The 110764-nt window shown below is 66.9% G+C and carries 116 protein-coding genes (2 of these 116 cut by a window edge); 61 read left to right on the top strand and 55 right to left on the bottom strand.

What is annotated here, in order from left to right; translation table 11 throughout:
• From uvrC to ACQHGV_RS02270, 7 genes are all read right to left on the bottom strand, one after another.
• A protein-coding gene (gene uvrC, locus ACQHGV_RS02300) for an excinuclease ABC subunit UvrC (RefSeq protein WP_440979277.1) crosses the window boundary here: on the bottom strand, positions 1-563 show its beginning. It extends 1357 nt beyond the left edge of the window; the window shows 563 of its 1920 coding nt (coding positions 1-563); it begins with the start codon at positions 561-563; its stop codon lies beyond the left edge, outside the window.
• 230 nt (positions 564-793) lie between these two features.
• Positions 794-1114 (bottom strand): DMT family transporter, encoded by a 321-nt coding sequence (locus ACQHGV_RS02295; RefSeq protein ID WP_042484285.1) that lies wholly within the window; start codon positions 1112-1114, stop codon positions 794-796.
• A gap of 370 nt (positions 1115-1484) precedes the next feature.
• Positions 1485-2147: a F0F1 ATP synthase subunit B family protein gene (locus tag ACQHGV_RS02290; RefSeq protein WP_440979276.1), complete on the bottom strand. Its 663-nt coding sequence runs from the start codon at positions 2145-2147 to the stop codon at positions 1485-1487.
• Positions 2140-2634, bottom strand: a complete 495-nt coding sequence (locus ACQHGV_RS02285) for a F0F1 ATP synthase subunit B family protein (RefSeq protein ID WP_440979275.1) — start codon at positions 2632-2634, stop codon at positions 2140-2142. Before ACQHGV_RS02285 ends, ACQHGV_RS02290 begins: the two co-directional genes overlap by 8 nt.
• Before the next feature lie 63 nt (positions 2635-2697).
• The gene (locus tag ACQHGV_RS02280; RefSeq protein WP_007406947.1) at positions 2698-2925 is read right to left on the bottom strand and encodes a F0F1 ATP synthase subunit C; all 228 of its coding nucleotides are present in this window, start codon (positions 2923-2925) and stop codon (positions 2698-2700) included.
• Between the two features lie 80 nt (positions 2926-3005).
• Positions 3006-3797, bottom strand: a complete 792-nt coding sequence (locus ACQHGV_RS02275; protein WP_440979274.1) for a F0F1 ATP synthase subunit A — start codon at positions 3795-3797, stop codon at positions 3006-3008.
• A gap of 33 nt (positions 3798-3830) precedes the next feature.
• On the bottom strand, positions 3831-4148 hold the full coding sequence (locus ACQHGV_RS02270; RefSeq protein WP_183952778.1) for an AtpZ/AtpI family protein: 318 nt from the start codon (positions 4146-4148) through the stop codon (positions 3831-3833).
• Between the two features lie 605 nt (positions 4149-4753).
• Here ACQHGV_RS02270 and ACQHGV_RS02265 point away from each other — a divergent pair.
• Positions 4754-5230, top strand: a complete 477-nt coding sequence (locus ACQHGV_RS02265; protein ID WP_440979273.1) for a hypothetical protein — start codon at positions 4754-4756, stop codon at positions 5228-5230.
• A gap of 79 nt (positions 5231-5309) precedes the next feature.
• Here the strand turns inward: ACQHGV_RS02265 and ACQHGV_RS02260 are convergent, their stop codons facing one another.
• Genes ACQHGV_RS02260 through ACQHGV_RS02250 form a run of 3 tightly spaced genes read right to left on the bottom strand, consistent with a single transcriptional unit; the run spans position 5310 to position 9153 of the window.
• Entirely contained in the window at positions 5310-5690 is a 381-nt protein-coding gene (locus tag ACQHGV_RS02260) for a YdbL family protein (protein WP_409791721.1), read from the bottom strand.
• Positions 5690-5878, bottom strand: coding sequence for a YnbE family lipoprotein (locus ACQHGV_RS02255; RefSeq protein ID WP_440980110.1), 189 nt, complete (start codon positions 5876-5878; stop codon positions 5690-5692). The genes ACQHGV_RS02260 and ACQHGV_RS02255 overlap by 1 nt, the downstream gene beginning before the upstream one ends.
• Before the next feature lie 29 nt (positions 5879-5907).
• Complete coding sequence (locus ACQHGV_RS02250; RefSeq protein WP_440979272.1) at positions 5908-9153, bottom strand: intermembrane phospholipid transport protein YdbH family protein; 3246 nt, start codon at positions 9151-9153, stop codon at positions 5908-5910.
• Between the two features lie 58 nt (positions 9154-9211).
• On the opposite strand from ACQHGV_RS02250, the gene radC reads away from it, so the two are divergent.
• From radC to ACQHGV_RS02210, 8 genes are all read left to right on the top strand, one after another.
• Positions 9212-9901: a RadC family protein gene (radC, locus tag ACQHGV_RS02245; RefSeq protein WP_440979271.1), complete on the top strand. Its 690-nt coding sequence runs from the start codon at positions 9212-9214 to the stop codon at positions 9899-9901.
• Positions 9902-10151: 250 nt separating this feature from the next.
• Positions 10152-10727 carry an aminoacyl-tRNA hydrolase gene (pth, locus tag ACQHGV_RS02240; protein WP_312489684.1) on the top strand — a complete coding sequence of 192 codons (576 nt, stop codon included), beginning with the start codon at positions 10152-10154 and terminating at the stop codon, positions 10725-10727.
• Positions 10724-11326 carry a TIGR02466 family protein gene (locus ACQHGV_RS02235; RefSeq protein ID WP_312489685.1) on the top strand — a complete coding sequence of 201 codons (603 nt, stop codon included), beginning with the start codon at positions 10724-10726 and terminating at the stop codon, positions 11324-11326. The genes pth and ACQHGV_RS02235 overlap by 4 nt, the downstream gene beginning before the upstream one ends.
• A gap of 163 nt (positions 11327-11489) precedes the next feature.
• A complete protein-coding gene (locus tag ACQHGV_RS02230; protein WP_183952770.1) occupies positions 11490-11684 on the top strand; it encodes a hypothetical protein in 195 nt (64 codons plus the stop codon).
• A 221-nt stretch (positions 11685-11905) separates the two neighbouring features.
• Positions 11906-13006 carry a redox-regulated ATPase YchF gene (ychF, locus tag ACQHGV_RS02225; protein WP_440979270.1) on the top strand — a complete coding sequence of 367 codons (1101 nt, stop codon included), beginning with the start codon at positions 11906-11908 and terminating at the stop codon, positions 13004-13006.
• 78 nt (positions 13007-13084) lie between these two features.
• Complete coding sequence (locus tag ACQHGV_RS02220) at positions 13085-13477, top strand: BLUF domain-containing protein (protein ID WP_440979269.1); 393 nt, start codon at positions 13085-13087, stop codon at positions 13475-13477.
• Positions 13478-13581: 104 nt separating this feature from the next.
• Positions 13582-14895, top strand: a complete 1314-nt coding sequence (locus tag ACQHGV_RS02215; protein WP_440979268.1) for an alkaline phosphatase family protein — start codon at positions 13582-13584, stop codon at positions 14893-14895.
• Between the two features lie 10 nt (positions 14896-14905).
• A complete protein-coding gene (locus tag ACQHGV_RS02210) occupies positions 14906-15355 on the top strand; it encodes a MaoC family dehydratase (protein ID WP_440979267.1) in 450 nt (149 codons plus the stop codon).
• 294 nt (positions 15356-15649) lie between these two features.
• On the opposite strand, the gene ACQHGV_RS02205 is transcribed toward ACQHGV_RS02210, so the two are convergent.
• Complete coding sequence (locus tag ACQHGV_RS02205) at positions 15650-16156, bottom strand: hypothetical protein (RefSeq protein WP_440979266.1); 507 nt, start codon at positions 16154-16156, stop codon at positions 15650-15652.
• Between the two features lie 307 nt (positions 16157-16463).
• Between ACQHGV_RS02205 and petA the strand changes: the two genes are divergently transcribed.
• From petA to ACQHGV_RS02170, 7 genes are all read left to right on the top strand, one after another.
• On the top strand, positions 16464-17057 hold the full coding sequence (gene petA / locus ACQHGV_RS02200) for a ubiquinol-cytochrome c reductase iron-sulfur subunit (protein ID WP_183952764.1): 594 nt from the start codon (positions 16464-16466) through the stop codon (positions 17055-17057).
• A gap of 14 nt (positions 17058-17071) precedes the next feature.
• Positions 17072-18370: a cytochrome b gene (locus ACQHGV_RS02195; RefSeq protein ID WP_440979265.1), complete on the top strand. Its 1299-nt coding sequence runs from the start codon at positions 17072-17074 to the stop codon at positions 18368-18370.
• A gap of 26 nt (positions 18371-18396) precedes the next feature.
• Positions 18397-19245, top strand: a complete 849-nt coding sequence (locus ACQHGV_RS02190) for a cytochrome c1 (RefSeq protein WP_440979264.1) — start codon at positions 18397-18399, stop codon at positions 19243-19245.
• Between the two features lie 449 nt (positions 19246-19694).
• Positions 19695-20231, top strand: coding sequence for an adenine phosphoribosyltransferase (locus tag ACQHGV_RS02185; protein ID WP_409791693.1), 537 nt, complete (start codon positions 19695-19697; stop codon positions 20229-20231).
• Positions 20231-20686 (top strand): tRNA (cytidine(34)-2'-O)-methyltransferase, encoded by a 456-nt coding sequence (locus ACQHGV_RS02180; RefSeq protein ID WP_440979263.1) that lies wholly within the window; start codon positions 20231-20233, stop codon positions 20684-20686. The genes ACQHGV_RS02185 and ACQHGV_RS02180 overlap by 1 nt, the downstream gene beginning before the upstream one ends.
• Positions 20687-20721: 35 nt before the next feature.
• Positions 20722-21582, top strand: coding sequence for an oxygen-dependent coproporphyrinogen oxidase (gene hemF / locus ACQHGV_RS02175; RefSeq protein ID WP_440979262.1), 861 nt, complete (start codon positions 20722-20724; stop codon positions 21580-21582).
• 4 nt (positions 21583-21586) lie between these two features.
• Positions 21587-22180: a GNAT family N-acetyltransferase gene (locus tag ACQHGV_RS02170; RefSeq protein WP_440979261.1), complete on the top strand. Its 594-nt coding sequence runs from the start codon at positions 21587-21589 to the stop codon at positions 22178-22180.
• Here the strand turns inward: ACQHGV_RS02170 and ACQHGV_RS02165 are convergent.
• Both ACQHGV_RS02165 and ACQHGV_RS02160 read right to left on the bottom strand, forming a co-directional pair.
• Entirely contained in the window at positions 22150-22911 is a 762-nt protein-coding gene (locus tag ACQHGV_RS02165; protein ID WP_440979260.1) for a hypothetical protein, read from the bottom strand. The two genes, ACQHGV_RS02170 and ACQHGV_RS02165, sit on opposite strands and share 31 nt — an antisense overlap.
• Positions 22911-23780, bottom strand: coding sequence for a hypothetical protein (locus tag ACQHGV_RS02160; protein ID WP_440979259.1), 870 nt, complete (start codon positions 23778-23780; stop codon positions 22911-22913). Before ACQHGV_RS02160 ends, ACQHGV_RS02165 begins: the two co-directional genes overlap by 1 nt.
• A 164-nt stretch (positions 23781-23944) precedes the next feature.
• On the opposite strand from ACQHGV_RS02160, the gene lipB reads away from it, so the two are divergent.
• The 4 genes from lipB (at position 23945) to ACQHGV_RS02140 (ending at position 28043) form a co-directional block, all read left to right on the top strand.
• The gene (lipB, locus tag ACQHGV_RS02155) at positions 23945-24616 is read left to right on the top strand and encodes a lipoyl(octanoyl) transferase LipB (protein ID WP_440979258.1); all 672 of its coding nucleotides are present in this window, start codon (positions 23945-23947) and stop codon (positions 24614-24616) included.
• 91 nt (positions 24617-24707) lie between these two features.
• Positions 24708-24977, top strand: a complete 270-nt coding sequence (locus ACQHGV_RS02150) for a hypothetical protein (RefSeq protein WP_183952354.1) — start codon at positions 24708-24710, stop codon at positions 24975-24977.
• A 284-nt stretch (positions 24978-25261) separates the two neighbouring features.
• Positions 25262-25981, top strand: coding sequence for a hypothetical protein (locus ACQHGV_RS02145; protein WP_183952355.1), 720 nt, complete (start codon positions 25262-25264; stop codon positions 25979-25981).
• Between the two features lie 199 nt (positions 25982-26180).
• Positions 26181-28043 (top strand): ABC-F family ATP-binding cassette domain-containing protein, encoded by a 1863-nt coding sequence (locus ACQHGV_RS02140; protein ID WP_183952356.1) that lies wholly within the window; start codon positions 26181-26183, stop codon positions 28041-28043.
• Positions 28044-28334: 291 nt separating this feature from the next.
• Here the strand turns inward: ACQHGV_RS02140 and ACQHGV_RS02135 are convergent, their stop codons facing one another.
• On the bottom strand, positions 28335-28613 hold the full coding sequence (locus tag ACQHGV_RS02135) for a DUF3297 family protein (protein WP_183952357.1): 279 nt from the start codon (positions 28611-28613) through the stop codon (positions 28335-28337).
• A 93-nt stretch (positions 28614-28706) separates the two neighbouring features.
• Entirely contained in the window at positions 28707-29078 is a 372-nt protein-coding gene (locus ACQHGV_RS02130; RefSeq protein WP_440979257.1) for a hypothetical protein, read from the bottom strand.
• A gap of 149 nt (positions 29079-29227) precedes the next feature.
• On the opposite strand from ACQHGV_RS02130, the gene ACQHGV_RS02125 reads away from it, so the two are divergent.
• Positions 29228-29629 (top strand): EVE domain-containing protein, encoded by a 402-nt coding sequence (locus ACQHGV_RS02125; protein ID WP_440979256.1) that lies wholly within the window; start codon positions 29228-29230, stop codon positions 29627-29629.
• Here ACQHGV_RS02125 and ACQHGV_RS02120 read toward each other — a convergent pair.
• From ACQHGV_RS02120 to ACQHGV_RS02105, 4 genes are all read right to left on the bottom strand, one after another.
• Positions 29626-30444, bottom strand: a complete 819-nt coding sequence (locus ACQHGV_RS02120; protein WP_440979255.1) for a shikimate 5-dehydrogenase — start codon at positions 30442-30444, stop codon at positions 29626-29628. The two genes, ACQHGV_RS02125 and ACQHGV_RS02120, sit on opposite strands and share 4 nt — an antisense overlap.
• Before the next feature lie 159 nt (positions 30445-30603).
• Complete coding sequence (locus ACQHGV_RS02115; protein ID WP_440979254.1) at positions 30604-31680, bottom strand: sialidase family protein; 1077 nt, start codon at positions 31678-31680, stop codon at positions 30604-30606.
• A gap of 436 nt (positions 31681-32116) precedes the next feature.
• A complete protein-coding gene (typA, locus tag ACQHGV_RS02110; protein WP_440979253.1) occupies positions 32117-33958 on the bottom strand; it encodes a translational GTPase TypA in 1842 nt (613 codons plus the stop codon).
• A gap of 257 nt (positions 33959-34215) precedes the next feature.
• Complete coding sequence (locus tag ACQHGV_RS02105; RefSeq protein ID WP_440979252.1) at positions 34216-37176, bottom strand: M16 family metallopeptidase; 2961 nt, start codon at positions 37174-37176, stop codon at positions 34216-34218.
• Between the two features lie 200 nt (positions 37177-37376).
• On the opposite strand from ACQHGV_RS02105, the gene ACQHGV_RS02100 reads away from it, so the two are divergent.
• The 16 genes from ACQHGV_RS02100 to ACQHGV_RS02025 all read left to right on the top strand — a co-directional run bounded on the left by ACQHGV_RS02100 (position 37377) and on the right by ACQHGV_RS02025 (position 50981).
• The gene (locus ACQHGV_RS02100; RefSeq protein ID WP_440979251.1) at positions 37377-38138 is read left to right on the top strand and encodes an aspartyl/asparaginyl beta-hydroxylase domain-containing protein; all 762 of its coding nucleotides are present in this window, start codon (positions 37377-37379) and stop codon (positions 38136-38138) included.
• A 127-nt stretch (positions 38139-38265) separates the two neighbouring features.
• Positions 38266-40062, top strand: coding sequence for a methyl-accepting chemotaxis protein (locus tag ACQHGV_RS02095; RefSeq protein WP_440979250.1), 1797 nt, complete (start codon positions 38266-38268; stop codon positions 40060-40062).
• A 106-nt stretch (positions 40063-40168) separates the two neighbouring features.
• Positions 40169-40741, top strand: a complete 573-nt coding sequence (locus ACQHGV_RS02090) for a NifU family protein (protein WP_440980109.1) — start codon at positions 40169-40171, stop codon at positions 40739-40741.
• Positions 40741-41331: a malonic semialdehyde reductase gene (locus tag ACQHGV_RS02085; RefSeq protein WP_440979249.1), complete on the top strand. Its 591-nt coding sequence runs from the start codon at positions 40741-40743 to the stop codon at positions 41329-41331. Before ACQHGV_RS02090 ends, ACQHGV_RS02085 begins: the two co-directional genes overlap by 1 nt.
• 7 nt (positions 41332-41338) lie before the next feature.
• Positions 41339-41980: a tRNA (adenosine(37)-N6)-threonylcarbamoyltransferase complex dimerization subunit type 1 TsaB gene (gene tsaB, locus ACQHGV_RS02080; RefSeq protein WP_440979248.1), complete on the top strand. Its 642-nt coding sequence runs from the start codon at positions 41339-41341 to the stop codon at positions 41978-41980.
• A complete protein-coding gene (locus tag ACQHGV_RS02075; protein WP_440979247.1) occupies positions 41980-42450 on the top strand; it encodes a GNAT family N-acetyltransferase in 471 nt (156 codons plus the stop codon). Before tsaB ends, ACQHGV_RS02075 begins: the two co-directional genes overlap by 1 nt.
• A gap of 96 nt (positions 42451-42546) precedes the next feature.
• Positions 42547-42969 (top strand): Fur family transcriptional regulator, encoded by a 423-nt coding sequence (locus ACQHGV_RS02070; protein ID WP_042489602.1) that lies wholly within the window; start codon positions 42547-42549, stop codon positions 42967-42969.
• The gene (locus ACQHGV_RS02065) at positions 42969-43715 is read left to right on the top strand and encodes a lysophospholipid acyltransferase family protein (protein ID WP_440979246.1); all 747 of its coding nucleotides are present in this window, start codon (positions 42969-42971) and stop codon (positions 43713-43715) included. Before ACQHGV_RS02070 ends, ACQHGV_RS02065 begins: the two co-directional genes overlap by 1 nt.
• Positions 43716-43801: 86 nt before the next feature.
• On the top strand, positions 43802-45124 hold the full coding sequence (miaB, locus tag ACQHGV_RS02060; protein ID WP_440979245.1) for a tRNA (N6-isopentenyl adenosine(37)-C2)-methylthiotransferase MiaB: 1323 nt from the start codon (positions 43802-43804) through the stop codon (positions 45122-45124).
• 424 nt (positions 45125-45548) lie between these two features.
• On the top strand, positions 45549-46547 hold the full coding sequence (locus ACQHGV_RS02055; RefSeq protein WP_440979244.1) for a PhoH family protein: 999 nt from the start codon (positions 45549-45551) through the stop codon (positions 46545-46547).
• A 14-nt stretch (positions 46548-46561) separates the two neighbouring features.
• On the top strand, positions 46562-46831 hold the full coding sequence (locus ACQHGV_RS02050) for a ribbon-helix-helix protein, CopG family (RefSeq protein ID WP_183952371.1): 270 nt from the start codon (positions 46562-46564) through the stop codon (positions 46829-46831).
• Complete coding sequence (locus ACQHGV_RS02045; protein ID WP_440979243.1) at positions 46828-47241, top strand: type II toxin-antitoxin system VapC family toxin; 414 nt, start codon at positions 46828-46830, stop codon at positions 47239-47241. The genes ACQHGV_RS02050 and ACQHGV_RS02045 overlap by 4 nt, the downstream gene beginning before the upstream one ends.
• The gene (ybeY, locus tag ACQHGV_RS02040) at positions 47238-47753 is read left to right on the top strand and encodes an rRNA maturation RNase YbeY (RefSeq protein WP_409789215.1); all 516 of its coding nucleotides are present in this window, start codon (positions 47238-47240) and stop codon (positions 47751-47753) included. The genes ACQHGV_RS02045 and ybeY overlap by 4 nt, the downstream gene beginning before the upstream one ends.
• Before the next feature lie 9 nt (positions 47754-47762).
• On the top strand, positions 47763-48668 hold the full coding sequence (locus ACQHGV_RS02035) for a hemolysin family protein (RefSeq protein WP_183952374.1): 906 nt from the start codon (positions 47763-47765) through the stop codon (positions 48666-48668).
• Positions 48665-49111 carry a GNAT family N-acetyltransferase gene (locus tag ACQHGV_RS02030; protein ID WP_440979242.1) on the top strand — a complete coding sequence of 149 codons (447 nt, stop codon included), beginning with the start codon at positions 48665-48667 and terminating at the stop codon, positions 49109-49111. Before ACQHGV_RS02035 ends, ACQHGV_RS02030 begins: the two co-directional genes overlap by 4 nt.
• A 541-nt stretch (positions 49112-49652) precedes the next feature.
• Complete coding sequence (locus ACQHGV_RS02025; RefSeq protein ID WP_440979241.1) at positions 49653-50981, top strand: PQQ-dependent sugar dehydrogenase; 1329 nt, start codon at positions 49653-49655, stop codon at positions 50979-50981.
• A gap of 16 nt (positions 50982-50997) precedes the next feature.
• Here the strand turns inward: ACQHGV_RS02025 and ACQHGV_RS02020 are convergent, their stop codons facing one another.
• From ACQHGV_RS02020 to ACQHGV_RS02010, 3 genes are all read right to left on the bottom strand, one after another.
• Positions 50998-51627 (bottom strand): LysE family translocator, encoded by a 630-nt coding sequence (locus ACQHGV_RS02020; protein WP_440979240.1) that lies wholly within the window; start codon positions 51625-51627, stop codon positions 50998-51000.
• A gap of 187 nt (positions 51628-51814) precedes the next feature.
• Positions 51815-52117 (bottom strand): polyhydroxyalkanoic acid system family protein, encoded by a 303-nt coding sequence (locus tag ACQHGV_RS02015; protein WP_183952378.1) that lies wholly within the window; start codon positions 52115-52117, stop codon positions 51815-51817.
• On the bottom strand, positions 52114-52545 hold the full coding sequence (locus ACQHGV_RS02010; RefSeq protein ID WP_440979239.1) for a VOC family protein: 432 nt from the start codon (positions 52543-52545) through the stop codon (positions 52114-52116). Before ACQHGV_RS02010 ends, ACQHGV_RS02015 begins: the two co-directional genes overlap by 4 nt.
• 232 nt (positions 52546-52777) lie before the next feature.
• On the opposite strand from ACQHGV_RS02010, the gene lnt reads away from it, so the two are divergent.
• From lnt to ACQHGV_RS01995, 3 genes are all read left to right on the top strand, one after another.
• Positions 52778-54316 carry an apolipoprotein N-acyltransferase gene (gene lnt / locus ACQHGV_RS02005; protein ID WP_440979238.1) on the top strand — a complete coding sequence of 513 codons (1539 nt, stop codon included), beginning with the start codon at positions 52778-52780 and terminating at the stop codon, positions 54314-54316.
• Positions 54317-54357: 41 nt separating this feature from the next.
• A complete protein-coding gene (metK, locus tag ACQHGV_RS02000) occupies positions 54358-55557 on the top strand; it encodes a methionine adenosyltransferase (protein WP_440979237.1) in 1200 nt (399 codons plus the stop codon).
• A gap of 124 nt (positions 55558-55681) precedes the next feature.
• Positions 55682-56476 carry a hypothetical protein gene (locus ACQHGV_RS01995; RefSeq protein ID WP_440979236.1) on the top strand — a complete coding sequence of 265 codons (795 nt, stop codon included), beginning with the start codon at positions 55682-55684 and terminating at the stop codon, positions 56474-56476.
• A gap of 5 nt (positions 56477-56481) precedes the next feature.
• Here ACQHGV_RS01995 and ACQHGV_RS01990 read toward each other — a convergent pair whose 3' ends face one another.
• Positions 56482-57312: a formate/nitrite transporter family protein gene (locus tag ACQHGV_RS01990; RefSeq protein WP_440979235.1), complete on the bottom strand. Its 831-nt coding sequence runs from the start codon at positions 57310-57312 to the stop codon at positions 56482-56484.
• Positions 57313-57376: 64 nt separating this feature from the next.
• On the opposite strand from ACQHGV_RS01990, the gene trmB reads away from it, so the two are divergent.
• Complete coding sequence (gene trmB, locus ACQHGV_RS01985) at positions 57377-58057, top strand: tRNA (guanosine(46)-N7)-methyltransferase TrmB (RefSeq protein WP_440979234.1); 681 nt, start codon at positions 57377-57379, stop codon at positions 58055-58057.
• A gap of 16 nt (positions 58058-58073) precedes the next feature.
• Here the strand turns inward: trmB and ACQHGV_RS01980 are convergent, their stop codons facing one another.
• Complete coding sequence (locus ACQHGV_RS01980; RefSeq protein WP_183952411.1) at positions 58074-58259, bottom strand: hypothetical protein; 186 nt, start codon at positions 58257-58259, stop codon at positions 58074-58076.
• Positions 58260-58373: 114 nt separating this feature from the next.
• Between ACQHGV_RS01980 and ACQHGV_RS01975 the strand changes: the two genes are divergently transcribed.
• The 6 genes from ACQHGV_RS01975 to uvrB all read left to right on the top strand — a co-directional run bounded on the left by ACQHGV_RS01975 (position 58374) and on the right by uvrB (position 63743).
• Positions 58374-58829 carry a hypothetical protein gene (locus ACQHGV_RS01975; protein WP_409789193.1) on the top strand — a complete coding sequence of 152 codons (456 nt, stop codon included), beginning with the start codon at positions 58374-58376 and terminating at the stop codon, positions 58827-58829.
• Positions 58830-58909: 80 nt separating this feature from the next.
• Complete coding sequence (locus ACQHGV_RS01970; protein WP_183952413.1) at positions 58910-59362, top strand: DUF2721 domain-containing protein; 453 nt, start codon at positions 58910-58912, stop codon at positions 59360-59362.
• A complete protein-coding gene (locus ACQHGV_RS01965; RefSeq protein ID WP_440979233.1) occupies positions 59359-59760 on the top strand; it encodes a DUF4345 domain-containing protein in 402 nt (133 codons plus the stop codon). Before ACQHGV_RS01970 ends, ACQHGV_RS01965 begins: the two co-directional genes overlap by 4 nt.
• A 21-nt stretch (positions 59761-59781) precedes the next feature.
• On the top strand, positions 59782-60957 hold the full coding sequence (locus tag ACQHGV_RS01960) for an MBL fold metallo-hydrolase (RefSeq protein ID WP_440979232.1): 1176 nt from the start codon (positions 59782-59784) through the stop codon (positions 60955-60957).
• Positions 60958-61092: 135 nt separating this feature from the next.
• Positions 61093-61452 (top strand): hypothetical protein, encoded by a 360-nt coding sequence (locus tag ACQHGV_RS01955; RefSeq protein ID WP_183952414.1) that lies wholly within the window; start codon positions 61093-61095, stop codon positions 61450-61452.
• Between the two features lie 98 nt (positions 61453-61550).
• Entirely contained in the window at positions 61551-63743 is a 2193-nt protein-coding gene (gene uvrB, locus ACQHGV_RS01950; RefSeq protein ID WP_183952415.1) for an excinuclease ABC subunit UvrB, read from the top strand.
• Between the two features lie 178 nt (positions 63744-63921).
• On the opposite strand, the gene ACQHGV_RS01945 is transcribed toward uvrB, so the two are convergent.
• Positions 63922-64293, bottom strand: coding sequence for a PRC-barrel domain-containing protein (locus tag ACQHGV_RS01945; protein WP_409789186.1), 372 nt, complete (start codon positions 64291-64293; stop codon positions 63922-63924).
• 127 nt (positions 64294-64420) lie between these two features.
• Between ACQHGV_RS01945 and ACQHGV_RS01940 the strand changes: the two genes are divergently transcribed.
• From ACQHGV_RS01940 to ACQHGV_RS01930, 3 genes are all read left to right on the top strand, one after another.
• Positions 64421-64951, top strand: a complete 531-nt coding sequence (locus ACQHGV_RS01940; RefSeq protein ID WP_440979231.1) for a hypothetical protein — start codon at positions 64421-64423, stop codon at positions 64949-64951.
• A 617-nt stretch (positions 64952-65568) separates the two neighbouring features.
• Positions 65569-66783 carry a toxic anion resistance protein gene (locus ACQHGV_RS01935; protein WP_183952418.1) on the top strand — a complete coding sequence of 405 codons (1215 nt, stop codon included), beginning with the start codon at positions 65569-65571 and terminating at the stop codon, positions 66781-66783.
• Positions 66784-66787: 4 nt separating this feature from the next.
• Positions 66788-67522: a hypothetical protein gene (locus ACQHGV_RS01930; protein WP_440979230.1), complete on the top strand. Its 735-nt coding sequence runs from the start codon at positions 66788-66790 to the stop codon at positions 67520-67522.
• 135 nt (positions 67523-67657) lie between these two features.
• Here the strand turns inward: ACQHGV_RS01930 and ruvB are convergent, their stop codons facing one another.
• Complete coding sequence (ruvB, locus tag ACQHGV_RS01925; RefSeq protein ID WP_183952419.1) at positions 67658-68683, bottom strand: Holliday junction branch migration DNA helicase RuvB; 1026 nt, start codon at positions 68681-68683, stop codon at positions 67658-67660.
• 154 nt (positions 68684-68837) lie between these two features.
• On the opposite strand from ruvB, the gene ACQHGV_RS01920 reads away from it, so the two are divergent.
• Positions 68838-69731, top strand: a complete 894-nt coding sequence (locus ACQHGV_RS01920; protein WP_440979229.1) for a 2-hydroxyacid dehydrogenase — start codon at positions 68838-68840, stop codon at positions 69729-69731.
• Positions 69732-69827: 96 nt separating this feature from the next.
• Here the strand turns inward: ACQHGV_RS01920 and ruvA are convergent, their stop codons facing one another.
• The 3 genes from ruvA to ACQHGV_RS01905 form a co-directional block, all read right to left on the bottom strand.
• On the bottom strand, positions 69828-70424 hold the full coding sequence (gene ruvA, locus ACQHGV_RS01915) for a Holliday junction branch migration protein RuvA (protein WP_440979228.1): 597 nt from the start codon (positions 70422-70424) through the stop codon (positions 69828-69830).
• Positions 70425-70649: 225 nt separating this feature from the next.
• The gene (gene ruvC, locus ACQHGV_RS01910) at positions 70650-71162 is read right to left on the bottom strand and encodes a crossover junction endodeoxyribonuclease RuvC (RefSeq protein ID WP_183952422.1); all 513 of its coding nucleotides are present in this window, start codon (positions 71160-71162) and stop codon (positions 70650-70652) included.
• Positions 71163-71343: 181 nt separating this feature from the next.
• Positions 71344-72087, bottom strand: coding sequence for a YebC/PmpR family DNA-binding transcriptional regulator (locus tag ACQHGV_RS01905; RefSeq protein ID WP_307100692.1), 744 nt, complete (start codon positions 72085-72087; stop codon positions 71344-71346).
• Positions 72088-72228: 141 nt separating this feature from the next.
• On the opposite strand from ACQHGV_RS01905, the gene ACQHGV_RS01900 reads away from it, so the two are divergent.
• Complete coding sequence (locus ACQHGV_RS01900; RefSeq protein WP_183952424.1) at positions 72229-73692, top strand: ATP-binding protein; 1464 nt, start codon at positions 72229-72231, stop codon at positions 73690-73692.
• Positions 73693-73781: 89 nt separating this feature from the next.
• Here ACQHGV_RS01900 and ACQHGV_RS01895 read toward each other — a convergent pair whose 3' ends face one another.
• From ACQHGV_RS01895 to ACQHGV_RS01885, 3 genes are all read right to left on the bottom strand, one after another.
• Positions 73782-74237 (bottom strand): hypothetical protein, encoded by a 456-nt coding sequence (locus tag ACQHGV_RS01895; protein WP_440979227.1) that lies wholly within the window; start codon positions 74235-74237, stop codon positions 73782-73784.
• A 192-nt stretch (positions 74238-74429) separates the two neighbouring features.
• Positions 74430-74690, bottom strand: a complete 261-nt coding sequence (locus ACQHGV_RS01890; RefSeq protein WP_058746354.1) for a DUF2312 domain-containing protein — start codon at positions 74688-74690, stop codon at positions 74430-74432.
• 145 nt (positions 74691-74835) lie between these two features.
• Positions 74836-75138, bottom strand: coding sequence for a DUF1244 domain-containing protein (locus ACQHGV_RS01885; RefSeq protein WP_440979226.1), 303 nt, complete (start codon positions 75136-75138; stop codon positions 74836-74838).
• Positions 75139-75210: 72 nt separating this feature from the next.
• On the opposite strand from ACQHGV_RS01885, the gene pyk reads away from it, so the two are divergent.
• Together pyk and ACQHGV_RS01875 are read left to right on the top strand one after the other, a co-directional pair.
• Entirely contained in the window at positions 75211-76680 is a 1470-nt protein-coding gene (pyk, locus tag ACQHGV_RS01880; RefSeq protein ID WP_440980108.1) for a pyruvate kinase, read from the top strand.
• Between the two features lie 101 nt (positions 76681-76781).
• Complete coding sequence (locus ACQHGV_RS01875; RefSeq protein WP_440979225.1) at positions 76782-77303, top strand: GNAT family N-acetyltransferase; 522 nt, start codon at positions 76782-76784, stop codon at positions 77301-77303.
• A gap of 179 nt (positions 77304-77482) precedes the next feature.
• Here the strand turns inward: ACQHGV_RS01875 and lpdA are convergent, their stop codons facing one another.
• The 10 genes from lpdA to phhA form a co-directional block, all read right to left on the bottom strand.
• Positions 77483-78877, bottom strand: a complete 1395-nt coding sequence (gene lpdA, locus ACQHGV_RS01870) for a dihydrolipoyl dehydrogenase (protein WP_440979224.1) — start codon at positions 78875-78877, stop codon at positions 77483-77485.
• A gap of 110 nt (positions 78878-78987) precedes the next feature.
• Entirely contained in the window at positions 78988-80220 is a 1233-nt protein-coding gene (gene odhB, locus ACQHGV_RS01865) for a 2-oxoglutarate dehydrogenase complex dihydrolipoyllysine-residue succinyltransferase (RefSeq protein ID WP_440979223.1), read from the bottom strand.
• A gap of 114 nt (positions 80221-80334) precedes the next feature.
• Entirely contained in the window at positions 80335-83316 is a 2982-nt protein-coding gene (locus ACQHGV_RS01860) for a 2-oxoglutarate dehydrogenase E1 component (RefSeq protein ID WP_440979222.1), read from the bottom strand.
• A gap of 130 nt (positions 83317-83446) precedes the next feature.
• The gene (sucD, locus tag ACQHGV_RS01855; RefSeq protein ID WP_042484035.1) at positions 83447-84331 is read right to left on the bottom strand and encodes a succinate--CoA ligase subunit alpha; all 885 of its coding nucleotides are present in this window, start codon (positions 84329-84331) and stop codon (positions 83447-83449) included.
• 56 nt (positions 84332-84387) lie between these two features.
• The gene (locus ACQHGV_RS01850) at positions 84388-84684 is read right to left on the bottom strand and encodes a GIY-YIG nuclease family protein (RefSeq protein ID WP_440979221.1); all 297 of its coding nucleotides are present in this window, start codon (positions 84682-84684) and stop codon (positions 84388-84390) included.
• 54 nt (positions 84685-84738) lie between these two features.
• A complete protein-coding gene (gene mdh, locus ACQHGV_RS01845) occupies positions 84739-85701 on the bottom strand; it encodes a malate dehydrogenase (RefSeq protein WP_426254734.1) in 963 nt (320 codons plus the stop codon).
• Between the two features lie 121 nt (positions 85702-85822).
• Positions 85823-86947 (bottom strand): cell division protein ZapE, encoded by a 1125-nt coding sequence (zapE, locus tag ACQHGV_RS01840; RefSeq protein WP_440979220.1) that lies wholly within the window; start codon positions 86945-86947, stop codon positions 85823-85825.
• A gap of 283 nt (positions 86948-87230) precedes the next feature.
• On the bottom strand, positions 87231-88010 hold the full coding sequence (locus tag ACQHGV_RS01835) for a succinate dehydrogenase iron-sulfur subunit (protein ID WP_042484025.1): 780 nt from the start codon (positions 88008-88010) through the stop codon (positions 87231-87233).
• Between the two features lie 110 nt (positions 88011-88120).
• Entirely contained in the window at positions 88121-88696 is a 576-nt protein-coding gene (locus ACQHGV_RS01830; protein ID WP_440979219.1) for an ATP-dependent Clp protease proteolytic subunit, read from the bottom strand.
• Positions 88697-88874: 178 nt separating this feature from the next.
• Positions 88875-89744 carry a phenylalanine 4-monooxygenase gene (gene phhA / locus ACQHGV_RS01825; RefSeq protein ID WP_440979218.1) on the bottom strand — a complete coding sequence of 290 codons (870 nt, stop codon included), beginning with the start codon at positions 89742-89744 and terminating at the stop codon, positions 88875-88877.
• Positions 89745-89758: 14 nt separating this feature from the next.
• Here phhA and ACQHGV_RS01820 point away from each other — a divergent pair, with 14 nt between their 5' ends.
• Together ACQHGV_RS01820 and ACQHGV_RS01815 are read left to right on the top strand one after the other, a co-directional pair.
• On the top strand, positions 89759-90454 hold the full coding sequence (locus ACQHGV_RS01820; protein WP_440979217.1) for a TIGR02117 family protein: 696 nt from the start codon (positions 89759-89761) through the stop codon (positions 90452-90454).
• On the top strand, positions 90415-91167 hold the full coding sequence (locus tag ACQHGV_RS01815; RefSeq protein ID WP_440979216.1) for an esterase/lipase family protein: 753 nt from the start codon (positions 90415-90417) through the stop codon (positions 91165-91167). The genes ACQHGV_RS01820 and ACQHGV_RS01815 overlap by 40 nt, the downstream gene beginning before the upstream one ends.
• On the opposite strand, the gene ACQHGV_RS01810 is transcribed toward ACQHGV_RS01815, so the two are convergent.
• Positions 91146-91445: a hypothetical protein gene (locus ACQHGV_RS01810; RefSeq protein WP_440979215.1), complete on the bottom strand. Its 300-nt coding sequence runs from the start codon at positions 91443-91445 to the stop codon at positions 91146-91148. The two genes, ACQHGV_RS01815 and ACQHGV_RS01810, sit on opposite strands and share 22 nt — an antisense overlap.
• 14 nt (positions 91446-91459) lie before the next feature.
• A complete protein-coding gene (locus ACQHGV_RS01805; protein ID WP_440979214.1) occupies positions 91460-92458 on the bottom strand; it encodes a glycerophosphodiester phosphodiesterase in 999 nt (332 codons plus the stop codon).
• 114 nt (positions 92459-92572) lie between these two features.
• Here ACQHGV_RS01805 and ACQHGV_RS01800 point away from each other — a divergent pair, with 114 nt between their 5' ends.
• The 5 genes from ACQHGV_RS01800 to ACQHGV_RS01780 are packed head-to-tail and all read left to right on the top strand — an operon-like array spanning position 92573 to position 97867.
• Positions 92573-93109 carry a 2Fe-2S iron-sulfur cluster-binding protein gene (locus ACQHGV_RS01800; RefSeq protein WP_440979213.1) on the top strand — a complete coding sequence of 179 codons (537 nt, stop codon included), beginning with the start codon at positions 92573-92575 and terminating at the stop codon, positions 93107-93109.
• Positions 93106-94089, top strand: coding sequence for an FAD binding domain-containing protein (locus ACQHGV_RS01795; RefSeq protein ID WP_440979212.1), 984 nt, complete (start codon positions 93106-93108; stop codon positions 94087-94089). The genes ACQHGV_RS01800 and ACQHGV_RS01795 overlap by 4 nt, the downstream gene beginning before the upstream one ends.
• A gap of 4 nt (positions 94090-94093) precedes the next feature.
• Positions 94094-96334: a xanthine dehydrogenase family protein molybdopterin-binding subunit gene (locus ACQHGV_RS01790; protein ID WP_440979211.1), complete on the top strand. Its 2241-nt coding sequence runs from the start codon at positions 94094-94096 to the stop codon at positions 96332-96334.
• Positions 96334-97257, top strand: a complete 924-nt coding sequence (locus ACQHGV_RS01785) for an XdhC family protein (protein ID WP_440979210.1) — start codon at positions 96334-96336, stop codon at positions 97255-97257. Before ACQHGV_RS01790 ends, ACQHGV_RS01785 begins: the two co-directional genes overlap by 1 nt.
• A complete protein-coding gene (locus tag ACQHGV_RS01780) occupies positions 97244-97867 on the top strand; it encodes a nucleotidyltransferase family protein (RefSeq protein ID WP_440979209.1) in 624 nt (207 codons plus the stop codon). The genes ACQHGV_RS01785 and ACQHGV_RS01780 overlap by 14 nt, the downstream gene beginning before the upstream one ends.
• On the opposite strand, the gene ACQHGV_RS01775 is transcribed toward ACQHGV_RS01780, so the two are convergent.
• From ACQHGV_RS01775 to ACQHGV_RS01725, 11 genes are all read right to left on the bottom strand, one after another.
• The gene (locus tag ACQHGV_RS01775) at positions 97836-99041 is read right to left on the bottom strand and encodes an ABC transporter permease (protein ID WP_440979208.1); all 1206 of its coding nucleotides are present in this window, start codon (positions 99039-99041) and stop codon (positions 97836-97838) included. The genes ACQHGV_RS01780 and ACQHGV_RS01775 overlap by 32 nt on opposite strands.
• Positions 99041-99772, bottom strand: a complete 732-nt coding sequence (locus ACQHGV_RS01770) for an ABC transporter ATP-binding protein (RefSeq protein ID WP_440979207.1) — start codon at positions 99770-99772, stop codon at positions 99041-99043. Before ACQHGV_RS01770 ends, ACQHGV_RS01775 begins: the two co-directional genes overlap by 1 nt.
• Positions 99762-101147: an efflux RND transporter periplasmic adaptor subunit gene (locus ACQHGV_RS01765; protein WP_183953067.1), complete on the bottom strand. Its 1386-nt coding sequence runs from the start codon at positions 101145-101147 to the stop codon at positions 99762-99764. Before ACQHGV_RS01765 ends, ACQHGV_RS01770 begins: the two co-directional genes overlap by 11 nt.
• Complete coding sequence (locus tag ACQHGV_RS01760; protein ID WP_440979206.1) at positions 101147-102622, bottom strand: efflux transporter outer membrane subunit; 1476 nt, start codon at positions 102620-102622, stop codon at positions 101147-101149. The genes ACQHGV_RS01765 and ACQHGV_RS01760 overlap by 1 nt, the downstream gene beginning before the upstream one ends.
• A gap of 117 nt (positions 102623-102739) precedes the next feature.
• Complete coding sequence (locus ACQHGV_RS01755) at positions 102740-104737, bottom strand: acetyl-CoA carboxylase biotin carboxylase subunit (RefSeq protein ID WP_440979205.1); 1998 nt, start codon at positions 104735-104737, stop codon at positions 102740-102742.
• Between the two features lie 152 nt (positions 104738-104889).
• Positions 104890-105894, bottom strand: coding sequence for a biotin synthase BioB (bioB, locus tag ACQHGV_RS01750; protein WP_440979204.1), 1005 nt, complete (start codon positions 105892-105894; stop codon positions 104890-104892).
• Between the two features lie 14 nt (positions 105895-105908).
• On the bottom strand, positions 105909-108173 hold the full coding sequence (gene scpA, locus ACQHGV_RS01745; RefSeq protein WP_440979203.1) for a methylmalonyl-CoA mutase: 2265 nt from the start codon (positions 108171-108173) through the stop codon (positions 105909-105911).
• Between the two features lie 64 nt (positions 108174-108237).
• On the bottom strand, positions 108238-108996 hold the full coding sequence (locus ACQHGV_RS01740) for an enoyl-CoA hydratase-related protein (RefSeq protein WP_440980107.1): 759 nt from the start codon (positions 108994-108996) through the stop codon (positions 108238-108240).
• 8 nt (positions 108997-109004) lie between these two features.
• Positions 109005-109424, bottom strand: a complete 420-nt coding sequence (gene mce, locus ACQHGV_RS01735; RefSeq protein WP_440979202.1) for a methylmalonyl-CoA epimerase — start codon at positions 109422-109424, stop codon at positions 109005-109007.
• Between the two features lie 102 nt (positions 109425-109526).
• Positions 109527-109796: a GIY-YIG nuclease family protein gene (locus ACQHGV_RS01730; RefSeq protein ID WP_440980106.1), complete on the bottom strand. Its 270-nt coding sequence runs from the start codon at positions 109794-109796 to the stop codon at positions 109527-109529.
• Positions 109797-109910: 114 nt separating this feature from the next.
• Positions 109911-110764, bottom strand: partial view of an acyl-CoA carboxylase subunit beta gene (locus ACQHGV_RS01725; RefSeq protein ID WP_440979201.1) — the 3' portion only. It continues 673 nt past the right edge of the window; the window shows 854 of its 1527 coding nt (coding positions 674-1527); its start codon lies beyond the right edge, outside the window; the stop codon is at positions 109911-109913.

Genomic DNA, 110764 nt, shown 5'->3' with positions numbered 1-110764 from the left:
CCCTTGAAGAAGCTGTCGGTGCAGGAGCGGAGCAGGAACAGCTTTTGCAGCGCGTTCAACGTATTGTTGACACTGCCCGCGCTGGCGAAGGGGCCGTAATAATTGCCGACCGCCCGCCGCGCGCCGCGATGCTTCTGGATGCGCGGGAAATCATGGTCGTTGCGCAGCAGGATGAAGGGAAAGCTCTTGTCGTCGCGCAGCAGGACGTTGAAGGCGGGGCGATAGCGCTTGATGAGCTGCGCCTCGAGCAGCAGCGCCTCGGCCTCGTTGTTGGTCGTGACGATGGTCATCGACCGGGTTTGCGCGACCATGCGTTGCAGGCGCTTGGGGAGGCGATCGACCTGGGTGTAGTTGGCGACGCGGTTCTTCAGCGCGCGCGCCTTGCCGATATAGAGGACATCGCCGCGCGCATCCTGCATCCGATACACGCCCGGCCGCAGCGGCAAGGTCGCCAGCACGTTGCGGATCGCCGCCACCCCAGCCTTCAGATCGGGCGCATCGGCACCGCGCAGGGTGAAGGTGGATTTCTCTTCGTTGAAGCGATCGACGGGGGGCTCGGACATCGCGTGCGATTTAGGGGTGCGGGGAGCGGATCGCTACCCTGTGCGGTCGCTTTGGTTCACGCGAAGCCGCGAAGACGCGAAGGATTTTTGCGCGCAGGAGCGCGAGATAATTCCTCCCCTGCAAGGGGAGGTGGCAGTCCGAAGGACTGACGGAGGGGTGTCACGGCCAGCGGGGACACCCCTCCACCATGCTTCGCATGGTCCCCCCCCCTCGCAGGGGAGGAATGCGTTCAACCTTGCGCGAAGAGCTTGGTGCCCATCACGCCGATCACGGTCAGCACCATGAAGCCAGCCTGGATCGGCGCGATCTTGTCGCCGAATACGATGGCCCCGCCGATCACGACGCCGACCGCGCCCAGCCCGGTCCACACCGCATAGGCGGTGCCCGCCGGAAGCCCGCGCATGGCGAGCGCCAGCAGACCCATGTTCACGAAGCTGAGGATGATTGGCACGCTCGACGCCTGCCAGGTGGCGACGGTCGCCGCCCATTTCAGGCTGAGCGCCCAGCAGATCTCGGTAATCACGGCAATGCCCAGAATGACCCATGCCATCGGAAGCGTCTCCTTTGTCACGGGCTCGGGGATATGGGCATCGTCGCCGGAAACCCGAAAGAGACGGCGATGCGGACCCGCCTTTGGGGGCCGGGTTATGTGTTGTGGGGAGTTGCCCCTCCACCACCGGGCTTTGGCCCGGCGGTCCCCCTCCCCAAGCCGAGCTTGGGGAGGAATGCGTTTCCCCACCCTCCGTTCGGGCTGAGCGCAGTCGAAGCCCAAGGGAATTCCTTTCCTCCGCGCGGCGATAGGGCAGGACGTGGCCTTCGACTTCGCTCAGCCTGAACGGGGATGGGTACGGGTCCCAAAACGACCGAACCGCGCCTCGGGCCAACCCGAAGCGCGGTCCTGTCTCCGGCCCGGAAGCCGATCAGTTCGGGCGACCGAGCCCCGCGATAGTGCGGTCGATCATCGCCCGGTCGGCATCGGCCGAGTGGTGCTCGGCGATCAGCAGACCGGCGGCCTTGGCGGCAGCCTCGGCAGCGCGGGCCCGGACCTCGGCCAGTGCGGTGCGCTCGGCGGCGGCGATCTTGTCCTCGGCCATCTTGGCGCGACGCTCCATCAGCGCCTCGGCATCGGCCTTGGCCTTGCTGAGCAGCTGACCCGCCTCATGCTGCGCCTGGACGCGCATCGCCTCGGCATCGGCATGCGCCGCCTTCGCCTTGGCCTCATATTCGGCCTTCAGCGCTTCGGCTTCCTTACGCAGCTTGGTCGCTTCGTCGAGCTGGGCGCGGATGCCGGCGATCTTCTGGTCGAGCGAACGACCGATCATCGAAGGCACCTTCTTAACCAGCATGCCGATCAGCACGACCAGAGCGGCAAGCGCCACCCAGCCGGTCGAATCGAAACCCAGCGCGGTCGGGCTGGCGGCATGATGCTCGGTCTCGGCGGCGGCGACCGTGTTGCCGGTCAGGCCGTCGCCCTCGCGGATCGGACGCTGCGCCATGCCCTCGGCCGATGCCGCGTCGGCCAGGTTCTGCGCCACCAGCGCATCGCCATTGGTCAGCGCACCGCCTGCGGAATGATTAGCCATGCGCGCTCACCTTTCGCACCGCGTCGGCCGCCGCATCCTCGCCCACCTGGGCGCCGGACAGCTTGGCGACGAGATCGCGCGCGGCCTCCGCCGCCACGGACTGAAGATTGGCCATCGCCTCGGCCTTGGCATTGGCGATCGCCAGGTCATGATGACCCAGACGCTCGGTCAGGTCGGCGTCGGCCGCCTTGACCTGCGCCTCGAAAGCGTGGGTCGCCCGCGCCTTGGCGGCGTTGGTTTCGGTCATCGCGGCGACGCGCGCGGCGTCCATCTCGGCCCGCCATGCCGCCTCGACCCGGTCGGCCTCGGCACGCGCGGCCTCCGCCGCCGCCAGATCGCCGGCGATACGGCCTTCGCGAGCGTCGACGGTCGCCTGAATCTTGGGCACCATCCCACGACCGACCACAAAATACAGCAGGCCGAACGTGATCAGGAGCCAGAAGATCTGCGACGCATAGGTCGCACTGATCTGTGCTATCTGGGGCATGGAGTCCTCGTTGCCATATCAACCGGGCGCATCGTCAGCGACACGCCCGGCCGATCCGAATGATTAGGCGACGAACACCAGGATGATCATCGTCACGAAGGCGAGCAGGCCCAGAAGCTCGGCACCGGCGAAACCGATGAAGAGGCGGCCCTGCTGGCTGTCCGCCGCACCCGGATTGCGCAGCGCGCCTTCGAGGAACTTGGCGAACACGTTGCCCACGCCGAGCGAGGCGATGCCCATGCCGATAGCGGCCAGACCGGCACCGATCAGCTTCGCGGCTTCTGCGTCCATTTCAATCACTCCAGTTCAAAAAGGGTCGTTTGGGTATTCAAGTCGGCGGCGCGACCGCCCGCCCGATCCGGCTCCCCGGATCAGTGCAGGTTGACGGCGTCGTTCAGATAGACCGAGGTCAGCAGCGCGAAGACATAGGCCTGGATCGCGGCGACCAGCAGTTCGAGAAGCGTGATGCCGATCATCAGCAGGAAGCTCGGCAGGGTGATGAGCGCGGCGTAACCGGGGCCCATGTTGATGCCGTTGATGACGAAGGCGGCGAGAACCTTCAGCAGGATGTGCCCCGCGGTCATCGCGACGAACAGTCGCAGACCCAGCGAGAAGGGGCGCACCAAGAAGCTCATCAGCTCGACCACGAAGATCAGCGGAATCATGAGCGGCGGCGTGCCGTGCGGCACGAACAGCGCGAAGAAGTGGAAACCGTGACGACCGAAGCCGACGATCAACACGATCGCGAACGAGATCAGCGCGAGCACGCCGGTGACGGTCACATGGCTGGTCACGGTGAAGGGGTGGACGCCACGAACGATGCCGAAGGGCAGCAGGCCCAGCACGTTGGCGAACAGGATGAACATGAACAGCGAGAAGACGTAGGGCAGGAAGCGCTTGCCTTCCGGGCCGATGTTCGACGTCAGCATCGCATTGACGAAGCCGGTGAAGCCCTCAACCGCGGCCTGCCAGCGACCGGGGACCAGATCGCGCTTCATGCCGCCGATCATGAAGATCCACAGCGCAACCAGCGTCACCACCATCCACAGAGCGGAATTGGTGAAGGAAAGGTCGTAGCCGCCGACCACCCAGTGCTGACCGAGCACCGGCTCGATCAGGAACTGGTGCATCGGATCAATCTTGCCGCCCGATTCTGCCGCCACGCTGCTTCGTTCCCACATATGACGAACGCCCGGTTACTCCGGGCGCTCACCAGAAATCCGAATGATCTGCCTGAACGCCACGCCGATCCCCAGGAACAGCATCACGATCAGGGCCCAGGGTGCGGTGCCGAACCAGCGGTCGAAGAGCCAGCCGATCAACGCACTGCCGACAAGACTTCCGATCAGCGCGGAGATCACGCGGCTGCCCTGGGAATAACCCCTGTCGGCGTCCACCTTCACCCCCTGCCGCGCTACGCCGTCCGCTTTCGCCTTGGCCAATCGCTGATCCAGCGCGGCCAGACGCGGATCGTCCGCATCGCCAAAGTCCTGTCCGGGTTCCTTCTCCGCCACGCAGCCACCCTCACCTGATTTCGTCACCGAAGGGGAGAATGCGCGCGAACGGCGAGCGACCCCGCCAAGGCGAGGCCCGTTTAGAAAGCGTGTCCTCCCAAGTCAACCGCCTGGGGGTGGGGTTGTGACAGATGTGTTAAGGATTGTTGCCGATGGGGGACAGGGGGCTGCCCGACGCCCCTCCTTCTCCCCTCCCGCAGGCGGGAGGGGTCGAGGGAGGGCTGGTGTTGTCCGCAGGCAGATAAACCTGATTTGAAGCAAGAGCAGAAGCACACCCAAACCGCCTGCCCAGCGCTATGTGACCTACCCCCCCCTCCTGCCAGCGGGACGGGTAAGTACGCCTCATACGTCTTGCCCAACTGAAGGCTGTGCAAGACGTGACAATGTTCCCTTTGAGCAACCTGATTCCGCCATAGCACTTCCTATCCGCACCGTTGTCACAGCTGGCTGCAAACTGAGTTTACCGACAACTGTTATAGCATCAGGCCGCTAAGGCGTAACCAATTGTCTCGGAGAGAATCATGATTTGGTATTCGAAACGTTCGGTAACGCCACCAACAATCACCCCCATGTCGAGTCTGACCCGGATCAGACGATGGACCGCCATGCGCCGGTGGATTTTGATAGGCCTGACGCCGCTAGGTTTGGTGGCCCAAGCGGCGTGTTCGGAACCTGCGTTACCGAGCAACACGCCCTACGCAGCGACACCGGCGACGGTCGAAACGCCCATGTCGCCGTCGCCGAGCACGACCGATGACAGCCAAACCGCATCGAAAATCAATACCAAACGCGATCGTACGATTGCCGGCGGAAAGCACGTCTGTGACATCGATTTCGTGTATGCGGGGCGCGAACCCGAAAACGTATTTTGGGAGGAACCCTGCAGGGCTGTCACGGCCAAGATGATCGGAAGCGCCGATCTGAAAGCCTTGGGCCGTTGGAGCAGACTGGACTCATTTCAACGGAAATTCGTCGATCAGATGCCCGGCGGGCGTGTCCTGTATATTGAAGGATCGCTCAGCGCTTCGGTCTATCCGATCGATGAGACCGGAAACAGCATCGAGGTTCCGGTCGCGGACTGATCCACGAGGCGCGCATATCGCTCTCTCCCGACCCTGTCATTCCATGGCCGGGAGAGGCTTTTCACTAAATATACCTCGCTTACACGCAGGCCGGCGCGCGCTCGGGTGCGGCGCCGGTGCGGGTCTTCCACACGCCTTCCGGCGTCTTGTACTTCTCGCCGGACGCGGTTTGCGCGATCAGGTTGCAGCCGCTGGTGAAGGCCATCTGCTCGACGGTCGCGCCGCTGGCCTGCGCCTTCTGGGTATAGGCGGCCTTGCGCTGGATATTGATGTTGTTGACCAGCGCGCGCAGCTCGGGCGTGGCGCCGCCGACGATGCCCAGATAGCCATCGGGCTGTTCGCCGACCTGGCCTGCGGCACGCGCGGCGGCATAGGCCGGATCGCGCTGCGCCATCGCCATGCCCGATACACCCAGCAGCACTACCGCACCCAACGCCGCCATCACCATCTTCGTCTTCATCAGAATATCCCCGGATTCTGCTGGATCAGCGATTTGGCCTCGCCATCCAGGCGATATACCACTTCCTGCGTCACATTGATGTTCAGATTGATCTCGATCGGCTTGTCCGGCGCGGAGATGTTGACGCATCCCCCGCTCAGCATGGCCAGCGCGACCGGCATCCATCGTGTCACCGCCAAGATCGGCATCCTGTCCTGCATTTTCAATCCTGTTACGGTCATGGCACGGTCTCGCTTGCCAAGGGCTGAATGGTGGAGGCGTTCGGCGCGGGCGGCGCGGCGCGCTTGTTCTGTTCCTCGAGCAGCGCGGGCAGGTTGCGCTGGATCAGGCGGCGCGGATCGTAGAAGGACTGCGCCGAGTCGAGCAGGCCCCGGAAGGGCGCCTTGATCCGCACGTTGAACACAAAGGGCAGCCTTTGCAGGCGGCGGATCAGGAAGTTGGACTTGGCGCCCTTGCCCTGGCTGATCCCGGCGAAGCGGACGTCCGTGACCATTTCGCCCGCCAGCGGCCCGTTCATGTCGATCCGCAAGGAGCGGTAGTTGAGCGAGCGCAGCGCGCCGAACGCGAGATTGCCCCAGAATCCCAGATCCTTCTGGGTCAGCTCGCCCAGATAGGCGATGCTGCCGCCGCCCGGCCGCACGACCAGCCGCCCGCCCTCGATCCGCCCGCCGCGCTCGTCGAAGATCATCGGCAGCGTGCCGTCGAACACACCCGTAGCGTTCAGATTCTGGAAGTCGAACTGGAGCAGGAACTGGTCCGCCGCCGCGCCATTGACGTGGAAGGTCATCCGCCGCTCGACCGGCTGCGAGAAGTCGAGCAGCGTCGGATCGAGCGTCAGCGTGCCGCCGGCAAAGGGCCAGCGTCCGTCCTCGACCCGGATGCGCGTGCCCGACAGAGTCTGATAGCGGACGACGCCGTTGGTTACCTGGATGCCCGGATTGACGGTGCGGATCGTTACTTCCTGATGCGGCGCGCTTTCCAGCGCGAGCAGGTCGGTGAAGCGGATCGTGCCGACGATGCCCGTCACCGGACCGAAGGCGGCGGCAAGGTCGATGCCCTCGGTGCCGAACTGCCCGGTCGAGCGCACACCGTTCGGGTCCCATTCGATTCGCCCGCGCCCAGCGACCGTGCCCCGGACATCGGCGATGACGCCGAAGGTGACCGGAGTCAGCCGTTCGGGCTGGAAATCCTTGCCGAAGGTGATGCCAGGCACCACCAGATCGGCCGAGCCCGCCCCCCGGTCGAGCGCATGGTCGATGACGAGGTCGGCGACCTTCACATCATGGGTCGGCTCGAACAGCGTGCCCGTGGTGTGAATCCGGCTGCCATCCAGCGTCAGCGCGACGCCGCGCGCCTCCATCGGCAGGAAACGCGGCGAATCGGCACGCGCGTCATGGACCCATAGCGCGCCGTTGAGGCTCAACACGCCCCCCGCCAGCCGCCAGTCGCCGGCCGCCTGTTTGAGCAGCAGCGGCACCTGCCCCACCTGGCCATCGCCGCCGGTGAACTGCCCGGCAAGGCCGTTGGCGGTGATCTGGCCGGTCAGCGTCTCGGCATCGATTCGCGTCGACGATTCGGGCCGGCCGATCAGGCTCTTCACCCCGGTCAGCGCGAAGCGGCGATCCGCCAGCATGAACCGCGCGCTGGTCGCCGACAGCGCCAGCGGGCTGCTGCCGATCCGACCGGTCAGCCGGGTCGCGCCCAGTCGCGCACCACCGCCCAGGCGGTTGCCATCCAGTCGGACCAGCGCGCCATCGACCGGGCACACCCGCGTCGCAACCTCGTCGAGCCGCAATCCCGAAAGTGCCAGCGCCCGGATGCGCAGCGGCTGGCAATCGGGATTGATCCACAACCTCCGCCCGCCGTCCCAGCGGGCGGTGACCGGCAGGACCAGCCCGTCGATCCGCCCGCCGCTTATCGGGCCGGACAGCGCGACGCGGCTGGTGATCCGCGTCTCGCCATTCGCCGCCGCCTGGAAGACCAGCCGGTCGAGCGCCAGGCTGGCACCATCGGCATCGTAGCGCGCCAGCGTCGCGGTGCCGCGCATCGGAGCGCGTGGTCCGTCCTGTCGCAAGGTGGCGCGCAGCGACGGCAGGCCGCCGCCCTGCATCGCCAGACGCGTATCGATCCGGACGCCCCGACCATCGACGATCAGGCCCGTGTCCCCGGCCAGCGCCAGCCGTCCGCCGCTGGCGGAGGCGAGCGACATACGGGGCACGCGCACGACAAAGCCCGGACCACGCGGCCCCCGATCGCTGTCGAACGCCAGCGCCATGTCGAGCGCGAAGCGCCGTCCGGCCGCTTGCGCCGCGCCCAGCATCTTGCGCACCACCGGCCCGACCGGCGTACCCGCCGCCGCACCGCTCCATGCGTCGAGCCGGTTCAGCCACGTCGCCGCCACTCGCGCGCCACCCAGTTGCACGCGGCCGTCGAAGTGCGCGACCCGGCCGAGCAGATATTGCCCGGCGATGGTCGCGCGTTCGGCGCGCCCGGCCTCGCCGGCGACGTTGCGCGCGATGATCTGCACCCGCCCCGTGGTGGCGCGGGCATTGCCGGCGAAATCCAGCGACCCGCCGATCGCCCCGGCCACGACCGAAGGGTGCCGGATCGCACCGCTGCGCAGGCGGGCCTGTCCCTGCCAATGATCGAGCGCGCGTGACAGGGTCACCTCGGTCCGGGCGGACAGACGCGATACCCCCACCTCGCCACAGCGCAGCGAATCCAGCTGCACCGGGCCGCTGAGCGTCGGCTGTTCGTCGACGATCCGCACCCGCATCGGCGCGGCCAGCCCGGTGGCGGCGCAATCCCCGACGCGCAAGGCGGGCGCGACCGCGCCCAGCCTGCCCGAGAAACCGTCGTTCAGCCGCCCCCGCCCCGACAGGCTCAGCCCGACCAGACCGTACGGCGTTTCGAGCTGGATACCGCCATCCTCGACCACGACGTCAAGCTTGGGCAGGACGAAAGGCGCGCTGGAATCGGGCGTGGGCGCCGGCATCAGCCGGTCGAGCGCGCCCAGGCTGATCCGGCCATCGACCAGCCGTCCGCGCAACCGCACCCGTCCGGCGCGCACTCCGGTCACTTGCGGTCCCGACAGGGTCAGTCGCGTGCGCGTCTCCAGCCAGTCGGCCACCAGATCGGGCCGGCGCGGATCGCCGATCACGACGTTGGTCAGCCGCTGTCGCCCGAATCCCAGATCGGTGATGGTATAGCGCGCGGGCACGCCCCGGCGCGCGAGTTCGCGGTTGACGACATCGCTGGCGAGCGGCTTGCGCGCGATCCATAGGCCGATCAGCGCGAACAGCAGGATCAGCGCGATGCCGATCAGGATGCGTTGCAGCCGCCGGAAGCGCCGAACGGGGCTGACGGACGTTTCGACCTCCTCGCCCGTACCCTCCACCCCGCTACTACTCCCTCCGCATGGGTCGGTGTCATAGCCGTCCCGCCGCGCGCGAGGCAATCGCACGAAGCCCCGCGACAGTTCCCGATGCGGCCCTTATGATACCCGGCCGGGGGGCCAGGCCATGCGTGACGACGATCAGGACCGGGCGAGCGATCATGCCGGACATCGCGCACGGCTGCGCGATCGATTACTGAGCGGCGGCGGATTGCTCGACCATGAACTGCTCGAATATCTGCTGACGACCGCGATCCCCCGGCGCGACACCAAGCCGATCGCCAAGGCCCTGCTGCGCGAGTTTCATGACATTGGCGGCGTGCTGACCGCCGATCCGGTCGCGCTGCAAAAGGTCGACGGCATCGGCGAGACCGCGGCGGCGACGCTCAAGATCGCGCACGCCTGCGCGCTGCGGCTGGTGCAGGCGGAGGCGGCGAAGCGGCCCATCCTGTCCAACTGGCAGGCGCTGCTCGACTATCTCCATGCCGACATGGCGCATCACGGGGTCGAGCGGTTCCGGGTGCTGCACCTGAATACGCGCAACATGCTGATTCGTGACGAGCTAATGGGCGAAGGCTCGATCGACCAGGCGCCGGTCTATATCCGCGAGGTGATCCGGCGCGCGCTGGCGCTGGGATCGGCGGCGATCATCCTCGTCCACAACCACCCCAGCGGCGACCCCTCGCCCAGCCGCGCCGACATCGATGTGACGCGCGCGATCGCGGAGGCGGGCAAGCGGCTCGGGATCGCGGTGCATGACCATCTGATCATCGGCACGTCCGGGCATGTGAGTTTGCGGGCACAGGGGTTGATTTGAGGGGGATTCCCTTGGGCTTCGACTTCGGCGCGATGCGCCGAAGTTTATCCTGAGCGGCTGGCTTGCCAGCCAGCCGAAGGGCTCAGCCTGAATGGAGAATTGGATACCCGGCCAAACCACCTAACCGCCGTTCAGGTTGAGCGAAGCCGAAGCCCACGCCTCAACCTTCGCCCACGCTCCCACCCCGCATTGGAAACCCGAAGCCCCCGGTGCTACGGCCCTGCCCAACCAAGCGAACGAGGAAATCCACATGCAGGTCTGGACCGGGCTGGGCAATCCGGGGCCGCAATATGCGATGCACCGCCACAATGTCGGCTTCATGGCGATGGACGCCATTGCCGAGGTGCATGATTTCGGCCCCGTGAAGAAGCAATTCCAGGGCTGGACCCAGGAGGGCCGGATCGGCGGGCAGAAGATCCTGCTGCTGAAACCCGCGACGTTCATGAACGAAAGCGGCCGCAGCGTCGGTGACGCGCTGCGCTTCTACAAGCTGGGCGTGGAGGCGCTGACCGTGTTTCACGACGAACTCGACATCGCGCCCTTTCGCGTGAAGGTGAAGACCGGCGGCGGCACGGCGGGGCATAACGGGCTGCGCTCGATCGACCAGCATCTGGGGCCGGACTTCCGCCGCGTGCGGCTGGGCATCGGTCATCCGGGACATAAGGACCGGGTGACGGGCTATGTGCTCGGCAACTATGCCAAGGCCGAGATCGAGCCGCTGTCCGACCTGCTCGGCGCGGTATCGGCGGAGGCGCATTGGCTGGCGGAGGGCGATGACGTCCGCTTCGTCAACGACGTCGCGCTGCGCATGGGGGATGCGGCATGAGCGTACGGCGTCTCTTCGCCTCGCTGCTCTATGAGGGCCAGCTCGACGATGCCGATCTGCTGGAGGAGATCGAACAGAGCTGCTGGGCGCTCGCCGAGGACGACCGCGCCGGGCGCCGCTGGTCGAAGGAACATGGCTATCGCGGCTATACCAGCTATGCCTCGCTCAACGACCTGCCGGTCCGCGATCCGGTGTTCGCCGATCTGCGCAAGAAGCTCGACCGCCATGTCGCGCGCTTCGCCGAGGAATGCGCCTTCGATCTGGGCGGGCGCAAGCTGAAGCTCGACAGCCTGTGGGTGAACGTCCTGAAGCCGGGCGGGCATCATTCGGCGCATATCCATCCCCATTCGGTCGTCTCGGGCACGCTCTATGTCGCCATGCCCAAGGGTTCGGGGGCGCTGAAGCTGGAGGACCCGCGCCTGCCGATGCTGATGGCGGCCCCCCCGCGTCGTCCCGATGCGCCGGACGACCTGGCGACCTTCGCCACCGCCACGCCCGAGCCGGGCACGGTGCTCCTCTGGGAAAGCTGGTTGCGGCACGAGGTCGTCCCCAATGGTGCCAAGGGCGAGCGGATCAGCGTCAGCTTCAACTATCGCTGATCTGACGCCCGCAGGGTCGACGACCTGCACCGCACCCGCGACCGGATGAAAAGTTCCTTCATTTGGTCGCGCACCAAAGGCGTTTCGTCGACGCGATATCGTGCCGTTAACCTATCTTGGTTATGGGCGATAGCGATCGCACCCCAGACCGGACGCTACCCCGATGCTCGAATTCGCTGTCTTCACCTTTGGCATGTTGGCGAGCTTCGTGCTGTCGGGCCTCGGCCGGAACAAGAAGGCGCAGCGCGCCAATCCGCCGATGCTGCACTATATGGGCCTGGTGATGATGGGCTTTTCGAGCGCGCTGGGCATGCTGTTGCTCGGCTGGGCCGCCGCGATGATGGTCGGGATCGCCTGACCCCAATCACCCCTTCCCCGGCCCGTTCAACCTGAGCGAAGTCGAAGGCCAAGTGCTGACCTTCGCCTCAGGGGGCACTTTGCCAACCAATTCCCATGGCCTTCGACTTCGCTCAGGCTGAACGGCCGTTTGGGCATCAGGCGGCCCCCACCACCCGTTGAGAAATCCCCCCATCGCCGCTAGAGGGACGCTTTCTCCCTTTCCTGTAGGATAAGCGACGCATGGGTTTCCGCTGCGGCATCGTCGGCCTGCCGAATGTCGGCAAGTCCACCCTCTTCAACGCGCTGACCGAAACGGCGGCGGCGCAGGCCGCCAATTATCCGTTCTGCACGATCGAGCCCAATGTCGGCAACGTCGCGGTCCCCGATCCGCGCCTGTACCAGCTGGCCGAGATCGCCGGTTCGGCCAAGATCATCGAGACGCAGCTCGCCTTTGTCGACATCGCCGGCCTGGTCCGCGGCGCGTCCAAGGGCGAAGGGCTGGGCAACCAGTTCCTGGGCAACATCCGTGAGGTGGATGCGATCGTCCACGTCCTGCGCTGCTTCGAGGATGGCGACGTCACCCATGTCGAGGGCAAGGTCGACCCCATCGCCGATGCCGAGACGGTCGAGACCGAGCTGATGCTCTCCGACCTGGAAAGCCTGGAAAAGCGTGTCCCCGCCTTCATCAAGAAGGGTCAGCAGGGCGACAAGGAAGCCAAGATCGCCGCCTCGGTGCTCGGCCAGACGCTCGACCTGCTGCGCGAGGGCAAGCCCGCCCGGCTGACCAAGCCCAAGGACGACGAGGAAGCGCGCGTCTTTTCACAGGCGCAGCTGCTGACCGCCAAGCCGGTCCTCTATGTCTGCAATGTCGAAGAATCGAACGCGGCGAACGGCAACGCCCATTCGCAGCGCGTGTTCGAGAAGGCCGCCGCCGAGGGCGCGCAGGCCGTCGTCGTGTCGGCAGCGATCGAGGCCGAGATCGCGACCATGCCTACCGAAGATCGCGGCGAATTCCTGTCCGAGCTGGGCCTGTCGGAAACCGGCCTCGCCCGCGTCATCCGCGCCGGCTACGCGCTGCTCGACCTCCTCACCTTCTTCACCGTCGGGCCCAAGGAAGCCCGTGCCTGGACCGTCCATCGCGGCGCCAAGGCACCCAATGCGGCGGGCGAGATCCACAGCGACTTCGAACGCGGCTTCATCCGCGCCGAGACGATCGCCTTCGCCGACTATATCGCCTGCAAGGGCGAGGCGGGCGCACGCGACTCGGGCAAGCTGCGCGCCGAGGGCAAGGAATATGTCGTCCAGGACGGCGACGTGATGCTGTTCCGCTTCAACGTCTGACGACGCGCCGGGCGGCGACCGCTCTGCCCGGCCGTCTTGGCCCTTGCACGAGATAGATATCGCGATATCTATCTCGTCATGATCCATGTTAACCCTGTTCGCCGAATCATTTACAGCAGCCAGTCGGTGGGCGGTGACGAGCGCGCCGATCACCAGGACATTTTGGCGGTGTCACGGCGCAACAATGGCATGGACGGCATATCCGGCATCCTGTGGACCGGCGGCGGGCAATATCGCCAGCTGCTCGAAGGCCCGGCCGACAGCGTGCGCGAAACCCTGTCGCGGATCATGCGCGATCCGCGCCATGCCGGCATCCGCATCCTCGACGATCGCATGACCGACGCCCCGGTCTTCGGCGACTGGGCGATGGCGAGCCTGCCGGGCGATCGACCCGACGAGTCCGCGCAGCGGCTCCGCCTGCTGCTGCGCAACGCCGATCCCGATATTCGTCGGTTCTTTCCCGTCGACTGACCGGTGCCGGCACGGCCGGCCCCTGCCACGCGGCAAGGCATCATTCGCCTCGCCTGTGTCATAAGAGGACGCTATCGGGCTCGGACGAAAGGACTTTCCCGACCGTGATCCGCCGTTCGCTTACCGCCATCGCCCCTGCCCTTCTGGCCCTGCTCGCCGGGGGTTGCGCCTATCCCTATACCCCGCCCGCGCTGGAACCGGTGACACGCGCTGTGCCGGAATCCCCCGCCTCGGCTGCCGCCGCCACTGGCGAGGCGAAAGCAGCGGTGACCATCCTGGTGTCGATCGACGGCTTTCGCGCCGACTATCTGGCGCGCGGGCTGAGCCCCAACCTGTCGCGGCTGGCGGCGACCGGCGCGACGGGCGTGATGCGGCCGGCCTTCCCGTCCAAGACCTTTCCGAACCACTGGACGCTGGTGACCGGCGTCGTGCCCGACCGGCACGGCATCGTCGCCAACGGCTTCCTCGACCCGGCGCACCCCGGCGAGCGCTTCACCATGTCGTCGGAGCAGCCCTATTGGTGGAACGCCGCCGAGCCGATCTGGGTCACCGCCGAAAAGGCCGGCATACCGACCGCGACGATGTTCTGGCCCGGCTCGAATATCGCCTGGGGCGCCACCCAGAAGCCCAATGGCGATTTCGAGGGCGGCCTGCGCCCCCATGACTGGCAGCAGTTCAGCGGCGCGGTCAATGACCGCCAGCGGGTCGACGCCATCATCGACTGGCTGCGGCGGCCGGCGGCGACCCGTCCCCGCTTCCTGACGCTGTATTTCGACGAAGTCGATCATATGGGCCATGAGGCCGGGCCGGATTCGCCCGAGGTCGCCGGAGCGATCCGCGCCGTCGACGCCGCCATCGGTCGACTGCGCGACGGGCTGGCCGCGCTAGACCAGCCGGCCAATCTGGTCATCGTCGCCGATCACGGCATGGCCGCCACCTCCAGCGACCGGGTCGTCGCGCTCGACCAGTTTGCGGACCCGGCCGATTACCAGCTGATCGAGGACGGTCCCTTCGCCGCGATCCAGGCGGTGCCGGGGCATGAGGCCGCGCTGGAGCGCCGTCTGCTCGGGCATCACGACCATGTCGATTGCTGGCGCAAGAGCGAGATTCCCGCACGCTTCCATTATGGTCGCAACCCCCGCATCGCCCCCTATTTCTGCCTGGCGGAGGCGGGATGGCTGATCAGGGCGAAGCGCCCCGACAAGCCCTTTGCCGGCGGCATGCATGGTTATGACAATGCCGACCCCAGCATGGCGGCGCTGTTCATCGCGCATGGCCCCGCGATCCGGCCCGGCATCCGCCTCGCCCCGTTCGACAATGTCGCGGTGGCGCCTATGCTGCGCGACCTGATCGGCTTGCCGCCGGGCCAGGGGCTGGACGGCACCGACGCGCCGCTTCGGCGTGTGTTCAAGCGATAAGGAGCGCGGAATGGTTTTTCTGGAGGACGTCACGGTCGGCGACAAGGCGAGCTTCGGCAACTGCCATGTCGACCGCGACGAGGTGATCGCCTTTGCCGAGCGCTTCGATCCGCAGCCTTTCCACCTGTCCGACGAAGCCGCCGCCGCCACCCATTTCGGCCGGCTGTCGGCCAGCGGCTGGCACACCGCGTCGATGACGATGGCGATGATCGTCGCCTATTACCGCGAGACGGGCTTCCAGAGCCTAGGGTCGCCCGGTGTCGACGAACTCCGCTGGCTGAAGCCGGTCTATCCCGGCGATACGCTGCGCTGCGAAACCGAAGTGCTGGAGACGCGGACCTCGGCCAGCCGGCCCGAAATGGGGTTCGTCATCAGCCAGCTGACCGTGTTCAATCAGGACGATGTCGCCGTGATGCGGTTCCGCCCGACCCTGCTGGTCCGGACGAAAACGGCGGGTTAGAGCGTGATGACATTGCACCGAGTCAACGCGAGTCCCTCCCCTTCAGGGGAGGGGTTGGGGTGGGGCATCGCCGCGAACTGCTCGCCTGTGGAAGCGCCCCACCCCCGGCCCCTCCCCTGAAGGGGAAGGGGTGGGTTCCCTTCATGTCATCCTGCTATAGGGTCTGATCCACTCGCGTGGAGGCGGCATCGGCCCGCTCCCCATCCGACCATCCATTCAGGATACGCTTTGGAGGGTCGGGTAGGGAAGCGGGCCGGCGCCGCACTGATCCGGTTTTGCTGGATCAGCCTCTAATCAGCGCGGGCCGCGTCCGCCGCGCCCGCCACCCCAGCGGCCGCCGCGCCACGTGCCCGGCGTCCCGCGATTGCCGCGCCAGCGCTCGGCCCGCGGTGCGCCCGGCGTCGGCACGACGGTGCCGCGCCCACGCCAGCCGGGTGCCGCACCGGGCACCGGCCCGCGCCAGCCGCCCCGGCCCCAGCCGCGCCACTGATCGCGGATCGCGCCGCCGCGCCATGCGTCGCGGCGCCCCTGCCAATAGGCGCGCTGCCCGTCATTCCAGGCATAGGGACGACGGTAGCGGTCGTAGACATAGACGCCGGTGCCCGGATAATAGAAATTGTCGTACCAGCCATAATAGGACGGCGCGTAACCCAGCCCGCCGCCATAATAGCCGGGCGCATAGCCGCCGCCATAGCCCGCGCCGACCGACACGCCGCTATAGCCATAGCCATCGGTGCATCCGCCCAGCGCCAGCAACCCGGCCGCGACTAACGCGCTCCACGTCTTGCCCAAGACCATCATGCCTCTCCATGCCCCTGTCGATCCGTGGCGGGTGCGGCAGGGGTCCGTCATCCGCGTCGATCAGCGGTCAACCCGCCGTGATGGCGACAGTTCCTGCGCGCCCGTCGCTGCACCGGCGCTGAACCGGCCGGTCGAAGGGGGGATTGGCCCAAAGGGGATTGGCAAAGCCCGCCAAGCAAGGCTAACCTGACGTACCGTTCATCATGGGCGGGCTGTGACAGGACGGCGCATGACCGGAATCAATCCGGCACGACCGTCCAAGAGCGTACCGTTTGCGCACGCGATCGAAGGTGGAGGGACAGGACGAATGGCGATGACGGACAATACCGTACCCCCCGGCGAGGCGCCGGAGCCATTCCAGGAAGAGGTCCATGATCCCCGCCGTCGCGACTTCATCAACATCGCGGCCGTGTCGTTCGCGGGTGTCGGCGCGGTGGCGATCGTCCTGCCGCTGATCAACCAGATGAACCCGTCGGCCGATGTGCTGGCGCAGGCGACGACCGAGATCGACCTGTCCAAGATCGCACCCGGCCAGGCGATCAAGGCCAGCTTCCGGAAGCAGCCGCTGTTCGTGCGCAACCTGACGCCCAAGGAAATCGCCGAGGCCGATGCGGTGCCGCTGTCCGAGCTGCGCGATCCGCAGACGCTGGCCGAGCGGACCAAGCCGGGCAAGAAGAATTGGCTGATCACGCTGGGCGTGTGCACCCATCTGGGCTGCGTGCCGCTGGGCGCGGGCGAGGGCGAGAACAAGGGCCCCTATGGCGGCTATTTCTGCCCCTGCCACGGCTCGGCCTATGACACCGCCGCGCGCATCCGCAAGGGTCCGGCCCCGCTGAACCTGCTGGTGCCCGACTATAAATTCGACAGCGACACGACCGTCACGGTCGGCGCGGCCGCTTAAGGGAGACCCGAGACATGAGCTTTCCCTGGGCCAAGCATTATCAACCCAAACAGCCGGTCATGCGCTGGCTGGACGAGAAGCTGCCGCTGCCGCGCCTCGTCTACAATGCGGTGGGTGCCGGCTATCCGGTGCCGCGCAACCTGAACTATTTCTGGAATTTCGGCGTGCTGGCGGGTGCCGCGCTCGCCATCCAGATCATCACCGGCGTCGTGCTGGCGATGCATTATGCCGCCAATGCGGGCGTCGCCTTCGACTCGGTCGAAAGCATCATGCGCGACGTGAATGCGGGCTGGTTCCTGCGCTATGCCCACGCCAACGGCGCGTCGATGTTCTTCATCGTCGTCTACACCCATATCTTTCGCGGCCTCTATTACGGATCGTACAAGGCCCCGCGCGAGATGGTGTGGCTGCTCGGCGTCGTCATCTTCCTCCTGATGATGGCCACCGCCTTCATGGGCTATGTGCTCCCCTGGGGGCAGATGAGCTTCTGGGGCGCGCAGGTCATCACCGGCTTCTTCTCGGCGATCCCGCTGGTCGGCGACACCATCCGCATCTGGCTGCTCGGCGGTTTCGCGCCGGACAATGCGGCGCTCAACCGCTTCTTCTCGCTCCACTATCTGCTGCCCTTCGTGATCGCGGGCGTCATCATCCTGCACATCTGGGCGCTGCATATTCCGGGGTCGAACAACCCGACCGGCGTCGATGTGAAGGGCGAACAGGACACCGTGCCCTTCCACCCCTATTACACCGCCAAGGATGCGGTGGGCCTGGGCGTGTTCCTGCTGGTCTTCGCCAGCCTGCTGTTCTTCTTCCCCAACTATCTGGGCCATCCGGACAATTACATCCCGGCAAACCCGCTCTCGACGCCGGCGCATATCGTGCCCGAGTGGTATTTCTGGCCCTTCTACGCGATCCTGCGCGCCTTCACCGCCGACTTCATCCTGCCCGCCAAGCTGTGGGGCGTGCTGGCGATGTTCGGGTCGATCCTGCTGCTGTTCTTCCTCCCCTGGCTGGACAGCTCGCCAGTGCGCTCGAACAATTTCCGGCCCAAGGCGCGGATCGCCTTCTGGGTGCTGGTGGTCGACGTCCTGCTGCTCGGCTGGTGCGGCGGTTCGCCCGCGACGCCCTTCTTCATCATCCTCAGCCAGCTGACGGCGGCCTATTATTTCCTCCACTTCCTGGTGATCCTGCCCTGGATCGCCCGGACGGAGCGGCCCGCGCCGCTGCCCAACTCGATCACCGAGGCGGTGCTGGCCAAGCATGGCGGCACGGCCCCCACCAAGTCGGCCCTGACCCCTTCGGCCTCGGCCTGACGCGAACCGAGAGAGGATAAAAGAACATGGTTCGTGGCATCGCATTCCTGGTCGGGGCGGCCTTCACCTTCGTCCTCGCCATCGCGCTGTGGGGCAGCGTGTCGGGACTCATCTCCGAGCCACCCGCTCCCACCGCCGAGGAGGAATTCCACCTTCATCCCAAGGAAGCGCATCTGGCGTCCGACGGCATCTTCGGCCGGTTCGATCGTCGCCAGCTCCAGCGCGGTTTCCAGGTCTACAAGGAAGTCTGCGCGGCCTGCCACTCGCTGCGGCTGGTGGCGTTCCGCGACCTCGCCGATCTCGGCTATAACGAGGCCGAGGTGAAGGCGATCGCCAATCAATGGGCGATCGAGCAGCCGTCGATCAACCCCGAGACGGGCGAGGCGACGACGCGCAAGAACGTCCCCGCCGACCGCTTCCCCTCGCCCTTCGCCAACGAGGTCGCGGCACGCGCGGCGAACAACAATGCGCTGCCGCCCGACCTGTCGCTGATCACCAAGGCGCGGCATGAGGGCACCAATTACGTCTATTCGCTGGTCGGCCCAGACGCCTATCGCAACCAGCCGGCCGAGCTGCTGCGCAAATTCCCCGACGCCAAGACGCCTGCGGGCCTGCACTATAATCCGTACTTCGCGAACCTGAACATCGCGATGCCGCCGCCCATCACCCAGGACGGTCAGGTGCAATATGCCGACGGCACGCTGGCGACCCGCGACCAGATGGCCAAGGACGTCGCCGCCTTCCTGACCTGGACCGCCGAGCCCAAGCTGGAATCGCGCCATGCCGCCGGGATCGGCGCGTTCCTGTTCATCCTGGTGTTCTGCTTCCTGGCCTGGGGCGCGTATCAGAATGTCTGGCGCGACGTGAAGCATTGAAATCGGACTTGCCGATGTGAGCGCCTGGGGCGGCCTTCCCATAGGGAGGTCGCCCTTTTCTTTTTGGGGAAGCGGAGCATGGCACCTCCCCAACCTCCGTTCAGCCTGGGCGACGTCGAAGCCCACGCTTCCGCCCGAGCCGCGATCCCTTTTGGGAAAGGGATTCCCTTGGCCTTCGACTGCGCTCAGGCTGAACGGAGGTTGGGTATGGCGGGCCTTGCAATCGGCGCTTTTGAGAGGTGCCCCTATAAACGGCCGCCACCTCCCTCCCCTCCGTTCAGGCGGAGCGTAGTCAAAGCCTACGCCCGCCCCTGCGCCTCACGCCCATCCCCTTGGCCCTCAACGCCGCCCAAGCAAACCGCAGGGCAGATACGGAAAGACCACGCAAAGGCCAGCGATCCTGCCCTACCCCCTTTACCCCCGCGCGCTGCCGGCCCATTAGGCCGCGCATGAGCGCCAATGACGATCTCAAAGCCCTGATCCGCACGATCCCGGACTTCCCCAAGCCCGGCATCCAGTTCCGCGACATCACCACCCTGCTGCTCGACCCCGGCGGCTTCGCCCTCACCATCGAGCGGATGGCCGCTGCGACGCGGGGGAAAATCGATCTGGTCGCCGGGATCGAGGCGCGCGGCTTCCTGTTCGCGGCCGCACTCGCCGCGCCGCTCAAGGCCGGCGTGCTGCTGATCCGCAAGGACGGCAAGCTGCCCGGCGCGACCATCGCCGAGGATTATGCGCTGGAGTACGGCCAGGACCGGATCGCGATCCATGAGGATGCGCTGGTCCCCGGCGCGCGCGTGCTGCTGGTCGACGATCTGATCGCCACCGGCGGCACCGCGCGCGCCGCCGTCCGGCTGATCCGCAAGGCTGGCGGCGTGGTCGAACAGGCGCAGTTCCTGGTCGACCTGCCCGATCTCGGCGGCGCCGATGCCCTGCGCAAGGAAAACATCGCGGTCGATGCGCTGGTATCCTTTCCGGGGCACTGATGCGGCTCGCGCTCTATGAACCCGACATCGCGGGCAATGTCGGTACGCTGATCCGCACCGCCGCCTGTTTCGGGGTGGCGGTAGACCTGATCGAGCCGATGGGCTTTCCCTATTCCGACCGGGCGCTGGCGCGATCGGCGATGGATTATGCCGACCGCGCCGAGGTCGTGCGGCACGCCGACTGGGCGGCCTTTCGCGCCGCGACGCGCGGCCGGATCGTATTGGCGACCACGCTGGGCGCGATCCCCCTGCCCGAGATGCGGTTCCAACCCGACGATGTGATCCTGCTCGGCTCGGAGGGCGCAGGGGTGCCCGCCGCCGTGCATGACGCTGCCGACATCCGGGTCCGGGTGCCGATGTGCCCCGGAGTCCGATCGCTGAACGTTGCGATCACTGGCGGGATTTTGATGGCCGAGGCGCGGCGCCAGACCGGTTGGGACCAAATGCCCGGTTGACCGCGTCCCCCGCCCCGGCTCAGGAACCGGGCATCATGACCAGCCGTACCCCCGACATCGCGCTCGACGCCGAGCAGGATTCCGCCCGCCTCTGGTTCGAAGCCTTACGCGACCGGATTTGCGCCGCGTTCGAGGCGATCGAGCGCGAGGCGGGGTCGGACGCCGCGTTCCAATACACCGCCTGGGACCGCACCGACCCCAGCGGCGAGGCCGGCGGCGGCGGCGTGCGCGGCGTGATGAAGGGCCGGGTCTTCGAAAAGGTCGGCGTCAACGTCTCGACCGTCGGCGGCACGTTCGAGGGGCCGTTCGCCCAGACCATCCATGGTGCGGGCGACGATCCGCGCTTCGTCGCGACCGGCATCAGCCTGGTGGCGCATATGGCCAACCCGCATGTGCCGGCGGTGCACATGAACACCCGCTTCCTGACCACGACCAAACGCTGGTTCGGCGGCGGCGCGGACCTCAATCCGCCGCTGCCCATCGAAGAGGACACCGCCGACTTCCACGCTCGCCTGCGGGCGACGTGCGATGCGCATGATCCGGAGCATTATCCGCGCTTCAAGGCATGGGCCGACGACTATTTCTACATCCCCCACCGCCAGGTGCATCGCGGCGTCGGCGGCATCTTCTATGATCATCTCGAAGGCGATTTCGACGCCAATTTCGCCTTCACCCGCGATGTCGGCGAGGCGTTTCTCGACATCTTCCCGCGCATCGTCCGGCGGCGCATGGGCCTGCCCTTTACCGAGGCCGATCGGGCGCAGATGCTGGCGTGGCGTGGGCGCTATGCCGAGTTCAACCTGGTCTATGATCGCGGCACGCTGTTCGGGTTGAAGACCGGGGGCAATATCGATGCGATCCTGATGAGCCTGCCGCCGCTCGCCACCTGGGAGTAAGCCGGTGGCGCTGATCCCCGTCGAGTCCACCGAGATCGCCACCATCGTCACCACGCTGGAGATGCGCGAACGGCCCCGGCCACGGCCGATGCCGCCCTCGCCCTTGTCGCTGGTCGCCTGGAAGACGCACGATCTGGCCAAATATCGCGCGCTGTTCCAGCGGGTGGGCGCACCCTGGCTGTGGTTTTCGCGGCTGGTGATGGAAGATGCGACGCTGGCGGCGATCGTCCATGATCCGGCCGTCGCGGTGTTCGCGGTGGTCGACCGCGCCGGGATCGAGGTCGGCATGCTCGAACTCGACCATCGCCAGTCGGGTCAGTGCGAGATCGGCTATTTCGGGCTGATCCCCGAGCTGGCCGGGCGGGGCCATGGCCAATGGCTGATGGCGCAGGCGCTGATGCGCGCCTGGACCGCGCAGGTCGAGCGGGTGTGGGTGCATACCTGCACGCTGGACCACCCGGCCGCACTCGGTTTCTATCGCAAGCAGGGCTTCGTGCCGGTGTCGCGCGCGATCGAGACCTTTCCCGATCCCCGCGACCTGGGCGTGCTGCCCGAGGATGTCGCGCCTCAGATCCCCCGGCTGGCCAACCGGCGATAGGCCGCGACCGCGATCAACACCTGCGCCAGCCCGGCGGCCATGCCGGCGGCGGCCGCCCCGCCCTGCACCAGCGCCATCGCGACGGGATTGCCGCCGCTCGCCTCGATCCGATCGCCCAGCAACAGGAAGGGCTGCGCCGCGATCATCCCGCCCAGATAGGTGCAGCCCGCCAGCGCCGCCATCGACAGGCCCGTGCCGCGCGTCAGCACCACCGACCGCGCGATCGCCGCCAGCGCGGGCATCCGCCGCTCGGCGAACAGTACCGGGCCGACCAGCATCAGCCGGCCCGCGACATACAGCCCCGGCAGGATATAGAGCAGCATGCCCACTCCCGTGGGCAGCGCGACCAGGATCATCGCCAGCAGGAAGCGCGGCGCGACCCGCAGGCCCAGTCTCAGCGCCTGCCCGACGCTGAACCGCCCCCCGCTCAGGACCAGGGCGAACAGCGCCGCCGATCCGATCATGCCGATCGCATAGGCGGCGAAGTACAAGCCGCCATAATGGCCCGCCCAGGTGCCGACCGAATCGAACCACGCCATGGCGCGCGCGGTCGCTTCGCCCTGCCCCCCGCCCGGCGCGGGTTCGGCGGGCAGCGGCGGATCGGGCACCAGCAGGCCCACCGCCAGCGGCGGCCAGAACAGGAAGGGCGCCGCCAGGCGGATCAACAGATCGCGGTCCCGGCGGAACAGGCTCCACGCGTCCCGCAAGGTCGCAACGATAGGCAATGGCATCAGATCAGCGGCGAACCGTCCTCGGGGTGATGCGGCGCGGCCACCGGAACGCCGGCGGTCGCGACATAGAGCCGCGCGATGAACACATAGGCCATGGTCATGAAGCCGGCGGTCACGATCGATCCGACCAGACCGGTCAGCGCGAGCACCCAGGTGATCCGATCGGCCCCCAGGATCAGGCGGAAGATCAGGCCGGCCACGCCTTGCACCGCCGCCGCCGCGACGAAGAAGACGATGCTGAACAGGATGGTGATGCCGATCAGCCGCCAGGTCATGCCCCTGGTCAGCGCGATCGAGCGGCAAATGGCCCCCAGCCCGCGCCGTTCGTTGAGCACCACCGCATAGGTCAGCATCAACCGCGCCATCAGCCAGAAGCCTAGCACCACCAGGGTCAGCGCATACAGGCCGATGAACAAGGCGGCGCCGGAGGGTAGCGGCGGCATCAGCGCGGGATTGCCCTGCGCCGCCACCGCCCGGGTGAAGTCGAAGCCCGACAGGCCCAGCACGACGAGCGGCACGAACACCACCAGCGCGATGATCAGGCCCATCGCGAACGCTACGCCCAGCAGCGGCAGCAGGCGTCGGACGCCGGCGCGCGATGCGTCGGCCGAGGTCGTCGCCGGATGCGTCGCCAGCGCCATGATGGCCAGCTGCGCCCAGATGCCCAGCACGATCGCGATCAGCCCGACGAGCACGCCCGTCGCGCTCGCGCTGGCGGACATCTGCGCCATGCTGGTCTGAGGAACCAGCAGGACCTGCAACATCGCAGGAAGGACGAAACCGATCGCGGCAAAAGGCACGAGCATGCTTGCCCTGCCCGCCAGCACCTGTTGGGTGCTGTCCCATACCGATCCGATTCTGACGGTCATCCTTGGCCTCCCTGCCGCTTATGGCCACGACGGCGTGACCATCCCCTGTCCTGTGTCGTCGCCTTGCCTAGCCGATCCCCCCGCGCAACGCCATCACCGCCCCGGGCGACGAACCGGGCCGCCCGCTTGCATCGCCGCCGCCCGAAGCGCAGATAGCGGGCATCGTGACCCAGCCCCCCGACATGCCCGATATCGAATGGCGCATCAGCGCCGGCCAGACCCCCTATGATCAGGCGCTTGCCGAGATGGAGGCGCGCGCCGCCGCCGTGGCGGCGGGCGAGGTGCGCGAGCTGGTCTGGCTGCTCGAACATCCGCCGGTCTATACGGCGGGGACCAGCGCCGATCCGGTCGAGCTGGTCGATCCGCGCTTTCCCGTGTTCCAGACCGGGCGCGGCGGCAAATACACCTATCACGGCCCCGGCCAGCGCACCGGCTATCTGGTGCTGGACCTAAGCAAGCGCGGGCGCGACGTGCGCCATTTCGTCCACAGCCTGGAGGCGTGGCTGATCGCCGCGCTCGCCCGGCTGGGCGTCCATGCGTTCCAGGCGGACGGGCGCGTCGGCATCTGGACGCGCGATGGCGGACCGGAGGCCAAGATCGGCGCGATCGGCGTGCGCGTGCGCCGCTGGGTGACGCTTCATGGCTTTGCGATCAACGTCGCGCCCGACCTGTCCCATTTCGGTGGGATCGTCCCGTGCGGCCTGCCCGAATTCCCGGTCACCAGCCTTTTTGCGTTAAACGGCGTCAAGTCCTTGGAAACCTTTGACGAGGCGCTGGCGTTCACCTTTCCGGCCTTTCTCGACAGCCTCCATCCGGTCGGACAAAACGAGGCTTGAGGACCGGGCGGTATCCGATTAATGTCCACCCCGATTTGGGTATTAAGGGCCAGCAAGCCGTTCCAAATCCTAAATATCAAGGGAGCTTCCAATGCGTGCAATCATCTCCAAGGTCCTGATGGGCTCGGTCATCGCCGGCGCGGCGCTCGCGGTTTCGGCTTGCGGCTCGAAGACCGAGAACACCACCGACGCGAACATGGTCACCGACATGAACGCCACCGAAGGCATGGACACCACCACCGACAACATGACCGCCGTCGACGGCACCATGAACGGTGGCATGATGGCCAACGACACCATGGGCAACGACATGATGATGTCGAACGACACCATGATGACCAACATGTCGAACGCCATGTAATCATCGTCGGGGTCATTCCCACGATGAAGGGGCCGTCCGGGCGACCGGGCGGCCCCTTTTTCTTGCGGCGCGGCCGGCCATGATCATCACCCAAGGGGGTCCTGATCCTGCGGCATCGGCCGATCCCTCCACCTCTTGCAAACGTCCTGATCTCGTTACTTTTCGAGAACGATGGGGCATGCGGAGATTGTAAAATCGGTGACGATTTTCATTGGGTCGCACCCCGAAAAGCGTTATGTTTCGGGACGCTTTTCGAAGCCCTACGGGGGAAGGATCACATAGAGATGAAGGTGGTGCGTACCGCGCTGGCGGCCGGCGTGGCGTTTTGGGGGATGGGTGCCGCCGCACCCGCATCGGCGCAATTCTTCCTGCAGCCCTATAACTTCCAGGGAAAGCCCGTTCGCGGCGACGAACCCGGCATCGGTCAGCCCCTGCCGGGCGCGACGCCGGCGGAGCTGCGCGCGGGCGTTCTGTGGAACATGCGCTCGGCGCTGAACGTCGCGGCGCTGCAATGCCAGTTCGAACCCATGCTGTCCTCGGTGGTGAACTATAACGCCATCCTGAAGGACCATGATTCCGAGCTGAAGGGCGCGTTCGACACGCTGGGCGCCTATTTCAAGCGGACCAGCAAGACGCCGCGCGAGGGCCAGATGGCGCTCGACCAATATGGCACGCGCACCTATTCCAGCTTCTCGTCGGTCGCGGGCCAGCTCGGCTTCTGCACGACGGCGGGTTCGATCGCGCATCAGGCGGTCTTCACCCCGCGCGGCCATCTGGGCGAGCTGGCGGTCGACCGGATGCAGGAACTGCGCAACAGCCTGGTCCCCTATGGCGAGCAGCGTTTCCCGCGCTATGTCGGCCGCGAACAGCGGTTCAACGTGACGATGCCGCGCCTGGATGCGCTGTGCTGGAACAAGAAGGCCGAGTGGGTGCCCAAGAAGTGTGGCGCGCAGAACTGGCCGCCCGCCGGAACCGCCGCCGCGACCAGCATCGCGGCACGCTGAACGCCAATCCTCCCCAAGCTGTGCTTGGGGAGGGGGACCGCCGCGAAGCGGTGGTGGAGGGGCAGGAACGTCGGCGGGGGCATGAACCGCAGCGGCCGTGACACCCCTCCGTCAGGCCTGATGGCCTGCCACCTCCCCTTGCAGGGGAGGAAAATCCAGCCCCTCCCCTTTTCGCGCGGAATTTGCTAGGCGCGCCCCCATGCTCAATCTGAATGGCATCACCGTGCGCCTGGGCGGCCGCACGATCCTCGACGGCGCATCCGCCGCACTCCCCCCCGGCAGCCGGGTCGGCCTGATCGGCCGCAACGGCGCGGGCAAGTCCACGCTCGTCCGCGTGATCGCGGGCCAGCTGGAGGCCGATGACGGCGCGTGCGAGATGCCCAAGGGCGCCAAGCTCGGCTATATCGCGCAGGAAGCCCCCGACGGCACCGCCACCCCGTTCGAGACGGTGCTGGCCGCCGATATCGAGCGCGCCGAACTGATGGAGCGCAGCGAGACCGAGAGCGATCCGGAAAAGCTGGGCGACATCTACGAGCGCCTCATCGCGATCGACGCCTATACCGCGCCCGCACGTGCCTCCAGCATCCTGCAAGGCCTAGGCTTCGACGAAGCGATGCAGGCCCGGCCGCTGTCCAGCTATTCGGGCGGCTGGAAGATGCGCGTGGCGCTCGCCGCCCTCCTGTTCTCCGCGCCCGACGTGCTGCTGCTCGACGAACCGTCGAACCACCTCGATCTCGAAGCGGTGATGTGGCTGGAGGATTTCCTCAAATCCTACCGCGCGACGATCCTGCTGGTCAGCCACGAGCGCGACTTCCTGAACAATGTCGTCGACCATATCCTGCACCTTCAGGGCGGCAAGGTGACGCTCTATCCGGGCGGCTACGATTCGTTCGAGCGCCAGCGCGCCGAGCGCATGGCGCAGCTCGCCGCCGCCAAGGCGAATCAGGACGCGCAGCGCGCCAAGCTGCAGGACTATATCGCGCGCAACTCGGCCCGCGCCTCGACCGCCAAGCAGGCGCAGAGCCGCGCCAAGATGCTGTCCAAGATGCAGCCGATCGCCGAGATGGCGAACGATCCGTCGCTGTCCTTCGACTTCCCCGATCCCGATCAGTTGCGCCCGCCGCTCATCACGCTGGACTTGGCGAGCGTGGGCTATGCCGAGACGCCGATCCTCAAGCGGCTGAACCTGCGCATCGACCCGGACGACCGGATCGCGCTGTTGGGCCGCAACGGCAACGGCAAGACGACGCTTGCCCGCCTGCTCGCCGCGCAGCTGACGCCGATGGAAGGCGACATGAATTCGTCGGGCAAGATGCGGGTCGGCTACTTCACCCAATATCAGGTCGAGGAACTCGACACCGACGACACGCCGCTCGAGCATATGACGCGCATCATGCGCGGCGCGACCCCGGCCGCCGTGCGCGCGCAGCTGGGCCGGTTCGGCTTTTCGGGTGACAAGGCGACGACCAAGGTCGGCAAGCTGTCGGGCGGCGAACGCGCGCGCCTCGCGCTGGCGCTGATCACTCGCGACGCGCCGCACATGCTGATCCTCGACGAGCCGACCAACCACTTGGACGTCGACGCGCGCGAGGCGCTGGTCCAGGCGCTCAATATGTACAAGGGCACGGTCGTTCTGGTCAGCCATGATCGCCACATGCTGGAGATGACGGCGGATCGCCTCGTGCTGGTCGACAATGGCACGGCGAAGGAATTCGACGGGTCGCTCGACGATTATATCGCCTTCGTCCTGAAGGGCGATGCGGGCCAGGGCGACGCCGCGTCCAAGGCGGACCGCGCGGCGAGCAAAAAGGCCTCGGCCGAACAGCGCGAGCGCTTCAACGCGATGAAGAAGACGCTGCGCGGTATCGAGGACGAAATGGCCAAGCTGACCCGCGAACGCGACGCGCTGGACAAGGCGATGAACGATCCCGCTGCGGCCGAACCGCGCCATGCCAAGCTGTCGATGGGCGAACTCAACAAGCGCCGCGCCGAAGTGGTCGACAAGCTGGCCGAGGCGGAAACGCGCTGGATGGAAGCCGGCGAGGCGATGGAGGCGGCGTAAGCCCGTTCCTCCCCTGCAAGGGGAGGAATGATTGGCGAACCCTTGAGCCAACCGTTCGCATTGCGCGAAGTCGAACTGCGGTGAGGGATTCCCTTGGGCTTCGACTTCGCTCAGCCTGAACGGAGGTTTGGGGGCAGGTGGCCTATAAAGCAGGCTGTTCCCCGGCGAAGGCCGGGGTCCAATTGTCGGGCGCTTTCGAGGGGGCGAGGCTGTCGCCTCCCACGCACCGGATTGCGCGCCATAGCGTTCGCAGAAACTGGACCCCGGCCTTCGCCGGGGTACGCCAGGCAATTACGCTTCGGCTTCGTCCGAACCCTCTTCCGCACCATCGGCGGGGTTCTCGATCCACGCCTCGACTTCACCGTTCAGCTTCAGGGTCAGCGGGCGGCCGTGACGGTCGACCTTCTTGCCCAGCGCGACGCGAATCCAGCCTTCGGAAATGCAGTATTCCTCGACGTCGCGGCGCTCATTGCCCTTGAAGCGGATGCCCACGCCCCGCGAGAGCAGGTCCTGGTCGAAATAGGGGCTGTCCGGGTTGGTGGACAGGCGATCGGGAACGGTATCGGTCATGCTCCGCGCCTTACCGCCGATCCCGGCACCCTGCCAAGCAGGGCACCTAAGAAAAAAGCGGCGCCGGGATCGCTCCCGACGCCGCCATGGGCCTTAGTTACAGACCTGGACCGGCACGTTGCGGCCCCAATAGGGGTCCCAGCGCCAGTCGTTCCAGCAGCGCGGCTGATAGCTGCGATACTGATAGGTGACCGCCGGCGGCGCGTAATAGGGATCATAGCCGCGGTCGTAATAATAGCCGCGATCATAATAGCGCTGGCGGTTGTTGCTGCTCGCGATCGCCGCGCCGACACCCAGGCCCAGGATACCGCCCAGCACCGCGCCGGCGACCGCGTCACCGCCACGATCGCGGTGATAATAGCCGCCACCCCAGCCGCCACGGCCCCAACGCTGTGCCTCGGCCGGTGCCGCAGCGGTCAGTGCGGTCGCACCCAGCGCCAGGCCCAGCCCCAACTTCTTGAACATCCCGTTCATTTCGAACCTCCAATACTGATACGCCCGGTCCGCTGTTCGCAAAAACGCGCATTGTGCGTCCGTGTTGCCTTTCCTGCCACGACGGGGCTGAATGGCGTTGGAATGCCGCGTTTAGTCGCGGTTCAGGAGGAGAGCGGACCATGGCCTATTGGCTGCTGAAATCGGAGGCCGACAGCTATGGCTGGGACGATCTGGTCCGTGACGGCGCGACCGAATGGGACGGCGTGCGCAACGCCGCCGCCGCCAAGCATCTGCGCGCGATGCAGCGGGGCGACTCGGCGCTTTTCTATCATAGCGGCACGGACAAGGCGGCGGTCGGCATCGCGACGATCACCCGCACCGCCCAGGCCGATGGCGACGACGGCCGCTGGGTTTCGGTCGCGATCGCACCCGACCGGCCGCTCCCCCGCCCCGTCACGCTGGCGGCGATGAAGGCCGAGGCGCGGCTCGCCAACCTGCCGATGCTGCGCCAGTCGCGGCTGTCGGTATCGCCGGTGGGGGATGGGGAATGGGCGGTCCTGATGGCGATGGCGGGGTTTTAGCCCAGGCTATAGGCGTAGGCCGCCGCCTCGCGAACCTGCTCCGGCGTGGGCCGTACGCCGGTATAGAGGACGAACTGCTCCAGCGCCTGGATCGTCGCCACCTCGGTGCCGGTGATGATCCGCTTGCCCAACGCTTCCGCCGTTTTCAGGAAGCGCGTTTCGGGCGGATATTGCACCACGTCGAACGCGATCTCGGCCTCGGCGATCATTGCCTCCGGAAAGGGCGACTGATTCGCATTGCCGCCGGTCATGCCGATCGGCGTGACGTTGATGAGCAGCGGCGCGCCCGCTTCCGGCTCGGCGGTCCAGTCGAAACCGTAAAGCGCGGCCAGACCCTGCCCCGCCGCCGCGTTGCGCGCGACGATGGTGCCGTTGGTGAAGCCGGAGTCGCGCAAGGCCGCCGCCACCGCCTTGGCCATGCCGCCCGACCCGCGCAGCACGAAGCGCGTGGCCGGGTCGATTCGCGCGATCAGCTCGATCACGGCGGCATAATCGGTGTTGTAACCGGTCAGCCGCCCGTCATCGTTGACGATGGTGTTGACGCTGTCGATCGCCGCCGCCGACCCCGCCAGCCCGTCGAGCATCGGGATCACCGCTTCCTTGAACGGCATCGAGATCGCGCAGCCCCGGATATTCAGCGCCCGGATACCGCCGACCGCACCGGCCAGATCGGTGGTGCTGAAGGACTTGTAGACATAGTCGAGCCCGGTCAGCTCATAGAGCCGGTTGTGAAAGCGCGAACCGAAATTGCCGGGCCGCGCCGACAGCGACATGCACAACCGCGTATCGCGGCCAATGGGGGGCTTGGTGATCATGGGCGTGGTGTAGCGATACGGGCCTGTGGGTGCACCCCCCTGGGCGGGATTCCCTTGGCCTTCGACTTCGCTCAGGCTGAACGGGCCGAGAGGAGGGTGTCGTCCCCGTTCCTAACCTCCGTTCAGCCTGAGCGAAGTCGAAGGCCACGCCCCGCCCCCTCACCGCAAAAGGCGCGGATCGATCACCACATGCCGGATGCGCTGCCGGTTCCAGGTATAGGTCACATGCACCATCCCGTCGCGCGTCTGGATGACCGCCGGATAGGCATAGCCATCGGGCATCGGCCTGCTCTCCAGCGTCAGGACGTTGCGCCAGCGCACGCCGTCCTCCGACAGCCCGATATTCAGCGGCCAGCGCGGCCCGTCGCCCGGTGTCGCCGGCGCATGTCCGCTATGATTGTAGACGATCAGCTGCCGCCCATCGGCCAGCGTCACCGCATCGGTGCCGGCATTGGGATTGGGCAGGTCGATCGCCGCGATCGGCGACCAGGTGACGCCATTGTCCCGCGACCAGCTTTGTGCCAGCGCCCCCTGCCGCGTGCGCGCGACCAGTTCCAGCGCGCCGCCCGGATGGAACAGGATGCTGGGCTGGATCGCCTCGATATGCATCGGGCTGGCGATTCGCGGGCCGACCGTCCACGTCCCGCCCTTGTCGGCGCTACGCTCGATGCGCAGCGACCAGATATTGGCCTCGGCCGTCCCCTCCTCGCGACTGGAGGGGGAGAGCCAGGCGCCGTCGGCGGTGATAACCGGCTTGTTCTTGATCGGGCCGAGCACGCCGTCGGGTAGCCGCTCAGGCTTGCTCCAGAGCCGCCCGCCATCGCTCGAGCGGATCACCATCCCCCACCAGGCGCGCGGATTGGGGCCGACCTTGTAGAACAACTGCAGCGGCGCGCCCGGCGGCTGGAACAGCACCGGGTTCCAGGTCGGATAACGCTGCCCATCGGCGCTGACGCCGTCCGCCACCGGCGCCGGCTTTTCCCAGCCCCGGGCCCCATGCCGGGCGAACCAGATGCGGACATCGGGGCGGCTCTCCCCCGAACCGGCGAACCAGGCGGCGGCCAGCGTATCGTCGGGAAGCTGGACGATGGTCGAGGCATGCGCCTGCGGATAGGGGGCGTCGGCGTCGATGAATTCGGACAGCAGGATCTGCGAGCGTGTCATGGCGGCGGGCGCAGCGCTGTCTGGGGCCGACAGGGGCGCCAATGTCAGGGCCAGCCAGGCTGCGATCCTCATGCCGTCATATCCTTCCGAAGCCTAGACCGTGATGACGTCGCACTGAATCGACGCGAGCTCCTCCCCTTTAGGGAAGGGGTTGGGGTGGGGCGTCACGGCAAACTGCCGGCCAATGGAAGCACCCCACCCCCGGCCCCTCCCCTGAAGGGGAGGGGGAGTTCATCACATGTCATCCCGCCATAAGAGCCGGCGAATAGGCAAGATGAGCTAACAAGGAAATAGGGTTGAGCCGTGTTACCCTACACCTCCGTTAAGCCTGAGCGAAGTCGAAGGCCACGCTTACCCCTTCGTTCCGGGGCATTTGGCCAAGTGATTCCCTTGGCCTTCGACTTCGCTCAGGCTGAACGGGGGGTAGAGTGTGGGTCAGCGGCCACAAAGGGCATCACCCCACCCCAAAGGAAAAGGGCCGGACGTTTCCGTCCGGCCCTTCCCCTGATTACGCCGCCTTCGAGCGCGCCGCGCGCTTGCGCTCGTTCGGGTCGAGGTAGCGCTTGCGCAGACGGATCGACTTCGGGGTCACTTCGACCATCTCGTCGTCGTCGATATAGGCGATCGCCTGCTCCAGCGTCATCTTCTTCGGCGGGGTCAGGCGGATGGCGTCATCCTTGCCGCCCGACGCACGGAAGTTGGTCAGCTGCTTCGCCTTCATCGGGTTGACCTCAAGGTCATCCGTCTTGGCGTTCTCGCCGATGATCATGCCCTCATAGAGCGCCTCGCCGTGGCCGACGAACAGGATGCCGCGCTCTTCGAGTGGACCCAGCGCGTACCCTTGCGCTTCGCCGGCACCGTTCGAGATCAGAACGCCGTTCTTGCGGCCCTCGATCTTGCCCTTGTGCGGGCCGTAGCGCTCGAACAGGCGGTTCATGATGCCGGTGCCGCGCGTGTCCGACAGGAACTCGCCGTGGTAACCGATCATGCCGCGCGAGGGTGCGGAGAAGGTGATGCGGGTCTTGCCGCCGCCCGAGGGACGCATGTCGGTCATCTCGGCCTTGCGCAGGTTCATCTTCTCGACGACCGTGCCCGAATATTCCTCGTCCACGTCGATGATGACGGTTTCGTACGGCTCGGTCTTCTTGCCGTCCTCGTCCTCGCCGAACAGCACGCGCGGGCGGCTGATGCCCAGCTCGAAGCCTTCGCGGCGCATCGTCTCGATCAGAACGCCCAGCTGGAGTTCGCCGCGACCGGCAACCTCGAAGCTGTCGCGGTCATCGCTCTCGGTGACCTTCACCGCGACGTTCGATTCCGCTTCGCGCATCAGGCGGTCGCGGATCATGCGGCTGGTGACCTTCGAACCCTCACGGCCCGCCATCGGCGAGTCGTTGACGGCAAAGCGCATCGACAGCGTCGGCGGATCGATCGGCTGCGCCTTCAGCGGCACGCTGACCGAGGTGTCGGCGATGGTGTTCGCCACGGTCGCAACCGCCAGACCCGCCAGCGAGATGATGTCGCCCGCCTTGGCTTCCTCGACCGGCACACGGTCCAGGCCGCGGAACGACAGGATCTTCGACGCGCGGCCGGTTTCGATGACATTGCCATCGGCGTCGAGCGCGTGGATCGCCTGGTTCAGCTTGACCGTGCCCGAGTTGACGCGGCCGGTCAGGATACGACCGAGGAAGTTGTCGCGGTCGAGCAGCGTCACCAGGAAGGTGAAGGGCACGTCCTCGACCTCGACCTTGGGGGCGGGCACATGGTTCACGATCGTCTCGAACATCGGGATCAGCGTGCCTTCGCGCGCATCCATGTCGGTCGAGGCATAGCCGTTGCGGCCCGAGGCGTAGAGGACCGGGAAGTCCAGCTGCTCGTCATTCGCGTCGAGCGAGACGAACAGGTCGAACACTTCGTCCAGCACTTCCTGGATACGCGCGTCGGCGCGGTCGACCTTGTTGACGACGACGATGGGCTTCAGGCCCAGCGCCAGCGCCTTGCCGGTCACGAACTTCGTCTGCGGCATCGCGCCTTCCGACGAATCGACCAGGAGGACGACGCCGTCGACCATCGACAGGATGCGCTCCACCTCGCCGCCGAAGTCGGCGTGGCCGGGGGTGTCGACGATGTTAATGCGGATCGACTCGTCGCTGCCCGGCGGAGTCCAGTCGACCGAGGTCGGCTTGGCGAGAATGGTGATCCCGCGCTCCTTTTCCAGGTCGTTGGAGTCCATCGCGCGCTCTTCGACGCGCTGGTTGTCGCGGAAGGTGCCCGACTGGCGGAACAGCTGATCGACCAGGGTGGTTTTGCCATGGTCGACGTGCGCGATGATCGCCACGTTGCGGAGGCTCATGCAAATTTCTCTTGTTCGGAGGGTATGTCGCCGCGCGCCATAGCCGAAAGCGGGGCGAAACGAAAGGGCGGCGCGGATTTTGCGGCGCACAACGACGGTGGGTGGCGGAAACGGACGAGAAAGCACCGAGTTCCTCCCCGGTACGGGGAGGTGGCAGCCCGTCAGGGCTGACGGAGGGGGGCTTCCTCGCAGGACATTGCTTTACGGCACGCCCCCTCCACCAGCTTCGCTGGTCCCCCTCCCCGTACCGGGGAGGATCATTTGGCCCTGGGCACGACCTTCAACGTCCAGTCGGTGTCCGGCCGCAGGAAGCGCTGCGCCACCGCCTGGAGGTCGGCGGGACCGATCGAGACGAAATCCTCGGCCAGCCGCTTCGTCGCCTCGATCCGCTGCGGATCATAGGCCGCACCACCCAGTCGCTGCATCCAGAACTGGTTGCCCGACGACATGCGCAGCAGCCGCTGCGCCATCGGCCGCTTGATGCGTTGCAGTTCGTCGGTGTCGATCGGCTTGGCGGCGAGGTCGGCCGCGATCGAGCGCGCGGTGGCGAAGAACAGGTCGACCTTGTCGGGCGCGACATTGCCGATCGCGATCATGCGCCCGCCGCTGGGCAGGCCGATCGGCCACTGGCTGGCGACCTGCGGGCTGTAGCTCGCCCCGGCCTCGGAACGCAGCCGGTCGAACAGCCGATCGGCGAAGACCTGCGCCAGTACGTCGAGCCGGTTGCGGATGCGGTCATCGGCCGAACCGCCGCCGGTCGGCCAGGCGATCACCGCCGAGGCCTGGTCCGCCGGGCCGCTATGCGTGCGTTCGACCGGGCTGGCGACGTGGGCGGGGAAGCGGATCGGCGGCACCGGGCCGGCATCGGCCTTGCGCGCCGGAATCGCCCCCAGGCTGGCGGCGACCGCCTTGATCGCGTCATCGGCCTTCACATCGCCGAAGATCGAGACCTCGATCGGGCCGGAAGCGAGCAGCGGCGCCCATAGCGCCTTGAACGATTCCGGCGTCGTCGCCTCGACCACCGCGCGCGGCGGCGTGCCCCAGCGCGGATCGCCATCGCGCAACAACCGCTCCAGATCGCGGCCGAGCACACCGTCGGGCGAGGAATCGAAGCCCTCATAGCCGGCCAGCATCGCCGCCTTGGCCCGGTTGATCGGCGCCGCGTCCCAGCGCGGGGCGACCAGCTTGGCGGCGATCAGCTTGAGGTTGTCGGCATAATCGTCGGGCGAGCTGAGCGCGTTGAAGGCGAAGGCATCGTCGTCGATGTCGAAGTCCATGCCCATGCGCCGCCCGGCGGTCAGCCGGTCGAGATCGCCCTGGTCGAACTTGCCGATGCCCCCGGCGACCAGCGCCATGTCGGCCGCCCAGGCCGCGCTCTCGCGCCCGGCGGGCAAGGCGTCATAGCCGCGTCCGAACCGGACCCGCAGATAAACGCGGCCCGTCTCGCCGTCATTGGCCAGCAGCAACAGCCGCGCACCATTGGCGAAGACGATCTTTTCGACACCCAGTTCGGGGAAACGCTCGCGGCTGACGACCTTGCCCGGCGTGCCCAGCTTGGGCAGCTGCGCGAAGGTTATATTGCCCTGTCGCCGGCGATCCTCGGCGAGCGGACGGACATCGGCCTTCAGCGCGGCGGTCAGCTGCGCCACCGCATCGGGCTGCGGCGTGCGGGTGTTGACCAGCGCGCGGGTGGCGGTGCCCTGGAAGATCTTGCGGGTCGAGGCCAGCACCGTCTCCGGCGTGAACATCCTGGCCGCCACCGCCTGTTTCAGGATCTGATAGCTGGTGTCGGGCGCGGTCACCGTTTCACGAATGTCTAGCGCGCCGACCATGTCGTCGGCCTGCTTGGCACCGGCTTCGACGCGGGCGGTTTCGACCTGGGTGCGCATGATCGCGTCGTAATCGGCCAGTTCGCGGTCGATCTCGGCTTGCGTCGGCGGGGTCGCCATCGCGTCGGCGATGACCGCGCGCACATCCTTCAGCGCGGCCTCCCAATTGTCGCCGATCGGCACGACGTTGACCGTCGTCATATTGGCCGAGCGCGACACGTCGTCGAGCGAGACGGCGGCCTGCAGGAAGCTGCCCCCGGCGCGCGCGCGATTCTCCAGCCGCCGGCTGATCAGCCGCGCGGCGACCATGTCGACCATGCGCTTCTGGTTGAAGATCGCGGTGTCGCTTTGATATTGCCACGGCCGCAGCACCGCCATCGCGACCATCGGCGGCATCGACGGCTCGACCAGCGCGCCAACGGCGGGGGCATCGGCCTTGGGCTTGCCGAAATCGGGATCGGGCGGATTGGCGCCGACGCCCTTCCAGTCGCCGAAATTCTTGGCGACCAGCTTCGCCAACAATAACGGGTCGAGGTCGCCCGAGATGATGACCACGGCGCGTTCGGGGCGATACCAGCGATCGTGGAAGGCGCGAACGCTCTCGGGAGTCGCGGCCTCCAGCGTGGCGAGCTGGCCGATCGGCGAGCGCTCCGCGAGCGGCTGGCCGGCGAAGAAGGTCTCGCGCACCTTGTCCGAATAGCGGACCTGCGGCCCCGGCTGCTCGCGCCGCTCGGCCAGCACGACCGGACGCTCGGCATTCAGCGCCTGCGCGGTCAGCGCGGGGGCGGCCATCATGCCGGCCAGGATCTTCAGGCTTTCGTCGAGTCCGCCCTCGGTCGCGCCGGGCAGGTCGAGCTGATAGACGGTCTGGGTCGGCGTGGTCGAGGCGTTGGAGTCCGACCCGAAGGTTGCGCCCAGCCGCTGCCAGATGCGCTTGGCCTCGCCGTCGGGCACATATTGTGATCCGCGGAACGACAGATGCTCGATCAGATGGGCAAAACCGCGCTCCGTATCGCGCTCGTTGAGCGAACCCGCATCGATCCGCACGCGGACCGCCACCTGCCCCGGCGGCACGCCGTTGCGACGCACGGCATAGCGCAGGCCGTTGGGCAGCGTGCCGAACTTCCACGCCTTGTCCTGCGGCAGGTCCGAATCGCGGTAGAGCCAGGCCGACTGGTCGACGCCTGGAATGGGCGGCAGCGGCGCCAGCGGATCGCGCGCGCCCTCCGGCTTGGGCGCGGGGGCCACGGTCGCGGGGACGGGCATCCCCTGCGGCACCGAACGGGTGTCGGTCGGCGACGACTGGGGAGCCTGGCCGATGACGGGAAGCGCCAGTCCGAGAAGGACCGGCAGGGCAAGAACACGCATCACGCGGGACGAAAACGCCATGCCCCCTCTTATCGCGCCCGGCCCCGGACCGCCAGCCGCGCATCGTCGCCGCCCCATAATCGCCATGGTCGGGCCATGCGAAGCCGGTCCCGCGCCATCATTTGGACCCACATCACGCCTAGTCCGGATGGCGTCGGCGCAGCGGCACGGGACAGGAAAGCCCCGGTCGCAAGGGCCGGGCCGGGGATGTGCGGAGCGTTATGACCAAGTCGATGAATGCCGGTGTCCAGCGTCATGCGCCGGGCGCAATATGGCACAAATCGGGCGAACCCCTGCGGGCCGCCCCCCCATCCGCGTTCGCCCGCCCCGATCTGTCGCTGGTCACGCCGCCGCTCGCCGAAGCCCATGACGCGCCGCCGGCCGCCGGCCGCCTGGCCTGCGGCCTGCAGGGCTGGGCCGATCGGCTGATCGCCTCCTGCTCGCTGGTGTCGACGGCCCCGGTCCTCGACGTGCGGGAGTTCGACTGGACCGCGCCTCTGCGCGAACATTGGACCAGCGTGCGCGACGAGGCGCTGGCGATGGTCGGCGATCAGCGTGAGGCGATGCTGTGGCGGGGCGGGGCGGCCATGCCCGACGCGCTGGCCCGCTGTCCCGACACCGCGACCCTGCTGGACCATATCCCCGCCCTGGAATCGGCGGCGTTCGTCACCCTGCCCGCCGCGACCCATTGTCCGGCGCGGCGCGGCGTCACCAAGGCACTCATCACCTGCGATCTGGCGCTGGCGGTGCCGCGCAGCGGCGATGTGCGGATGCGTGTCCATGACCGCATCGTCCGCTGGGCCGAGGGCGAGACGTTGATGTTCGACGACAGCGTCTCGCACGAATCATGGAACGAGGCGAACGGCCCCCGGCTGATCCTGCGCGTCCGCTTCGCCCGGCCGCTGCGCCGCCCCGGCCCCTGGCTGGCGCGACCCATCCTGACGCTGTTGCGGCGTCATTCGGCCGCCCGAGGCCGCTCCTGACGTCTTGATCGACATCAAATCCACACGAAACGGCACGGCGCGACGACCGCGTTAACTTTTCGATAACCCGGCAGAGACAAAGGCGCAAATCACTCTAATATCTAGGGTTTTGTGTCATGGAACTGTCATGTTTCTGAAGAGTGTCGCTGCACGCCTGATCGCGCCGGTGCTCGTGTCGATGCTGTTGCTGGGCGTCTTGTCCGCCGTCACGCTGCGGATCGAGGCGCGGGTGGCCACCGCCAATGCGGCGGCGACCGATGCCGAGACGGCGATGTTCCGCCTGGCCGAACTGCGCTCGGTCAGCCGCTCGCTGCAACGCGACGCGCTCAACCTGGCGACCGAGGACGATGCTGCCGAACGACAGGTGATCCTGGGCAAGTTCACCAAGCGGCTGGGGACGTTCGGTGACGAACTGGCGGCGCTGCGCGACGACCCCACCGGCCGCGCGGCGACGCCCGACTATCTCGAATCGCAGGCGCAGGTGCGCGACGAACTAGCGATCGTGGGGCGGCTGGCCAATACCGGGGATCGGGCCGGCGCGATGGCGCATTTCCGGCAGCGGGTGCGCCCGGCCGAGCGTCGCGCCTCGAAGATCGCCGATGCCAGGATCGATGCCCTCAAAGAGGCGGTCGCCACGCTCCACACCCGCGCTGATGCGATCGCCGGAGAGGGCCGCCGGGTCCTGATCGGCGCGACCCTGTTGCTCGCCATCGCGGGGTTGGCGACCGGCTTGTTCATGGCGCTGCGCACCGTGGTGCGCCCCTTGCACGAACTGCGCGCCACGATGGTCGCGCTGGCCGAGGGGCGGGCCGATGCCGTCATCCCGCATGGCGGTCGCGCCGACGAGGTGGGCGAGATGGCACGGTCTATGGCGGCCTTTCGCGACCAGCTCGCCCAGGCCGAACAGGCCAAGGCGGCGCAGACCGCGCTGATCGTCGAGAGCATCGGCGAAGGTCTGTCCGCGCTGGCGAAAGGCGATCTGACCGCGCGGATCGATGCCGAACTCGACGTGCCGTTCGCGCGGCTGAAGGCCGATTTCAACCGCGCGATGCACGCGCTGGAGGCGGCGATGGCCTCGGTCGCGGCGGCGGCGGGCGGCATTCATGCGGGGGCGATGGACATCCGCCAGGCCTCGGACGACCTGTCGCAGCGCACCGAGCAACAGGCGGCGGGACTCGAGGAAACCGCCGCCGCCGTCGATGAGATCACCGCCACCGTCCGCCATGCCGCCGCCGGCGCCACCGAGGCCGCGCGGGCGGTCGAACGCACCCGGACCGACGCCAGCGAAGGCGGCGCGGTGGTCGACCGCGCCCGCGCCGCGATGGGCGGGATCGAACAGGCCTCAACCGAGATCGCCGAGATCATCGGCGTGATCGACGGCATCGCCTTCCAGACCAACCTTCTCGCGCTGAACGCCGGGGTCGAGGCGGCGCGCGCCGGCGATGCGGGCAAGGGCTTCGCGGTCGTCGCCTCCGAAGTTCGTGCGCTCGCCCAGCGTTCGGCAGAGGCGGCGCACAGCGTCAAGGCGCGGATTCTCGCCAGCTCCGAACAGGTCCGCGCCGGCGTCGCGCTGGTCGGCCAGACCGGCGAGGCGCTCGACCGGATCAACCAGGGCATGGGCCAGATCGGCACGCTGATGACCGGCATCGCCGACGACACCGCGCGCCAGGCCGATGGCATGGGCCAGATCAACACCGCCCTGTCCGAAATGGACTCGGTCACCCAGCAGAATGCCGCCATGGTCGAGGAGGCAACCGCCGCCGCGCGTAGCCTGGCGCAGGAGGCCGAACAGCTGAACCAGGCGGTGTCGCGCTTCCGCCTCGCCGCGATGCCGCCGGCCGCCCCCGTCAGATCGGTGCCGGCCACCCCGATGCAGGCGGTGCGACGGCGCGCGGCCAATGACGGCGGGTGGTCGGCCTTTTGACCGCCACTCGCATCATGGCCCACCCGCTTGATGACTTGGCGTCGCGAAACGCATCCTTTCCGCCTGCCCGCTTGATCCCCGACGCCGGGCGGGCCACATGGCGGTCATGCTGATCGAGACCGAACCGACGCCCAACCCGGCGACGCTGAAATTCCTGCCCGGCCGCAAGGTCATGGACAGCGGCACCCGCGACTTCGCCTCGCCAGAGGAAGCCGCCGCCAGCCCGCTGGCCGAGGCGATCTTCAACTTGGGGGATGTGACCGGCGTGTTCTTCGGCCGCGACTTCGTCTCGGTCACGGTCGCCCCCGGCACCGACTGGTCGGAGGTGAAGCCCGATGTGCTCGGCATCCTGCTCGACCATTTCTCAGCGCAGATGCCGCTGTTCAAACAGGGCGCAGCCGATTTTTCGGTGCCGGGCGAGGAAGAGGCGTTCAGCGACGATCCCGAAGATGCCGACATCGTCGCGCAGATTCGCGAACTGATCGACACGCGCGTGCGGCCGGCCGTCGCCAATGACGGCGGCGACATCGTCTATCGCGGGTTCGACAAGGGCAAGGTCTATCTCAAGATGCAGGGCGCCTGCGCCGGTTGCCCCTCCTCGACCGCGACGCTGAAGAACGGCATCGAGCAGCTGCTGCGTCACTATGTCCCCGAAGTCACCGAAGTCAGGGCGGTCTGATGAACCCGATCGACGACGCCAGCCTCGACCGGCTGTTCCGCGAAGGCCGCACCTTCAACCATTATCTCGACACGCCCGTCGGCGACGATGAGATTCGGGCGATCTGGGATCTGATGAAGATGCCGCCGACCTCGACCAACCAGAGCCCGGCGCGCATGGTCTGGTGCCTGAGCCAGGAGGCCAAGGACAAGCTGGCTGATTGCGCGACGGGCAGCAACCCGGACAAGATCCGCGCCGCGCCCGCCGCCGTCATCATCGGCATGGACGTGGACTTCCACGAGAATTTGCCGCAGCTCTTCCCGCATGTGGATGCCAAGAGCTGGTTCGACGGCAATACCGAACTGCGTGAGGCGTCGGCCTTCCGCAACAGCTCGCTCCAGGGGGCCTATCTGATCCTCGCCGCGCGGGCACTGGGGCTGGATACGGGCGCGATGTCGGGCTTCGATCAGGGCGCGGTGGACAAGGCGTTCTTCGCCGACCGGCCGGGCGTGCGGTCGAACTTCATCGCGACCATCGGCTATGGCGATCGCAGCACGCTGCACCCGCGCAATCCCCGGCTCGCGTTCGAGCAGGCCAATCGGATCGCCTGAGCCGCACTTGCGCACGCTGGTCATCGATACCGCCACCGCCGCCTGCTCGGTCGCCCTTCTCGACGGCGACCGGGTGATCGCGCGCGCCCATGACGTGGTCGGGCGCGGCCATGCCGAAAAGCTGGTGCCGATGATCGCCGCGCTGCCCGATGGTGGCCGGGCGGAGCGCATCTGGGTCGATTGCGGCCCCGGCAGCTTCACCGGCATCCGCGTGGGCATCGCGGCGGCGCGCGGGCTGGCGCTGGGCTGGGGCGTGAGCGCGACCGGGTATAACTCGCTCGCGCTGGTCGCGGCCGCTGCTTTCGCCGCCCGTAACGACGACGCCGTGTCGGTCGTGCTGGAGGGCGGGCATGGCGAGGTCTTCGTCCAGGCCTTCGCGCGCGATCTGACGCTGCTGACCGGCTTCGCCTCGATGAAGCCCGACGCGGCGCTGGCCGCGCTGGATGGCCGGGTCGCGGTGGGTAACGGCGTGCGCTGGCTGACCGCGCTGTCACCCGATCTGCCGGCCATCGAGGCGCTGCCCGATGCGGCCGAAGCATGGCGCCTGCCCCCCGAGCTGACCGCGCTGCCCCCGCGCCCGGTCTATGGCCGCGCGCCCGATGCCAAGCTGCCCGGCGGCATCACCCCGCCCGAGGCCAGCGCCACCTGATGGCCAGCCTCAGCCTCTCGTTGCGTCCCGGTGACGCGCGCGACGCCGGGGCGGTCGAGGCGGTGATGGCCGCTGCCTTCGACCCGCAATGGGGCGAGGCCTGGACGCGTTCGCAACTGCTGGGCGTGATGGCGCTGCCCGGCATCCAACTGATCCTGGCGGAGATGGGCGAGGAGCCCGCCGGCTTCGCGCTGGTGCGCTCGGTGATGGATGAGGCCGAGTTGCTGCTGCTCGGCGTCGTGCCGGACTATCGGCGCAGCGGCGTCGCCAGCGCTTTGGTCGAACGCGTGATGCACGACTGCGCCGCCGCCGGGGTGGTGACGCTGCATCTCGAGGTGCGCGCGAACAACCCCGCCGTGCACTTCTATACCCGCCACGGCTTCGCCAAATGCGGCGAGCGGCGCAATTATTACAAGGGCGCGGACGGCCGCCATTACGACGCGCATACCTATCAGCGGGCCATCGGCTGAGCCGATCACGCTATCCGAGTTATTGCGAGTCGCTATCCTCTTTTCGCAATTAGCCTTTGCGCGTAGAGAGGGGCCAGCCCGAGGAGTTTGAATATCATGGCCCGCAAGATCGATCTCGAAGCGCTGTGCGCACAAAAGGGACTGCGCATTACCGAACAGCGTCGCGTGATCGCCCGCGTCCTGTCGGAGGCGGAGGACCATCCCGACGTGGAAAAGGTCTATGAGCGCGCCGCCAAGATCGATCCCGGCATCTCGATCGCGACCGTATACCGCACCGTCCGCCTGTTCGAAGAAGCCGGCATCCTCGACCGCCACGACTTCGGCGACGGCCGCGCCCGCTACGAGCCCTCGCCCGAGGCGCATCACGACCATCTGATCGATGTCGAGACCGGCCGCGTGATCGAGTTCGTCGACCCGGAACTGGAACAGCTGCAAAAGGCGATCGCCGAGAAGCTGGGCTTCCGCCTGGTCGACCACCGCATGGAACTCTACGGCGTCAGCCTCGACCGCAAGAGTTGATGGCCGCCATCGCCCATCGCGATGCCGACAGCAAAGGCGGCCTGCGTGCAGCGGGTCGCCTTTCGTGTATCGTCGCCGCGCTGCTGATCGCGCTGCCGCTGCACGGCGCGTGGCGGCTGGTGGGGCGCGCCTCGCCCTGGCCGCGCCGTTTCCTGCGGCGGGTGGCGGTGATCCTGGGCGCGGACATCCGGGTTGTCGGGCAGCCGCTCCGCCGCGACGTGATGATCGCGGCCAACCATCTCAGTTGGTTCGACATATTGCTGCTGGCGGGTACGGCGGGAACGCGGTTCGTCGCCAAGGCCGAGGTCGCCGCGCTGCCGCTGATCGGCTGGCTGGCGGGGCTGAACCGGACGGTCTTCGTCGCGCGCGACGACCGGCTGGGCGTCGGTGATCAGGTGGCGAGCATCCGCGCGACACTGGCCGAGCATCAGCCGATCGCGATCTTTCCCGAAGGGACCACCGGCGACGATCTGGACCTCCTGCCCTTCAAGCCCGCCCTGTTCGCCGCGCTGGTGCCGCCGGTGCCGGGCATCCGCATCCAGCCGGTCAGGATCGATTACGGCGCGGCAGCGGGCAACCTCGCCTGGCTGGGCAGCGATCCCGGCGACGCCCATGCCCGGCGCGTGCTGCGCCGGCCGGGGCGGTTCAGCGTGACGCTGCACTATCTGGACCCGTTCGATCCCGCCGATCATCCCGATCGCAAAGCCCTGGCCGCCGAGGCCCGCGCACGGATCGCCAACGCCTGATTTTAAAGCCGTTCACATTCCTCCCCTTGCAGGGGAGGAATAGGGGAACGCTGGCGAGCATGGCCGTTTTGCGATAAGGAGCGCGGATGCCCGCATCCCCCAAGACCTTTCACGTCAAGTCCTTCGGCTGTCAGATGAACGTCTATGACGGCGAGCGCATGGCCGAGCTGATGGCCGCGCAAGGCCTGACGACGACCGACGATGCCAGCGCCGCCGATCTGGTGGTGCTCAACACCTGCCACATTCGCGAGCGCGCGACCGAGCGGGTCTATTCGGAGATCGGCCGGCTGCGCAAGGACGCGGGCGAACAGGGCCGCAAGCCGATGATCGCGGTCGCCGGCTGCGTCGCGCAGGCGGAAGGCGAGGAAATCGTCCGCCGCGCCAAGGTCGATGTGGTGGTCGGCCCGCAGGCCTATCACAACCTGCCCGATCTGGTCGCCAGGGCGGCGGCGGGCGAGGCCGCGCTCGACACCGACATGCCGGTCGAGTCGAAGTTCGCGCATCTGCCGGGCCGCCGCAAGGTAAACCCCTCGGCGTTCCTGACGGTGCAGGAAGGCTGCGACAAATTCTGCACCTATTGCGTGGTGCCCTATACGCGCGGCGCGGAGGTCAGCCGCTCCTATTCGGCGATCATGGACGAGGCGCGGTCGCTGGTCGACGCCGGTGCGCGCGAGATCACGCTGCTGGGTCAGAACGTCAATGCGTGGAACGACGCCGACGATCGCGGCCTGCATGGCCTGATCCGCGAGATGGACCGGATTCCGGGGCTGCACCGCATCCGCTATACGACCAGCCATCCCAACGACATGACGCAGGGGTTGATCGACGCGCACCGCGATGTCGAAAGCCTGATGCCCTTTCTCCATCTGCCGGTCCAGTCAGGGAGCGACCGTATCCTGAAGGCGATGAACCGCCAGCATAGCCGCGACAGCTATATGCGGCTGATGGACCGGGTCCGTGCGGTACGGCCCGACATCGCGCTGTCGGGCGACTTCATCGTCGGTTTCCCTGGAGAAACCGAGCAAGACTTCGCCGACACGCTGAGCCTGGTCGACGCGATGGGCTATGCCCAGGCGTTCAGCTTCAAATATTCGCCCCGCCCCGGCACCCCCGCCGCGTCCATGGACGATCAGGTGCCGGCCGAAGTGATGGACGAGCGGCTCCAGCGGCTGCAGGCGTCGCTCAACCGCGACCAGCACGCCTTCAACATGACGAGCGTCGGCCGGACCTGCCCCGTCCTGATCGAACGGCGCGGCAAGCTACCCGGCCAGATGCTCGGTAAGTCGCCCTGGCTCCAGTCGGTCCACCTGATCGGCGACCATCAGATCGGAGACCTGATCGAAGTCGAACTGGTCGCCGCCGGCCCCAACTCGCTGACCGGACAAGCGAAGGTGAAGGCTGCGGCGTAACCCCGCCCCGTCCGCATCCTCGACCGCCGTTCAGGCTGAGCGAAGCCCACGCCCGCACTTCCGCGATTTTGTTCGCACGGAGACGCGGAGGCGCGGAGATGTCTCGCCCGCTGATAGTGTATCCGGCACTCGTAGTCGGAAGACATTTTTCGAACGCCTGAAGCGGACAGGCCAAGATCGCGGCTGGATACACCCTCTCCGCGCCTCCGCGTCTCCGCGCGAACCAAAATCTTCTCAATCGCGCAGAGGCGCAGAGGAAGAAGAATGTCTCCCGTCCGCCACGCCGGGCTCTTCTTCTCCGCGCCTTCCGCGCCTCTGCGCGCAAAAAACCGTCTTCCCGTCACACCCATGTCACGCAATTTCGCTGGCGTTCCGATCCTCGCCACCCCATCTTGGGTGAACCTACTGACGGTGAAAGGACCGCATGAGCCGCAAGCCCCTCCCCGCCCAGGCCGGTGAACGCAGCCGGGCGGAACTCAGCTTCGACAAGCCGCAAGTGCTGGCGCAGCTGTTCGGCCAATATGACCGCAATCTGGTCGCATTGGAAAATCGACTGGGCGTCTACATCACCGCGCGCGGCAACCGCGTCGGGCTGGAGGGGACCGCCGAGCAGGTCGCGCTGGCCCGCGACGTGCTGAACGACCTGTACGCGCGTATCCAGCGCGGCGAGGAGGTCGATACCGGCCTGGTCGACGCCGCGATCGCGATGGCCTCCGAACCGACGCTCGACGGCATCGTCAGCGCCGAACGCACCTCCGCCCCGCCGATCATGATCCGCACGCGCAAGAAGACGATCGTGCCGCGCACCCCCGCCCAGGCGCATTATATGAAGGAGCTCGTGTCCAACGACATGATCTTCGCGCTGGGGCCGGCGGGCACCGGCAAGACCTATCTGGCGGTGGCGCAGGCGGTGGCGCAGCTCATCACAGGATCGGTCCAGCGGCTGATCCTGTCGCGCCCGGCGGTCGAGGCGGGCGAGAAGCTGGGCTTCCTGCCCGGTGACATGAAGGAGAAGGTCGATCCCTATCTCCGCCCGCTCTACGACGCGCTGCACGACTGCCTGCCCGCCGAGCAGGTGGAACGGCGGATCGCCAGCGGCGAGATCGAGATCGCGCCGATCGCCTTCATGCGCGGCCGGACGCTGGCGGATGCCTTCGTCATCCTCGATGAAGCGCAGAACACCACGCCCGCGCAGATGAAGATGTTCCTGACCCGCTTCGGCCAGAACAGCCGTATGGTCATCTGCGGCGACCCCAACCAGGTCGACCTGCCCGGCGGCGTGCCCGCCTCCGGCCTGGCCGATGCGGTGCGTCGCCTGGAGGGGATCGAGGGGATCGCCATGAGCCGCTTCACGGCCGCCGACGTCGTCCGCCACCCGATCGTCGGGCGCATCGTCGACGCCTATGAAGGGCCGAACGCCTGAGATAGGATGCATGCATGGCCGAACGCGATCCCTATCCCCCGCTGACGCTGGGCACCGACACGCGCGAGCAGGTCGCACGCGCGGCCCGGCGTCTGGGCGTCAGCGAGGAGGAGGCGATTCGGCGGGCGCTCGCGGAACTGCTGGTCAAGGCCGAGCCTGATCAAATGGAGCGACGCCCGTTGCGCGACGTCATTGCGGAACTGCACCGCACCTCGGCGTTGCCGCCACCGACCGGCATCGTCATCGACAAGGCATTTTACGACGATCTTTCAGGCGGCCTGTGAGTATTTTTGTCGACGCCTCGGCGCTGGTCGCGATCATCCTGAAGGAAACCGAGGTCGACAGGCTCGCCGAGCGGCTGGAGAATCATGACGAGCGTCTGACCAGCGCCGTCGCGCTTTGGGAAACGATGGCAGCCGTACGGCGGGCGCGTGACACGAGTGTCGAACTGGCATGGGCGGAAGTCGAGCGATTTCGCCTAGCGCTCGACCTCCGGCTCCTTCCGGTCGGCGCCGAGGAAGCCGAACAGGCCGTTATCGCCCATGCCCGCTACGGCAAGGGCCATCACCCCGCCCGCCTCAACATGGGCGATTGTTTCGCCTATGCCTGCGCGCCTGGCCAAGACGCGGAACTCTTGTACAAGGGCGACGATTTTGCCCTGACTGACCTGGCCGACCCCGAAAGGCTCCAATGATCGAGATTGCGCTGATCCACGAAGAGCCCTGGTCGGGCGACGAGCAGAGCTGGGAGGCGCTGGCCACCCGCGCCGCGCGCGCCGCGATCGAGCGGACGCCGCATGGCCCCTTGCTGACGACGCCCGCGCTGATCGAGATTTCGGTGCGGCTGACGAGCGATGACGAGGTGCACGCGCTCAACCGCCAGTACCGACAGAAGGACAAGTCGACCAACGTCCTGTCCTTCCCGATGGTGCAGCCCGATCTGATCGCGACGGTGACGCAGAATTCGGACGATGGCGAAGTGCTGCTCGGCGACATCGTGCTGGCCCACGGCGTCTGCGTCGCCGAAGCGGCCGAACGCGGGATCGCGACCGAAACCCATGCCACGCATCTGCTGGTGCATGGCGTGCTGCATCTGCTAGGCTATGACCATATGCAGGATGACGAGGCCGAAGCGATGGAAGCGATCGAGCGCGACGCGCTGGCCAGCCTCGGCATCGATGACCCCTATCTAGTGCGCGAGGACTGACACCCCCCGATGGCCGACGGCCCCAGTAGCAGCACCGGCAACGGTGACTCCAACGAGAATGGTATCTGGCGCGGGCTGAAAAGCCTGATCTTCGGCGAGGAGCAGGAAGAATCGCTACGCGACCAGCTGGAAGAGGCGATCGACCGGCATGAGGGCGATCCCGGCCCCGATGCCAAGGGCGACCTGACCCCGCTGGAGCGGCAGATGGTGCGCAACCTCCTCCATTTCGGCGAGCGCGATGCCGGCGATGTGGGCGTACCCCGCGCCGACATCATCGCGATCGAGGAGCGGACGACCTTCGACCATATGGTCCAGATCTTCGCGGAGGCCGGACACAGCCGCCTGCCCGTCTATCGCGAGACGCTGGATGCAATCATCGGCATGGTCCATATCAAGGACGTGTTCAACATCCTGGCGACCGGCGCGGAACATCCCGCCAGCATCGCCGGGCTGATCCGCGATCCGCTTTACGTCCCCATGTCGCGCGGCGCGCTCGATCTGCTGGCCGATATGCGCCAGAAGCGGGTGCACCTGGCGGTCGTGCTCGACGAATATTCGGGGACTGAGGGCCTCGTCACCATCGAAGACCTGATCGAGGAAATCGTCGGCGAGATCGAGGACGAGCATGACGAGGCGCCGCAGGCGATGCTGGTGCCGCTCGATGGCGGGGCCTGGGACGCCGATGCCCGCGTCGGGCTGGAAGAGGTCGGCCGTGCGGTCGATCCGGTGCTGGAGGAAGCCGAGGACGATGTCGACACGCTGGGCGGCCTGACCGCCGTGCTGGCGGGGCAGGTCCCACCGGTCGGCACCTGCATCGACCATCCCAGCGGCTGGCGGATCGAGGTGACCGAGGCGGACGAGCGCCGCATCCATCGCCTGCGCCTGCACCCGGCGGTGGCGACCGTGGACGAATGATCCGCGCCTCTCGGGCGGATGACCGTGACGCCTGCCTGGGGCTGTTCGACGGTAACAGCGCCCCCTATTTCGCGCCGTCCGAGCGGGCCGACTTCGCCCATTTCCTCGACCATCAGGCCGCAGCATGGGGCTTTCAGGTGGCCGAACAGGACGGGCGGGTCGTCGGCTGTGGCGGCATGGCGATCGACGCAGAAGGAAGGACCGCGCATCTGTGCTGGGGCATGGTCGAGCGCCACTTGCATCGGCAGGGCATCGGCACCGCACTGGTTCGCACGCGGCTGGATCGGGCGGCCGAGGCAAAGGTCCGCGCGGTGCGGCTGGACACCAGCCAGCATAGCCGGGCCTTTTACGAGCGGCTCGGCTTTGTCAGCGAGGGCGTGACGGCGGATGGCTATGGGCCGGGGCTGGATCGTGTCGACATGGTGCTGATCATCAGCGGTTGAATGGCGGGGTTGGGGCGTGGCCTTCGACTGCGCTCAGGCTAGAGAAGGATGACATGAGGTGGATTCGTCATTGCGAGCGTAGCGAAGCAATCCAGTGTCCAGGCAAGACGCTCTGGATTGCTTCGCTACGCTCGCAATGACGGCTTGGGTCAAACTGACGTTATCCCGCTCTAAACGGGGCGAGGGGCAATGGGCCTTCTACCAACGTCCGTTCAGCCTGAGCGCATTCGACGGCCACGCCCCTCTACGACCGTTCCCAAATCACCCACTCGATCACTAACGATGGCTTAATCCATTATCGCGATAAAAATTCGCCTGCTACAAGCGAATCAACAGGTTAAGTATGTCGGCCTGAGGCATCGCATCGCCCGCTCCGACGCTTCCCGGTTCGAGGGCGCGAAATAACTCCCTGACCTTCGCGCCTTCGATGGCCGCCGGTGCGCTCCCTAAACACCGGCGGCCACCCTTTTGTGCAAGGGATCGGCCCGTGGCCGGTGCACACCCTCTTCCCCCCATGCCGCGCTGCGCGTATCTCTGGCACATGCGCAAACACGTCCTGATCGTCTCCGGCATCATCGTCCTGATCGGTATCGCCGTCATTGCCTGGCTGGCCTGGCCCGATACCGCGCGGCTTAGCGTCGATCAGGTGGCCGGCAAGCAGCCGACGATCAGCGCACCGCGCGAGCAGGTGATCCCCACCGTCAACATCGCCAAGCCGGTCGGCTGGGCGCAAGGGGCCAAGCCGCAGGTTGCATCGGGCCTGGCGATTCAGGCCTTCGCCACCAGTCTCGACCATCCCCGCTGGCTGTACGAACTGCCCAATGGCGACGTGCTGGTGGCCGAGACCAACTCGCCGCCGCGCCCCGCCGCCGGCATCACGCAACGGGTGATGAACTTCTTCCTCGGCCGCGCCGGCGCGGCGGTGCCGTCGGCCAATCGCATCACGCTGCTGCGCGACACCAATGGCGACGGCAAGGCAGATATGAAGACCGCCTTCATGACCGGGCTGAACTCGCCCTTCGGCATGGTGTTCTTCGAGGGCTATCTCTACATCGCCAACACCGATGCGCTGGTGCGCGTACCGTACCGCGAGGGCGAGACGCAGATCACCGCCAAGCCCGAAAAGGTCGTGCCGTTGCGCGGCGGGGGCAATCACTGGGCGCGCAACGTGATCGCGGCGGAAGACGGCAAGACCCTCTATGTCTCGGTCGGCTCGGCCAGCAACATCGCCGAGAACGGCATGGATGCCGAGAAATTCCGCGCGACGATCCTGCAGGTCTGGCCGAACGACAAGAATTGGCGCGTGTATGCCGGCGGCCTGCGCAATCCGGTCGGCATGGCGCTCAACCCGATCAACAACCGGTTGTGGACGGTGGTCAATGAGCGCGACATGCTCGGCTCCGACCTCGCGCCCGACTATCTGACCCAGGTCGAGTTCGGCGACCATTTCGGCTGGCCCTGGTATTACTGGGGTGGCTATCCCGATGATCGGGTCGAGCCGGCCAATCCCGCGCTCCAGCAATATGTGAAGCGCCCCGATTATGCGCTGGGGCCGCATGTCGCCGCGCTGGGCCTGACCTTCTCGCAAAATGCCAGGCTCGGCGACCGCTTCGCGCGCGGTGCGTTCGTCGGCGAGCATGGGTCGTGGAACCGCAAGCCTGCCTCGGGCTACAAGGTCGTGTTCGTGCCGTTCGGCGCCAACGGGTTCCCCGTGGCGGGCGCCAAGCCGATCGACGTGGTCGGCGGCTTCCTCGACGCCAAGGGCGAGGCGCGGGGCCGGCCGGTCGGCGTGATCGTCGACAAGGCGGGCGGCCTGCTGGTCGCCGATGACGTCGGCAATGTCGTGTGGCGGGTCAGCGCGGCGAAGTGACGCGCGGGCTTGCGGGTCAGGCCGGCTTGACCCGCAGTAGCGCCAAGCCGAAGCCGACGAAGATCGCGCCGGTCATACGGTTGAAGGCGCGCTTTACTGCCGGTTTGGCGAGGTAGCGCGACAGCGAACGGCCGCCTAGCGCATAGACGCCGTACCAAAAGGCCTCGATCACCGCGAAGGTCGCGACCAGCGTCGCGAACTGCGGGACCTGCGCGCGGGTGGGATTGATGAACTGCGGCAGGAAGGCGACCGCGAACAGGATCAGCTTGGGATTGCTGATGCCGATGAGGAAACCGCCACGGAACAGTGCGGTGCGCGACAGGCTGCGCGGCAGCACGGCCTCGCTGACATCGAGCGGTGCGATGTCCGCCCGCCATGCCTTGATGCCCAGATACAGAAGATAGGCGACGCCGGCATAGCGGATCACCTCGAACGCGCCGGGCAGCGCGAGCAGCAACGTGGTCAGCCCGGCGGCGGAGGCGGCGAGCACCAGCACGACGGCGAACAGGCATCCCGCCATGGCGGCGACGCTGCGCTTCAGCCCCATATCGACCGATCGGGTCAGGATGTGCAGCATGTTGGGGCCGGGCGTACCCGACAGCAGGAAGACGGCCCCGACGAAGAGCCACCATGTGTGCAGCGCCATGTGCGTTTCCCCTTGCAGATGGCGTGGCATTAGGGACGGTTGAACCGAACCGCAAATATCCGCCCCCGGTACGGGGCGGGCGTGCGAAACACGGGGGAAGGGGCGTCTCACGAGTGGCGTCCATTTCGGAAGCCCCCCTCCGTCAGCGCTGCGCGCCGCCACCTCCCCGTACCGGGGAGGATAGGGGTTATTTGAGCAGCTTGGGTGCTTCGGAGCGGATCACCGATTCGATCTGCCCTGAGAACAGCGACAGGAAACCCGGCAGACTGACGACGGCGTGTACCTTGTCGTCGAACACCGTCGCCTGCGCCGCCACCGACTGGCCCATCGCGCCGACGGTGAAGTGCATCGTATCCCCCTCCCAGCGATGCTCGACGGTGGCGCCGCCCGGGATCAGCCGGCCGATCTTGCCGACGCCGCCGTCCAGGCGTTCGCGCACCGCCGCCTTGCCCAGCTTATGGGGAATATCGAGCGAGATCGGGGCACTCATGCGGTCATCTCCGTGGCAAAGAGCATCGCGTCATCGGCGAAGGCCTTGAACTCCAGTGCGTTGCCGCTGGGGTCACGGAAGAACATCGTCGCCTGCTCGCCCGGCTGGCCCTTGAAGCGGACGTGAGGATCGATGCCGAAGGCCACCCCCGCCGCCTCGACGCGGGCGGCCAGCGCCTCCCAATCGGCCATGGTCAGGACGACGCCGAAATGCGGCACCGGCACCTGATGGCCATCGACCGCATTCTCCACCGCCACCGGCTTCGCCGCCGGGTCGAGATGGGCGACGATCTGATGTCCGAACAGGTCGAAGTCGATCCAGTGATCGCTCGACCGTCCCTCGGTACAGCCGAGGATCGAACCGTAAAAGTCGCGCGCGGCGGCAAGGTCGTGGACCGGAAAGGCGAGATGGAAGGGGCGCAGGGTCATGGAGGGAAGCTAGGGTGTCCGGGCGGGGTTTTCCACCTCTGGCGGGGATGCCCCTCCACCATGCTACGCATGGTCCCCCTCCCCAAGCACAGCTTGGGGAGGACTTGGGCTGACCATTCCTCCCCAAGCACAGCTTGGGGAGGGGGACCGCCCGGCAAAGCCGGGTGGTGGAGGGGCATCATCCCACATCCCGCATTGCTCCTGTCATGCGCAGGCGTCATATCCTGCCGCCGTGACCCGTTACCCCGCCCTTGTCGCCCTGATCGCAGGCGCCGTCGCCGCCTGCGGCTTCGCCCCGCTCGACCTCTGGCCGTTGCTGCTCGGCGGGCTGATCGTCCTGCTCGCCCTGGTGCAGGATGCGCCGACCATGCGCGTCGCATTGTGGCGCGGCTGGGCGTTCGGGGTCGGGCATTTCACCGTCAACAACAACTGGTTTCAGCACGCTTTCGACTTTCAGGACAAAATGCCGCCCGTGCTGGGCTATTTCGCGGCCGTCGGCCTTGCTCTGTACCTCGCCGTCTTTCCGATGGCGGCGGCGGGCGTGGCATGGCGGTTTCGTGGGCGGCGGGCCGATGTCGCCTATGTGCTGATCTTCGGCGCGGCGTGGATCGCGACCGAATATCTACGTGCACGGCTGTTTACCGGCTATGCCTGGGACCCGTTGTCGGTCGCGTGGCTGCCGGTGATCGGCGTCGCGCGGATGAGCGCGTTCGTCGGCACCTATGCGCTGTCGGGGCTGACCGTGGTGCTGGCCGGCGCGATCTGGTTGGCCTTGCGCAAGGACTGGCACCTGGCCGCCGTCATGGTGCCCATCACCGGCGCGGCCGCGCTGTCCGCCCCGCTGACCCGCGCGCCCGAGCCGGCCGCGAACGCGCCCCTGGTCCGCGTCGTCCAGCCCAATGTCAGCCAGGACCAGCGCGGCGAGAGCGACGGACCGCTGCTGTTGAAGCGGCTGACCGAATTGTCGGGACGCCCCGGCCCCCGCCCCCGTCTGGTCGTCTGGCCCGAGGGGGTGGTGCGCGACATGATTGAGGACGGCTATCCCGACTGGGCCTATTTCGGGTTCAACTATGCCCCGCCCTTCTGGACGCGCCGCCAGATCGCCAGCGTGCTGGGGCCGCGCGACACCGCGCTCGTCGGCGGCACCGCGCTGCACTTCTCGCCCGACCGCGCCCGCGCGACCAGCGCCGCCAACAGCGTCTTCGCAATCAACCGGGGGGCGCAGATCATCGGCCGCTATGACAAGGCGCATCTGGTGCCTTATGGCGAGTATCTGCCGATGCCTTGGCTGTTGAAGCCGCTGGGGCTGGCACGACTGGTGCCCGGCGACATGGACTTCACCCCCGGCCCCGGCCCGCGCAACCTGCGCATCCCCGGCTTCGGGCCGGTGGGTGTCCAGCTTTGCTATGAGATCATCTTTTCGGGCCAGGTCGTCGACCGCGCGCGTCGCCCGCGCCTGCTCTTCAACCCCTCCAACGATGCCTGGTTCGGCCGCTGGGGTCCGCCGCAGCATCTGGCGCAGGCGCGGCTGCGCGCGATCGAGGAGGGGCTGCCGATCATCCGCGCCACGCCCAACGGCATCTCCGCGATCATCGCCGCCGATGGCCGGCTGGTCGCGACCGTCCCGCATCTGACCGCCGGCGCGGCCGAAGCCCCCCTGCCCGCCGCCCTTCCGCCGACCGTCTTTTCCCGGGTCGGCAACATGCTGGCGCTGGCCGTGGCCGCCGGCCTGGCCGCGATCGGCGTTGCCATCCGCCGCCGCCGCCGCTAGGACCGATATAAAGCTATCTTTATATCCTTATGAGGACGGGAATGCGGAACTCGTACATCTTCACCTCGGAATCGGTTTCCGAAGGTCACCCCGACAAGGTCGCAGACCAGATCAGCGACTCGATCGTCGACCTGTTCCTGTCCAAGGACTCCGAAGCGCGCATCGCCTGCGAGACGCTGACCACCACCAACAAGGTCGTGCTGGCGGGTGAGATCCGCTGCAAGGGCGTGTTCGAGAACGACCAGTGGGCCGAAGGCGCGCTGGAAGAGATCGAGCAGACCGTGCGCGACACCGTCAAGCGGATCGGGTACGAGCAGTCGGGCTTCCACTGGCAGACCTTCGATTTCTCGAACAACCTGCACGCCCAGTCGGCGCACATCGCGATGGGCGTGGACGAGAGCGGCAACAAGGACGAAGGCGCCGGCGACCAGGGCATCATGTTCGGTTACGCGACCGACGAGACGCCCGGCCTGATGCCCGCCACCCTCTATTACAGCCACAAGATCCTGGAAAAGATGGCGGCCGACCGTCACTCGGGTGCGGCCCCCTTCCTGGAGCCCGACGCAAAGAGCCAGGTCACGCTGCAGTACGAGAATGGCGTGCCGGTCCGCGCGACGGCGATCGTCGTGTCGACCCAGCATTCAGCCGAGCTGTCGAACGAAGCGGGCCAGGCCAAGCTTCGCGACTATGTGACGTCGGTCCTCACCGACGTGCTGCCCGAGGGCTGGCTGCCGGAAGAGAAGCAGATCTACGTCAACCCGACCGGCCTGTTCGAAATCGGCGGCCCGGATGGTGACGCCGGCCTGACCGGCCGCAAGATCATCGTCGACACGTACGGCGGCGCGGCCCCGCATGGCGGCGGCGCGTTCAGCGGCAAGGACCCGACCAAGGTCGACCGCTCGGCCGCCTATGTCGCACGCTACCTCGCCAAGAACGTCGTCGCGGCGGGGCTGGCCAAGCGCTGCACCATCCAGCTGTCCTACGCGATCGGCGTCGCCGAGCCGCTGTCGGTCTATGTCGACCTGCACGGCACCGGCCAGGTCGAGGAGGCCAAGCTGGAAGCGGCGCTTCCGAAGCTGGTTCGCCTGACGCCCAAGGGTATCCGCGAGCATCTGAAGCTGAACGCGCCGATCTATTCGAAGACCGCCGCTTACGGTCACTTCGGCCGTGAGGCGGAGGGCGCGCTGTTCACCTGGGAAAAGACCGACCTGGTCGACCAGATCAAGGCCGCCGTCGCCTGATCCCGGCTCAGGATTGAGGAAAAGACGCCCGTGCGGGGATGACCCGCGCGGGCGTTTTGTTTTCTTGCTCTTTGCGTTCTGGCGCGCCAACCTCGCGGCCATCAGGGGGTGGACAATGTTGGCGATGGCGATTGTCATGGTGGCGGCACAGGCGGTGCAGGCTTCGCCCGCCGTCATGCCGAAGGACGAACGCTCGGAGGCGCAACGTCTCGCCGACGCCTCGATCTTCGGCGTCATGATCTACGCCTTCGACCGCGCGGCATGGGTCAGCACCGACTCGCTGATGGAGATCGTGCCCAAGGATCAACTGGGGGGCACCGGCGGCTATGTCGTCGAGCCGGTCGACAAGGACACGCTGCGCGCCACCTATTTCAAGGGCGCTGCCGCCAGCGCCCGTGCCTTCTTCGTCGCCGATGTGCGCGCGGGGAAAACCGTTCGGCACGAAATCTTGCCCGAACCCGTATCACTGACGCCTGCGCAGATGATCCTCGCCCGCGCCCGCGAAATCGCGACCCAGGAGGCAAAGGCAAAGGGCTATCGCCCCTGCACCGCCGCGCCGTTCAACACGGTGGTCCTGCCTTCCGTCAACGGCGGCCCCGTCACGGTATACCTGCTGTCACCGCAAGTCACGAACGACAGCTACATGATGGGCGGCAATTACCGCGTCGCCATCGCGCCGGACGGACGGATCGTCGGCAGCCGTGCATTCAACACCAGCTGCCTGAACCTGACGCTGCCCGACGAGGACAAGGACACGAAGGTCGCGGGGCTGTTCGTCAATCATCTTCTCGATCCCGTGCCCACCGAGATTCACGTCTTCGCCTCGTATAGCGTCCTACAGCCGGTCTTCGTCCTGACGCCCGACAAGCGGACATGGCAGGTGCGGGGCCGTGACATCTCGATCATCACCCGACCCTAAAGTCGCTATGCTCGCGCCTCGCCCTGCACCTGGCCGTGCGCCAGCAGGGTGAACAGCCCCGCGCCGCCGACCAGATTGCCGAGGATTGCCGGGATCAGCAGCCCGAAGACCGCGCGTACCGCATCGACTCGACCGGTGAACAACAGCAGGAAGGTCTCGTCCGCGCCGACGATCGAATGGCTGAACCCGGCGATGGCGATGACATAGGTGATCGCCAGGATGATCCAGAAGGCCTGAGCCCGGCCATTGGGCAAGATCCAGGCGACCACCGCGATCAGGAAGCCCGCCGGGATCGCGTTGACGAAGGTCTCCCAGCCGCCCAGCGCCAGAATCCGCTCGGACACCGCCAGCATCGACTCGCGGATATCGGCATTGCCCAGCGCCCCGCCCGCGACCATGCCGGCGGCGAGCGCGGTGCCGATCAGGTTGGCGAGCAGCACGATGGCCCATAGCCGCAGCGTCCGTCGCAACGCCCAGCCCGAGGGCTTGGTCACCAGCGGCAGCATCGCCGTGATCGTGCTTTCGGTGAAGAGCTGCATCCGCCCCAGGATCACGACGAGGAACCCGACCGGATAGCCGAGCGACGCCACCAGTTCGCGCCACGGCGCCTGGGGCAGGCCGGCATGCAGCGCCCCCTCGGCGATCAGCGACGAATGGATGGCGATCCCCGCCGCCAGCCCCGACCAGAACAGCGCGCCCGCCGGCCGGTCCAGCTCCGCCTCGCCCGCCTCGCGCACGGTGCGATGCAGTTCCTTGGCGTCGGCGGCCTTTTGCGCCTCGCCCTCCTGCCCGTCATGGGGCGGGCCGTCGTGTTCCGGTTTGTCATCATGCGCCATATCGCACGCCAACGAGCGGACACACCCTTGGCTCCCACCCCCTGCCCACGCTAAGGGCCCGGCGATGAACGATCCCACGACGATCCGCCGCCTCTATGGCCGGCGACAGGGCCACAAGCTGCGCCAGGGCCAGGCCGCGCTGGTCGAAGACATGCTGCCGACGCTCAGCGTGCCCGAGGACGGTCCGCTCGACGCGATGCGGCTGTTCGGCGACGAGCGTCCGCTCCAAGTCGAGATCGGCTTCGGCGCGGGCGAGCATCTGGCGGGGCAGGCCGAGGCGACGCCGGACACCGGCTTTATCGGCTGCGAGCCGTTCCTGAACGGCGTCGTCGGCGCGCTAGGGCATATCCGCGACCGTGCGCTCACCAATGTCCGCCTGCACATGGGCGACGCGCTGGAGGTGATCGAGCGGTTGCCCGATGCCAGCCTGGATCGCGTCTACCTTCTCCACCCCGATCCCTGGCCCAAGGCGCGCCATGCCAAGCGGCGGATGATGAACCACGGCCCGCTCGACACGATCGCGCGCAAGCTGAAATCGGGCGGCGAGTTCCGGCTGGGCACCGACGACCCGACCTATTGCCACTGGTCGATGATGATCATGAACGCGCGGGAGGATTTCACCTGGCAGGCCCGCACGCCCCAGGACTTCCTGACCCGCCCCGCCGACTGGCCCGAGACGCGCTACGAACGCAAGGCGCGCCGTCAGGGGCATGAGGTGTGGTATTTCCGGTATATCCGCCAGTAACGGCGGAGCTTGCGCGTCAGGACCGGAGCGCCATCCGCATCGTCGGCTTCGGCGCGGCGGCGCCCAGGTTGCGGCGGGCCATCTCGGCCAGGATGACGTCGCGGTCGTCCTGGTCGGGCACCTGCTGCACGACGGCGAACGCCTCCAGCAGGGTGGCGTCGTCGACATATTCGATCAGGTCGGGATCGAGCATCGGGTTCATGGGGCGAATCCTCCCAGTCTATTTTATCAACCTATAACAAGCTGATCGCGGTCGGGTTGCCAAGAGGGACCCGGCGGACCTAATCGCCAGCGCGACGGGATCGGGGACATCAAGATGGTCGATGACAGCTGGGGCGTGACGCCGCCGCGTGGCGGGCTGCGCATCCGCACCAATGACAGCCTGGAGGAACGCGCCGCCGCGCGGGCCAAGGCGCGCGCCGAACGCGAGGGGCAGCGTGCCGCGATCATGACCGACCGGATGGAGGCGCGCGCCGCCAACCGGCTGCGCGAGACGGCGGCGCGCGAGGCCGAGCGCGCGGCGCGCCGCGAAAGCGAGATGGCCGCCGCCGCGCGCGATCCGCATGCCGCCGCCGCCAAGCGACACCGCACCTCCGGCCGCAAGGACGTGGTGCGCGAGCAGCGTGACACGCGCGGCTATACGACCGTGGTCGACGAGGGGCGGATTCGCGAACTGGCCAAGCGTGGCGCCTCGCTGTCCGGACTGGCCAGCGCCTTCGGCGTATCGCAGGACGAGATCGCCGCGATCCTGGCGCAGGCGGCCGAGGAATAGCCGGAGCGGGACAGGTTCCCGCGCGCCGAAATATATCCCCTCTTGTCGGGACGCGGCGGGCACGCCACCATTTGGCGGCCATGCCGACCTTGCCCGCCGTCACTACCATCGCCCAGACGATCCAGCTGTCGCTCGCCCCGGTCTTCATGCTGGCGGCGATCGGACAGCTGCTCAACGTGCTCGCCGGACGGCTGGCGCGCGTGATCGACCGCGCCCGCGCGCTGGAGATGATGATCCACAAGATCGATGACGGCCCCGAGCTGATCCGTCACAAATGGGAGTTGCGGCTGCTCGACCGACGCATGTCGATCATCAACGCCGCGCTGTTGATGGCGGTGTCGAGCGCGGTGATGGCCTGCGTCGTCATCGCGGTGCTGTTCATCGCCAATATCGGCAAATATCATTTCGGCACCTGGATCGCGATCGCCTTCATCCTGTCGGTCAGCCTGCTGATCCTGTGCCTGGTCGCCTTCACCTTCGAGGTGCGGATTTCGCTGCGCGCCATCCATGTCCGCAAGGAAATCCTGGATTGAGCATCCTGCGTCGCGAACGCCGCCTCCTGCAGCTGGTGGTCGCCATCGCCTGCCTCGTGCCGCTGACGATCGGCGGGATCAGCGTCGCGCGCGGCCCGCAATGGCTGGGCCATCCCCCGGTCGTGCCTGCCGATCTGGACAGCCAGTTCCGCTATGTCTCGGGCATCTTCCTGGGGTTGGGCCTCGCCTTCGTCACCTGCATCCCGGCGATCGAGCGCAAGGGCGCGCGGTTCCGGCTGCTGGGCCTGCTGGTCGTGGCGGGTGGTCTGGCGCGGCTGGGGTCCTGGGCGATGGTCGGCGCGCCCTCCACGGGGCATCGGCTGGGACTGGCGATGGAACTGGTGGTCGTGCCGCTTCTTATGATGTGGCAAGCGCGGGTCGCCCGGCAGGCGCGCTGACACCGGGAGCAGGTGACGTACATGAAAGCCCTTCGCCTGATCGCCAAGGCGGTCGCCCTGCTGCTGATCCTGGTCGGCCTGGCGGCCACCATCGTGCCGCATTATCTCGACCGCATCTATTATGAAGGCCCCGAGAGCGGCCATTATGACGGCGAGCGCTTCTTCAATCCCGATGGCGACGGCGACACGCTGCGCATGCCGCGTCCGGGCGGCCGGCGCGGGTTTCTCTGGAGCCAGTTGACCGGCGATGACGGGCGCCCCGCCTGGCCCGACGCGGTCGCGGTCGACGCCTCGCGCCCGGCGGCGCGGGTGATGGGCGACGCCATGGTCGCGACCTGGATCGGCCATGCCACGATGCTGGTCCAGACCCAGGGCCTCAACATCCTGACCGACCCCATCTATGCCGAGCGCGCCGGTCCCTTCGGCCTCGGCCCCCGGCGTGTGGCGAAGCCGGGCGTGGCGTTCGACGACCTGCCCAGGATCGACCTCGTGCTGATCAGCCACAATCATTACGACCATCTCGAACAAGCGACGCTCAAGCGGCTGTGGCAGCGCGACCGGCCGCTGGTCGTCACCAGCCTGGGCAATGACAGCGTCATCGGTCAGGTCGGCGTACCCGCCACCGCGCTCGACTGGGGGCGTGAGCGGGTGATCCGGCCGGGCGTATCGGTGGTCGTCACCCGCAACCATCATTGGGGCAGCCGCTGGTTCGCCGACCGCAACCGCGCGCTCTGGTCGAGTTTCGTGATCAAGTTGCCCGGCGGCAATGTCTTCTTCGCGGGCGATACCGGCATGGGCGACGGGCGCTGGCCGGCCGAGGCGGCGACGCTCGGCCCCGTCCGCCTCGCGTTGCTGCCCATCGGCGCGTTCCGCTTCGTCCCCGGCCAGATGGCAGCGGGCAGCCATATCGGCCCGCCCCAGGCGGTGCAGATTTTCGAGCGCCTCGGTGCCTCGACCGCCATCCCCATTCATTGGGGCACGTTCCGCCTGTCCTATGAGGCCTATGACACGCCGCCGCGCCTGCTCGGCGCCGCGATGCGTTGCTCGACGGTCCGGCCTGGCGCACGCTTCGCACCGGTCCGGCTCGGGCAACCGGTGACGATCGGGCCGGTCGTCGCCCGGCCGGTCGCGGGGCAAACCGACGATGCCGCGATGCGCCGCTGTCTCGACACCCCGGCGGTCCGCGCGTTGCGCTGACATCGTCACGCTGTCCTGCAACATCCGAAAGGGAGGTTGTTCGGATGCAACAGTTCGATGACAGCAAAGACTCTTGCCTAGTGTTCATAGTATATCTCCTTTCACCGGAAATATCCGGCCAAAGGGAGATAGATCATGGCAATGCATTCGTTCAGCGAGGAAAAAGCACAGGCCGTTTTGGACACTTTCAAGGCGCATCATGAGATGCTGACCGCGCGCGCCAAGTCCATGAACGGCGTCGATCTGGCGGCCAGCGGCGAGTTGACGGTCCGGGCCGAATGCATCAGCGTCGCGGTCGAGAATGGCCAGATCTGCCTGCAGCTGCCGCTCGGCTTCGGCAGCATCTGCCTGCCCATCCCTACCCCCTTCCCCGATGGCACCGCCGCGCAGGCCTGCCTCGACATCTGCACGCCCTATTGGGTTCCCACCGGCGTCAAGATCACCATTTCGATCGCTGGCCATGTCGTCCTGACCAAGGTCGTCGGCAAGTGCTGATCTGACGGGATGGGCCGGCCTCTCACGAGGTCGGCCCATCTTTCCGACCTGCATTTCCATGGGGTGACGAAACGGGAACAGATACCCATATTCCCCCCATGGCGATCCAAATCCGCACCACCCTCGACGAGCCCGAAACCGGGGTCAGCTTCATCCCCCACCGCCCGTCGCGCCCCGAAAAGGCCGAAGGGGGAAAGCGGTTCGAGCTGGTGACGGACTATACGCCGAACGGCGACCAGCCCGCCGCGATCAAGGAACTGACGGCGGCGGCCCGCGCGGGCGACAAGGATCAGGTGCTGCTGGGCGTCACCGGATCGGGCAAGACCTTCACCATGGCCAAGGTGATCGAGGAATTGCAGCGCCCCGCGCTGATCCTCGCGCCCAACAAGATTCTCGCCGCGCAGCTCTATGGGGAGTTCAAGAACTTCTTCCCCAACAACGCGGTCGAATATTTCGTCAGCTATTACGACTATTATCAGCCAGAGGCCTATGTGCCCCGGTCCGACACCTATATCGAGAAGGAAAGCTCGATCAACGAGTCGATCGACCGGATGCGCCACTCGGCGACTCGTGCGCTGCTGGAGCGCGACGACGTGATCATCGTGGCCTCGGTGTCGTGTCTCTATGGTATCGGCTCGGTCGAGACCTATTCGGCGATGATCTTCGACCTGAAAAAGGGGCAGAGCGTCGACCAGCGCGAGATCATCCGCAAACTCGTCGCGCTCCAGTACAAACGCAACGACGCCGCCTTCATGCGCGGCAATTTCCGGGTGCGGGGCGACAATCTCGAAATCTTCCCCTCGCACTATGAGGATTCGGCCTGGCGCATTTCGTTCTTCGGGGACGAGATCGAGGAGATCGTCGAGTTCGATCCGCTGACCGGGAAAAAGGTCGCGAGCCTCAACTCGGTGCGCATCTACGCCAACAGCCACTATGTGACGCCCGGCCCGACGATGAAGCAGGCGGTCGAGGCGATCAAGTTCGAGCTGGCCGAGCGGCTGAAGGAACTGGAGATCGAGGGGAAGCTGCTGGAACGCCAGCGGCTGGAGCAGCGCACGAACTTCGACCTCGAGATGATAGCCGCCACCGGCAGCTGCAACGGCATCGAGAATTACAGCCGCTTCCTGACCGGCCGCCTGCCCGGCGAGCCGCCGCCCACACTCTTCGAATACCTGCCCGAAAATGCGGTGCTGTTCGTCGACGAGAGCCATGTGACGATCGGCCAGATCAACGGCATGTCGCGCGGCGACCATCGGCGCAAGATCACGCTGGCCGAATATGGCTTCCGCCTGCCCTCCGCGATCGACAACCGGCCGCTGCGCTTCAACGAATGGGACGCGATGCGCCCGCAGACGGTCAGCGTCTCGGCCACGCCCGGCAATTGGGAGATGGAGCAGACCGGCGGCGTCTTCGTCGAACAGGTTATCCGCCCCACCGGCCTGATCGACCCGCCGGTCGAGATCAAGCCGGTCGAGGAACAGGTCCAGGACCTGATCATCGAGGCGCGCAAGACCACCGAACTCGGCTATCGCACCCTCGTCACCACGCTGACCAAGCGCATGGCCGAGGACCTGACCGAATATATGCACGAGGCGGGGATCAAGGTCCGCTACATGCACTCCGACGTCGAGACGCTGGAGCGTATCGAGCTGATCCGCGACTTGCGGCTGGGCGTCTATGACGTGCTGATCGGCATCAACCTGCTGCGCGAAGGGTTGGACATCCCCGAATGCGGGCTGGTCGCAATCCTCGACGCCGACAAGGAAGGCTTTCTACGCTCCGAAACCTCGCTGATCCAGACGATCGGGCGCGCGGCGCGCAACGTCGACGGACGCGTGATCCTCTATGCCGACCGGATCACCGGATCGATGGAACGCGCCATGTCGGAGACGTCACGGCGTCGCGAGAAGCAGATGGCGTATAATGCCGAACACGGCATCACGCCGCAGACGATCCGCCGCCAGATCGGCGACATCATCGCGCATGTGGCGTCGGGCGATCAGGTGACCGTGCCGATCGACGAGGACCGTCCGCACATGGTCGGCCATAACTTGCGCGCCTATATCGAGGAACTCGAGAAGAAGATGCGCAAGGCCGCCGCCGACCTGGAATTCGAGGAGGCGGGCCGGTTGCGCGATGAAATCCGGCAGCTGGAGAATGAAGAACTGGGTCTGCCCGTGCATGAGCAGAAGGCCCCGATCATGGGGCGGTCCAACGAGGGCAAGCCGGGGACGCGCAAGACACGGTTCGGGAAGAGCAAGAAGTTTGCCAGCGGGCGAAAGGCGAATTGACTGTTGGGGGTGGGTTGCTTGGCGGTGGCCCTCCCCCATCCCCTCCCGCCTGCGGGAGGGGTGCGTTACTGGGCGAGCGTTAAAGCGCTACGTCTGAGGAGTTCTTGCCGCTGCCACGGGCACGCCCCTCCCGCAGGCGGGAGGGGATGGGGGAGGGCCCTCTCCGCAAGGACCACCCTCACCCCAAATCCAAATTCTCCGTCCCCACCCCATAATAGCCCGCGACGCGGTCGGCATAAGCCTGATCGAACACCGGCGCGTTGTTCGACCAGCTCGGTCCGCCCTCCAGCAGGCGGCGGTCGACCGTGATCACATATTGATCGCCCACCGGATCGAACTGCAACAGGCTGAACGGCACCGGATAGAAGCTCTTGCCCATGCCCAGGAATCCGCCCAGCGCCAGCACGGCATGGGTCGCACGACCCGAACGCTTGTGGACCATGAAGGCATGGACGCTGCCGATCGAATCGCCGTCACGGCTTTCCAGCTTCAGCGTGCCGGACACCGTCGACTGGACGAGGATCAGGGTGGGCGTGTCGTGATCAGCCATAATTAACCTCCGTTTAGACGGCTGAACCCGTTGCCCGTGCCACCGGTTCCGATGCCCGCCGCCCCGGCACGGCCCGTCGCAGCGCGGGGTTGAGCGCGGCCCGCCGCTCGCCCATAGGCTGGGCGCGATGCGTCGCCTGTCCTTTGCCCCGCTTGCCTCGACCCTGGTCCTGGCCACCGCCCTTACCGGCTGTATCCCCGCCACCACGCCGCCCCAGGCGCCGCCGCCGGTGCAGCAGGCCCCGCGCCCCGCCCCGCCCGCGCCGCGTCCGGTGCTGGGGAGTGACTGGCGCGACTGGCCGCTGACGCCGGGCGACTGGCGGTATCAGCGGACGGCGCAGGGCTCGGCTTCGACATACGGTGTAGCGGGCGCGCCCCGGCTGACCCTGTCGTGCGACCTGCGCAACCGCTCGGTACGTCTGGGCCGCCCCGGATCGGTCGCAGGCAGCTGGACGATCCGTACATCGAGCACGGTGCGCAATGTCGCCGCGCAGGCGGGAGCTGCCGGGGCTGAGCTGGTGCTGGCCGCCAATGATCAGCTGCTCGACGCCATGGCGTTCAGCCGGGGCCGCTTCACGATCGAACAGGCCGGCCAGCCGCCACTGGTCATCCCGGCCTATGCCGAGATCGGGCGCGTGATCGAGGATTGCCGGGGCTGACCCCGCCCGATCCGGCGGGCGCAAGATGGTCGGCCAAACATCGTTGCATTACAAGTCTTGTTTATTGGCTTTCGCCTACGCACATTGGCTTTGCGCACTTTGAAAGGGCGCATTGGCTTTAACTAGCGAAAGGAGGTGATCCGATGTCTCATGGTTCAGCAATGGGGTCGGTTCAGTTCGTTCGGGGGACCGGCTTCTGACATCGATAGGCGCGGTTCGGGGGGTATCCTCCCCCAATCAACGGTCGCGTCTGATGTCATGAGGCCCGCATGGTCTCCCGGGCTGGAGCTCTCCGGCCGCTGACCATGTTTAGGGGTTGCCGGGGCCGTCGCGATGACGTCCCGGCAGCCTCTTTTCATTTGGGGGCAACGCCCTCCCACCTATCCCCAACCCCGCCCTCCGTTCAGCCTGAGCGAAGTCGACGGCCACGTACAGATGGGGGCCGATAAGCAGATGGAGGATAGGGAATCCCGTGGCCTTCGACTTCGCTCAGGCTGAACGGGGGTTCAGGATAATGGCAGCATGCCTTCCCATCCCCACGTATTATTCCAGTAATACACTTGAACCCCGCGCCCATCCCCTCCACACTAGCGGCAAGGCATTTGGAGACTGAACGCATGGCCACGACCGCCGACACCGTAACCGCGGATAAAGGGCTGACGCTGACGCCGCCCGATCCCGTGCCGACGGTGGCGCCCGCCCAGGCCGCCGGGCTGGTGCCCGTGGACGACAAGACACGCAGCCAGCTGGAGCAGAAGGTCGACGGCTTCGTCGCCGAACTGATCGCGCAGGACGTGAACAGCCCCGAATTCGGCCGCCGCGTCGATGCGATCACGGCGATGGGGCAAAAGGAAATTCGCGAGGCCGCCAGCCAGTCCAACCGCTTCCTCGACAGGCCCGTCAAGGCGATGGACGGCGAGACCGGCGTCGGCAAGGATCTGACCGAGCTTCGCCGCGTCGTCGAAAGCCTCGATCCCGGTCGCCAGGGCAATCTGTCCGCCCCGCGCAAGCTGCTCGGCATCCTGCCCTTCGGCAACAAGATGCGCGACTATTTCGACGGCTATCGCTCGTCGCAGACGCATATCGCCGCGATCCTCAAGAGCCTGTCCTCGGGCCGCGAGGAACTGCTGATGGACAATGCCGCGATCGATACCGAGCGCGCGAACCTGTGGTCGGCGATGGGTCGGCTGGAGCAGATGATCCATCTGTCCAAGACGATGGACGCCAAGCTGGAGGATACGGCGAACGAGCTGGATCATACCGATCCCGCCAAGGCCAAGGCGATCCGCGAGACCGCGCTGTTCTACACCCGCCAGCGGACCCAGGACCTGCTGACCCAGATGGCGGTCACGGTGCAGGGCTATCTGGCGCTCGATCTGGTCAAGAAGAACAATGTCGAGCTGGTGAAGGGCGTCGACCGCGCCTCGACCACCACCGTCTCGGCGCTGCGGACCGCCGTCACCGTGGCACAGGCGCTGGCCAACCAGAAGCTGGTGCTCGACCAGATCACCGCGCTCAACTCGACCACCGCCAACATCATCGATTCGACCGGCAAGCTGCTGCGCAGCCAGACCGCGCAGATCCACGAACAGGCGGCGGCCTCGACCATCCCGCTGGAGACGCTGCAACGCGCCTTCCAGAATATCTATGACACGATGGATGCGATCGACAGCTTCAAGCTGAAGGCGCTCGATTCGATGAAAACCACGGTCAACACGCTGGGCCAGGAGGTCGAGAAGTCGAAGGGCTATATCGCCCGGGCCGAAGGCGCGCAGAACCCGCAACTGACCGGCGGGTCGGCCGCCTCGTCGTTCAAGCTGGAGGCATTGTAAGCCGGTGACCACCCCCCGCTCGAACGAGGTCGATGCCCAGATCGAGCGTGCGCGCGAAGTGATGGCGCGCATCTCGCAGGATTATCATGGGTCCGCGCAAGGAGCGGTCAAGCGCGTCCGGCGCCAGGCGCGCTCGGTGATGCGCCGGGTGATCCTGATCGCCATCGCCAATGCCGCCATCCTGATCGCGGCGATGGTGACGGGACTGATCCTGCCCGGCGGCATCGGCATCTTCGGCGCGCTGGCGGCGATGCTGTTGATGCTGGCGGTGACGCTGATGATCGCGCTCGCCCCCGCCCCGCGCGCGCCCAGCCCCGCCAAGCTGGCGCAGGTCGACATCAAGGCGCTGCCCGGCCAGACCGAACGCTGGCTGGAGGCGCAGCGCCCGCGCCTGCCCGCCCCCGCCGTCACGCTGGTCGACCGGATCGGCCAGCGGTTGGAAACGCTGTCGCCGCAGCTCGCCGCCGTCGACAACGACACGGTCGAGGCGATGGAGGTCCGCCGCCTGATCGGCGAGCAGCTCCCCGCCTTCCTGCGCGATTACGAACGCGTGCCCGAACCGCTGCGCCGTGTCGAGCGCAACGGGCGGACGCCCGATGCGCAGCTGGTCGATGGCCTGAAGCTGATCGAACAGGAGATTGGCGACATGACCCAGCGGCTGGCGCAAGCCGATCTCGACAGCCTGTCGACGCGTGGCCGCTATCTGGAAATGAAGTATCGCGAGGAAAAGACCGAATGAGCGGGCTGGCGGTGGTGCTGGCGACGCTCTGAGGGTTTTCCCTTGGCCTTCGACTTCGCTCAGGCTGAACGGTGGTAGGGATACTGCCCACCCCCAAACGCCGTTCAGCCTGAGCGAAGTCGAAGGCCACGCCCCTCAGACGTCGAACAACCCGTCCTGCGACCCGATCGGCGGGTTCAGCCCCAGATGCTTCCACCCGCCCGGATTCAAGATCCGCCCCCGCGCCGTGCGCGCCAGTAGGCCGAGCTGGATCAGGAAAGGCTCGATCACCTCTTCGATCGTATCGCGCGGCTCGGACAGGCCGGCGGCGAGCGTCTCCACCCCGACCGGGCCGCCGCGATAGACATCGGCGATCATCGTCAGATAGCGCCGGTCCATCGCGTCGAGCCCCAGCGCGTCGACCTCCAGCCGGTTGAGCGCCTGGTCGGCGGCGGCGGCGTGGACGATCTCGTGCCCCGCCACCGTCGCGAAATCGCGCACCCGGCGCAGCAGCCGCCCGGCGATACGCGGCGTGCCGCGTGAGCGCCGCGCCACCTCGACCGCGCCGTCCTCGGCGATCGGCAGGTCGAGCAGGCGCGCGGCGCGGGTGACGACGCGAGTCAGTTCCTCGACCGTGTAGAATTGCAGCCGCACCGGAATCCCGAACCGGTCGCGCAAGGGGGTGGTCAGCAGCCCCTGCCGGGTCGTCGCCCCCACCAGCGTGAAGCGCGGCAAGTCGATCCGCACGCTCCGCGCCGAAGGTCCTTCGCCGATCATCAGGTCGAGGACGCGGTCCTCCATCGCCGGGTACAGGACCTCCTCGACCGCCGGTTGCAGGCGGTGGATTTCGTCGATGAACAGGACGTCGCCGTCCTCGAGATTGGTCAGCAGCGCGGCCAGATCACCCGACTTGGCGATGACCGGGCCGGAGGTCGCGCGAAAGCCCACGCCCATCTCGCGCGCGATGATCTGCGCCAGTGTCGTCTTGCCCAGGCCGGGGGGTCCGAAGAACAGGACATGGTCGAGCGCGTCGCCACGACTCTTGGCCGCCTGGATGAACACGCGCAGATTGTCGCGCGCCGCATGCTGGCCGACGAACTCGTCCAGATTCTTGGGGCGGAGCGCCGCGTCGACATCCTCGGGACGGCGGCTGGCGGATAACAGGCGGTCTTGGTCGGTCACGCCTGCGCTCCTAGCGGCTGGGCGGCATGGCTGTCGAGCATCGTCGCGAACATTGCACGAACATAGCAGGCGTCGACCGGCATGGACAGCCGTACGGCCCTTAGGCTTGATCCGGGTGGCGGACTCGGGCCGCAAATCGCGCTAGGATGCTGACATGGCAAATGATCTTTTCCTGGCCAGCCCGATTCCGCCCGCGCTCGAAATCGCTTTGGCCGAGCGGTTCACGCTCCACCGCGACACCCCGCCCGGCAGCACCCGCGCGATCGTCGGCGGGGGCATGATGACGGTGGATGCCGCCCTGCTCGATCGCCTGCCCGAGTTGGAGATCATCGCGGTGCACGGCGTCGGCCATGACGGGATCGACCATGACGCGGTCGCCGCGCGCGGCATCCGGATCGCGATCACCCCGGACGTGCTGACCGAGGATGTCGCCGATCAGGCCATCGCGCTGTGGCTGGCGGTCGAGCGGCGGGTCGCCGCCAACGACCGGGCGATGCGGATGGGCAACTGGACGGTGCCGCTGGGCCGACGCGCGAGCGGGCGGCGGATCGGCATTTTCGGGCTGGGCAAGATCGGCCAGGCGATCGCGCGGCGGGCGGAGGGCTTTGGCGGCGACATCCGCTACACCGCGCGTTCGGAAAAGCCGGTGGCGTGGACGTTCGTACCCGATCTGGCGACGCTGGCGGCGGAGAGCGACGTGCTGTTCGTCGCGGCACCCGGCGGGGCGGAGACCCGCAATGTCGTCGATGCGACGGTGCTCGACCGGCTGGGGCCGGAGGGGGTGCTGGTCAATATCGCGCGCGGGAGCCTCGTGGACGAGGAGGCGCTGATCGCCGCGCTGGAGTCACACCGTATCGCGGGGGCCGGGCTGGACGTGTTCGCTGAGGAGCCCGACGTGCCCTATGCGCTGCGACGGATGAACCATGTCGTGCTGGCGCCGCATCAGGGCAGCGCGACGCGGGAGGGCCGTGCGGCGATGGCGGCGATGGTGGTCGCGAATTTGGAGGCGCATTTTGGCGGGCAGGTTCCGCCGGGGTTGCTGGGGTGAGAGATTCCCTTGGGCTTCGACTTCGCTCAGCCTGAACGGCTGTTGTAGATTCCCCAAAACCCCGTTCAGGCTGAGCGAAGTCGAAGCCCACGCCCCTTACTTCGCCGCCTTCCTGAGCGCCAACCGCACCAGCGCATCGAGCGACGCCGCCGCCCCCAATTCCTCTTCCGCCGCCGCGACCGCCGCACTCGCCTCGGCCGGGCGGAAGCCCAGGTTGAGCAGCGCCGACACCGCATCCGCGCCCGCACCGACCGGTGTCGCGACGCCACCCGATCCGGGGGCCAGCACAATGCCGCCGACCTTGTCCTTCAGCTCCATCACGATGCGCTGGGCGAGCTTGGGACCGACGCCATTGGCGCGCGCGACCATCGCCTTGTCGCCGCTGGCGATCGCGCGCATCAGGTCGGCGGGCTCCAGCGCCGACAGGATGGCCAGCGCCACCCGCGAGCCGACACCCTGCACGCCGGTCAACAACCGGAACCAGTCGCGCTCGTCCGCGCTGGCGAAACCGACGAGACGGATGGAATCCTCGGACACCAGCATCTCGGTATGCAGCATCGCCGCCTCGCCCACCGGCCCGATCGACGACAGCGTCCGTGCCGACGCGCCGACTAGATAGCCCACGCCGCCGACATCGATCACCGCATGGTCGATGCCGGTGGAGTCCAAACGTCCCTTGAGATGCGCGATCATCGGGATGGGTTAGAACAAAAGGGGGTGGACGTCACGGGGGTTATCGTTGGGGTTGTCGCTTGTGGCCAGCCCTCCCCCATCCCCTCCCGCTTGCGGGAGGGGTGCGTTACTGAGCTATCCGCAAGCGCCACTCCGAGGTGTTCCTGCTAGGGAAGCCTGGCACGCCCCTCCCGCAAGCGGGAGGGGATGGGGGAGGGCCTTGCCACGAGCGAGACGCCTCAACTATCACCCCACCCTACGCGCCATCGCTCGCGCACTCGCCAGATGATGCGCATGCGTGATCGCCACCGCCAGCGCGTCCGCCGCATCCGGACCCGTCAGCTTCACCCCGGGCAACAGATGCCCGACCATCGCCTGCACCTGCTTCTTGTCCGCGCCGCCGGTGCCGACGGTCGCCTTCTTGACGATGCTGGGATGATATTCGCCGACGATCAGCCCGGCCTGCGCCGCCGAGAGCAGGACGACGCCGCGCGCCTGGCCCAGCTTCAGTGTCGACTGCGCATTGCTGTTGCCCAGCACTTCCTCCACGGCCGCGCCGTCGGGCTGCTGCTGGCGGATCACGTCATAGAGCGCGGCGTGCAGGTTCGCGAGGCGGCGCGGCAGCGGCATTGACGGCTCGGTCTTGATCTGGCCGTTGGCGACATGGCGCAGGCGATTGCCCTCCGCCGCGATCACCCCCCAGCCGGTGGTGCCGAGACCGGGGTCGAGGCCAAGGATGATGGCGGGGGGTGGGGTCAAGACGTTGATATACTCAGAGATCGCGGGCCGGCGGCAACAACGTGCTCATCGGGATCATCGATGACAGTAAGGATAGCGCCGACCGGGCTTGGCGCGCAACGGTGATCGTGCCCCGCCCCTCCACCACCGGGCTTTGCCCGGCGGTCCCCCTCCCCAAGCCGAGCTTGGGGAGGATTGGGGATCAGCCCAGCTTTTCCATCACCTCGTCGGAGACTTCGTAATTGCCCCAGACGGTCTGGACGTCGTCGTCATCATCCAGCGTGTCGATCAGCTTGAACAAAGTCGCCGCCGCCGCTTCGTCGACCGCGACCATGGTCTGCGGACGCCAGGCCAGCTTGGCGCCTTCCGCCTCGCCCAGCACCGGCTCCAGCGCCTTGGCGACTTCGTGGAGGTCGGCCTGTGCGGTCCAGATTTCATGGCCGTCCTCGGTGGAGGTCACGTCTTCCGCGCCCGCTTCCAACGCCGCCTCGAACACCTTTTCCGCGTCACCGGCGCTGGCGGGATAGTTGATCAGGCCCATCCGGTCGAAGCCATGGCTGACCGAGCCGGCGGTGCCCAGGTTGCCGCCATTCTTCGACACCGCGGTGCGCACGTTGGTCGCGGTGCGGTTGCGATTGTCGGTCAGCGCCTCGATGATAAGGCTGACGCCGCCGGGGCCGAAGCCCTCATAGCGGATTTCCTCGTAATTCTCCCCGTCGCCGCGCGAGGCCTTGTCGATCGCGCGCGCGATATTGTCCTTGGGCATCGAGGCCGCCTTGGCCGCGTTGACGGCGGCGCGCAGACGCGGGTTCATGTCCGGATCGGGCGTGCCCATCTTCGCCGCGACGGTAATTTCGCGGGAGAGCTTGGAAAATGCCGCCGAGCGCTTCTTATCCTGCGCGCCCTTGCGGTGCATGATGTTCTTGAATTTGCTGTGGCCTGCCATCGGTGCCTCTTAAGATGATCGCGCTCTGTACGACTGCGCGAGGGGCTTTGCCAACCCGTCGATCGTTCACCCCCGGCCGCCGCCTTCCGGAGAATCAAATGCCTTGCCCCCTGGGGCGTTGATCGGCCAAACGCCAGAGTCATGACGGTACGCGTGGATATGGGAACCGATGAGCGTGGCTCGTCGGTGCCGATCGATCTTGAGGAACTGCTGGCGACCCGCCTGCTGGTGCAGGGCAATTCGGGGTCGGGAAAGTCGCATCTGCTGCGCCGCCTGCTGGAAAAGTCCGCGGGCCAGGTGCAACAGGTGGTCATCGACCCCGAAGGCGATTTCGTCACCCTGTCCAAGGCATACGGCCATGTCGTGATCGAGGCGGGCGACTATGCCGAGCGTGAGGTCGGGCGTTTCGCCAGCCGGATTCGCGAGCACCGCGCCTCGGTGGTGCTTAGCCTGGAGGGGCTGGAGATCGAGGGACAGATGCGGTGCGCCGCGACCTTCCTGAACGCGCTGTTCGATGCCCCGCGTGAGCATTGGTATCCCGCACTCGTGGTGGTCGATGAGGCGCAGCTCTTCGCCCCCACGACGGGGGGCGAAGTGACCGAGGAGGTCCGCCGCGCCTCGCTGTCCGCGATGACCAACCTGATGTGTCGCGGCCGCAAGCGCGGGCTGGCGGGCGTGATCGCGACCCAGCGACTCGCCAAGCTGGCTAAGAATGTCGCGGCGGAGGCGTCCAACTTCCTGATGGGCCGCACCTTCCTCGACATCGACATGGCGCGCGCGGCCGATCTGCTCGGCATGGAACGGCGGCAGGCCGACTCGATCCGCGATCTGGCGCGCGGCACCTTCCTGGCGCTGGGGCCGGCGGTGTCGCGCCGGCCGATCACGGTGAAGATCGGCGCGGTCGAGACCTCGGCGCGTTCGGGCAGCCCCAAGCTGACCCCCCTGCCCGATGCGCCGCCGCCAGACTTGCAGGAACTGCTCTTCGCGCCTGTCGAGGAAGCGCCGACCCTGCCGATGACCTTCGACTCGCGGCCGCGCCGGGTGCCCGCCGAGGAGTTGATGGCCGATCTCGGCCGCCCGCCGCTGCCCACCACCGCCGCACCGCCCCCGCCAGAAATGGATGAGGGCGAGGTCGAGGCGATCTACGAACAGGTGCTGCGCGCGATCGTCGAGGACCCCGAATCGACCTTCCGCCCCGCCTCGGTCCTGTTCCAGGATTTCCAGGTGCGCTGCCGCATGGCGGGGCTGGCCCGGCCGCCGCTCGACCTGAACGGCTTTGCCCGGCGTCTGTCCTGCGCGCGGGCGGGGATTTTCGACGTCAACGATCCCGATTGGCAGGAGGCGCTGGCGCTGGCCGCGATGCTGCCCGACGACATGCTGGGCGCGTTCCTGCTGGTCGCGCGGGCCGCGCGCGAGGGGCTGCCTTGCCCACCGGATACCAAGATCGCCGAGACGTACGGGACCAGTTCGCTCGGCCGGGTGAAGCGGCTGATCGCCTATATCGAGAGCCGCGACCTGTTCGTCTGCCGCACCGACCTGACGGGGAAGCGGTCGATCACGATTCCGCGGCTGGGGTGGACGACCCAGGCGGCGGAGATGGGGTGAGGGTTTCGCTTGGCCTTCGACTTCGCTCAGGCTGAACGGAGGTTGGGCTTATGCGAGAGAGAGGCCATTACCCCCTCATATCTGCTACATTACGGGAATGGACCCTTGGCGAACGAGTGCTGCCAACCTTCCGCTCCCATCAGGTGGCCGTTCTCGAATGTGAAATTTATCCGCGTAATCCGCTTCTCGCGATTTGCAATGAAATCGACCGTCACCTGTTGGCTTCGACATGCGTCATCCGGGATGTCCATGTAATCCCAACCGAGAAAGCGATACTCGTCGGCATTCATCCGCTTGGCAAGCGACCGGGCACCAGCCGCACCCTTGCCTGGTAAACCCACGTCTCCGACAATAACGGTAAGAACCGCGTCCTTATCGATCAACGCGTTCAATACATTATCTGATGCAGACCCGGATGTTGCCGCAGCGGCCATGATGCCTACCGCACGGCGGCTGAGCGCCTCATGGACCGCACGACCGCCCTTAATTGCCGTCAGATCACAGTTTTGGACAGCCAAGCCGGCCAGAAGGATTGTGAGAACCATGGCTGTAAGCTGGCAGACCTGCGTAAAGGCTGCAATCGTACACAGCCGTTCCTCTATACGCTGCCATCAAGCACCACCCCCGTTCAGCCTGAGCGAAGTCGAAGGCCACGCCCCGCCATCCGCCACAAACAAAAAGGGCGACGGAGCCACCAGCCCTGCCGCCCTTCGCATTTCCGAAACCCGAAACCGGGATCAGATCATGCCCAGCGCCTTCATATACACTTCGAGGATGGCTTCCTCTTCCTGATATTCTTCGCGCTTCTTCTTGCGGATCTGCATGATCTTCTTGATCGCCTTGGGGTCGTACCCGCGCGCCTTGGCTTCGGCGAAGACATCCTTGATGTCGTCCGAAATGCCCTTCTTCTCTTCTTCCAGCCGCTCGGCCCGCTCGATCAGCAGGCGCAGCTCGTCGGCCGTCACATTGCCGCTGCTGTCGAAATTCTCGTCCGCCATTGTCTTACAACCTTCTTGAAATCCGGTCCGCTCCCAGGAATCCGCCGCCACGACGCACGTGCCCACCCATGGGCAAGGTCGGTCCGGCGCGGATGTCGGGATCGGGGGCGGTCTAGGCGGTTCCGAGGCCGGGCTCAAGCAGGTGTTAACGGTTCTTCTTCACGCTTTCGGCCATGCGTGCCAGCTGCTCAGGGCTGGCTTCGGCCTGATGCTCGGCCTTCCACTGATCGTACGGCATGCCATAGATCGCTTCGCGCGCGGTCGCCTTGTCGACGCCCGCCGCCTCGCCCACCCAGTCGGAGAGGCAGTTGCGGCAAAACCCCGCCAGCCCCATCAGGTCGACATTCTGCGCATCCGTCCGGTGGCGCAGGTGCATCACCAGCCGCCGGAACGCTGCCGCCGCCGCCTGATCATCGATTGCATTCAACGCATCTACGCTATCGCTCATATTCGTCGCTCCTAGGTTGATCGTAACGCATTAGGCTTTAGGAAACAGGCCGCAAAGCAGCAGGATGTGATGATGACCAAGGCCCTCCCCCCGCGTTCGCGCAAAGTCCGCGTTCTCGCCACGCTCGGCCCGGCCAGCAGCGATCCCGAGACGATCGCCACCCTGTTCCAGGCGGGGGCGGATGCGTTCCGCATCAATATGAGCCATGGCGACCAGCAATCGAAAATCCCGCTGATCCAGGCGATTCGCGCGCTGGAGGAGCGGTTCGGTCGCCCGACCACCATCCTGGCCGACCTTCAGGGCCCCAAGCTGCGCGTCGGAAAGTTCGCCGATGGCAAGGTCATGCTGGAAACCGGCAGTACCTTCATCCTCGACCGCGATCCGACGCCGGGCGACGCGACCCGGGTCGAGTTGCCGCACAAGGAGATCTTCGCCGCGATCGAGCCAGGCGCGCGCCTGCTGCTTGACGACGGCAAGCTCGTCCTGCGCGTCGCCTTCCATGATGCGGAAAAGATCACCACGCTGGTCGAGGTCGGCGGCGCGCTGTCGAACAACAAGGGGTTGAACGTCCCCGACGTCGTGCTGCCCATGGCCGCGCTGACCGAGAAGGACCGGTCCGACCTGAACTTCGCGGTCGAGCAGGGCGTCGACTGGATCGCGCTGTCCTTCGTGCAGCGGCCTGAGGACCTGATGGAAGCGCGCGGCCTGATCAAGGGGCGCGCGGCACTCCTCGCCAAGATCGAGAAGCCGCAGGCGATCGACCGGCTGGAGGAAATCGTCGAACAGTGCGACGGCGTGATGGTCGCGCGCGGCGACCTGGGCGTCGAGCTGCCGCCGCAGGCGGTGCCGCCGCTCCAGAAGCGCATCGTCGAGGTGTCGCGCCGCATGGGCCGCCCAGTCGTCGTCGCCACCCAGATGCTCGAGTCGATGATCCAGAGCCCCTCGCCCACCCGCGCCGAGGTGTCGGACGTGGCGACCGCCATCTATGACGGCGCCGACGCGATCATGCTGTCGGCCGAGTCGGCGGCGGGGTCCTGGCCGGTCGAGTCGGTCGCGATGATGAACGCGATCGGCGTATCGGTGGAGAACGACCCCGGTCACGGCGAGCGCGTCCACTTCACCGCGATGACCCCCGACCCGACCACCGCCGACGCGCTGGCAGAGGCCGCCGCCGGCATCTCGCGCACCGTGTCGTCCAAGGCGATCATCTGCTTCACCACCAGCGGCTCGACCGCACGCCGCGTCGCGCGCGAGCGTCCCTCGGTGCCGATCCTGGTCCTGACGCCGCAGCTGGAGACGGCGCGGCGCCTGGGCCTGCTCTGGGGCTGTCACGCGGTCCACACCCGCGACGTCGAGTCCTTCGAGGAGATGGTTGCCAAGTCCAAGCGCATGGCGCTGCGCCACGGCATCGCCGAGGCGGGCAACCAAGTCGTGCTGATGGCCGGCGTCCCCTTCCGCACGCCGGGGTCGACCAACGTGCTGCACGTCACCCGCATCATGGGCGACGAACTGGCCAATTACGGCGACCGCAGCGAGGCGTAAGCGCCGGGTCCGATACGAAAAGGGCGGCGGCGCGACAGCGTTGGCCGCCTTTTTTGTGCCCGATGCCGGTGCGATGGCTTGAGCGCTCGATAGGCAAGATCATGATCCGCACTCTTGATACCCGTCCCGACCTCGCTACCCCGCGCCTGGCGCTGCGACGCCCCGCCGAGCACGATGTCGCGGCGATCGTGTCCATCGTCGGCGATTGGGAGGTCGCGCGCCGTCTGGCCCGCGTACCGCACCCTTGCGGCCCGGACGACGCCCGCTTCTTTCTGGAACGGGTCGTGCCTGCCGAATGGGTATGGGCGATCACGCTGGGGGACGAGGACCGGCTGATCGGCGCGGTCGGGCTCACGCCGGAGGAGGGAACGGCCGAGCTGGGCTATTGGCTGGCCCCGGCGCATTGGGGGCAAGGGATCGCGACCGAGGCGGCGCGGGCCGTCGTCGATTTCGGGTTGGAGCATCTTGGTCTTGCCAGACTGACTTCGGGCTATTTCGAGGAAAATCCGGCCTCGGGCCGGGTGCTGGCCAAGCTGGGCTTTGTCGAAACCGGCCGCGTCATGCGCCCCTGCGTCGCCGTCGGTGGCGACGTGCCATCGGTGCGGATGATCCTGGAGCCCTGATCCTCCCCGGCACGGGGAGGTGGCAGGGCGCAGCCCTGACGGAGGGGGGCTTCCTCGCAGGACATACCTTCCGGAACGCCCCCACACCCCCTCCCCGTACCGGGGAGGATTTTTGCTCATAACAAAAGGGGCGAGCACCTCGCGATGCCCGCCCCCCTTCGTTTCTCGCCGGGAACAGATCAGATGTGGATCGGCTTGCCCTGCACCGCCATGGCGGCTTCCTTGAGCGCCTCGGCATGGGTCGGGTGCGCGTGGCAGGTATAGGCGATGTCTTCCGACGTCGCGCCGAACTCCATCGCCTGGGCGGCCTGCGCGATCATCGTGCCGGCGAGCGAGGAGATGATCCACACGCCCAGCACACGGTCGGTCTTGGCGTCGGCGATGACCTTCACGAAGCCGTCGGTGTCGCGGTTGGTCTTGGCGCGGCTGTTCGCCATGAAGGGGAACTTGCCGACCTTGACCTCGCCGCGTTCCTTGGCGGCCTCTTCCGACAAACCGACACCGGCGATCTCGGGCATGGTGTAGACGACGCTGGGGATGACGTCGTGGTTCACGATGCCGGTTTGACCTGCGATGTTCTCGGCCACCGCGACGCCTTCGTCCTCGGCCTTGTGCGCGAGCATCAGGCCCGGCGCCACGTCGCCGATCGCCCAGACGCCGTCGACATTGGTCGCGAAGTCATGGTCGATCTCGACCTGGCCACGGCCGTTCAGCTTCACGCCGGCGGCTTCCAGGTTCAGCCCGTCGGTGTTGGGCTTGCGGCCGATCGCGACCAGCACGGCGTCGGCCGACAGCGTTTCCGCCGCACCGCCCGCCGCCGGTTCGACCGACACGGTCGCGCGGTCGCCCTCGACGGTGACGCCGGTCACCTTGGTCGAGGTCTTCAGCTCCATGCCCTGCTTCTTGAACAGCTTGGCCGATTCCTTGCGGACCTCTCCGTCGAAGCCGGGCAGGATCTGGTCGAGATATTCGACCACCGTGACCTTCGCGCCCAGACGCCGCCAGACCGAGCCCAGCTCCAGGCCGATCACGCCGCCGCCGATGACGACCAGATGCTCCGGCACCTTGGGCAGCGCCAACGCGCCGGTCGAGTCGACCACGACCTTCTGGTCGATCTCCACACCCGGCAGCGGGGTGACGACCGAGCCGGTCGCGATCACGATGTCACGCGCGGTGACGGTCTGGTCACCGACCTTGACCGTGCTCGAATCCTGGAACGCGGCCTTGCCCTTCAGCCAGGTGACCTTGTTCTTCTTGAAGAGATACTCGATGCCGCCGGTCAGCTCGCCGACCGCCTTGGTCTTTTCGGCGTGCATCTGGTCGAGGTTGAGCTTGGCCCCCTCGATCTCGACGCCGAACTTGGCGAGGGCACCGTGCGATGCTTCCTCGAACAGCTCGGAGGCGTGGAGCAGCGCCTTGGACGGGATGCAACCGACATTGAGGCAGGTGCCGCCCAGCGTCTCGCGCGACTCGGCGCACGCGGTCTTCAGGCCCAGCTGCGCCGCGCGGATCGCCGCGACATAGCCGCCGGGGCCAGCGCCGATCACCAGGACGTCATAGTCATACTCAGCCATTTGTCTCTCCCGTTCCCCGGCGTTCGGGGTCCAGCCTGCGGGCGCACCCGCCTTCATACAGCAATAACGGACCCTCGCCGGTGCAAGGGTCCGTATAGGTCACAAACCGATCAGAGGTCGATCAGGATGCGGGTCGGGTCTTGGATCGCGTTCTTCAGCGCGACGAGGAAGGTCACTGCCTCGCGGCCGTCGATGATGCGGTGGTCATAGGACAGCGCCAGGTACATCATCGGACGGATCACGATCTGGCCGTCGACGACGACCGGGCGCTCCTCGATGCGGTGGAGGCCCAGCACCGCCGACTGGGGCGGGTTGATGATCGGGGTCGACATCAGCGAGCCGAAGACGCCGCCGTTGGAGATGGTGAAGGTGCCGCCCTTCATCTCTTCCATCTTCAGCGTGCCGTCCTTGGCGCGCTTGCCGAAGTCGCCGATCGTCTTTTCGATGCCCGCGACCGTCAGGTCCTGCGCGTCGCGGATGACCGGCACGACCAGGCCGTTCGGGGCCGAGACGGCGACCGAGATGTCGGCATAGTCGTGATAGACGATCTCATCGCCCTCGATCGAGGCGTTGACCGACGGAATGTCCTTCAGCGCCATCGTCGCGGCTTTCACGAAGAAGCCCATGAAGCCCAGGCGGACGCCGTGCTTCTTCTCGAACAGGTCCTTATACTTGGCGCGCGCCTCGATCACCGCGGTCATGTCGACGTCGTTGAACGTCGTCAGCATCGCGGCGGTGTTCTGCGCTTCCTTCAGGCGCTTGGCGATCGTCTGACGCAGGCGCGTCATTTTTACGCGCTCTTCCTTGCGGGCCGAACCGGCCGGAGCCGCAGCGGCAGGAGCAGCGGCCGGGGCCGGGGCGCTCGACTTGTTCGCGGCGGCGGCGGCGACGTCTTCCTTGGTGATGCGACCGTCCTTGCCGGTGCCCTTGATCGTCGCGGGGTCGAGGCCATGCTCAAGCACCGCACGACGCACCGACGGCGACAGCGCTGCGGGCGAGTCGCTCGACTCATCAGCGGCAGCAGGGGCCGCAGCCGGGGCGGGAGCCGCCGCCGGCGCTGCGGTCACGGCCGGGGCCGCCGCTTCGGTCTTGGCCGGGGCCGAGCCACCAGCGTCGACGGTCGCGAGCAGCGCGCCGACCTGCACCGTGTCACCGACCTTCACGGCATGTTCACCCATGACACCAGCCACCGGCGAGGGCACTTCGACCGAGACCTTGTCGGTTTCCAAGCTCGCGATCGGCTCGTCGACGGCCACCGCGTCACCCGGCTGCTTCAGCCATTCGCCCAGAGTCGCCTCGGAGATCGATTCACCCAATACCGGGACCAGAACTTCAGTCGCCATTTCCATTTCCTCCGCCCGGTCCATCGACCGGGGCTCTTACGCGGGCGGGCAAAACGCCCGCGCCAGATTTCATCCCTCCCCGGCTCGGTCACGAACCGGGGAACTCGGTAAAGATCAGTCCGCCGCCTGCGTCGTCGGCTTGGCGGTCGTGTTGCTGCCCTCGGCGCGCGTCCGGCGGATTTCGTCGCGGACGTTGTGGCCCAGCGCATCGGCGACCAGCGCGCCCTGCTCGGCGGTGTGGCGCTTCATCAGGCCGGTGGCGGGCGAAGCCGCCGCCGCGCGACCCGCATAGCGCGCCCGCTTCACGCTCGCACCGGCCTCGGCCAGCGCTTCCTCGATCAGCGGTTCGACGAAGAACCAGTAACCGTTGTTCTTCGGCTCTTCCTGCGCCCAGACCACGTCCTGCAGGTTCGGCATGCGCACGATCCGCTTGGCGAGCGCATCGCTCGGGAACGGATAGAGCTGTTCGACGCGCACGATCTGCGTGCCCGTGTCGCCCGCCGCATCGCGTGCCTCGATCAGGTCGTAAGCGACCTTGCCGGTGCACAGGACCAGCCGCGTCGTCGCCTCGTCGGCGGCACCGTTGGTGTCCGACAACAGGCGGCGGAAGTGGCTGTCGCCCTGGAAGTCCTCGGCCTTCGACACCGCGAGCTTGTGACGCAGCAACGACTTGGGCGTCATGACGATCAGGGGCTTGCGGAAGTTACGGTGCATCTGACGGCGCAACAGGTGAAAATAGTTGGCCGGGGTGGTGCAGTTCGCAACCTGGATATTGTCGTTGGCGCAGGACTGGAGGAAGCGCTCAGGCCGTGCCGAGCTATGCTCCGGCCCCTGCCCTTCATAACCATGCGGCAGCAGCATCACGAGGCCGTTGGCGCGCAGCCACTTGGACTCGCCCGACGTGATGAACTGGTCGATCATGATCTGCGCGCCGTTGACGAAGTCGCCGAACTGCGCCTCCCACATGACCAAAGTCTTCGGATCGGCCAGTGCATAGCCATATTCGAAGCCCAGCACGCCGTACTCGGACAATGGGCTGTCCAGCACCTCGAAGCTGCCATGCTCGACGGTCTTGAGCGGCACATACTTATGCTCGTCGGTCTGGTCGACCCAGACGGCGTGACGCTGCGAGAAGGTGCCGCGACCCGAATCTTGGCCCGACAGGCGGACGCCATAGCCTTCCGACAGCAGCGAACCGAAGGCCAGCGCCTCGCCGGTCGCCCAGTCGAAATTCTCGCCGGTCGTGAACATCTGGCGCTTGGCATCGAGCACGCGGTTCAGCGTCTTGTGGACCTGCAAGCCTTCGGGGATCGTGGTCAGCGTACGGCCGATCGCGTCGAACAGCTTCTTGTCGAGGCCGGTCTCCACGTTGCGGCGACCCTGATCACTTTCCTTGGGTGCCGACAGCCCCGACCAACGACCGGCGAACCAGTCGGCCTTGTTGGGCTTGTAGCTCTGGCCCGCCTCAAACTCGCCTTCGCAGCGGGTGGTGTACTGCTTGATATTCTCGTCAACCCAGGCCTGATCGACCACGCCCTCGGCGACGAGGCGCTTCGCGTAGGTCTCGGCCACGCCGGGATGCGAGCGGATCTTGTTGTACATCAGCGGCTGGGTGAAGCCCGGCTCGTCGCCCTCGTTATGACCGAAGCGGCGATAGCACCACATGTCGATCACGATGTCGCGGTGGAACGTCTGGCGGAACTCGATCGCCATCTTGGTGGCGAAGGTCACCGCCTCGGGATCGTCGCCATTGACGTGGAAGACCGGCGCCTGGACGCCCTTGGCCACATCCGACGGATAGGGCGAGGAGCGCGCGAACTGCGGCGAGGTGGTGAAGCCCACCTGGTTGTTGATGATGAAGTGGACGCAGCCGCCCGTGTTGTAGCCACGGATGCCCGAGAAGCCGAGGCACTCCCAGACGATGCCCTGGCCCGCAAAGGCGGCGTCGCCATGGATCAGCACCGGCACCGAGGCCGAGTGGTCCTCCAGATCGCCCGCGATCGTCTGGATCGCGCGGGTCTTGCCCAGCACGACCGGGTTCACCGCCTCGAGGTGCGAGGGGTTCGCGACCAGCGACATATGGACCTTGTGGCCGTCGAACTCGCGGTCGGTCGAGGTGCCGAGGTGATACTTCACGTCGCCCGAACCGCCGATGTCATCGGGGTTGGCCGAACCACCGGCGAATTCGTGGAAGATCACGCGCAACGGCTTGGCCATCACGTTCGCCAGCACGTTCAGACGGCCGCGATGCGCCATGCCGAACACGATCTCGCGCACGCCCATCTGGCCGCCATATTTGATGACCGATTCGAGCGCGGGGATCATCGACTCGCCGCCGTCCAGGCCGAAGCGCTTGGTGCCGACATACTTCTTGCCGAGGAACTTTTCCCACTGCTCGGCCTCGATGACCTTGTTCAGAATGGCCTTCTTGCCATCGACGGTGAACTCGATCGCCTTGTTCTGGCCTTCCATCCGGTCCTGGAGGAAGCGGCGCTCCTCCACGTCCGCAATGTGCATGTACTCAAGGCCGACATTGCCGCAGTAATTCTTGCGCAGCGTGTCGACCAGCTCACGAACGGTCGCCCATTCGAAGCCCATCGTGCCGCCCAGATACACCTTGCGGTCGAGATCGGCGTCGGTGAAGCCGTGATATTCGGTCTTCAGGTCTTCGGGCAGCTCACGCAGGCCCGACAGGCCGAGCGGATCGAGATTGGCAGCAAGATGGCCGCGCACCCGGTAAGTGCGGATCAGCATCTGCGCGCGGATCGCGTCGCCCGCCGCCTTGACGATGTCGGCGGTCGAGGGGGCTGCGGCCGCAGCGGCCGCCGGGGCGGGCTTGCCACCCTTGGCAGGCTTGGGAGCCGGTTCCATCTGGGTCGGGTCGAGACCCGCCGTCAGATCGTCGGTCGAGGTCAGCGGCCAGCGCTTGTTCTGCCAGCTGGGGGCGCCCACGCCCTGCTCCAGACCCTCGAAGAAGGTCCGCCAGCCCGCATCGACCGACGACTGGTCGGCCTGATACTTGGCGTAGAGCGTTTCGATGAAGGCGGGGCTGACGCCCGCCGCGATGTCGCTGAATTCCTGGCCTTCGTAGCCCATGAGACGCTTCCTCGACCGCCCGTCTTCTTCATGATCGCCACCCCGGCACATCCGCCTGGGGTCCGCAGCCGCGAGCGGCCCGCCTGCCGCCACGGACCCCGGCGGGTGTGCCGGGGTGACGCGATACGCCTTACTTGTTCAGCACCGACAGCAGCGTCGAGCCGAGCTCCGACGGCGAAGCCGCAACCTTGATCCCGGCCGCTTCCATCGCCGCGATCTTGTCCTCGGCGCCGCCCTGGCCGCCCGACACGATCGCACCGGCATGGCCCATGCGACGACCCGGAGGCGCGGTGCGGCCCGCGATGAAGCCCGCCATCGGCTTCGAACGGCCGCGCTTGGCTTCGTCACGCAGGAACTGCGCGGCTTCTTCTTCCGCCGAGCCGCCGATCTCGCCGATCATGATGATCGACTGGGTCTCGTCGTCGGCCAGGAACAGCTCGAGCACGTCGATGAAGTTGGTGCCGTTGACGGGGTCGCCGCCGATGCCGACCGCGGTCGTCTGACCCAGGCCAGCGTTCGAGGTCTGGAACACCGCTTCATAGGTCAGCGTGCCCGAACGCGACACGACGCCGACCGAGCCCTTCTTGAAGATCGAACCCGGCATGATGCCGATCTTGCACTCACCCGGCGTCAGCACGCCCGGGCAGTTCGGACCGATCAGGCGCGACTTGGAACCCGACAGGGCGCGCTTCACCTTCACCATATCGAGAACGGGAATCCCTTCCGTAATCGCGACGATCAACGGAATCTCCGCGTCGATCGCTTCCAGGATCGAGTCGGCCGCGAAGGGCGGCGGCACGTAGATGACCGACGCGTCGGCGCCCGTCTTCGACTTGGCTTCGGCGACGGTGTTGAAGACCGGCAGACCGATATGCTCGGTGCCGCCCTTGCCCGGCGTCACGCCGCCGACCATCTGCGTGCCGTACGCCAGCGCCTGCTGGGTGTGGAACGTGCCGGTTTCACCCGTCATGCCCTGGGTGATGACCTTGGTGTTCTTGTTGACGAGGATGCTCATCTAACTTCTCTTCCTCTTGTTCCCCGGCGAAGGCCGGGGCCCAGTTGGGGAAACGATCATGGCAGTGCGATCCGGTCGTAAAGATCATCCCAGTCGGGATTGAGCCCTTCGATTTCCCGCAGCTTCCAGGCCCGCTTCCATTCTTTCATCCGCAGCTCGCGCTGCCGTGCTGATTCGATGCTCTCATGCGCCTCGAACCAGACGAGGCGATGACAGCGATGTTTTCGCGTGAACCCGGCGACCGCTCCTTCGCGATGCTGAAGCACGCGCTGGGCGAGGTTGCTGGTCACGCCGAGATAGAGCGTCCCGTTACGATCGCTGGCCATGATATAGACATAGCCCGGTCGCTCCATCTCAAACGCCTTCCCAACTGGGCCCCGGCCTCCGCCGGGGCACAATCGAGTGACTTACGCCAGCGACTCGTCGATGCCCTTACAGGCGACGAGCAGTTCCTTGACCGCGTCGACCGAGACCTGGAGGTTGGCCTTTGCCTCGTCCGACAGCTTGACCTCGACGACCTTCTCGACACCGCCGGCGCCGATCACGACGGGCACGCCGACATAGAGGTTGTCGATGCCATATTCACCCGACAGGTGGGCGGCGGCCGGCAGGATGCGCTTCTGGTCGTACAGATACGCCTCGGCCATCGCGATGCCGCTGGTCGCGGGGGCATAATAAGCCGAACCGGTCTTGAGCAGCGCGACGATCTCGCCGCCGCCGCCACGGGTGCGCTTGACGATCTCGTCGACCTTTTCCTTTGTCGAGAAGCCCATCTCGATCAGGTCGCTAACCGGGATGCCGCTGACGGTCGAATATTCGAGGACCGGGACCATGGTGTCGCCGTGGCCGCCGAGCACGAAGGTGTTCACGTCCTTCACCGACACGCCGAACTCCTCGGCGAGGAAGTGGCTGAAACGCGCCGAGTCGAGCACGCCGGCCATGCCGACGACCTTGTTCGCGGGCAGACCCGAGAATTCACGCAGCGCCCAGACCATCGCGTCGAGCGGGTTGGTGATGCAGATCACGAACGCGTCGGGCGCGTTGTCGCGGATGCCCTCGCCGACCGCCTTCATCACCTTCAGGTTGATGCCGAGCAGGTCGTCGCGGCTCATGCCGGGCTTGCGCGCGACACCGGCGGTGACGATGATGACATCGGCGCCCGCGATATCGGCGTAGTCGTTGGAACCCTTGATGTTCGCGTCGAAGCCTTCGACCGGGCCGCACTGCGACAGGTCGAGCGCCTTGCCCTGGGGCACACCCTCGACGACGTCGAACAGGACGATGTCGCCCAGCCCCTTGAGCGCGGCGAGGTGCGCCAGCGTGCCGCCGATATTGCCGGCGCCGATCAGCGCGATCTTCTTGCGAGCCATTCCAATCCTACTCCGTAGTGGACGTACGTGATTGGTCACGCGGCCTACGCCCATATGGGCGTCGGGGCAACCGTTAATCCACAGAGTTTAAGATTTTAAACGATAATGGTTCGCAAGTGCATTAGGCTGTCATTAGCCCGTCATCCGAGCCATGACCCTGGGCCAGATACTCTTCCGAACGCATCTCTTCCAGCCGACTGATCGTACGCTCGAACTCGAAGCGTCCGTCCCCGGTTTCATAGAGTTCGGCGGGCTGCGCATCGGCTGCGGCGAGCAGCTTGACCTTGTGTTCGTAGAGCGCGTCGATCAGCTGGACGAAGCGCGCCGCCTCGTTGCGATTCTCCGGCCCCAGCTTGGGGATGCCGACCAGGATGACGGTGTGGAAACGCCGCGCGACTGCCAGATAGTCCGCCGCCCCGCGCGCCTCGCCGCACAGCCGCTTGAACGAAAAGACCGCGACACCCTTCAGCGCCTTGGGGACATGCAGCACGCGCCCACCGACCTTCAGGTCCTCCGACGGTACATGCGCGGCATCCTCGACCGGATAGTCCGTCAGGCGGAAAAACGCCGCCGACAGCGTCATCGTCGCCTTCGGCCCATTGGGCACCAGCCAGGTGTCCAGCCGCCCCAGCCGGTCGCGCCGGTAATCGGTCGGCCCGTTGAGCGCCAGCACATCCAGCCGCGCCTCGATCAGCGCGATGAAGGGCAGGAAATGCTCGCGGTTCAGGCCGTTCTTGTAGAGGTCCTTGGGCGGCCGGTTGGAGGTGGTGACGATCGTCACGCCGGCCTCGATCAGCGCGGTGAACAGCCGTGACAGGATCATCGCGTCGGGGCTGTTGGTGACCATCATCTCGTCGAACGCCAGCAACCGCACTTCCTCGGCCAGCGCGGCGGCGACGGGGGCGATCGGGTCGCCCGCCTGCTTGGCGCGCTCGGTGGCGATGCGGGCGTGGACCTCCAGCATGAACTCGGCGAAGTGGACGCGGCGCTTGGCCTCGACCGCAACGTGGTCGAAGAACAGGTCCATCAGCATCGACTTGCCGCGCCCGACATCACCCCAAAGATAGACGCCCTTGGGCGCGGGCGCGCCCTTGCCGGTCAGGCGGGCGAAGAGGCCGGTCTTGCGCGGGGTTTCCAGCTCTATCGCGAGCTGTTCAAGTCGCGCGGCGGCGGCGGCCTGTTCGGGATCGGGGCGGAGTTCCTGGGCGTCGATCAGGCGGCGATAGGCGTTGAGGATGTCGGGCATGTTGGGGGCGATGTCTGCCCTGCTCTGTCGGACGTCAACCCCTACCCTCACCCTTCCCACCCGCTTGCGGGCGGGCCCCTTCCCTCTCCCGCCGGGAGAGGGAAGGGAGGCGCGTAAGCGCCGGAAGGGTGAGGGTGGCTTGGTAAGCCAACAAAAAAGGGGGCCGTTTCCGACCCCCTTCTATAACCCCGCCGTCATTGCGAGCGGAGCGAAGCAATCCAGAGCGTCATGCGACCCGGCACTGGATTGCCGCGTCGCTACGCTCCTCGCAATGACGAGAGGATCAGATGACCCGCTCGGCCTCCATCTTCTTGATCTCGGCGATCGCCTTGGCCGGGTTCAGGCCCTTGGGACAGACATTCGCGCAGTTCATGATCGTGTGGCAGCGATACAGACGGAAGGGATCTTCCAGCTCGTCGAGACGCTCGCCCGTCATCTCGTCGCGGCTGTCGGCCAGCCAGCGGTACGCCTGGAGCAGGATCGCCGGGCCGAGGAACTTGTCGCTGTTCCACCAATAGCTGGGGCACGAGGTCGAGCAGCAGGCGCACAGGATGCACTCGTACAGGCCGTCGAGCTTGGCGCGGTCGTCGGGCGACTGGAGCCGCTCCTTGCCCGAGGGGGCGGGCGACACGGTCTGCAGCCACGGCTTGATCGAGGCGTATTGCGCATAGAAGTGGGTGAAGTCGGGGACCAGGTCCTTGACCACGTCCATATGCGGCAAGGGCGTGATCTGGACGGTGCCCTTCACATCTTCGATCGCGGTGGTGCAGGCCAGGCCGTTGCGCCCGTCGATGTTCATCGCGCACGACCCGCAAATGCCCTCGCGGCACGAACGGCGGAAGGTCAGCGAGCTGTCCTGCTCGGCCTTCATCTTGATGAGCGCGTCGAGGACCATCGGACCGCATTCGTCCAGATCGACCTCGAACGTGTCGTAGCGCGGATTCTGACCCGAGTCAGGGTCGTAGCGATAGACCTTGAACTTCTTCAGGCGGCCTCCGGTGGTCGCCTGATGCGTTTCGCCCTTCTTGATGACGCTGTTCTTCGGCAGGGCAAATTCGGCCATGGTCTCTAACCCGCTGGATGGGCCGGTCCCGGGACCGGCAAAGGATTAGCAGAGCCGATACATGACAGGGCCGGTTGTCGCAAATGTCTTCGGATGATTTAGGCGCTCGGTCAGATCACATCAAGCACGAGGCCCAGGTCGCGCGCCTCCTCGGCATCGATATACCAGTTGCTCGTCGCCTTTTCGCGCAAGCGTTCGAACGACACCTGCGAGCCGTTGACGATGGCGCGGAACCCCTCTTCCTGGATCAGCACCGACTGTTCGATCTCGTGCAGCTTGGCCTTCAGGATGGCGGGCAGGCTGGTGAGCGGGCCGGTCAGGTCGATGCTGCCGCTCATCTGCCGCTCGTGCAGCATCAGCCGGGTACCGCGCGTCAGGAAGCGGTGCTCGACCGGAAACGCCGACATGAAGGTCGCGCCCGCCGAATAGACCGCGACCTTGCCCAGAAACAGCGTCTCGCGCCCGGTATAGTCGCGCAGCAACCGGATCGAGTCGCCCATCGCCCGCGCCATTTCCGGGTCGCCGCCCAGCGTGGTGATCGAGACGACCAGCGCACCATCGGTCGGCGCGGCGGCGAGCTGGTCCTTGAACCCGGCGTACATCATCTCGTCCACCGTGCCGTAAAGCTGGATGTGCGGGCGGGCGAGAAGCGGGTATTTCACCGCTCGGTTGGGCTGATCGTGCATAGGATGGCGAACCGGGCGTGGGGGATAAGGTTCCGGTTCGGGGCGATGTTGAGGCGTGGCCTTCGACTTCGCTCAGGCTGAACGGAGGTTGGTATCCAACCCCTGCCCCTACGCGCGTTCGAGCATCCCCCTCCCCACCGCCGTTCCGGCTGAGCGAAGTCGAAGCCCAAGGGAATCCCTATCCGGTCTTCGCCCGGGCATATTCCTGCGTCCCCTGCGTCACCACGTCATCCTCCGGCACGATCTCGGCAACCGGAATATCCGGCATCGCCTTGATCTCCTCATAAAGCGGCGCGAAATCCGTCTCCAGCGTGGTCCGCAGCAGTTCCTCGTAACTCGGGATCACGAAATAATTCTGCTGGAAATCGTCGATCCGGTATTCGGTGCGCATGACGCGGGCGAGGTCGAAGCCGATCCGATTGGGACTGGGGTCCTCCAGCGCGAACCGGCTCTCCGAATAGCTCGACACGATGCCCGCGCCGTAGATGCGCAAGTTCCCATCCTCGCGCACCAGCCCGAACTCGACCGTGTACCAATAGAGCCGCCCGAGATATTTGAGGGCATCCATCCCTAGCGCGCGCTGCCCACCGCGCCCATAGGCGGCGAGATAGTCGGCGAAGACCGGATCGGCGAGCATCGGTACATGGCCGAACACGTCGTGGAAGACGTCCGGCTCCTGAAGATAATCGAGCTGGTCGGGTCGCCGGATGAAATTGCCCGCGACGAAGCGGCGATTGGCCATATGGTCGAAGAACACATCGTCGGGCACCAGCCCCGGCACCGCCACGACCTGCCACCCGGTCAGCTTCATCAGGCGTTCGGACAGTTCCTCGAAATCGGGAATGCCCGGCCGCGAGAGCTTGAGCACGTCGAGGCCACGCAAATACGCTTCCGAAGCACGGCCCGGCAGCAATTGGGACTGGCGCGCGAACAGCGTATCCCAGGTCGCATGCTCTTCCGCCGTATAATGCTCCCACCCCTGCGGGATGGTCCAGTCGGCCCCGGCTCCCTCGGGCGGGGCGGCGAGAACATGGGTATCCTGTGCCATTCGCGGAGCCTATCATGATGATGGTGACAAATGAAACCATATCGTGGCGACGGGTCGGCCGGGTTGCAAGGGGGGTGCTGGCCGCGATCGGCTTGATCCTGTTCACCTATTTCGGCGGCGGGCTGACGCTGGGGGCGATTCCCCGCGCTACGTCGACGATGCCGGCGGCCGGCGCGGATGCAGTCACCATCTTCGTCGAATCGAGCGCGATCCATACCGCGATCATCGTGCCCAAACAGGTGGCGGGGGTGGACTGGCGTGACTGGGCGCCGGGGCAGGATTTGCGCGATCCGCGCTATGCGGGCTTTCCCTTCCTCGCCATCGGCTGGGGCGAGGCGGGCTTCTTTCGCGAGACGCCGCGCTGGCGTGACGTGAAGCCTGGGACGATCCTGCACGCAGCCTTTGGTAGCGACCGGACGCTGATCCATGTCGACCATCTGCCGCTGCCCCGGGCTAATGGCGACGATGTCCGCATACTCCGCCTGTCGCCCGAGGCGTATCGCAAGCTCGTCGCCTTCATTCAGGCGAACTGGCGACGGGGTGGGCCGCATTATCCGGGCTATGACGTGTATGATGCCTTTTACGAGGCGAACGGGCGGTACAGCGCCGCGCATACCTGCAACAGCTGGACCGGCGATGCGCTGGCGGCGGCGGGGGTGCGGGTGGGGTGGTGGACGCCTTTCCCCTGGACGGTGATGCATTGGCTGTGATCCCGCCGCCGTCCAGGGCGCTATGGGCCGCCGAGTTGCCGCGCGCGCTGGGGATGGGTGCGACATGGTGGCGGCACAGGAGCGAACTGAACGCCGCGCCGCCGGGCGATGGTCGGACGGTGATGCTGCTGCCAGGCCTGTTCAATGGCGACGGCTCGAACATCCTGCTGCGCCGCTATCTGATCGCCAGAGGCTACCGCGTCCATGGCTGGGGATTGGGCCACAATCTGGGGGTGCGCAGCGTCGGCGACCATGCCGAGCATCTGATCGCGCGGACCGAAGCGCTGGCCGACACCGGCCCCGTCACGCTCGTCGGGGTCAGTCTGGGCGGGATCATGGCGCGGATGGCGGCGCAGGCCCGCCCCGATCTGGTCGCGGGCGTCGTCACCATCGCGTCGCCCTATGCCGGGCCGGCCCGCGCCACCCATGTCTGGCGGATCTTCGAGCGGCTGACCGGCGAGCGGGTGGACGACCCCGCCGTCATCGCGCGGTCAGCGGCGATCGCCGGGCCGCTCCCCTGCCCTTCCGCTGCGATCTGGAGCCGGAGCGACGGGCTGGTTGCGGGCACGATCTGTCGCGACGACACGACCCCGGCGATCGAGGTCCGCTCCAGCCATCTATGGGTACAGCACCGGCCGCAGGTGCTGGCGGCGGTGGCGACCATCCTGGCAGGATGGTCGCGCGGGTCCGATCAGTCGTTGGCGGCGCGATAGCCGTCATAGTCCTGGGGCTGGCCCTGGAACTGGCATTGTTCGGGATGCTTGCGGCACTGTTTTTCATACTCGCGCCGCTCGCGGCCTTCGCGCGCTTCCTTCTTGCGCATCTTGCGGCCGTAATTGCGATCCGCCTCGTCCTGGCTGGTCGTCGTCCAGTCGACCACCTGCCCCGCGGCCTGGAACGGGGCCTTCACGACGCTGGCCACCGTCTTGACGCAGCCTCCGGTCGTCAGCGGCAGGGTCAGGATGGCGAGTTTCAGGACGAGGTTACGCATGGTCACAGGGTCTTTCAGCGGGTGCGCAAATAGGCGTTGCGCGTGTCTACCCCGATTTGCGGGAAATCGGTGAAGAATCCGTCGATGCCCTGACCCAGCGCGGCGCGAATTTCGCCCGCGACATCGCCATGCGCCTTAGGATCATCGCCGCGCCGGAAGGATGGCCGCACGAACACATTCTCGGCGCGGTACGTCCAGGGGTGGACGCGCAACCCCGCGCCATGCGCATCGGCCACCAGCGTCGTGGGCGCATCGCCGCGCCACAGCATGGCCTTGTCCGGGCCGATCCCCCAGGCATAGGTCGCCACCTGCTTGAGCCCCTCGGGGCTTATCATCGCGACATAGCTCGGCGCGGCCTTGTCCGCCGGCCCGCCCTCGCCGCCGAGCAGCTGGATCAGACGGATGCCGGTCATGGTCTTCAGATGCTTGAGGTTGTTCACCTCGAACGACTGGATGAAGACCGGCGCCTCCGCCGTCGTCCAGCCCGCCTCGGTCAACGCGGCGACCAGCGGTGCGTCGGTGCCCTTGCCGATCGAGGCGAAATAGGTCGGGTGCTTGGTCTCGGGATAGATGGCGATGGTGCGCCCCAATTCCTTCGACCGGGTCTTCGCCAGCGCGATGATCTCCTCCAGCGTCGGGATCGGGAACTGCCTATCATAGGCGGTCGAGCGCAGCTGCGGCAGGCGTTCGCGGGCGCGCAGGGTCTTCAGTTCAGCCAGCGTGAAGTCTTCGGTGAACCAGCCGGTTTCGGTCTGGCCGTCGATCGTCTTGGTCGTCTTGCGATCGGCGAACTCCGGGTGGGCGGCGACATCGGTCGTCCCCGAAATCTCGTTCTCATGCCGCGCGACCAGATGGCCGTCCTTGGTCGGCACCAGATCGGGTTCGATCACGTCCGCGCCCTCACGGATCGCCAGATCATAGGCGGCCAGCGTGTGCTCGGGCCGCTCCCCGCTCGCGCCGCGATGCGCGATGACGATGGGGGATGAGAGGGGTTTCGCAGGTCCGGCGGACATGGCCTCACCCTGCCCCATGGCGACGCTCGCGGCAATGAGAGTGGTTCGCAACGGGAAACGCAAGAGATTCATGGCGTTGTTTCATCCAATTCCAATCCCAGAGGGGATGTGCCCATGCATTTCACAATCAATGGTCAATCGCATGACATCGAGGTCGATGTCCGCACCTCGCTGCTCGATCTGTGTCGCGAGCATCTGGGGCTGACCGGGTCCAAGAAGGGCTGCGACCATGGCCAGTGCGGGGCGTGCACCATGTTAGTCAACGGCCGCCGGGTGAACGCCTGCCTGACGCTGGCGGTCATGCATCAGGATGACGAGATCACCACGATCGAGGGACTGGGCCAGCCGGGCAATCTCCACCCGCTGCAGGACGCGTTCGTGCGGCATGACGGGTTCCAGTGCGGATATTGCACGCCGGGTCAGATCTGCTCGGCGGTCGGCATGATGGACGAGGTGAAGAAGGGCTGGCCAAGCCATGTCACCGAAGACCTGGGCGCGGCCGAGCTGACGGTCGAGGAAATCTCCGAACGGATGAGCGGCAATCTGTGCCGTTGCGCCGCCTATCCCAATATCGTCGATGCGATCCGTGAGGTGGCCGGGCTGGGCGACCGCAATCCCAATGAGGATGTCGGCCGGGAGGTCGCGGCATGAAGCTGTTCGACTATGCCCGCGCCGACTCGGTCGCGACCGCCACCCGCGACGGAGCCGTACCCGGCGCGCGCTTCATCGCCGGGGGCACCAACCTGCTCGACCTGATGAAATTGCAGGTCGAGACGCCCGACACGCTGATCGACATCAGCCGCTTGGCCCTGACCGAGATCGAAGAGCGCGAGGATGGCGGCCTGACCATCGGCGCGCTGGTGCCCAATAGCGACCTCGCCGCCGACGCCCGCGTGATCGAGCGCTATCCGGTCCTGTCGCGCGCGCTGCTGGCGGGGGCCTCGGGGCAGTTGCGCAACAAGGCGTCGACCGGGGGCAATCTGCTCCAGCGGACCCGCTGCTATTATTTCTATGACCCCGCCACGCCGTGCAACAAGCGCGAGCCGGGGAGCGGCTGTTCGGCGATCGGCGGCGAGAACCGCATCCTCGCGATCCTCGGCACCTCGGACCAGTGCATCGCGACGCATCCCAGCGACATGGCCGTCGCCATGCGCGCGCTGGAGGCGGTGATCATCACCCAGAAGCCCGATGGCGACCGTCGCCGGATCGCGATAGGCGAATTCTATCGCCTCCCCGGCTCAACGCCCGAGATCGAGAATGTCCTGGAGCCGGGTGAGCTCATCACCCATGTCGAACTGCCCCCCGCGCCCGAGGGTAAGCAGACCTATCGCAAGGTGCGCGACCGGGCTTCCTATGCCTTTGCACTGGTCTCGGTCGCGGGAATCGTCGCGGTCGAGGGTGGCAAGATCAGCTCGGCGCGGCTGGCCTTCGGCGGCCTCGGGCCGATGCCGTGGCGCAACGAGGCGGTAGAAGCCGCTTTGATCGGGCAGGAGCCGACCGATGCCGCGTTCAATGCCGCCGCCGATGCGCTGCTGGCCGACGCCAAGGGCTATGGCTCGAACGACTTCAAGATTCCGCTGACGCGCCGCACTTTGGTCGCGACGCTCCGTGAACTGACGCAGGAGGGCTGATCCCATGTTCGGATTCGGCAAGGACGACACGAACGCGCTGACCATGAATCAGCCGCATCCTGACAGCCTGCTCGACACGGGCGTGCAGGGGGTGATTTCCAAACCGCTCGACCGGGTCGACGGCCCGAAAAAGGTGACGGGCACCGCCACCTATGCCGCCGAATACGCCATCGAAAATTGTGCCCACGGCGTACTGGTCAGCGCGACCAAGGGTCATGCCAAGATCAAGGCGATCGATGCCGATGCGGTGAAGGCGATCCCCGGCGTGATCGACGTCATTACCGACTACGCCACCTTCATCCGCAATTCGCAGCAGGGCGGCGAGACCGAAGCGCCGACGCAGGGCGTCCGCACCATCGACTATTTCGGCGAGATCATCGCGATCGTCGTCGCCGAGAGCTTCGAGGTCGCGCGCGATGCCGCCAAGCAGTTGAAGGTCGACTACGAACCGCTCGACGACGGCGCGTTCGACTATGAGGCGAACAAGGACAAGGCCGAGCCTGCGCCCGATGGCCTGATCAAGGGCCATTATGATCAGGGCGATTTCGACAAGGCGTTCGAGGGCGCGTCGGTGAAGGTCGACGTCACCTACACTACCCCCAGCCAGAACTCGGCGGCGATGGAGCCGCATGCCTCGATCGCGGTGTGGGAAGACGGCGCGCTGACGCTCTACGGCGCATACCAGATGCCGACCTCCGACGCGCAGCAGCTCGCCAAGGCGCTGGGCGTGGCCCAGTCCAAGGTGCGGATCATCTCGCGCTATATCGGCGGCGGCTTCGGGTCGAAGCTGGGCATCGCGCCCGAGAGCGTCGCCGCCGCCATCGCCGCCAAACAACTGGGCCGCCCGGTCAAGGCGGTGATGCTGCGCCAGCAGGTGTTCGACGCGACCGTCCGCCGCTCCAACACCGAACAGCGGATGCGGCTCGGCGCCGAGGCGGGCGGCCGCATCGTCGCGCTGGGTCACGAATCGATCACCTCCAACCTGCCCGACGAGGACTTTTTCGAGCCCGTCGGGATCGGCACCCACTTCCTCTATGGCGGTGAGAATCGGCGGATCAATCATGACGTGGTCCGGCTGAACTGGACGCTGTCCGGCTCGATGCGTGCGCCGGGCGAGGCGGTCGGCATGGTCGGCATGGAATGCGCCATGGACGAGCTTGCCGAGGCGATCGGCATGGACCCCATTGCCCTGCGCAAGGTCAACGATCCGCAGCAGGACCCGGAACTCAAGGTCCCCTATTCCTCGCGCAACCTCACCCGCTCGCTGGAGGAAGGTGCGAGGCGTTTCGGCTGGGACCAGCGTCAGAAGGCCGGCCAGCGGCGCGAGGGTGACTGGCTGATCGGCATGGGCGTCGCCGCCGCCTGCCGGTCGAACCAGTTGCAGCAGTCCGCCGCCAAGGTCGAACTCCATCCCGATGGCAGCGCCACCGTCTCCTCGGCGATGACCGATATCGGCACGGGCAGCTATACGATCATGGCGCAGATCGCCGCCGAAATTCTGGGCCTGCCGGTCGATAAGGTGACCATGTCGCTGGGTGACACCAACGATCCCCCCGCCGCCGGATCGGGTGGTTCCTGGGGTGCGGCGTCGGCCGGGTCGGCGGTGTATCTCGCGGCGGAGCGCGTGCGCGAGAAGCTGGCCAAGGCGATGGGCGTGAAGGCCGAAGACCTGACGCTCAAGGATGGCATGGCGATCGGCGACAATCGCTCGGTGCCGCTCGGCGAACTGGTCGGCAAGGACGGCCTGTCCGCGATCGGCGAGATCAAGCCCGGCCAGCAGGAGAAGCAATATAACCAGGCCAGCTACGGCGCGCATTTCGCCGAGGTCGGCGTCAACGTCGTCACCGGCGAAGTGCGCGTGCGGCGGATGCTGGGCGTGTTCGCGGCGGGGCGCGTGCTCAACGCCAAGACGGCGCGCTCGCAATGCCTGGGCGGCATGACCTTCGGCATCGGCACCGCGCTGACCGAGGAACTGATCCACGACCCGCGCACCGGCAAGCTGGTGAATCACGATCTGGCCGAATATCATGTGCCGGTGAACGCCGACGTGCCCCAGCTGGAGGTCCATTTCCTCGACGAGCGGGACATCCATGCCAATCCGATCCACGCCAAGGGCATCGGCGAGCTGGGCATTTCGGGCGCGGCCCCGGCGGTGGTCAACGCCATTTACAACGCCACGGGCGTGCGGGTGCGCGAGATGCCGGTGACGCTCGACAAGCTGCTCGATCATCTTCCGGCGCTTTGATGAGCGACCATGACAGCGTCCTCGCCGCCGCGAAGGAGTGGCGGGGCGAGAAGATGGCGATCGCGACAGTGGTGTCGACCTGGGGGTCGGCACCACGTCCGCGTGGCAGCCATATGCTGGTCCATGAGGACGGCCGGTTCGAGGGATCGGTGTCGGGCGGCTGCGTCGAGAACGACATCCTCCACACCGCTGCCGAGGTGATCGCGGGCGCGCCGTTCCAGGTGAAGCGCTACGGCGTGGCGGACGCCTCGGCCTGGGAAGTCGGCCTGCCCTGCGGCGGTGAGATCGCGGTGATGGTGCAAGCAGTGTCGGCGGACGGCTTCGACCCCGAACTGTTCGAACGGATCGCCGAGGCGCGCGAACAGGGTCGCGCCCTGACCGTCACCACCGACCTGACCAGCGGCCATTCGGACCTGCGCCCCATCGAGACGGGCGAGGTCTTCGCCAACCGCTACGACCCGCCACGCCGGTTGCTGATCGTCGGCGCGGTGCAGATCGCGCAGAGCCTGGCGCAACTGGCGCAGACTCTGGGCATCGCCACCACCGTCATCGACCCCCGCGCGCGCTTCCTGACCGAGGAGCGCTTCCCCGGCGTCACGCTCGACGATCGCTGGCCCGACGAGGCGGTCGCGGCCTATGCCCCCGGCCCGGCAACGGCCGTGGTGACGCTGAGCCACGACACCAAGATCGACGACCCCGCGCTGATCGCCGCGCTCGCCAGCAACACCGCCTATGTCGGCGCGCTGGGCAGTCGGCGCAGCCATGCGGCGCGGCGGGAGCGTCTGGCGGCGATGGGCGTTTCTCCCCAGGCGATCGACCGGATCGATGGCCCGGTGGGGCTGGACATCGGTGCGATCGGCCCCTCCGAGATCGCTCTGTCGATCGCGGCGGCGATGATAGGAGCCTTTCATGATCGACGCTGACAACGTGGTGCTGGTCCTGCTGGCGGCGGGGCGATCTGTCCGCTTCGGAGAGGCCAACAAGCTGGAGGCCGAATTTCTCGGCAAACCGGTGGGATTCCATGTCACCACCGCGCTGGAAAGCATTCCCTTCGCCGATCGCATCGTGGTGACCGACGGATGCCAGCTCGACTTCGGCTCACGCGGCTACCGGGTCATCCACAATGACTCGATCGACAAGGGCATGTCCCACTCGCTGCATCTGGGCGTGCGCGAGGCGATGACGGCGTCACCCCAGGCGATCCTGGTCGCGCTGGCCGATATGCCGCGCGTGACGGCGGCGCATATCTATCGCCTGTTCGACGCCTTTGACGGGCCGGACTCGGTGGTGGTGTCGAGTAATGGCGAGCACCCCACCCCGCCCGGCGTGTTCGGATCGGGCCGGTTCGACGAATTGCTGAAGCTGGAGGGCGACGAGGGCGGCCGCAAGCTGGTCGCGGGCGGCCGCCATGTCGTGACCGCGCCCGCCGAGTTGATCGACATCGACACGCCCGAGGATCTGGAACGCCTGCGCCAGCTCGTCCACGCGCCCGAGCGGACGATCACTCGTGCCGTAGCGCGTCAATCGGATTGAGCGCCGCCGCCCGCCGTGCCGGGAAATAGCCGAACACCACCCCGATCACCGCCGAAATCGCAAAGGCGATGATGTTGATCTGAAGGTCGAAGGTCCACGGCACCTGCATGACGGGCACCAGCAGCGCGATGATCGCCTGCGCGAGGATCAGCCCGATGATGCCGCCCAGGCAGGACAACACCACCGCCTCGACCAGGAACTGCATCAGCACCTCGCGCGCGACCGCGCCGATCGCCAGGCGGATGCCGATCTCGCGCGTGCGTTCGGTGACGGACACCAGCATGATGTTCATGATGCCGATGCCGCCGACCACCAGGCTGATCGCCGCCACCGCCGCGACGATCCGGGTCAGCATCGTCGTCGTACTGGTCAGCGTATCGCTGATCTGCTTGGTGTCGAAGATGTTGAAGTCGTCGTCCTTCGCGCCGGTGATATTGCGCCGTTCGCGCAGGAGATCGGTCAGCGACGCCTGTACGGCCGACGTCGAATAGGCCTGATCGACGCCGACCAGCATCAGGCGGATGTCGCGGCTGCCGGTGAAGCGGCGCTGCACCGCCTTGATCGGCATCAGCACGACATCGTCCTGATCGCCGAACCCGCCCTGCCCGCGCGTGGTCAGCACGCCGACGACATCACAGCTGATCGCACCGATACGGAAGCGCTTGCCGACCGCCTCGGTGTTGCGGAACAGATTCTGGCGCACGGTATTGCCGATGATGCACACCGCCTTGCCCGCCGCTTCCTCCGCCGAGGTCCATGTCCGCCCCGATGCCAGCGGCCAGGGCTGGACGGTGAAATAGGCGAGCGTCGTGCCGGTCACGGTCGTCGACCAGTTTGCGCCTTCGTAGATGGCGGTCGCGCTGGTCTGCGCCTGCGGGGCAACGGCGGTGACGCCGGCGATCTGGTCGGCGATCGCCTCGACATCCTCGGGCTTGAAGTCGGACGGACGCGGGCCGCCGCCCCCGCGCCCGAAGCCCTGGCCGGGCCGGACCTGTAGGATGTTGGTGCCCAGCGACGAGATCGACTGCTGCACGGCCGCCGTCGTCGCCTTGCCCAACGTCACCATGGTCACGACCGCGCCGACGCCGATGATGATGCCCAGCGTCGTCAGGAACGAGCGCAGCATGTGCCGGCGGATCGAGCGGATGGCGAGCAGGAGCGTGGTGCCGAACATCAGTGCGTATCCATCGCGGGGATCTCGCCCGGCCGGTGCTGCGCCTCGATCCGGTCGACCAGCCCGTCCTTGAAGTGGATCACGGTGCGCGCGAAGGCCGCCATGTCGGGCTCATGCGTGACCATCAGCACGGTGATGCCGCTGTCGCGGTTGAGCCCGGTCAACAGCTCCATGATCTCCACCGAGCGTTCGGAATCGAGATTGCCGGTCGGCTCGTCGGCCAGCAGCACGTCGGGGCTGGTGACGATGGCGCGGGCGATCGCCACGCGCTGCTGCTGCCCGCCCGACAGCTCGGCGGGGGTATGATCCCACCATTTGTCGAGGCCGACCTTCTCCAGCGCCGCCATGCCCAGCTCGCGCCGCGTGCGCTTGTCCTCGCCACGATAGAGCAAGGGCAGCTCGACATTCTCCAGCGCGGTGGTGCGCGACAACAGGTTGAAGCCCTGGAACACGAAGCCCAGATAGCGTCGCCGCAGCATCGCGCGCTGGTCGCGGTCGAGCGTCTCGACGGGATGGCCGCGGAACAGGAAGTTGCCGCCGCTGGGCACGTCGAGACAGCCCAATATGTTCATCGTCGTCGACTTGCCCGAGCCCGATGGCCCCATCACCGCGACGAAATCACCCGCCGCGATGTCGAGGTCGACGCCCTTCAACGCCTGGAACTGGGTCGCGCCGGTGCCATAACTCTTGGTGACGCCGCGAAGCTGGATGAGCGGGGCGTCAGCGGCCACCACCGCCACCCTGCTGGCCGCCACCCTGACGCCGCTGGCCACCGCTGCGTGGGGCCGCGCTCTCGCCGCCCGACAGCTGACCGGTGATGACCTGCATGCCCGGCTTCAGCCCGCCCGACAGAACTTCGGTCATCGATCCATTGGTGTCGCCGGTGACGATCTGGATCGGCTGCGGCTTGCCGTCGCCGCCCTTTACATAGACGGTCTGGGTCGCACCGCGCTGCACGGTGGCGGTACGCGCCGCCCGGTCACGGCGCGGGCGGAAGGTCAACGATCCGGCGATGCCGCCGCCGCCCGCCTGCGCACCGTCCGACGGCTTGAAGCGCAGGGCGGCATTGGGGATCAGCATCACGCCCCGCTTGTCCGACGTCACGATGTCGGCGGTCGCGGTCATGCCGGGGCGCAGTTGCAGGTCGGGGTTCGCCACCGTCAGATCGGCGGCATAGCTGACCACCTGCCCCGTGCTCGACGTCGCGCTGGCCGTCGAGGAGGTGGAGGCGGTCGCCGCGCTGACCGTCAGGTTCGATCCCAGGTCGACGCGGGTGATCGTCGCGGGAAAGGTACGGCCCGGAAAGGCGTCGACGGTGAAATCGGCCTTCTGCCCGACCTTGACCTCGCCGACATCGGCCTCATCGATCGCGACCTCCAGCTTCATCTTGGTCAGGTCTTCGGCGATGACGAACAGGGTTGGCGTATTGAACGACGCCGCGACCGTCTGGCCCGGATCGACCTGCCGCGCCAGCACCACACCCGACACGGGCGAGCGGATGATCGCGCGCTGGCGCTGGGTCTGCGACTGGGCGAGCTGCGCACGCGCGGCGGCGACATTGGCCTCCGCCACGCGCAGCGCCGCGACCGCGCGCTGGGCATCGGCGCGGCCGGCCTGCAGCTCGGTCGCGGAGGGCACGCGGCCGTTCGACAGCTTATAGACCTGTTCCAGCCGTGCGAGCTGCGCCTGCGCCTCGGCTACGGTGGCCCGCGCCTGCGCGACCTGCGCCTGATTGGCGTTGAGGGTGGCCTGGCCCGCGCGGATTTGGTCGTCGATCTGTTCGGGATCGATCAGCGCCAGCGCCTGTCCCGCCTGCACCCGGTCATTCACATCGACGACGACCCTGGTGACCAGACCCGACAGCTGCGAGCCGACCGTCACCTGGTTGGTCGGGGCCAGCTTGCCGGTCGCCGAGACGGTCACGGTCAGGTTGCCGCGCGTGACCGGCGCGGTGGCGAAGCCCGCCTCCTTTGATCCGCCGAAGCAGCTTTTGAGCAACAGGAGCAGCAGCACGACGCCGACCGCGACCACGCCCCATTGCACCCATTTGCGCCAGCGCGGCTGGGGCTTCACGCCCAGGAAATCGTCGAGAGTCTGGTCGGCCATCAGCGGTTGTCCGGGGTTGGGGCCGCGAGCGGCGGGGCTTGCGGAATGGTATCGGCGTCCCAGCCGCCGCCAAGCGCGGCGAACAGCGAGACCTGCGCGGTGGCGGCGTCGGAGCGGGCCTGGACCAGCCCGTTCTGCGCGCTGAGCAGCGCGGCCTCCTGCTGCGACAGGGTGGTGAAATCGGTCAGCCCGGTGCGATACTGGCTGCGCGCCAGGATCGCCGAGTTGCGCGCGGCGTCGAGCTGGATGGCGAATTGCCGCTCGCGCTCGCGCGCGGTGTTCAGCGCGACGATGGCATTCTCGACATCCTCGAGCGCCAGCAGGACCGTGCCCTGATAGGCGGCATAATTCTGCTCGGCGACGGCGCGGGCATTGCGCACCTGCGCGCGCAGGCGACCGCCGTTGAAGATCGCCTGGGTCAGCCCGGCGAACAGGCTGCCGGTGATCGCATCGCCCAGCGAGCCGAGGCTGGTCGCCGCCGTGTTGATATTCCCCGAAATGGCGAGCGCGGGGTAGAGCGCGGCCTGCGCAACGCCGATCCGCGCCGTCGCGGCGGCCAGGTTGCGCTCGGCGGCGCGGACATCGGGGCGACGACGCAGGATGTCGGCCGGGATGCCGACCCCGATCGCCGCCGGCCCGCGCGGGATCGGCCGCACCGCCGCCAGCCGCGTCTTCAGTGCGCCGGGCGCTTGCGCGGTCAGCACGCCCAGCCGCGAGACGGCGGCGTTATATTGCTGCTCGATCGAGGGGATGGTCGCGGCGGTCTGTGCCCGCTGGCTGCGCGCCTGTTCGGCGTCGAGCGAGGAGACGAGGCCCGCCTGTACCCGGAAACCCGCAATCTCCAGATTGTCGTCCTGCAACGCCAGGCTGGCGCGTGCATTGGCGAGCTGCGCCTGATAGGCGCGGGCGAGCATGTAATTGCGCGCCAGCTCGCTCTCGACGGTCAGCAGCGTCGCGGCATAGCTGAACCCGGCGCCCTCATAGGTGGCGCGGGTCGCCTCGACCGTGCGGCGGACTTCGCCGAACAGGCCGACCTGATAGCTGGCCGACAGTCCGACCGTATAGCTGTTGCTGCCGCCCCCGCCGGTATCGACGACGGTGCCGTCGGGCAGGGTGAAACTCCGCCCGCCGCCGCGCAGATTCTCGTTGCGCTGATAGCCGGTCGATCCCGACACATTGGGCAGCAACGCGGCGCGGCTCTGCACCAGGCTTTCGCGCGCCTGCCGCAACCGGGCGATGGCCTGCGCGACATCGGTGTTGGCGACGACCGCCTGCTCGACCAGTTCGGCCAGCAGCGGATCGTCGAACGACCGCCACCAGCGGGTCAGGTCCTGCGCCTGGGCGTTGGCGGCAGGCACCGACCATTGATCGGGCACCCCCAGTTCCGAGGAAGCGGCGGGACGATAATCGGGGCCGACCGTGCAACCGGCGAGGATCGCCGGCGCCAGAAGAAGGACGCGGGTGCGAGGCTTCATGGCGGCGAACCTGCCCGGCGGTAGCGGTCCCGTCCAGCCCGTTTGTGTCGCAAACTGTGGCAATCGGGCGGAAACGTTCGGAAACATCCGGCCGGGACGCCCCGGCCGGATGTCCGGTCACTCCAGTTCGAGGATGATCGCGTCGACCGCCAGGCTGTCGCCGGCCTTGGCGGTGATGGTCTTGACCGTCCCCGTCTTGGCGGCGCGCAGGATGTTTTCCATCTTCATCGCCTCGACGACCGCGAGCGGCTGGCCGGCCTCGACCTTGTCGCCCTCGGTCACGTCCAGCCGGACGAGCAGGCCCGGCATCGGCGCGATCAGGAATTTGGACAGGTCGGGCGGGATCTTCTCGATCAGATGCTGCGCGTAAGGCGCCGCGCGGGCGGGCAGGACACGGGTGACGTGGCTGGCCCCGCGCGTGGTCAGCTTGAAGCCGGTGCGGGTCTTGGCGATGCGAACATGGAGCGTCTCGCCATCCTCATCCTCGACCGCGATCATCCGGTCGCCCGGCGTATAGGCGATGGCGAGGTCCAGCTCCGCGCCATCGACGCTGATCCCATCGGTCGAGACATGGACCGCGTGGTCCGCCCCGCCGATCCGCACGGTCCAGTCGGCGGGCGGTTGCAGCCGATGGCCAAGCTGGCCGTCGATCCGCCGCGCGCGGTCGGCCTCGGCGGTGGCGGCGAAGGCGGTGACGGCGGCGAGGGTCTTGATCAGCTCTTCACCGGCGGGCGCGCCCTGGAACCCCTCTGGATATTCCTCGGCGATGAAGCCGGTCGACAGGTTTCCCGAGCGGAAGCGCGGATGCTGCATCAGCGCCGAGACGAAATCGATGTTGGTCCCCGGCCCGACGATCTCGAACGCGTCGAGCGCGGCGATCTGCGCATCGATCGCGGCTTCGCGGGTCGGCGCCCAGGTGACGAGCTTGGCGATCATCGGGTCGTAGAACATGCTGACCTCGCCGCCCTCGGCGACGCCGTCATCGACGCGGACGCGGACATCGTCGTCCCGCTCCTCGGCGGGCGGGTTGTAGCGCACCAGCCGCCCGGTCGAGGGCAGGAAGCCGCGATACGGGTCCTCGGCATAGACGCGGTTCTCGATCGCCCAGCCGGTCAGGGTCACGTCGTCCTGGCCGAACGCCAGCGGCTCGCCCGCCGCGACGCGGATCATCTGCTCGACCAGATCGAGGCCGGTGATCTCTTCGGTCACCGGATGCTCGACCTGGAGCCGGGTGTTCATCTCGAGGAAGTAGAAGCTCTTACCCGTCGTGTCCGCACCCGACACGATCAGCTCGACGGTCCCCGCCGAATAATAGCCGACCGCGCGCGCCAGCGCGACCGCCTGCTCGCCCATGGCGCGGCGCATTTCGGGCGTGACGAAGGGCGACGGGGCTTCCTCGACCACCTTCTGGTGGCGGCGCTGGACCGAGCATTCGCGCTCGCCGAGATAGACGATATTGCCATGCTGGTCGCCCAGCACCTGGATTTCGATATGGCGGGGGCTCTCGATGAATTTCTCGATGAAAACACGGTCGTCGCCGAAGCTGGCGAGCCCCTCGCGCTTGGTCGCCTCGAAGCCCTCGCGCACATCCGCCTCAGACCAGGCGAGCCGCATGCCCTTGCCGCCGCCGCCCGCCGATGCCTTCATCATGACGGGGAAGCCGATGTCCGAGGCGATGCGCACCGCTTCCTCGGTATCGGCGATCTCGCCCAGATAGCCGGGGACGACATTGACCCCGGCCGCCTTGGCCAGCTTCTTCGATTCGATCTTGTCGCCCATCGCGGCGATGGCGTTGGGCGGCGGGCCGATAAAGGCGACCCCCGCCTCCGCGCAGGCTTTCGCAAAGCTCTCGCGCTCGGACAGGAAGCCGTACCCTGGGTGGATGGCATCGGCCCCGGTCGCCTTGGCGGCGGCGAGGATCAGGTCGGCCTTGAGATAGCTCTCGGCGGCGGGTGCCGGCCCCAAGCGGACCGCTTCATCGGCCAGCCGGACATGCGGCGCGCTGGCATCCGCGTCCGAATAGACCGCGACGGTGGCGATGCCCATCGCGCGCGCGGTGCGGATCACCCGGCACGCGATTTCCCCGCGATTGGCGATCAGGATTTTCTGGAACACGGGGATACCTCTCCTTTTATGTCGTTGGTCCGTGTCACCTGTTCCCCGGCGAAGGCCGGGGTCCAGTTTCTCTATGGCCGGTGGCGCGCCATCACTGGTTCACCGCAACTGGGCCCCGGCCTTCGCCGGGGAACACAAGCGGCGAGGACGGATCACTCCGCCGCGACCCGCATCGGCTCCGCGCCTTCCATCGGCTTCAGGCCCAGCTTGGCGAACAGCGCGGCGTCGGCATCATCGCCCGCATTGCCCGCGGTCAGCAGCTTGTCGCCGGTGAAGATCGAGTTCGCCCCCGCCAGGAAGCACAAAGCCTGTGTCGCCGCCGACATGCTCTCGCGGCCCGCCGACAGGCGGACCATGCTCATCGGCATGGTGATGCGCGCGACGGCGACGGTGCGAACGAACTCGATATCGTCGATCCGGGCGAGCGGCGTGTCGGCGAGCATGTCGCCCAGCACCGTGCCCTTGACCGGCACCAGCGCGTTGACCGGCACGCTCTCCGGGTGGCGCGGCAGGGTGGCGAGCGCATGGACGAAGCCCACCCGGTCGCCGCGCGTCTCGCCCATGCCGACGATGCCGCCGCAGCACACCGAGATGCCCGCCTCGCGGACGTTGGACAGCGTTTCCAGTCGGTCCTCGAAGCAGCGCGTCGTGATGACGTTGGCGTAGTTCTCCGGCGAGGTGTCGATATTATGGTTGTAATAGTCGAGGCCCGCTGCGGCCAGCCGCTGCGCCTGGGGCGCATCGAGCATGCCCAGCGTCATGCAGGTCTCCAGCCCCATGGCCTTCACGCCCTCGACCATGGCGACGACCTTGTCCATGTCGCGCTCCTTCGGGCTGCGCCAGGCCGCGCCCATGCAGAAACGCTGCGAACCCGCCGCCTTGGCCTCGGCCGCCGCCGCCAAAACGGCGTCGACGTCCATCAGCTTCTCGGCCTTCACGTCGCTTGTCGCCGAGGCGCTCTGCGAGCAATAGCCGCAATCCTCGGGACAGCCGCCGGTCTTGATCGAGCAGAGCGTGCACAGCTGCACCTCGTCCGCCGCGTGATGCGCGCGGTGCACCTCGGCGGCACGGAACAGCAACTCGGTGAAGGGCAGGTCGAACAGTGCGCTGATCTCGGCCCGGGTCCAGTCGGTGCGCAGCGCGGTGGTGGTCGTCATTCCGTATCGTCCTGTCATTCGCCCGTCTCGGGCGGCATATTATGGCCCAGCAGCCTCAGCACATCTTCGGCCGCTTTCACAAGATTGGTCCCGGGGCCGAAAATCGCCTGCACCCCGGCATCATAGAGCGCCTGATAGTCCTGTGCGGGAATAACGCCACCCGCGATGACCTTGATATCGGCACGCCCTGCGTCGCGTAAGAAGCCGATCAGCTCGGGGATCAGCGTCTTGTGCCCGGCCGCCAGGCTGGAAGCGCCGACCACATCGACATCGCGGGCCAGTGCGAGTTGCGCGGCCTCCTCGGGCGTCTGGAAGAGCGCGCCGGGGACAACCTCGAAGCCCAGGTCACCGAACATCGAGGAGACGAGGTTGGCGCCCCGGTCATGCCCGTCCTGGCCCATCTTGGCCACGAACAGCCGGGGCTTGCGGCCGAGGCGGCGCTCGACGGCTTCGACGCCGCGAAGAAGGCGGGCCCAGCGTTCGTCCTCGGCATAGGCGCCGCCGTATACGCCGGATACCGGGGTCGGCTGGGTGCCGTAGCGGCCGAAGGCATCCTCCAGCGCGGCCGAGATCTCGCCCAAGGTCGCGCGCGCACGCGCCGCCTCGACGGCCAGTGCGAGGAGATTGCCTCCCATTCCTCCCTGAGCTTGCTCGGGGAGGGAGACCGCAGCCGAAGGCTGTGGTGGAGGGGCGGCAACCTCATCCCCCGCCCCTCCACCATCGCTGGCGCGATGGTCCCCCTCCCCAAGACGAGCTTGGGGAGGATTTTGGGCGGCGTTGCGCAGGGCATCGAGTGCCGCTTGGGCTGCCGCCTCGTCCCGCGCCGCCTTCACGGCCGCGATCCGCGCCACCTGTCCGGCGCGCACCGCATGATTGTCGATGTCCAAAATCTCGACCGGCGCTTCGTCGGCCAGCCGGTACTTATTGACCCCAACGATGACATCCTCGCCCCGGTCGACCTTCGCCGCACGCGCCGCCGACGCTTCCTCGATCATCGCCTTGGGCCAGCCCGCCGCGACCGCCTTGGCCATGCCGCCCTCTGCCTCAATCCGCTCGATCAATTCCCAGGCGCCGTCGACCAGCGACTGGGTCAGGCTCTCGACGTAATAGCTGCCGCCCAAGGGATCGACGACCTTGGTCATCCCCGTCTCTTCCTGCAGCACGATCTGCGTGTTGCGCGCGATCCGGGCGGAGAAGTCGGTGGGCAGCGCGATCGCTTCGTCCAGCGCGTTCGTATGGAGCGATTGCGTCCCGCCCAGCATCGCGGCCATCGCCTCGATCGTGGTGCGGATGACGTTGTTATACGGGTCCTGCTCGGTCAGCGACACGCCGCTGGTCTGGCAGTGGGTGCGCAGCATCTTCGAGCGCTCGTCCTGTGCCCCCAGCTGGGTCATCGCCCGGTGCCACAGCACCCGCGCCGCGCGCAGCTTGGCGACCTCCATGAAGAAGTTCATGCCGATCGCGAAGAAGAAGGACAGGCGGCCTGCGAACTTGTCGATGTCGAGGCCCGACGCCACGCCGTATTTCACATACTCCATGCCATCGGCGATGGTGAACGCCAGCTCCTGGAGCTGCGTCGCCCCGGCCTCCTGCATATGATAGCCGCTGATCGAGATGCTGTTGAACTTGGGCATCTCGGCCGAGGTATAGGCGAAGATGTCCGAGATGATCCGCATGCTCGGCTCAGGGGGATAGATGTACGTGTTGCGGACCATGAACTCCTTGAGGATATCGTTCTGGATGGTCCCTTCCAGCTTGGAGCGGTGAACGCCCTGTTCCTCGGCCGCGACGATGAAGAAGGCCAGCACCGGGATCACCGCGCCGTTCATCGTCATGCTGACCGACATGGCATCCAGCGGGATACCGTCGAACAGGATCTTCATATCCTCGACCGTGTCGATCGCGACGCCCGCCTTGCCGACATCGCCGGTCACGCGCGGGTGGTCGCTGTCGTAACCCCGGTGCGTGGCGAGGTCGAAGGCGACCGACAGCCCCTTCTGCCCCGCCGCCAGATTGCGGCGGTAAAAGGCGTTGGATTCCTCGGCGGTCGAGAAGCCCGCATATTGCCGGATCGTCCAGGGGCGGCCCGCATACATGCTGGCGCGCACGCCGCGCGTGAACGGCGCGAAGCCCGGCAGGCCGGGATCGGTGGTCACATCGGCGGCGGTGTAGAGCGGCTTGACCGTGATCCCCTCGGGCGTCTGCCAGTCGAGGTCGCGCCCCTTCACCTCTCGCGCGGCAAGGGCTTCCCAGTCTGACAGCTCAGGGCGTTCGGCCATCGGCCACTCCTCATCCACTCTTATTTTATTTCACTAGAGCGAAATTATCATACCCGCGCAAGTCTCACCGCCCGAGGAAACGCGGTGGACGCTTCTCGAAAAAGGCCCGGCCGCCCTCCTCACCATCCTGCGTCGCGCGGGCGGCGCGTTGGTCGTCGGCCTCGCGGGCCAGCGCGGTGGCATAGTCGCTGTCGAACCCGGCGTGGAGCGCGCGGCGCATCAGCCCCAAGGCCACGCTCGGCCCCGCCGCCAACCGCTCGGCGAGCGCCAGCGCCTCGCCGTCGAGGGCATCGTCGGCGACGACCTTGTGGATCATGCCCCAGTCGAGGGCCTTGGCCGCCGCCACCCGCTCGCCCAGCATCATCATCTCGGCGGCCCGCGCCCGGCCGATCAGGCGCGGCAGCATCCAACTCGCGCCGCCATCGGGAACGAGGCCGATATTGACGAAGGCGTGGAGGAAATAGGCATTCTCGCTCGCGACGCAGAAGTCGGCGGCGAGCGCCAGGCTGCACCCGATCCCCGCCGCCGCGCCCCGCACCGCGCTGACCACGGGAATGGGCAGGTCGGCGAGCGTCAGCATCGCGAGGTTGTAATGCTCGACCAGCGCGCGGTGGACGGTATCGGGCCCGACATCGCCACCCGATATGTCCGCGCCCGAGCAGAAGGCCCGCCCCTCGCCCGCGATTAGCACAGCACGGGCGTCGCCGCGTGCGTCGAGTGCTTCGCGGATCGCATCGAACAGCGCGGGCGGCGCGGCATTCAGCCGCTCGGGCCGGTTGAGCGTCAGGACCAGCACATCCCCCCGGCGCTCGACGCGCAGCATGGTGTCGCTCAATGATCGTCTCCCGGCGTTTCCATCAGTTCGACCAGCACCCCGCCCATGTCGTGCGGATGGAGGAAGACGACCGGCGTACCATGCGCGCCGATACGCGGCGGGCCCAGCAGCGTCGCGCCCTTGGCCTGAAGATCGGCGACGGCGGCGGGGATGTCGGCCACCTCGAAGCACAGGTGATGCTGCCCACCGGCCGGGTTCTTCTTCAGGAAGTTGGCGATAGGCGAGGTTTCGTCGAGCGGCTGGATGAGTTCGATCTGGGTGTTGGGCGCGTCGATGAAGCACACCCGCACGCCTTGCGGCGGTAGATCGAAGGGCTCGCCGATCGCGTCCGCGCCGAGAAGATGGCGATAGGTCTCGACCGTCTTCTCGATCGACGGCGTGGCGATACCGATATGGTTGAGACGGCCGAGGGTCATATCGTATCCTTCGTCATTGCGAGCGCAGCGAAGCAATCCAGGGTCTCGCGCGGCGCACTGGATTGCTTCGCTGCGCTCGCAATGACGGGGCAGAATGCGGAGTCATCCATGGGCGATCTGCTCGAACAGGTCATGCCAATACGGGTTCAATTCTTCGATCAACCGAATTTTGCGGGCACGCGACCCGCCCTTCAGCTGCTTCTCACGCAGGATCGCGGTTTCCATCGTTTCCGCCGCCTCGAACCAGACCAACGACTTGCAGCCATAACGCTGGGTGAAGCCATCGGCGACGCCTTCGCGATGCTGCCAGACCCGTTGTGCCAGGTTCGATGTCACGCCGACATAGATCGTGCCGTTGCGCTGGCTGGCCATGATATACACGGCTGGCTGTTTCACCGCGCCACCGCGTCATTGCGAGCGAAGCGCGGCAATCCAGGGTTCCACACGACGCCCTGGATTGCTTCGCTACGCTCGCAATGACGAGATTCAAAGCGGCAGATTGTCATGCTTCTTCCACGGGTTTGCCAGGTCCTTGTTGCGCAGCTTGCGCAGGCCCAGTGCGATCCGCCTGCGGGTCGAATGTGGCTGGATCACCTCGTCGACGAAGCCCTTGGACGCCGCGACGAACGGGTTGGCGAAACACGCCTCATATTCGGCGGTGCGCTCGGCGATTTCCTCGGGCGTCTTGCCCCGGAAGATGATCTCGACCGCGCCCTTGCCCCCCATCACCGCGATCTCGGCGGTCGGCCAGGCATAGTTGAGGTCGCCGCGTAAGTGCTTGGACGCCATCACGTCGTATGCGCCGCCATAAGCCTTGCGGGTGATGACCGTGATCTTGGGGACGGTGGCCTCAGCATAGGCGAACAGCAATTTCGCGCCATGCTTGATGATGCCATTATGCTCCTGCGCCGTGCCGGGCAGGAAGCCGGGCACGTCGACGAAGGTCACGATCGGAATCTCGAACGCATCGCAGAAGCGCACGAAGCGCGCCGCCTTGCGGGACGCGTTGATGTCGAGCACGCCCGCCAGCACCATCGGCTGGTTGGCGACGAAGCCGACCGTGCGCCCTTCGATCCGGCCGAAGCCGGTGATGATGTTGGCCCCGTGCGCGGGCTGCACCTCGAAGAAGTCGCCCTCGTCGACGACCTTCGACAACAGCTCGTGCATGTCATAGGGCTGGTTGGCGCTGGCCGGGATCAGCGTGTCGAGGCTTTCCTCGATCCGGTCCCAGGCATCGGCGGTCGGCCGCTCTGGCACGCCCTCGCGGTTGTTGGCGGGCAGAAAGTCGATGAAATCGCGCGCGGCGAGCAGCGCCTCGATATCGTCCTCGAACGCCACGT

The sequence above is a fragment of the Sphingomonas pseudosanguinis genome (genome assembly GCF_052056765.1).
In the GTDB taxonomy this organism is placed as follows: Bacteria; Pseudomonadota; Alphaproteobacteria; order Sphingomonadales; family Sphingomonadaceae; genus Sphingomonas; species Sphingomonas pseudosanguinis.
This window is presented reverse-complemented; position numbering and strand designations above follow the sequence as displayed.

Excerpts from the sequence above, each read along its gene's own strand:
- ACQHGV_RS02295 (WP_042484285.1), bottom strand. The coding sequence starts at position 1,114 with ATGGCATGGGTCATTCTGGGCATTGCCGTGATTACCGAGATCTGCTGG.
- ACQHGV_RS02290 (WP_440979276.1), bottom strand. The coding sequence starts at position 2,147 with ATGGCTAATCATTCCGCAGGCGGTGCGCTGACCAATGGCGATGCGCTG.
- ACQHGV_RS02285 (WP_440979275.1), bottom strand. The coding sequence starts at position 2,634 with ATGCCCCAGATAGCACAGATCAGTGCGACCTATGCGTCGCAGATCTTC.
- ACQHGV_RS02280 (WP_007406947.1), bottom strand. The coding sequence starts at position 2,925 with ATGGACGCAGAAGCCGCGAAGCTGATCGGTGCCGGTCTGGCCGCTATC.
- ACQHGV_RS02265 (WP_440979273.1), top strand. The coding sequence starts at position 4,754 with ATGCGCCGGTGGATTTTGATAGGCCTGACGCCGCTAGGTTTGGTGGCC.
- ACQHGV_RS02260 (WP_409791721.1), bottom strand. The coding sequence starts at position 5,690 with ATGAAGACGAAGATGGTGATGGCGGCGTTGGGTGCGGTAGTGCTGCTG.
- ACQHGV_RS02255 (WP_440980110.1), bottom strand. The coding sequence starts at position 5,878 with ATGCCGATCTTGGCGGTGACACGATGGATGCCGGTCGCGCTGGCCATG.
- radC (WP_440979271.1), top strand. The coding sequence starts at position 9,212 with ATGCGTGACGACGATCAGGACCGGGCGAGCGATCATGCCGGACATCGC.
- pth (WP_312489684.1), top strand. The coding sequence starts at position 10,152 with ATGCAGGTCTGGACCGGGCTGGGCAATCCGGGGCCGCAATATGCGATG.
- ACQHGV_RS02235 (WP_312489685.1), top strand. The coding sequence starts at position 10,724 with ATGAGCGTACGGCGTCTCTTCGCCTCGCTGCTCTATGAGGGCCAGCTC.
- ACQHGV_RS02230 (WP_183952770.1), top strand. The coding sequence starts at position 11,490 with ATGCTCGAATTCGCTGTCTTCACCTTTGGCATGTTGGCGAGCTTCGTG.
- ychF (WP_440979270.1), top strand. The coding sequence starts at position 11,906 with ATGGGTTTCCGCTGCGGCATCGTCGGCCTGCCGAATGTCGGCAAGTCC.
- ACQHGV_RS02220 (WP_440979269.1), top strand. The coding sequence starts at position 13,085 with ATGATCCATGTTAACCCTGTTCGCCGAATCATTTACAGCAGCCAGTCG.
- ACQHGV_RS02210 (WP_440979267.1), top strand. The coding sequence starts at position 14,906 with ATGGTTTTTCTGGAGGACGTCACGGTCGGCGACAAGGCGAGCTTCGGC.
- ACQHGV_RS02205 (WP_440979266.1), bottom strand. The coding sequence starts at position 16,156 with ATGATGGTCTTGGGCAAGACGTGGAGCGCGTTAGTCGCGGCCGGGTTG.
- petA (WP_183952764.1), top strand. The coding sequence starts at position 16,464 with ATGGCGATGACGGACAATACCGTACCCCCCGGCGAGGCGCCGGAGCCA.
- ACQHGV_RS02195 (WP_440979265.1), top strand. The coding sequence starts at position 17,072 with ATGAGCTTTCCCTGGGCCAAGCATTATCAACCCAAACAGCCGGTCATG.
- ACQHGV_RS02190 (WP_440979264.1), top strand. The coding sequence starts at position 18,397 with ATGGTTCGTGGCATCGCATTCCTGGTCGGGGCGGCCTTCACCTTCGTC.
- ACQHGV_RS02185 (WP_409791693.1), top strand. The coding sequence starts at position 19,695 with ATGAGCGCCAATGACGATCTCAAAGCCCTGATCCGCACGATCCCGGAC.
- ACQHGV_RS02180 (WP_440979263.1), top strand. The coding sequence starts at position 20,231 with ATGCGGCTCGCGCTCTATGAACCCGACATCGCGGGCAATGTCGGTACG.
- hemF (WP_440979262.1), top strand. The coding sequence starts at position 20,722 with ATGACCAGCCGTACCCCCGACATCGCGCTCGACGCCGAGCAGGATTCC.
- ACQHGV_RS02165 (WP_440979260.1), bottom strand. The coding sequence starts at position 22,911 with ATGCCATTGCCTATCGTTGCGACCTTGCGGGACGCGTGGAGCCTGTTC.
- ACQHGV_RS02160 (WP_440979259.1), bottom strand. The coding sequence starts at position 23,780 with ATGACCGTCAGAATCGGATCGGTATGGGACAGCACCCAACAGGTGCTG.
- ACQHGV_RS02150 (WP_183952354.1), top strand. The coding sequence starts at position 24,708 with ATGCGTGCAATCATCTCCAAGGTCCTGATGGGCTCGGTCATCGCCGGC.
- ACQHGV_RS02145 (WP_183952355.1), top strand. The coding sequence starts at position 25,262 with ATGAAGGTGGTGCGTACCGCGCTGGCGGCCGGCGTGGCGTTTTGGGGG.
- ACQHGV_RS02140 (WP_183952356.1), top strand. The coding sequence starts at position 26,181 with ATGCTCAATCTGAATGGCATCACCGTGCGCCTGGGCGGCCGCACGATC.
- ACQHGV_RS02135 (WP_183952357.1), bottom strand. The coding sequence starts at position 28,613 with ATGACCGATACCGTTCCCGATCGCCTGTCCACCAACCCGGACAGCCCC.
- ACQHGV_RS02130 (WP_440979257.1), bottom strand. The coding sequence starts at position 29,078 with ATGTTCAAGAAGTTGGGGCTGGGCCTGGCGCTGGGTGCGACCGCACTG.
- ACQHGV_RS02125 (WP_440979256.1), top strand. The coding sequence starts at position 29,228 with ATGGCCTATTGGCTGCTGAAATCGGAGGCCGACAGCTATGGCTGGGAC.
- ACQHGV_RS02120 (WP_440979255.1), bottom strand. The coding sequence starts at position 30,444 with ATGATCACCAAGCCCCCCATTGGCCGCGATACGCGGTTGTGCATGTCG.
- ACQHGV_RS02115 (WP_440979254.1), bottom strand. The coding sequence starts at position 31,680 with ATGAGGATCGCAGCCTGGCTGGCCCTGACATTGGCGCCCCTGTCGGCC.
- typA (WP_440979253.1), bottom strand. The coding sequence starts at position 33,958 with ATGAGCCTCCGCAACGTGGCGATCATCGCGCACGTCGACCATGGCAAA.
- ACQHGV_RS02105 (WP_440979252.1), bottom strand. The coding sequence starts at position 37,176 with ATGGCGTTTTCGTCCCGCGTGATGCGTGTTCTTGCCCTGCCGGTCCTT.
- ACQHGV_RS02100 (WP_440979251.1), top strand. The coding sequence starts at position 37,377 with ATGACCAAGTCGATGAATGCCGGTGTCCAGCGTCATGCGCCGGGCGCA.
- ACQHGV_RS02095 (WP_440979250.1), top strand. The coding sequence starts at position 38,266 with ATGTTTCTGAAGAGTGTCGCTGCACGCCTGATCGCGCCGGTGCTCGTG.
- ACQHGV_RS02090 (WP_440980109.1), top strand. The coding sequence starts at position 40,169 with ATGCTGATCGAGACCGAACCGACGCCCAACCCGGCGACGCTGAAATTC.
- ACQHGV_RS02085 (WP_440979249.1), top strand. The coding sequence starts at position 40,741 with ATGAACCCGATCGACGACGCCAGCCTCGACCGGCTGTTCCGCGAAGGC.
- ACQHGV_RS02075 (WP_440979247.1), top strand. The coding sequence starts at position 41,980 with ATGGCCAGCCTCAGCCTCTCGTTGCGTCCCGGTGACGCGCGCGACGCC.
- ACQHGV_RS02070 (WP_042489602.1), top strand. The coding sequence starts at position 42,547 with ATGGCCCGCAAGATCGATCTCGAAGCGCTGTGCGCACAAAAGGGACTG.
- ACQHGV_RS02065 (WP_440979246.1), top strand. The coding sequence starts at position 42,969 with ATGGCCGCCATCGCCCATCGCGATGCCGACAGCAAAGGCGGCCTGCGT.
- miaB (WP_440979245.1), top strand. The coding sequence starts at position 43,802 with ATGCCCGCATCCCCCAAGACCTTTCACGTCAAGTCCTTCGGCTGTCAG.
- ACQHGV_RS02055 (WP_440979244.1), top strand. The coding sequence starts at position 45,549 with ATGAGCCGCAAGCCCCTCCCCGCCCAGGCCGGTGAACGCAGCCGGGCG.
- ACQHGV_RS02050 (WP_183952371.1), top strand. The coding sequence starts at position 46,562 with ATGGCCGAACGCGATCCCTATCCCCCGCTGACGCTGGGCACCGACACG.
- ybeY (WP_409789215.1), top strand. The coding sequence starts at position 47,238 with ATGATCGAGATTGCGCTGATCCACGAAGAGCCCTGGTCGGGCGACGAG.
- ACQHGV_RS02035 (WP_183952374.1), top strand. The coding sequence starts at position 47,763 with ATGGCCGACGGCCCCAGTAGCAGCACCGGCAACGGTGACTCCAACGAG.
- ACQHGV_RS02030 (WP_440979242.1), top strand. The coding sequence starts at position 48,665 with ATGATCCGCGCCTCTCGGGCGGATGACCGTGACGCCTGCCTGGGGCTG.
- ACQHGV_RS02025 (WP_440979241.1), top strand. The coding sequence starts at position 49,653 with ATGCGCAAACACGTCCTGATCGTCTCCGGCATCATCGTCCTGATCGGT.
- ACQHGV_RS02020 (WP_440979240.1), bottom strand. The coding sequence starts at position 51,627 with ATGGCGCTGCACACATGGTGGCTCTTCGTCGGGGCCGTCTTCCTGCTG.
- ACQHGV_RS02015 (WP_183952378.1), bottom strand. The coding sequence starts at position 52,117 with ATGAGTGCCCCGATCTCGCTCGATATTCCCCATAAGCTGGGCAAGGCG.
- ACQHGV_RS02010 (WP_440979239.1), bottom strand. The coding sequence starts at position 52,545 with ATGACCCTGCGCCCCTTCCATCTCGCCTTTCCGGTCCACGACCTTGCC.
- metK (WP_440979237.1), top strand. The coding sequence starts at position 54,358 with ATGCGGAACTCGTACATCTTCACCTCGGAATCGGTTTCCGAAGGTCAC.
- ACQHGV_RS01995 (WP_440979236.1), top strand. The coding sequence starts at position 55,682 with ATGGCGATTGTCATGGTGGCGGCACAGGCGGTGCAGGCTTCGCCCGCC.
- ACQHGV_RS01990 (WP_440979235.1), bottom strand. The coding sequence starts at position 57,312 with ATGGCGCATGATGACAAACCGGAACACGACGGCCCGCCCCATGACGGG.
- trmB (WP_440979234.1), top strand. The coding sequence starts at position 57,377 with ATGAACGATCCCACGACGATCCGCCGCCTCTATGGCCGGCGACAGGGC.
- ACQHGV_RS01980 (WP_183952411.1), bottom strand. The coding sequence starts at position 58,259 with ATGAACCCGATGCTCGATCCCGACCTGATCGAATATGTCGACGACGCC.
- ACQHGV_RS01975 (WP_409789193.1), top strand. The coding sequence starts at position 58,374 with ATGGTCGATGACAGCTGGGGCGTGACGCCGCCGCGTGGCGGGCTGCGC.
- ACQHGV_RS01970 (WP_183952413.1), top strand. The coding sequence starts at position 58,910 with ATGCCGACCTTGCCCGCCGTCACTACCATCGCCCAGACGATCCAGCTG.
- ACQHGV_RS01960 (WP_440979232.1), top strand. The coding sequence starts at position 59,782 with ATGAAAGCCCTTCGCCTGATCGCCAAGGCGGTCGCCCTGCTGCTGATC.
- ACQHGV_RS01955 (WP_183952414.1), top strand. The coding sequence starts at position 61,093 with ATGGCAATGCATTCGTTCAGCGAGGAAAAAGCACAGGCCGTTTTGGAC.
- uvrB (WP_183952415.1), top strand. The coding sequence starts at position 61,551 with ATGGCGATCCAAATCCGCACCACCCTCGACGAGCCCGAAACCGGGGTC.
- ACQHGV_RS01945 (WP_409789186.1), bottom strand. The coding sequence starts at position 64,293 with ATGGCTGATCACGACACGCCCACCCTGATCCTCGTCCAGTCGACGGTG.
- ACQHGV_RS01940 (WP_440979231.1), top strand. The coding sequence starts at position 64,421 with ATGCGTCGCCTGTCCTTTGCCCCGCTTGCCTCGACCCTGGTCCTGGCC.
- ACQHGV_RS01935 (WP_183952418.1), top strand. The coding sequence starts at position 65,569 with ATGGCCACGACCGCCGACACCGTAACCGCGGATAAAGGGCTGACGCTG.
- ACQHGV_RS01920 (WP_440979229.1), top strand. The coding sequence starts at position 68,838 with ATGGCAAATGATCTTTTCCTGGCCAGCCCGATTCCGCCCGCGCTCGAA.
- ruvA (WP_440979228.1), bottom strand. The coding sequence starts at position 70,424 with ATGATCGCGCATCTCAAGGGACGTTTGGACTCCACCGGCATCGACCAT.
- ACQHGV_RS01905 (WP_307100692.1), bottom strand. The coding sequence starts at position 72,087 with ATGGCAGGCCACAGCAAATTCAAGAACATCATGCACCGCAAGGGCGCG.
- ACQHGV_RS01900 (WP_183952424.1), top strand. The coding sequence starts at position 72,229 with ATGACGGTACGCGTGGATATGGGAACCGATGAGCGTGGCTCGTCGGTG.
- ACQHGV_RS01895 (WP_440979227.1), bottom strand. The coding sequence starts at position 74,237 with ATGGTTCTCACAATCCTTCTGGCCGGCTTGGCTGTCCAAAACTGTGAT.
- ACQHGV_RS01890 (WP_058746354.1), bottom strand. The coding sequence starts at position 74,690 with ATGGCGGACGAGAATTTCGACAGCAGCGGCAATGTGACGGCCGACGAG.
- ACQHGV_RS01885 (WP_440979226.1), bottom strand. The coding sequence starts at position 75,138 with ATGAGCGATAGCGTAGATGCGTTGAATGCAATCGATGATCAGGCGGCG.
- pyk (WP_440980108.1), top strand. The coding sequence starts at position 75,211 with ATGACCAAGGCCCTCCCCCCGCGTTCGCGCAAAGTCCGCGTTCTCGCC.
- ACQHGV_RS01875 (WP_440979225.1), top strand. The coding sequence starts at position 76,782 with ATGATCCGCACTCTTGATACCCGTCCCGACCTCGCTACCCCGCGCCTG.
- lpdA (WP_440979224.1), bottom strand. The coding sequence starts at position 78,877 with ATGGCTGAGTATGACTATGACGTCCTGGTGATCGGCGCTGGCCCCGGC.
- odhB (WP_440979223.1), bottom strand. The coding sequence starts at position 80,220 with ATGGCGACTGAAGTTCTGGTCCCGGTATTGGGTGAATCGATCTCCGAG.
- ACQHGV_RS01860 (WP_440979222.1), bottom strand. The coding sequence starts at position 83,316 with ATGGGCTACGAAGGCCAGGAATTCAGCGACATCGCGGCGGGCGTCAGC.
- sucD (WP_042484035.1), bottom strand. The coding sequence starts at position 84,331 with ATGAGCATCCTCGTCAACAAGAACACCAAGGTCATCACCCAGGGCATG.
- ACQHGV_RS01850 (WP_440979221.1), bottom strand. The coding sequence starts at position 84,684 with ATGGAGCGACCGGGCTATGTCTATATCATGGCCAGCGATCGTAACGGG.
- mdh (WP_426254734.1), bottom strand. The coding sequence starts at position 85,701 with ATGGCTCGCAAGAAGATCGCGCTGATCGGCGCCGGCAATATCGGCGGC.
- zapE (WP_440979220.1), bottom strand. The coding sequence starts at position 86,947 with ATGCCCGACATCCTCAACGCCTATCGCCGCCTGATCGACGCCCAGGAA.
- ACQHGV_RS01835 (WP_042484025.1), bottom strand. The coding sequence starts at position 88,010 with ATGGCCGAATTTGCCCTGCCGAAGAACAGCGTCATCAAGAAGGGCGAA.
- ACQHGV_RS01830 (WP_440979219.1), bottom strand. The coding sequence starts at position 88,696 with ATGCACGATCAGCCCAACCGAGCGGTGAAATACCCGCTTCTCGCCCGC.
- phhA (WP_440979218.1), bottom strand. The coding sequence starts at position 89,744 with ATGGCACAGGATACCCATGTTCTCGCCGCCCCGCCCGAGGGAGCCGGG.
- ACQHGV_RS01820 (WP_440979217.1), top strand. The coding sequence starts at position 89,759 with ATGATGATGGTGACAAATGAAACCATATCGTGGCGACGGGTCGGCCGG.
- ACQHGV_RS01810 (WP_440979215.1), bottom strand. The coding sequence starts at position 91,445 with ATGCGTAACCTCGTCCTGAAACTCGCCATCCTGACCCTGCCGCTGACG.
- ACQHGV_RS01805 (WP_440979214.1), bottom strand. The coding sequence starts at position 92,458 with ATGTCCGCCGGACCTGCGAAACCCCTCTCATCCCCCATCGTCATCGCG.
- ACQHGV_RS01800 (WP_440979213.1), top strand. The coding sequence starts at position 92,573 with ATGCATTTCACAATCAATGGTCAATCGCATGACATCGAGGTCGATGTC.
- ACQHGV_RS01795 (WP_440979212.1), top strand. The coding sequence starts at position 93,106 with ATGAAGCTGTTCGACTATGCCCGCGCCGACTCGGTCGCGACCGCCACC.
- ACQHGV_RS01790 (WP_440979211.1), top strand. The coding sequence starts at position 94,094 with ATGTTCGGATTCGGCAAGGACGACACGAACGCGCTGACCATGAATCAG.
- ACQHGV_RS01785 (WP_440979210.1), top strand. The coding sequence starts at position 96,334 with ATGAGCGACCATGACAGCGTCCTCGCCGCCGCGAAGGAGTGGCGGGGC.
- ACQHGV_RS01780 (WP_440979209.1), top strand. The coding sequence starts at position 97,244 with ATGATCGACGCTGACAACGTGGTGCTGGTCCTGCTGGCGGCGGGGCGA.
- ACQHGV_RS01775 (WP_440979208.1), bottom strand. The coding sequence starts at position 99,041 with ATGTTCGGCACCACGCTCCTGCTCGCCATCCGCTCGATCCGCCGGCAC.
- ACQHGV_RS01765 (WP_183953067.1), bottom strand. The coding sequence starts at position 101,147 with ATGGCCGACCAGACTCTCGACGATTTCCTGGGCGTGAAGCCCCAGCCG.
- ACQHGV_RS01760 (WP_440979206.1), bottom strand. The coding sequence starts at position 102,622 with ATGAAGCCTCGCACCCGCGTCCTTCTTCTGGCGCCGGCGATCCTCGCC.
- bioB (WP_440979204.1), bottom strand. The coding sequence starts at position 105,894 with ATGACGACCACCACCGCGCTGCGCACCGACTGGACCCGGGCCGAGATC.
- scpA (WP_440979203.1), bottom strand. The coding sequence starts at position 108,173 with ATGGCCGAACGCCCTGAGCTGTCAGACTGGGAAGCCCTTGCCGCGCGA.
- ACQHGV_RS01740 (WP_440980107.1), bottom strand. The coding sequence starts at position 108,996 with ATGCTGCGCGTCGAGCGCCGGGGGGATGTGCTGGTCCTGACGCTCAAC.
- mce (WP_440979202.1), bottom strand. The coding sequence starts at position 109,424 with ATGACCCTCGGCCGTCTCAACCATATCGGTATCGCCACGCCGTCGATC.
- ACQHGV_RS01730 (WP_440980106.1), bottom strand. The coding sequence starts at position 109,796 with ATGGCCAGCCAGCGCAACGGCACGATCTATGTCGGCGTGACATCGAAC.